Annotated in this window: 100 protein-coding genes and 3 pseudogenes (2 of these 103 cut by a window edge); 43 read left to right on the forward strand and 60 right to left on the reverse strand. The window is 61.6% G+C overall.

Annotation, left to right across the window (positions count from 1 at the left end; all coding sequences use genetic code 11):
* The 3 genes from HX898_RS15870 to HX898_RS15880 form a co-directional block, all read left to right on the forward strand.
* Positions 1-31 carry the final stretch of a LysR family transcriptional regulator gene (locus tag HX898_RS15870; protein ID WP_180195064.1) on the forward strand. Its footprint begins 869 nt before the window's first position, so only the last 31 of its 900 coding nucleotides appear in the window; the start codon falls outside the window, past its left edge; it ends in the stop codon at positions 29-31.
* A gap of 138 nt (positions 32-169) precedes the next feature.
* The gene (locus tag HX898_RS15875) at positions 170-706 is read left to right on the forward strand and encodes a biliverdin-producing heme oxygenase (protein WP_138386811.1); all 537 of its coding nucleotides are present in this window, start codon (positions 170-172) and stop codon (positions 704-706) included.
* A complete protein-coding gene (locus tag HX898_RS15880; RefSeq protein WP_180195065.1) occupies positions 703-3,270 on the forward strand; it encodes an HWE histidine kinase domain-containing protein in 2,568 nt (855 codons plus the stop codon). The genes HX898_RS15875 and HX898_RS15880 overlap by 4 nt, the downstream gene beginning before the upstream one ends.
* 5 nt (positions 3,271-3,275) lie before the next feature.
* On the opposite strand, the gene HX898_RS15885 is transcribed toward HX898_RS15880, so the two are convergent.
* Positions 3,276-3,926, reverse strand: a complete 651-nt coding sequence (locus HX898_RS15885; protein ID WP_180195066.1) for a TetR/AcrR family transcriptional regulator — start codon at positions 3,924-3,926, stop codon at positions 3,276-3,278.
* Between the two features lie 300 nt (positions 3,927-4,226).
* Here HX898_RS15885 and HX898_RS15890 point away from each other — a divergent pair, with 300 nt between their 5' ends.
* From HX898_RS15890 to hydA, 3 genes are read left to right on the forward strand one after another with little or no spacing between them, the layout of a single operon-like run.
* The gene (locus tag HX898_RS15890; protein ID WP_180195067.1) at positions 4,227-5,480 is read left to right on the forward strand and encodes a Zn-dependent hydrolase; all 1,254 of its coding nucleotides are present in this window, start codon (positions 4,227-4,229) and stop codon (positions 5,478-5,480) included.
* Positions 5,477-5,821 carry a barstar family protein gene (locus HX898_RS15895; RefSeq protein WP_138330222.1) on the forward strand — a complete coding sequence of 115 codons (345 nt, stop codon included), beginning with the start codon at positions 5,477-5,479 and terminating at the stop codon, positions 5,819-5,821. The genes HX898_RS15890 and HX898_RS15895 overlap by 4 nt, the downstream gene beginning before the upstream one ends.
* 10 nt (positions 5,822-5,831) lie before the next feature.
* A complete protein-coding gene (hydA, locus tag HX898_RS15900; protein WP_138330221.1) occupies positions 5,832-7,286 on the forward strand; it encodes a dihydropyrimidinase in 1,455 nt (484 codons plus the stop codon).
* Between the two features lie 58 nt (positions 7,287-7,344).
* Here hydA and HX898_RS15905 read toward each other — a convergent pair whose 3' ends face one another.
* Positions 7,345-7,758 (reverse strand): cupin domain-containing protein, encoded by a 414-nt coding sequence (locus HX898_RS15905; RefSeq protein ID WP_003542280.1) that lies wholly within the window; start codon positions 7,756-7,758, stop codon positions 7,345-7,347.
* A 94-nt stretch (positions 7,759-7,852) separates the two neighbouring features.
* Between HX898_RS15905 and HX898_RS15910 the strand changes: the two genes are divergently transcribed.
* From HX898_RS15910 to HX898_RS15940, 7 genes are all read left to right on the forward strand, one after another.
* Positions 7,853-8,629 carry an ABC transporter ATP-binding protein gene (locus HX898_RS15910; protein WP_138330220.1) on the forward strand — a complete coding sequence of 259 codons (777 nt, stop codon included), beginning with the start codon at positions 7,853-7,855 and terminating at the stop codon, positions 8,627-8,629.
* A 241-nt stretch (positions 8,630-8,870) separates the two neighbouring features.
* Complete coding sequence (locus HX898_RS15915) at positions 8,871-9,800, forward strand: ABC transporter permease (protein WP_138330670.1); 930 nt, start codon at positions 8,871-8,873, stop codon at positions 9,798-9,800.
* Positions 9,797-10,924 (forward strand): ABC transporter permease, encoded by a 1,128-nt coding sequence (locus HX898_RS15920; protein ID WP_138330218.1) that lies wholly within the window; start codon positions 9,797-9,799, stop codon positions 10,922-10,924. The genes HX898_RS15915 and HX898_RS15920 overlap by 4 nt, the downstream gene beginning before the upstream one ends.
* Before the next feature lie 58 nt (positions 10,925-10,982).
* On the forward strand, positions 10,983-11,954 hold the full coding sequence (locus HX898_RS15925) for an ABC transporter substrate-binding protein (RefSeq protein ID WP_138330217.1): 972 nt from the start codon (positions 10,983-10,985) through the stop codon (positions 11,952-11,954).
* Positions 11,955-12,459: 505 nt separating this feature from the next.
* Complete coding sequence (locus tag HX898_RS15930) at positions 12,460-13,650, forward strand: efflux RND transporter periplasmic adaptor subunit (protein ID WP_138330215.1); 1,191 nt, start codon at positions 12,460-12,462, stop codon at positions 13,648-13,650.
* A 12-nt stretch (positions 13,651-13,662) separates the two neighbouring features.
* On the forward strand, positions 13,663-16,989 hold the full coding sequence (locus HX898_RS15935) for an efflux RND transporter permease subunit (protein ID WP_012758677.1): 3,327 nt from the start codon (positions 13,663-13,665) through the stop codon (positions 16,987-16,989).
* A gap of 164 nt (positions 16,990-17,153) precedes the next feature.
* Positions 17,154-17,837, forward strand: a complete 684-nt coding sequence (locus HX898_RS15940; RefSeq protein WP_180195068.1) for a Crp/Fnr family transcriptional regulator — start codon at positions 17,154-17,156, stop codon at positions 17,835-17,837.
* 19 nt (positions 17,838-17,856) lie between these two features.
* Here the strand turns inward: HX898_RS15940 and ureG are convergent, their stop codons facing one another.
* From ureG to HX898_RS16035, 19 genes and pseudogenes are all read right to left on the reverse strand, one after another.
* Positions 17,857-18,468, reverse strand: coding sequence for an urease accessory protein UreG (gene ureG, locus HX898_RS15945; protein ID WP_003542294.1), 612 nt, complete (start codon positions 18,466-18,468; stop codon positions 17,857-17,859).
* 190 nt (positions 18,469-18,658) lie between these two features.
* The gene (locus HX898_RS15950; RefSeq protein WP_180195069.1) at positions 18,659-19,330 is read right to left on the reverse strand and encodes an urease accessory protein UreF; all 672 of its coding nucleotides are present in this window, start codon (positions 19,328-19,330) and stop codon (positions 18,659-18,661) included.
* A gap of 6 nt (positions 19,331-19,336) precedes the next feature.
* A complete protein-coding gene (gene ureE, locus HX898_RS15955) occupies positions 19,337-19,915 on the reverse strand; it encodes an urease accessory protein UreE (protein ID WP_180195070.1) in 579 nt (192 codons plus the stop codon).
* A 148-nt stretch (positions 19,916-20,063) separates the two neighbouring features.
* Positions 20,064-20,927 carry a GGDEF domain-containing protein gene (locus tag HX898_RS15960; protein ID WP_180195071.1) on the reverse strand — a complete coding sequence of 288 codons (864 nt, stop codon included), beginning with the start codon at positions 20,925-20,927 and terminating at the stop codon, positions 20,064-20,066.
* A gap of 331 nt (positions 20,928-21,258) precedes the next feature.
* Positions 21,259-21,930: a TIGR02117 family protein gene (locus tag HX898_RS15965; protein WP_171598531.1), complete on the reverse strand. Its 672-nt coding sequence runs from the start codon at positions 21,928-21,930 to the stop codon at positions 21,259-21,261.
* 31 nt (positions 21,931-21,961) lie between these two features.
* Positions 21,962-23,674, reverse strand: coding sequence for an urease subunit alpha (gene ureC / locus HX898_RS15970; RefSeq protein WP_020051336.1), 1,713 nt, complete (start codon positions 23,672-23,674; stop codon positions 21,962-21,964).
* A 3-nt stretch (positions 23,675-23,677) separates the two neighbouring features.
* A complete protein-coding gene (locus tag HX898_RS15975; protein ID WP_171598590.1) occupies positions 23,678-24,301 on the reverse strand; it encodes a Urease operon accessory protein in 624 nt (207 codons plus the stop codon).
* Between the two features lie 16 nt (positions 24,302-24,317).
* Positions 24,318-24,725, reverse strand: coding sequence for a lysozyme inhibitor LprI family protein (locus tag HX898_RS15980; protein WP_180195072.1), 408 nt, complete (start codon positions 24,723-24,725; stop codon positions 24,318-24,320).
* 22 nt (positions 24,726-24,747) lie between these two features.
* Positions 24,748-25,053 carry an urease subunit beta gene (locus HX898_RS15985; RefSeq protein WP_003542314.1) on the reverse strand — a complete coding sequence of 102 codons (306 nt, stop codon included), beginning with the start codon at positions 25,051-25,053 and terminating at the stop codon, positions 24,748-24,750.
* Positions 25,054-25,063: 10 nt separating this feature from the next.
* Positions 25,064-25,315 carry a DUF1272 domain-containing protein gene (locus HX898_RS15990; RefSeq protein ID WP_171598534.1) on the reverse strand — a complete coding sequence of 84 codons (252 nt, stop codon included), beginning with the start codon at positions 25,313-25,315 and terminating at the stop codon, positions 25,064-25,066.
* A 10-nt stretch (positions 25,316-25,325) separates the two neighbouring features.
* Positions 25,326-25,628: an urease subunit gamma gene (locus tag HX898_RS15995; protein WP_003561955.1), complete on the reverse strand. Its 303-nt coding sequence runs from the start codon at positions 25,626-25,628 to the stop codon at positions 25,326-25,328.
* 33 nt (positions 25,629-25,661) lie between these two features.
* Positions 25,662-26,483, reverse strand: a complete 822-nt coding sequence (locus tag HX898_RS16000) for an urease accessory protein UreD (RefSeq protein WP_180195073.1) — start codon at positions 26,481-26,483, stop codon at positions 25,662-25,664.
* 152 nt (positions 26,484-26,635) lie between these two features.
* Complete coding sequence (urtE, locus tag HX898_RS16005) at positions 26,636-27,331, reverse strand: urea ABC transporter ATP-binding subunit UrtE (RefSeq protein WP_138330204.1); 696 nt, start codon at positions 27,329-27,331, stop codon at positions 26,636-26,638.
* 18 nt (positions 27,332-27,349) lie between these two features.
* The gene (locus HX898_RS16010; protein WP_138330203.1) at positions 27,350-27,868 is read right to left on the reverse strand and encodes a hypothetical protein; all 519 of its coding nucleotides are present in this window, start codon (positions 27,866-27,868) and stop codon (positions 27,350-27,352) included.
* A gap of 76 nt (positions 27,869-27,944) precedes the next feature.
* Positions 27,945-28,700 carry an urea ABC transporter ATP-binding protein UrtD gene (gene urtD / locus HX898_RS16015; RefSeq protein WP_026158829.1) on the reverse strand — a complete coding sequence of 252 codons (756 nt, stop codon included), beginning with the start codon at positions 28,698-28,700 and terminating at the stop codon, positions 27,945-27,947.
* Between the two features lie 104 nt (positions 28,701-28,804).
* Positions 28,805-29,869: pseudogene (urtC, locus tag HX898_RS16020) on the reverse strand (urea ABC transporter permease subunit UrtC); the annotation flags it as partial.
* On the reverse strand, positions 29,866-31,503 hold the full coding sequence (gene urtB / locus HX898_RS16025; RefSeq protein WP_180195075.1) for an urea ABC transporter permease subunit UrtB: 1,638 nt from the start codon (positions 31,501-31,503) through the stop codon (positions 29,866-29,868). The pseudogene urtC and the gene urtB, both read right to left, overlap by 4 nt.
* A 115-nt stretch (positions 31,504-31,618) precedes the next feature.
* On the reverse strand, positions 31,619-32,911 hold the full coding sequence (gene urtA, locus HX898_RS16030; protein ID WP_138330200.1) for an urea ABC transporter substrate-binding protein: 1,293 nt from the start codon (positions 32,909-32,911) through the stop codon (positions 31,619-31,621).
* A gap of 185 nt (positions 32,912-33,096) precedes the next feature.
* Positions 33,097-35,001, reverse strand: coding sequence for a phosphatase PAP2 family protein (locus HX898_RS16035; RefSeq protein WP_180195076.1), 1,905 nt, complete (start codon positions 34,999-35,001; stop codon positions 33,097-33,099).
* 179 nt (positions 35,002-35,180) lie between these two features.
* Between HX898_RS16035 and HX898_RS16040 the strand changes: the two genes are divergently transcribed.
* Together HX898_RS16040 and HX898_RS16045 are read left to right on the forward strand one after the other, a co-directional pair.
* Entirely contained in the window at positions 35,181-38,567 is a 3,387-nt protein-coding gene (locus tag HX898_RS16040; protein ID WP_138330198.1) for an ATP-binding protein, read from the forward strand.
* The gene (locus HX898_RS16045) at positions 38,560-39,477 is read left to right on the forward strand and encodes a DNA-binding response regulator (protein WP_138330197.1); all 918 of its coding nucleotides are present in this window, start codon (positions 38,560-38,562) and stop codon (positions 39,475-39,477) included. Before HX898_RS16040 ends, HX898_RS16045 begins: the two co-directional genes overlap by 8 nt.
* 18 nt (positions 39,478-39,495) lie before the next feature.
* Here the strand turns inward: HX898_RS16045 and HX898_RS33225 are convergent.
* The 7 genes and pseudogenes from HX898_RS33225 to HX898_RS16075 form a co-directional block, all read right to left on the reverse strand.
* Positions 39,496-39,597: pseudogene (locus HX898_RS33225) on the reverse strand (D-glycerate dehydrogenase); the annotation flags it as partial.
* Positions 39,598-39,792: 195 nt separating this feature from the next.
* Positions 39,793-40,914 carry a branched-chain amino acid ABC transporter substrate-binding protein gene (locus tag HX898_RS16050; protein WP_138330196.1) on the reverse strand — a complete coding sequence of 374 codons (1,122 nt, stop codon included), beginning with the start codon at positions 40,912-40,914 and terminating at the stop codon, positions 39,793-39,795.
* A 120-nt stretch (positions 40,915-41,034) separates the two neighbouring features.
* Positions 41,035-41,388, reverse strand: a complete 354-nt coding sequence (locus HX898_RS16055; protein WP_138330195.1) for a DUF6867 family protein — start codon at positions 41,386-41,388, stop codon at positions 41,035-41,037.
* Between the two features lie 19 nt (positions 41,389-41,407).
* Positions 41,408-42,151 carry an ABC transporter ATP-binding protein gene (locus tag HX898_RS16060; RefSeq protein WP_003542336.1) on the reverse strand — a complete coding sequence of 248 codons (744 nt, stop codon included), beginning with the start codon at positions 42,149-42,151 and terminating at the stop codon, positions 41,408-41,410.
* Positions 42,151-43,029, reverse strand: a complete 879-nt coding sequence (locus tag HX898_RS16065) for an ABC transporter ATP-binding protein (protein ID WP_027663854.1) — start codon at positions 43,027-43,029, stop codon at positions 42,151-42,153. Before HX898_RS16065 ends, HX898_RS16060 begins: the two co-directional genes overlap by 1 nt.
* A complete protein-coding gene (gene livM, locus HX898_RS16070) occupies positions 43,029-44,420 on the reverse strand; it encodes a high-affinity branched-chain amino acid ABC transporter permease LivM (RefSeq protein ID WP_138386792.1) in 1,392 nt (463 codons plus the stop codon). Before livM ends, HX898_RS16065 begins: the two co-directional genes overlap by 1 nt.
* A gap of 4 nt (positions 44,421-44,424) precedes the next feature.
* Positions 44,425-45,327 carry a branched-chain amino acid ABC transporter permease gene (locus HX898_RS16075; RefSeq protein WP_003542342.1) on the reverse strand — a complete coding sequence of 301 codons (903 nt, stop codon included), beginning with the start codon at positions 45,325-45,327 and terminating at the stop codon, positions 44,425-44,427.
* 543 nt (positions 45,328-45,870) lie between these two features.
* On the opposite strand from HX898_RS16075, the gene cysQ reads away from it, so the two are divergent.
* Positions 45,871-46,668 carry a 3'(2'),5'-bisphosphate nucleotidase CysQ gene (gene cysQ, locus HX898_RS16080; protein WP_138330194.1) on the forward strand — a complete coding sequence of 266 codons (798 nt, stop codon included), beginning with the start codon at positions 45,871-45,873 and terminating at the stop codon, positions 46,666-46,668.
* 650 nt (positions 46,669-47,318) lie between these two features.
* Entirely contained in the window at positions 47,319-48,044 is a 726-nt protein-coding gene (locus tag HX898_RS16085) for a sugar transferase (RefSeq protein ID WP_026158830.1), read from the forward strand.
* Between the two features lie 137 nt (positions 48,045-48,181).
* Here the strand turns inward: HX898_RS16085 and HX898_RS33230 are convergent.
* Positions 48,182-48,333 (reverse strand): annotated as a pseudogene (locus HX898_RS33230) (helix-turn-helix transcriptional regulator); the annotation flags it as partial.
* 84 nt (positions 48,334-48,417) lie between these two features.
* Positions 48,418-49,032 carry an autoinducer binding domain-containing protein gene (locus HX898_RS16090; RefSeq protein WP_246697923.1) on the reverse strand — a complete coding sequence of 205 codons (615 nt, stop codon included), beginning with the start codon at positions 49,030-49,032 and terminating at the stop codon, positions 48,418-48,420.
* Between the two features lie 396 nt (positions 49,033-49,428).
* Between HX898_RS16090 and HX898_RS16095 the strand changes: the two genes are divergently transcribed.
* Positions 49,429-49,704, forward strand: a complete 276-nt coding sequence (locus HX898_RS16095) for a DUF1153 domain-containing protein (protein WP_007533628.1) — start codon at positions 49,429-49,431, stop codon at positions 49,702-49,704.
* 23 nt (positions 49,705-49,727) lie between these two features.
* Here HX898_RS16095 and HX898_RS16100 read toward each other — a convergent pair whose 3' ends face one another.
* Entirely contained in the window at positions 49,728-50,294 is a 567-nt protein-coding gene (locus HX898_RS16100; protein WP_180195078.1) for a paraquat-inducible protein A, read from the reverse strand.
* A 55-nt stretch (positions 50,295-50,349) separates the two neighbouring features.
* Between HX898_RS16100 and HX898_RS16105 the strand changes: the two genes are divergently transcribed.
* Entirely contained in the window at positions 50,350-50,628 is a 279-nt protein-coding gene (locus tag HX898_RS16105) for a GNAT family N-acetyltransferase (RefSeq protein ID WP_003542350.1), read from the forward strand.
* 206 nt (positions 50,629-50,834) lie between these two features.
* Here HX898_RS16105 and HX898_RS16110 read toward each other — a convergent pair whose 3' ends face one another.
* Positions 50,835-51,185, reverse strand: coding sequence for a hypothetical protein (locus tag HX898_RS16110; RefSeq protein ID WP_003542353.1), 351 nt, complete (start codon positions 51,183-51,185; stop codon positions 50,835-50,837).
* Positions 51,186-51,621: 436 nt separating this feature from the next.
* Between HX898_RS16110 and ctrA the strand changes: the two genes are divergently transcribed.
* Positions 51,622-52,323, forward strand: coding sequence for a cell cycle two-component system response regulator CtrA (gene ctrA / locus HX898_RS16115; RefSeq protein WP_003542362.1), 702 nt, complete (start codon positions 51,622-51,624; stop codon positions 52,321-52,323).
* A 221-nt stretch (positions 52,324-52,544) separates the two neighbouring features.
* On the opposite strand, the gene HX898_RS16120 is transcribed toward ctrA, so the two are convergent.
* Complete coding sequence (locus HX898_RS16120) at positions 52,545-52,907, reverse strand: response regulator (RefSeq protein ID WP_003542364.1); 363 nt, start codon at positions 52,905-52,907, stop codon at positions 52,545-52,547.
* A gap of 121 nt (positions 52,908-53,028) precedes the next feature.
* Positions 53,029-53,676 (reverse strand): histidine phosphotransferase family protein, encoded by a 648-nt coding sequence (locus HX898_RS16125; RefSeq protein WP_003542366.1) that lies wholly within the window; start codon positions 53,674-53,676, stop codon positions 53,029-53,031.
* Positions 53,677-53,870: 194 nt separating this feature from the next.
* Between HX898_RS16125 and HX898_RS16130 the strand changes: the two genes are divergently transcribed.
* Complete coding sequence (locus tag HX898_RS16130; protein WP_003542368.1) at positions 53,871-54,458, forward strand: EipA family protein; 588 nt, start codon at positions 53,871-53,873, stop codon at positions 54,456-54,458.
* A 116-nt stretch (positions 54,459-54,574) separates the two neighbouring features.
* The gene (locus HX898_RS16135) at positions 54,575-55,738 is read left to right on the forward strand and encodes a hypothetical protein (protein ID WP_180195079.1); all 1,164 of its coding nucleotides are present in this window, start codon (positions 54,575-54,577) and stop codon (positions 55,736-55,738) included.
* Between the two features lie 74 nt (positions 55,739-55,812).
* Here the strand turns inward: HX898_RS16135 and HX898_RS16140 are convergent, their stop codons facing one another.
* Positions 55,813-56,637 carry an RNA methyltransferase gene (locus HX898_RS16140; protein WP_138330190.1) on the reverse strand — a complete coding sequence of 275 codons (825 nt, stop codon included), beginning with the start codon at positions 56,635-56,637 and terminating at the stop codon, positions 55,813-55,815.
* 7 nt (positions 56,638-56,644) lie between these two features.
* Complete coding sequence (locus HX898_RS16145) at positions 56,645-57,031, reverse strand: hypothetical protein (protein WP_003542374.1); 387 nt, start codon at positions 57,029-57,031, stop codon at positions 56,645-56,647.
* A gap of 42 nt (positions 57,032-57,073) precedes the next feature.
* Between HX898_RS16145 and HX898_RS16150 the strand changes: the two genes are divergently transcribed.
* Positions 57,074-58,099 carry an RluA family pseudouridine synthase gene (locus HX898_RS16150; protein WP_180195080.1) on the forward strand — a complete coding sequence of 342 codons (1,026 nt, stop codon included), beginning with the start codon at positions 57,074-57,076 and terminating at the stop codon, positions 58,097-58,099.
* 190 nt (positions 58,100-58,289) lie between these two features.
* On the forward strand, positions 58,290-59,198 hold the full coding sequence (gene rpoH, locus HX898_RS16155) for an RNA polymerase sigma factor RpoH (protein ID WP_003542378.1): 909 nt from the start codon (positions 58,290-58,292) through the stop codon (positions 59,196-59,198).
* 106 nt (positions 59,199-59,304) lie between these two features.
* On the opposite strand, the gene HX898_RS16160 is transcribed toward rpoH, so the two are convergent.
* Positions 59,305-61,866 carry a hypothetical protein gene (locus HX898_RS16160; RefSeq protein WP_180195081.1) on the reverse strand — a complete coding sequence of 854 codons (2,562 nt, stop codon included), beginning with the start codon at positions 61,864-61,866 and terminating at the stop codon, positions 59,305-59,307.
* A gap of 60 nt (positions 61,867-61,926) precedes the next feature.
* A complete protein-coding gene (locus HX898_RS16165) occupies positions 61,927-63,225 on the reverse strand; it encodes an adenylosuccinate synthase (RefSeq protein ID WP_017961768.1) in 1,299 nt (432 codons plus the stop codon).
* A 191-nt stretch (positions 63,226-63,416) separates the two neighbouring features.
* Here HX898_RS16165 and HX898_RS16170 point away from each other — a divergent pair, with 191 nt between their 5' ends.
* Positions 63,417-64,334: a DMT family transporter gene (locus HX898_RS16170; RefSeq protein WP_171598541.1), complete on the forward strand. Its 918-nt coding sequence runs from the start codon at positions 63,417-63,419 to the stop codon at positions 64,332-64,334.
* A 24-nt stretch (positions 64,335-64,358) separates the two neighbouring features.
* On the opposite strand, the gene HX898_RS16175 is transcribed toward HX898_RS16170, so the two are convergent.
* The 7 genes from HX898_RS16175 to HX898_RS16205 form a co-directional block, all read right to left on the reverse strand.
* Positions 64,359-65,207 (reverse strand): GNAT family N-acetyltransferase, encoded by an 849-nt coding sequence (locus HX898_RS16175; protein WP_180195082.1) that lies wholly within the window; start codon positions 65,205-65,207, stop codon positions 64,359-64,361.
* 358 nt (positions 65,208-65,565) lie between these two features.
* Positions 65,566-67,389, reverse strand: coding sequence for a GGDEF domain-containing phosphodiesterase (locus HX898_RS16180; protein ID WP_180195083.1), 1,824 nt, complete (start codon positions 67,387-67,389; stop codon positions 65,566-65,568).
* 132 nt (positions 67,390-67,521) lie between these two features.
* A complete protein-coding gene (locus tag HX898_RS16185; protein ID WP_180195084.1) occupies positions 67,522-69,306 on the reverse strand; it encodes an IlvD/Edd family dehydratase in 1,785 nt (594 codons plus the stop codon).
* On the reverse strand, positions 69,303-70,214 hold the full coding sequence (locus HX898_RS16190; protein WP_180195085.1) for an NAD(P)-dependent oxidoreductase: 912 nt from the start codon (positions 70,212-70,214) through the stop codon (positions 69,303-69,305). The genes HX898_RS16185 and HX898_RS16190 overlap by 4 nt, the downstream gene beginning before the upstream one ends.
* Positions 70,215-70,375: 161 nt before the next feature.
* Positions 70,376-73,576 carry a multidrug efflux RND transporter permease subunit gene (locus HX898_RS16195; protein WP_164022934.1) on the reverse strand — a complete coding sequence of 1,067 codons (3,201 nt, stop codon included), beginning with the start codon at positions 73,574-73,576 and terminating at the stop codon, positions 70,376-70,378.
* Between the two features lie 119 nt (positions 73,577-73,695).
* On the reverse strand, positions 73,696-74,886 hold the full coding sequence (locus tag HX898_RS16200; protein WP_180195086.1) for an efflux RND transporter periplasmic adaptor subunit: 1,191 nt from the start codon (positions 74,884-74,886) through the stop codon (positions 73,696-73,698).
* Positions 74,887-74,932: 46 nt separating this feature from the next.
* A complete protein-coding gene (locus HX898_RS16205) occupies positions 74,933-75,745 on the reverse strand; it encodes an alpha/beta hydrolase (protein WP_029872452.1) in 813 nt (270 codons plus the stop codon).
* Between the two features lie 162 nt (positions 75,746-75,907).
* On the opposite strand from HX898_RS16205, the gene HX898_RS16210 reads away from it, so the two are divergent.
* A complete protein-coding gene (locus HX898_RS16210) occupies positions 75,908-76,819 on the forward strand; it encodes a LysR family transcriptional regulator (protein WP_138330180.1) in 912 nt (303 codons plus the stop codon).
* A 266-nt stretch (positions 76,820-77,085) separates the two neighbouring features.
* Here HX898_RS16210 and HX898_RS16215 read toward each other — a convergent pair whose 3' ends face one another.
* A complete protein-coding gene (locus tag HX898_RS16215) occupies positions 77,086-77,988 on the reverse strand; it encodes an SDR family oxidoreductase (RefSeq protein ID WP_138330179.1) in 903 nt (300 codons plus the stop codon).
* Between the two features lie 87 nt (positions 77,989-78,075).
* Positions 78,076-78,819, reverse strand: coding sequence for an SDR family oxidoreductase (locus tag HX898_RS16220; protein WP_138386776.1), 744 nt, complete (start codon positions 78,817-78,819; stop codon positions 78,076-78,078).
* 119 nt (positions 78,820-78,938) lie between these two features.
* Here HX898_RS16220 and HX898_RS16225 point away from each other — a divergent pair, with 119 nt between their 5' ends.
* The 3 genes from HX898_RS16225 to HX898_RS16235 are packed head-to-tail and all read left to right on the forward strand — an operon-like array spanning position 78,939 to position 80,872.
* Positions 78,939-79,847, forward strand: coding sequence for a LysR family transcriptional regulator (locus tag HX898_RS16225; RefSeq protein WP_138386775.1), 909 nt, complete (start codon positions 78,939-78,941; stop codon positions 79,845-79,847).
* A gap of 39 nt (positions 79,848-79,886) precedes the next feature.
* Positions 79,887-80,201 (forward strand): hypothetical protein, encoded by a 315-nt coding sequence (locus tag HX898_RS16230; RefSeq protein WP_012758722.1) that lies wholly within the window; start codon positions 79,887-79,889, stop codon positions 80,199-80,201.
* Between the two features lie 53 nt (positions 80,202-80,254).
* Positions 80,255-80,872 (forward strand): DNA-3-methyladenine glycosylase, encoded by a 618-nt coding sequence (locus tag HX898_RS16235; protein WP_180195087.1) that lies wholly within the window; start codon positions 80,255-80,257, stop codon positions 80,870-80,872.
* Between the two features lie 61 nt (positions 80,873-80,933).
* On the opposite strand, the gene HX898_RS16240 is transcribed toward HX898_RS16235, so the two are convergent.
* From HX898_RS16240 to HX898_RS16250, 3 genes are read right to left on the reverse strand one after another with little or no spacing between them, the layout of a single operon-like run.
* A complete protein-coding gene (locus HX898_RS16240) occupies positions 80,934-82,475 on the reverse strand; it encodes a DHA2 family efflux MFS transporter permease subunit (RefSeq protein WP_138330175.1) in 1,542 nt (513 codons plus the stop codon).
* Positions 82,468-83,691, reverse strand: coding sequence for an HlyD family secretion protein (locus HX898_RS16245; RefSeq protein WP_180195088.1), 1,224 nt, complete (start codon positions 83,689-83,691; stop codon positions 82,468-82,470). Before HX898_RS16245 ends, HX898_RS16240 begins: the two co-directional genes overlap by 8 nt.
* Positions 83,684-84,148 (reverse strand): MarR family transcriptional regulator, encoded by a 465-nt coding sequence (locus tag HX898_RS16250; protein ID WP_003562008.1) that lies wholly within the window; start codon positions 84,146-84,148, stop codon positions 83,684-83,686. Before HX898_RS16250 ends, HX898_RS16245 begins: the two co-directional genes overlap by 8 nt.
* Before the next feature lie 244 nt (positions 84,149-84,392).
* On the opposite strand from HX898_RS16250, the gene HX898_RS16255 reads away from it, so the two are divergent.
* The 3 genes from HX898_RS16255 to HX898_RS16265 all read left to right on the forward strand — a co-directional run bounded on the left by HX898_RS16255 (position 84,393) and on the right by HX898_RS16265 (position 90,561).
* Positions 84,393-85,937, forward strand: a complete 1,545-nt coding sequence (locus HX898_RS16255) for a sodium:proton antiporter (protein WP_180195089.1) — start codon at positions 84,393-84,395, stop codon at positions 85,935-85,937.
* A 263-nt stretch (positions 85,938-86,200) separates the two neighbouring features.
* Positions 86,201-87,376 carry an efflux RND transporter periplasmic adaptor subunit gene (locus tag HX898_RS16260; protein WP_138330172.1) on the forward strand — a complete coding sequence of 392 codons (1,176 nt, stop codon included), beginning with the start codon at positions 86,201-86,203 and terminating at the stop codon, positions 87,374-87,376.
* The gene (locus HX898_RS16265) at positions 87,373-90,561 is read left to right on the forward strand and encodes a multidrug efflux RND transporter permease subunit (RefSeq protein ID WP_138330171.1); all 3,189 of its coding nucleotides are present in this window, start codon (positions 87,373-87,375) and stop codon (positions 90,559-90,561) included. Before HX898_RS16260 ends, HX898_RS16265 begins: the two co-directional genes overlap by 4 nt.
* Before the next feature lie 30 nt (positions 90,562-90,591).
* Here the strand turns inward: HX898_RS16265 and HX898_RS16270 are convergent, their stop codons facing one another.
* Positions 90,592-91,368, reverse strand: a complete 777-nt coding sequence (locus HX898_RS16270; protein WP_173883605.1) for a metallophosphoesterase family protein — start codon at positions 91,366-91,368, stop codon at positions 90,592-90,594.
* Between the two features lie 164 nt (positions 91,369-91,532).
* Here HX898_RS16270 and HX898_RS16275 point away from each other — a divergent pair, with 164 nt between their 5' ends.
* Positions 91,533-92,660: a monooxygenase gene (locus HX898_RS16275; RefSeq protein WP_180195090.1), complete on the forward strand. Its 1,128-nt coding sequence runs from the start codon at positions 91,533-91,535 to the stop codon at positions 92,658-92,660.
* A 1-nt stretch (position 92,661) separates the two neighbouring features.
* Here the strand turns inward: HX898_RS16275 and HX898_RS16280 are convergent, their stop codons facing one another.
* Together HX898_RS16280 and HX898_RS16285 are read right to left on the reverse strand one after the other, a co-directional pair.
* Positions 92,662-93,126, reverse strand: a complete 465-nt coding sequence (locus HX898_RS16280; protein WP_033180647.1) for an Rrf2 family transcriptional regulator — start codon at positions 93,124-93,126, stop codon at positions 92,662-92,664.
* 176 nt (positions 93,127-93,302) lie between these two features.
* Positions 93,303-94,091 carry an SDR family oxidoreductase gene (locus HX898_RS16285; protein ID WP_129421472.1) on the reverse strand — a complete coding sequence of 263 codons (789 nt, stop codon included), beginning with the start codon at positions 94,089-94,091 and terminating at the stop codon, positions 93,303-93,305.
* Between the two features lie 140 nt (positions 94,092-94,231).
* On the opposite strand from HX898_RS16285, the gene HX898_RS16290 reads away from it, so the two are divergent.
* Positions 94,232-95,002 carry a TIM barrel protein gene (locus tag HX898_RS16290; RefSeq protein WP_180195091.1) on the forward strand — a complete coding sequence of 257 codons (771 nt, stop codon included), beginning with the start codon at positions 94,232-94,234 and terminating at the stop codon, positions 95,000-95,002.
* Here HX898_RS16290 and HX898_RS16295 read toward each other — a convergent pair.
* Positions 94,999-96,018 (reverse strand): LacI family DNA-binding transcriptional regulator, encoded by a 1,020-nt coding sequence (locus tag HX898_RS16295; protein ID WP_138330168.1) that lies wholly within the window; start codon positions 96,016-96,018, stop codon positions 94,999-95,001. The genes HX898_RS16290 and HX898_RS16295 overlap by 4 nt on opposite strands.
* Before the next feature lie 176 nt (positions 96,019-96,194).
* Between HX898_RS16295 and HX898_RS16300 the strand changes: the two genes are divergently transcribed.
* The 8 genes from HX898_RS16300 (at position 96,195) to HX898_RS16335 (ending at position 108,215) form a co-directional block, all read left to right on the forward strand.
* The gene (locus HX898_RS16300) at positions 96,195-98,120 is read left to right on the forward strand and encodes an ABC transporter substrate-binding protein (protein WP_138330167.1); all 1,926 of its coding nucleotides are present in this window, start codon (positions 96,195-96,197) and stop codon (positions 98,118-98,120) included.
* Between the two features lie 86 nt (positions 98,121-98,206).
* Positions 98,207-100,315 (forward strand): alpha-amylase family protein, encoded by a 2,109-nt coding sequence (locus tag HX898_RS16305; RefSeq protein WP_180195092.1) that lies wholly within the window; start codon positions 98,207-98,209, stop codon positions 100,313-100,315.
* Between the two features lie 104 nt (positions 100,316-100,419).
* Positions 100,420-101,406, forward strand: coding sequence for an ABC transporter permease (locus HX898_RS16310; protein ID WP_072637375.1), 987 nt, complete (start codon positions 100,420-100,422; stop codon positions 101,404-101,406).
* 10 nt (positions 101,407-101,416) lie between these two features.
* Positions 101,417-102,607, forward strand: a complete 1,191-nt coding sequence (locus HX898_RS16315; RefSeq protein ID WP_180195093.1) for an ABC transporter permease — start codon at positions 101,417-101,419, stop codon at positions 102,605-102,607.
* A 10-nt stretch (positions 102,608-102,617) separates the two neighbouring features.
* Complete coding sequence (locus HX898_RS16320) at positions 102,618-104,327, forward strand: ABC transporter ATP-binding protein (RefSeq protein ID WP_180195094.1); 1,710 nt, start codon at positions 102,618-102,620, stop codon at positions 104,325-104,327.
* 10 nt (positions 104,328-104,337) lie between these two features.
* Positions 104,338-105,132: a 2-oxo-tetronate isomerase gene (gene otnI, locus HX898_RS16325; RefSeq protein WP_180195095.1), complete on the forward strand. Its 795-nt coding sequence runs from the start codon at positions 104,338-104,340 to the stop codon at positions 105,130-105,132.
* Positions 105,129-106,004 carry a 2-hydroxy-3-oxopropionate reductase gene (locus HX898_RS16330; RefSeq protein ID WP_138386767.1) on the forward strand — a complete coding sequence of 292 codons (876 nt, stop codon included), beginning with the start codon at positions 105,129-105,131 and terminating at the stop codon, positions 106,002-106,004. Before otnI ends, HX898_RS16330 begins: the two co-directional genes overlap by 4 nt.
* Positions 106,005-106,112: 108 nt before the next feature.
* Positions 106,113-108,215 carry a beta-galactosidase gene (locus HX898_RS16335; RefSeq protein ID WP_180195096.1) on the forward strand — a complete coding sequence of 701 codons (2,103 nt, stop codon included), beginning with the start codon at positions 106,113-106,115 and terminating at the stop codon, positions 108,213-108,215.
* 4 nt (positions 108,216-108,219) lie between these two features.
* Here HX898_RS16335 and HX898_RS16340 read toward each other — a convergent pair whose 3' ends face one another.
* On the reverse strand, positions 108,220-108,762 hold the full coding sequence (locus tag HX898_RS16340) for a hypothetical protein (protein WP_180195097.1): 543 nt from the start codon (positions 108,760-108,762) through the stop codon (positions 108,220-108,222).
* A 129-nt stretch (positions 108,763-108,891) separates the two neighbouring features.
* Here HX898_RS16340 and HX898_RS16345 point away from each other — a divergent pair, with 129 nt between their 5' ends.
* The gene (locus HX898_RS16345; RefSeq protein ID WP_180195098.1) at positions 108,892-109,365 is read left to right on the forward strand and encodes a cupin domain-containing protein; all 474 of its coding nucleotides are present in this window, start codon (positions 108,892-108,894) and stop codon (positions 109,363-109,365) included.
* A gap of 86 nt (positions 109,366-109,451) precedes the next feature.
* On the opposite strand, the gene HX898_RS16350 is transcribed toward HX898_RS16345, so the two are convergent.
* The 5 genes from HX898_RS16350 to HX898_RS16370 all read right to left on the reverse strand — a co-directional run.
* Positions 109,452-110,561 (reverse strand): sn-glycerol-3-phosphate import ATP-binding protein UgpC, encoded by a 1,110-nt coding sequence (locus HX898_RS16350; RefSeq protein WP_064652204.1) that lies wholly within the window; start codon positions 110,559-110,561, stop codon positions 109,452-109,454.
* Between the two features lie 12 nt (positions 110,562-110,573).
* Positions 110,574-111,488, reverse strand: coding sequence for an ABC transporter permease subunit (locus tag HX898_RS16355; protein ID WP_003562038.1), 915 nt, complete (start codon positions 111,486-111,488; stop codon positions 110,574-110,576).
* A gap of 10 nt (positions 111,489-111,498) precedes the next feature.
* Complete coding sequence (locus tag HX898_RS16360) at positions 111,499-112,383, reverse strand: sugar ABC transporter permease (RefSeq protein ID WP_072637366.1); 885 nt, start codon at positions 112,381-112,383, stop codon at positions 111,499-111,501.
* 232 nt (positions 112,384-112,615) lie between these two features.
* Entirely contained in the window at positions 112,616-113,971 is a 1,356-nt protein-coding gene (locus HX898_RS16365) for an extracellular solute-binding protein (protein WP_003542468.1), read from the reverse strand.
* Positions 113,972-114,332: 361 nt separating this feature from the next.
* A protein-coding gene (locus HX898_RS16370) for an ROK family transcriptional regulator (protein ID WP_171598559.1) crosses the window boundary here: on the reverse strand, positions 114,333-115,343 show its 3' portion. 195 nt of this gene lie beyond the right edge of the window; 1,011 of the gene's 1,206 nt are visible here — the last part of the coding sequence; its start codon lies off the right edge, out of view; its stop codon occupies positions 114,333-114,335.

Here is a 115,343-nt window from a genome sequence, read left to right on the forward strand (position 1 = left end):
CGCCGCCGGACTGCCGGCAATGATGGGCTGAAGCGCTCGCCGCGCATCGAGCGACGAGAAACCCATGTTATTCCTAGGCGTTTCTCTGGAAATAACCCGATGCCGCAGTATATCCGCTAGTTCGTCGTCTCTTTTGGGCGGCCGCCATATCACTCGGAAAAACGTCAGCATGTCACTTCGCAGCGCCCTCCGCGCACAAACTGCAGATTGCCACGCCGCGGTCGACACCCTCTTCGGCAGTTTTAACCTCTCACGCATCCAGGATTATAGGGCTTTCTTGCGCGCGCATGCCCGGGTCGTACCATCAGTCGAATATGCGCTAGAGAATGGAGGAATCGGCCGTTTGCTGCCGGATTGGCCGGACCGAAGGCGCGCGCATCTATTGGCTGCCGACATCCGGGAACTCGATGATCGATTGCCGGTATTGCTTCCGCAACCGGCATTGCTCAGCGAAGCAGCGATCTGGGGTGCCGCCTATGTCCTCGAAGGCTCCAAACTCGGCGGCCTGCTGCTCGCCAAGGCCGTGCCCGACCACTTGCCCAACAGCTATCTGAGCCTGCAAGGCCTGAAGGGCGCCATGCGGCTCTTCATGGATCGTCTCGACGCGACCATGGTGGAGGATCCCGATGCGGCTGTCGCCGCAGCCCGCGATGTTTTCGATCTCTTCCTCAAAGCCGGGCAAGCCGAACTGGAAGCCGTCCCATGAACGGCACGCACGAACCCGTCGATCTTACCAATTGCGACCGTGAGCCGATCCACCAGCTCGGCTCGATTCAGCCCTTCGGCTTTCTGTTGGCGGTGTCCTCAGACTGGATTGTCATGCGCGCCTCCGCAAACCTAGCGGAGTTTCTCGGAGTCACAGAGACCAACGCGATCGGCCGTCCCGTTCTCTCTGTGATTACACCCGAAGCACTCCACACAATCCGCAACAAGCTTACCACGCTGCGTGGTTCCGACGTCGTCGAGCGCATTTTCGGCATTGCCCTGACGTCCGATCAAAACAGGTTCGACCTTGCCGTGCACCTGAACGGCGGTGAGGTCATCATCGAAGGCGAGCGCTGCCAGGAAGACAGGCACGACGCCGCCTCGCTCTCAATGCGCAGCATGATGTCGCGCCTCGACCACACGGAAACATTGGAAGCCTTCTTCCGTGAAGGTGCAAGACAAGCGCGGGCGCTCACCGGTTTCGATCGGGTCATGGTCTATCGTTTCGACGAAGGCGGTTCCGGCGAAGTGGTGGCGGAAGCCGCCCGGGCCGGCATCGGCTCGTTCCTCGGGCTGCACTATCCGGCTTCCGACATTCCGGTACAGGCGCGCGCACTTTATCTGCGCAACCTGTTCCGCATCATTGCCGATGTCGACGCCGTCCCGGTCCCGATCCTGCCGCAGCTCGACGAGCACGGCCGGCCGCTCGACCTCTCCATGTCGGTATTGCGTTCGGTCTCGCCGATCCACATCGAATATCTGAAAAACATGGGCGTTGGCGCTTCGCTCTCCATTTCGATCGTCGTAGACGGCAAGCTCTGGGGCCTGTTTGCCTGCCACCACTACGGCCCGCGTCTGCCTTCGGCCCAAAGCCGCTCGACTGCCGAACTCTTCGGTCAGATGTTTGCGTCGCGCCTTGAAAGCCGCGAACGGCGACTGGCTCTCGACTACGAGACAAAGGCGCGTCGCATTGCCGACCGGCTTCTCACCTCCGTCGCAGACAATGCGAGCCTGCTCGACGATCCGGCCTGGCTGATCGAGGCGCTCGCCGACGCCATTCCTGCCGACGGGATCGGCGTGTGGATCAACGGCCGCTTGGCCCTTGCCGGCATCGGGCCGAATGAGCGAGGCTTCGCAGCCCTCGTCCGCCACCTCAACCGCAACGCCGCCGGCCGCATCTATGCCGTGGACCGGCTCGCGGAAGCCTATCCGGATCTTGAGGTCGACGATGCGGTGGCAGGCATGCTCGCCATCCCGATCTCGCGTTCGCCGCGCGATTATGTCGTGCTTTTCCGTCAAGAATTGGTGCGCACCGTCCGCTGGGGCGGCGACCCGCACAAGCCGGTGGAGTATGGCCCGAACGGCCCGCGGCTGACGCCGCGCAAGAGTTTCGAGGCCTGGTCGGAACTGGTGCGCGGCCGCTCGCTGCCCTTCACGGAAGCCGAGCGCCGTGTCGCCGAAACGATCCGTGTCACATTGATCGAAGTGGTATTGCGTCTCACCGACGAGGTCAGCATGGCCCGCCAGACGGCCAACGAGCGCCAGGAACTGCTGATCGCCGAGCTGAACCACCGCGTCCGCAACATATTGAGCCTGATCACCGGCATTATCCGGCAGTCACAGGCAACGTCGGTCGGCTTTGGCGACTACATCCGCCAGCTCGAGGGCCGCATTCAGTCGCTCGCCCGCGCCCATGACCAGATCACCCGCGATCACTGGGCGCCCGCTTCGCTCCGGCAATTGCTGCTGGCAGAGACAGCCGCCTATCTCGGGAAAAATGCGCAACGCATCCAGATGAGCGGCGAGGACGTGCTGCTGGAACCGCAGGCCTTTTCCACCGCCGCCCTTGTTTTCCATGAGCTGATGACCAACAGCGCCAAATATGGCAGCCTTTCCGGCACCGGCAGTGGCACCGTTCAACTCGGCTGGCATCGCGACGACGAGGGCAATCTGCGCATTGGCTGGCGCGAAAAGGATGGTCCACCCGTCGTCGAACCCAAACGCCATGGCTTCGGTTCGACGATCATCCGCCGCTCTATCCCGTATGACCTCGGCGGCAAAGCCGAGGTCCGCTACGTCAAGGATGGGCTCGAGGCCGATTTCTGCATTCCGGCGCGACATGTCGTCGGCCCTACGAGCGAACGGTCGAATCCGCCTCCGGTCGGAGCGACCGAACGCAAGACGATTGCCGACGATCAACCGCTCTCCGGCCTCAACGTGCTGCTGGTGGAAAACAATCTGATCATCGCCATGGATGGGGAGGACATCCTGCGCCGCCTGGGCGCCGACGTGGCAACGGCGCCAAGTGTCACTGAGGCGATGGAAATTCTGGCTGGCCAGTCCTTCGATCTGGCGCTTCTCGATGTCAATCTTGGCGATGAGACGAGTTTCGGGATTGCCGACCGGCTGGCAGCCGACGGCGTGCCCTTCGTTTTTGCCACGGGCTATGGGGAGGGCATCGCCCAGGCAAACAGCCACTCGGACGCGCCCGTGCTGCAGAAGCCTTATACGATGGAAGGCGTGACGGATATTCTTGCCCGGGTGCCGCTCCCGAAGAGAGGGTAAAACGCTTACCCCCCAAGGAGATCCGGTCGCAGCCCGCCGATGAAGAGCTGTTCCAGAAAGCGCGCCGCATCCTCGAAGCGCCCTTCGCCCGAATGTTCCTGCCCCAGCACGGCACGCACCTGAACGTCGAAATCGGCGTAATGCTGCGTCGTCGACCAGATGGAGAAGATCAGGTGGTAGGGATCGCATTTGACGATCTTGCCTGACTTCGCCCAGGCGCGGATGACCTCCGCCTTCTCGTCGACCAGTTCCTTCAGCGGCCCCTTCAACTCGTCCTCGATATGCGGCGCGCCCTGCAGCACCTCGTTGGCGAAAAGCCGGCTCTCGCGCGGAAAATCGCGGGCCATCTCCAGCTTGCGGCGGATGTAGCTGCGGATTTCCGTCTCTGGATTGCCTTCGGCGTTAAAGGCCCGCAGCGGCTCCAGCCAAGTGTAGAGCACTCGGTCGATCAGCGCCCGGTGCATGGCTTCCTTGGTGCGGAAATAATAGAGCAGGTTGGGTTTCGACATGCCGGCCACTTCGGCAATCTGGTCGATGGTCGAGCCGCGAAAGCCGCTTGCCGAAAACACGTCGAGCGCCGCTTCCAGGATCTGCTCTTCCTTCTCTTCCTGGATTCGCGTCCGCCTCAGGGTTTTCGCTGCTCTCGGTATGGTCACAGGCTGTTATTTCCCCTTGAAATTCAACTTCTTCGCTCAAGTTTAGACCGGAAACGTTCCCGCCGCTTTCTTGAGCAACTGCCCGTATTTTTATCGGCAATTTTCGTGATTTTCGTCTTGAGCCCGGCGGTGGAAGTTGTAATGTTTACCAATCGGTCAAATTATCCGTCAGATGCAAAACAAAGGCAACTGGCGATTTTCCGGCGCTCGACAAAACCAATAAGGGGCGCAGGGAAGGACCACGGGAACAGGCGGGCATGCCCTTTGCATGACTGCCGCAAACAGGTGAGGGCATACAAAATGGTGGCAGCACCAGGCGAGAACATGCGCGTCAATGGCGACCGTCTCTGGGACAGTCTCATGGAGATGGCGAAGATCGGCCCCGGCATAGCAGGCGGCAACAATCGCCAGACGCTGACGGATGCCGATGCGCAGGGCCGCAGCCTTTTCAAAAAATGGTGTGACGATGCCGGTTTGACCATGAGTGTCGACCGGATGGGCACGATGTTCGCCACCCGCCCCGGCACCGATCCCGATGCTCTGCCCGTCTATGTCGGCTCGCATCTCGACACTCAGCCGACCGGCGGCAAATATGACGGTGTGCTCGGCGTGCTTGCAGCTCTCGAAGTCGTGCGCACCATGAACGATCTCGGCATCAAGACCAAACATCCGATCGTCGTGACCAACTGGACCAACGAGGAAGGCGCGCGTTTTGCCCCCGCCATGCTGGCGTCAGGCGTCTTCGCCGGCGTGCACAGCCTGGACTTCGCCTATAATCGCAGGGACCCCGAGGGCAATCTGTTCGGCGACGAACTGAAACGTATCGGCTGGGTCGGCGACGAAGAAGTCGGCGCCCGCAAGATGCACGCCTATTTCGAATATCACATCGAGCAGGGACCGATCCTCGAAGCCGAGGAAAAGCAGATCGGCGTCGTCACCCATTGCCAGGGCCTCTGGTGGCTGGAATTCACGCTGACCGGCAAGGAAGCCCATACCGGCTCGACGCCGATGAACCTGCGCGTCAATGCCGGCCTCGCCATGGCCCGCATCCTGGAGATGGTCCAGGGCGTGGCGATGAGCGAACAGCCGGGCGCCGTCGGCGGCGTCGGCCAGGTGTTCTTCTCGCCAAACTCCCGCAACGTGCTGCCGGGCAAGGTTGTCTTCACCGTCGACATCCGCTCGCCCGACAAGGAGAAGCTCGACCGCATGCGGGCAAAGATCGAGGCGAAAGCGCCTGAGATCACCGATGCACTCGGCGTCGGCTGTTCCATCGAGGCGATCGGCCACTTCGAGCCGATCACCTTCGATCCGAAACTGGTCACGTCGGTGCGCGACGCTGCCGAGCGGCTCGGCTACAGCCACATGAACATCATCTCCGGCGCCGGCCACGACGCCTGCTGGGCCGCCAAGGTCGCACCTGCAACGATGGTCATGTGCCCCTGCGTCGGTGGGCTCTCGCACAATGAGGCGGAAGAAATCTCCAAGGAATGGGCGATGGCGGGCGCCGATGTGCTGTTTCATGCGGTGGTCGAGACGGCGGAGATTGTGGTGTGAGCGCGACCGAAGCGGTGGTCGTCATGGATGGCACTCGACTGGTCGGGCATGATAAATTTCATGACGGCTTCGCCGAGACGTTCGGCTTTCCTGACCTTTACGGTCGCAACATGGATGCCTGGATCGACTGTATGAGCTGTCTCGACGACCCCGATGCAGGGATGTCGAAACTGACCGTCGAGCCGGGAAAAGCTCTGACCGTCCGGATCAACAATTATCTGCATTTCAAGGATGCAGCGCCGCAACAGTGGGTCGACCTGATGGAATGCGCAGCGTTCGTGAATTGGCGCCGCACTGAAAAGGGACGCGGCGCAGTCCTGGCTTTAGCGTTTTACGATTGAGGATATGATAATGACCACAGTCATCAAGAACGGCACTATCGTCACCGCCGACCTGACCTATAAGGCTGACGTGAAAATCGACGGCGGCAAGATCATCGAGATTGGTCCGAACCTCTCGGGCGACGAGACGCTGGATGCGACCGGCTGTTATGTCATGCCGGGCGGCATCGATCCGCACACCCATCTCGAAATGCCTTTCATGGGCACCTATTCTTCCGACGATTTCGAGAGCGGCACACGCGCCGCCCTTTCCGGCGGCACGACGATGGTGGTCGATTTCGCCCTGCCCGCCCCTGGCCAGTCGCTGCTCGAGGCGCTGACCATGTGGGACAACAAATCGACCCGCGCCAATTGCGATTATTCCTTCCACATGGCGGTCACCTGGTGGAGCGAGCAGGTCTTCAAGGAGATGGAGACCATCGTCCGCGACAAGGGCATCAACACCTTCAAGCACTTCATGGCCTATAAGGGCGCGCTGATGGTGGACGATGACGAGATGTTCGCCTCGTTCCAGCGCTGCGCCGAACTCGGCGCCCTGCCGCTGGTGCACGCCGAAAACGGCGACGTCGTCGCCTCGATGTCGGCAAAGCTGCTCGCCGAGGGCAATAACGGCCCCGAGGCGCATGCCTATTCGCGGCCCGCCGAAGTGGAAGGTGAAGCCACCAACCGCGCCATCATGATCGCCGACATGGCCGGCTGCCCGGTCTATATCGTCCACACCTCCTGCGAACAGGCGCACGAAGCGATCCGCCGCGCCCGCCAGAAAGGCATGCGCGTCTACGGCGAACCGCTGATCCAGCACCTGACGCTCGACGAGAGCGAATATTCCAATCCCGACTGGGACCACGCCGCCCGCCGCGTCATGTCGCCGCCTTTCCGCAACAAGCAGCATCAAGACTCGCTGTGGGCCGGCCTCGCCTCCGGCTCGCTGCAGGTGGTCGCGACCGACCATTGCGCCTTCACGACGGCGCAGAAGCGTTTCGGCGTCGGTGATTTCACCAAGATCCCGAACGGCACCGGCGGTCTTGAAGACCGCATGCCGATGCTCTGGACTCACGGCGTCAACACCGGCCGGCTGACGATGAACGAATTCGTCGCCGTCACCTCGACCAACATCGCCAAGATCCTCAACATCTATCCGAAGAAGGGCGCAATCCTTGTCGACGCCGATGCCGATATCGTCGTCTGGGACCCGAAACGTTCCAAGACCATTTCGTCCAAGGCCCAGCAGTCGGCGATCGACTACAACGTCTTCGAAGGCAAGGAAGTGACCGGCCTGCCGCGCTATACGCTGACGCGCGGCGTCGTCGCGATTGAGGAAGGTGCGATCAAGACCCGCGAGGGTCACGGCGAATTCGTCAGGCGCGAGCCGGTCACGGCTGTCAGCAAGGCGCTTTCCCAGTGGAAGGATATCACCGCGCCGCGCAAGGTGACGCGGAGCGGCATTCCGGCAAGCGGCGTATGACGATGGCGCATGACGATACGGCCATCAACCGGAGACCGCTGCCTCTATGCCAATGACCTCACGCCGGCACCAAAGCGTCCAACTCCGGCAGAAGCACGACGCTTTCCTGCTCGTTCGGATCGGTGCGGGCGATGATCGCCGTGCACGGCGTGCTGCTGAGGTTTGCCGGCAAGTGCGGCACGCCGGCCGGGATATAGAAAAGTTCGCCGGCATGGACGATGACGTGATGCTCGAGCCGATCTCCGTACCATGTGTGGGCCTCGCCGGAGAGCATGTAGATCGCCGTCTCGTGCGCCTCGTGCAGATGCGCCTTGGCGCGTACGCCCGGCGGGATCGTCAGGAGGTGCATGCAGATGCCCTTGGCGCCGACCGTCTCGGCCGCGACCCCTTGGAAATAGCTGAGCCCCTGCTTGCCGTCATAGGCATGATTGGGGCGAACGATGTGGCAGGTGGGCTTTGATGTCACGTCCATCCTCATCCTCCATGGAATGTGTCGTCGATAAAACCGGCGGTAATGATAGCACGCAAACCGCTTTCCCGCGGCGAAAACAAGACTGGTCGCATTGATGCAAACACCCTCCGTCGTATCCGCCAAGGATCTCTGTCTCACCTACCAGGCCAATGACGGCCCGGTGCGTGCACTGAGCAATGTCAATCTCGATGTCCGCAAGGGCGATTTCGTCTCTTTCATCGGCCCGTCGGGCTGCGGCAAGACCACGTTCCTGCGTGTCATCGCCGATCTCGAGAAGAGCACGTCTGGCGAGATCTCGATCAACGGCATGACACCGGAAGGGGCTCGCAAGGCCCGCGCCTACGGTTATGTCTTCCAGGCGCCGGCGCTCTATCCCTGGCGCACCATCGAAAACAACATCGCCCTGCCGCTGGAGATCATGGGCTATTCCGGCGCCGACCGGACGCGGCGCATCGCCGAAGCGCTCGATCTGGTCAGTCTTTCGGGCTTCGAGAAGAAATTCCCCTGGCAGCTTTCCGGCGGCATGCAGCAGCGCGCCTCGATCGCCCGTGCGCTCGCCTTCGACGCCGACCTGCTGCTGATGGATGAGCCCTTCGGCGCCTTGGACGAGATCGTCCGCGACCATCTGAACGAAGAACTGCTGAAACTCTGGACCCGCACCAACAAGACGATCTGCTTCGTCACCCATTCCATCCCCGAGGCAGTCTACCTCTCGACCAAGATCGTGGTCATGTCTCCGCGCCCGGGCCGCGTGACCGATGTGATCGACTCGACCCTGCCGGCCGAACGCCCGCTCGACATCCGCGAAACCCCCGAGTTCCTGGAAATCGCCCATCGCGTCCGCGACGGGCTGAGGACGGGGCACGCATGAGGAGCGGGAGCGTGCACCCTGGGAGCACCCCCCTCTGCCCTGCCGGGCATCTCTCCCACAAGGGGGGAGATCGATATGCCGCGCCGGCTTCCCCAAACAAGCATCGCCGTTCCGTTCGCTATAGAGCCAACTGGGAGCGAGGCGCTATCCTCCTGCCGATCTCCCCCCTTGTGGGGGAGATGCCCGGCAGGGCAGAGGGGGGTTGCCGCGCGTTCGACGCCAACAAATGGGGGCAGTCGCAGTGATACCCGACACCTTCAAGGACAAGATCGTCCCCGTCACCACAATCCTGCTCGCCCTCGTCGTCATCTGGTATATCGCCGCCATCCTGATGAACGCGCCGTTCCAGCGCGACATGGACGGCCGCGCCGGCGTTACACCTACGACCTTCGAATTCATCGGCAAGACGCTGGCGCAGCCGAAGCCGATTTTGCCGGCGCCGCATCAGGTGGCGCAGAACGTCTACGAGAACACCTTTCTGCGCAGCCTTTCGAGCAATCGCAGCCTCGTCTATCACAGCTGGGTAACGCTCTCCTCCACCCTGCTCGGCTTCGGCTTCGGTATGCTGCTCGGCATCCTCCTCGCCGTGCTGATCGTCCACAACCGCGCCATGGACCGCTCGCTGATGCCCTGGCTGGTGGCGAGCCAGACCATACCGATCCTCGCCATCGCGCCGATGATCGTCATCATCTCCTACAACGTACTGACCGGCGACAATGCCGTTGCGCATCTGTTGAACCTCGATTCCGACGCCTCCCGCCTCGTCTCCAAGGCGCTGATCTCCACCTACCTCTCCTTCTTTCCGGTCGCCGTCGGCATGGTGAAGGGGCTGCGTTCGCCCGAAATCATGCATCTCGACCTGATGCGCACCTATTATGCCAGCCCGATGCAGACGTTCTGGAAGCTGCGCGTTCCAGCCTCGATCCCTTTCCTCTTCACCTCGATGAAGGTCGCGATCGCAGCCAGCCTTGTCGGCGCCATCGTCGGCGAGCTGCCGACGGGTGCTGTCGCCGGCATCGGCTCGAAGCTACTCGCCGGCTCCTATTACAGCCAGACTATCGATATCTGGGCCGCCCTCGTCGCCGGATCGCTGCTGGCGGGCATCCTGGTTGCGATCGTCGGCGTTGCGGCGAAGATCGTCGATCGCGCCATGGGCGGGAGGCCGGCATGAGACATCTGACCTTCTCCTGGCAAGGTGTGGTCGCCCTCCTCCTCTGCGTCGGGGCGCTGACGGCCCTGCCGCTCCTGGCCGAGGGCGCGGCGCGCGCCCTCACCGACGGCACGGCAAGCCTCATTTTCACCATCGTCATCGCGGCTGCCCTGCTGTCATTCGCACCGCAGCCGCCGGCCTATCGGGCCACCGTGCTGTTTATCGGCGCGCATGGCGCCGCCTGGATGCTGCTTTCGGCTCTTTCCGGCAACGAGGGCACGGCGACGCGGGCTTTCTTCCTGCTGCTCTTTGCCTGCTGGCTGCTTGCCTGGCGATGCGTCAGCGAACTGTCGAAACTGCAGCCCGTCACGACTTTCGGCAAGTCGGTACTCCAGCTCCTGATCCCGGCGATCTTCGGCGCCTGGATCCTCATTCTCTGGGAAGCGGTCACGCGCGGCGCTGGCGTCCCCTTCATCCTGCTGCCGCCGCCGAGCGCCATCGGCGCGCGGTTCATGGCGTCGCTGCCCATCCTCGGCGCGGACGTCAGGCAGACGATCTTCAAGGCGGTGCTGATCGGTTATACCGTCGGCTGCCTCAGTGGCTTCGTCGTCGCGGTGCTCGCCGACCGCATCGCCTTCCTGCGCCGCGGCCTTCTGCCGATCGGCAACATGGTTTCGGCCCTGCCAATCATCGGCGTCGCCCCTGTCATGGTCATGTGGTTCGGCTTCGACTGGCCGTCGAAGGCCGCCGTCGTCATCATCATGACCTTCTTCCCGATGCTGGTGAATACCGTCGCCGGCCTTGCCGCCTCCGGCAGCATGGAGCGCGACCTGATGCGCACCTATGCCTCCGGCTATTGGCAGACGCTGCTGAAACTCAGGCTTCCCGCGGCAATGCCCTTCATTTTCAATGCACTGAAGATCAACTCGACGCTGGCGCTGATTGGTGCCATCGTTGCGGAATTCTTCGGGACGCCGATCGTCGGCATGGGCTTCCGTATCTCCACCGAGATCGGCCGCATGAATGTCGACATGGTCTGGGCGGAAATCGCCGTCGCGGCGCTGGCCGGCTCGATCTTCTATGGCATCATCGCCCTGACCGAACGGGCGGTGACGTTCTGGCATCCGTCTATCCGTGGTGGCTAGGCGCGCGCGGGCTCCAGAAACGGGTCCGGGCATAACTTCAGAGGGTAAGGATAAGAAAATGAGAAAGTTGATGGTTGCAATGATGGCGAGCGCGATGTCGCTTGCATCGGCCCATGCGATGGCCGCCGACAAGGTGGTGCTGCAGCTGAAATGGGTCACGCAGAGCCAGTTCGGCGGTTATTACGTCGCCAAGGAGAAGGGCTTCTATAAGGAAGAAGGCCTCGACGTCGAGATCAAGCCGGGCGGCCCCGATATCGCCCCCGAGCAGGTGATCGCCGGCGGCGGCGCCGATGTCATCGTCGACTGGATGGGTGGCGCCCTGGTTGCCCGCGAAAAGGGCGTTCCGCTCGTCAACATCGCCCAGCCCTACCAGAAAGCGGGCCTGGAAATGGTCTGCCGCAAGGACGGCCCGATCAAGACCGAAGCCGACTTCAAGGGCCACACGCTCGGCGTCTGGTTCTTCGGCAACGAGTATCCCTTCTTCGCCTGGATGAACAAGCTCGGCCTATCCACAGAAGGCGGTCCGAACGGCGTCACCGTGTTGAAGCAGAGCTTCGATGTGCAGCCGCTTGTCCAGAAGCAGGCCGACTGCATCTCTGTCATGACCTATAACGAATACTGGCAGGCGATCGATGCCGGCTTCAAGCCGGAAGAACTGACGGTCTTCAACTACACGGAAATGGGCAACGACCTTCTCGAAGACGGCCTCTATGCGATGGAAGACAAGCTGAAAGACCCGGCCTTCAAGGAGAAGATGGTCAAGTTCGTCCGCGCTTCGATGAAGGGCTGGAAATATGCCACCGAGAATCCCGACGAAGCCGCCGAGATCGTCATGGACAATGGCGGCCAGGACGACAACCATCAGAAGCGCATGATGGGCGAAGTCGCCAAGCTGGTCGGCGACAGCTCCGGCAAGCTGGACGAGGCGCTTTATGCTCGCACGGCAAAGGCGCTGCTCGACCAGAAGATCATCAGCAAGGAGCCGTCGGGCGCCTGGACGCATGATATCACCGACGCCGCTTCCAAGTAGTTTCGGCAGGATTGCGAAGCGAAACGCGCGGGAGATTTCCCGCGCGTTTCGTCTTTTTCTAGAGCATGATGCCAAAAACTGTCCGCGGTATTCGGACGACATTCTCTATCTATTTGATTTAGATGCTGATTCAGATTTCCAGTCAGTCGGCCTAAATCATCTGCATCCAGCAACCGAAAAAAATGCCTTGCAACTGTCGCATTTATCGGGCGTCAAACGTCTTAGGGATGAGCGCGATCAATCTTCGTAATGTTGACATAACCTTGCGGTGATTGATTGACGTCGGAATGGTAATTATTATTGCCTAAAGGGGAATTGTTTTCTGCCGGACTTGTAGATCGAGCAAATCGATACCACCTACAAGCCGAATTTGCCGGCGAGGGATGAAGACGGCAAAGGATCGGCGGATACCTCTGAGAATGCAGGAAGGGCAGTGGCCTGATCGCGCGCTGAGTGGCAGACGCTCGAGTTCGGCCAACCTTATCATAAGATTGGACGACGACGCATGGCACGCAAGCCGATTGGAATTCTAGGCGCCTCTACTCTTTTTGCAGCGGCACTTGCTGCATCCACCGCATTTTCGCAGGAAACGCCGGTCGCAAAACCGCAGCAGAACCTGCCGGCGATCGTCGTCACCACGGCGGTGAGCCGCACCCTCGTCGACCGTGTCATCGGCACCGGAACGGTCAAGCCCGTCGAGGAAGTCTATATCCAGCCTCAGGTCGAGGGCCTCTCTATCCGCACGTTGAAAGCCGATATCGGCGACAAGGTTCAGGCCGAGAGCACGCTGGCGACGCTCAACGATGACGCAGTGGTCCTGGAAAAGAGCCAGATGATGGCGACGAAGGCCAAGGGCGAGGCAAGCCTCGCCCAGCTGCGCGCCCAGCTCATCGAGGCGCAGGCCAATGCCGAACAGGCAAGGCAGCAGCAGGCCCGCGCCCAGGAAATGGTCAAGAAGGGCACGGTTTCCACCGCCCAGGTCGAACAGGCCGATGCGACTGCCGCCGCAGCCAATGCCCGCGTCGTCTCCGCCGAACAGGCGATCGAGGTTTCCGAAGCGGATCTCAAGGTCTTCGACAGCCAGATCGCCGATGCAGATTTGAAGCTGGCGCGCACCGATGTAAAGACGCCGGTCGCCGGCACGGTCTCGGCGAAGAACGCCAAGGTCGGCGCCATTGCCGCCGGCAACGGCGATCCGCTGTTCACCATCATCCGCGACGGCGATATCGAGCTTGTCGCTGAGGTCGCCGAAAGCGATGTCGTCAGGATCATGGCCGGCCAAAAGGCGACGATTTCGCTGTCCGGCAGCCGTGAGAAGCTTTCCGGCGCCGTACGCCTGGTTTCGCCGACCGTTGATCCGGTCACCCGCCTTGGCCTCGTCCATATCTCCATCGATGACGACAGCAAGGCGCGTTCAGGCATGTATGGCAGCGCCGAGATCATCGTGCGCGAGACTGAAGGCGTAGCGCTTCCCCTGACCGCAGTACTCACCGGCAACGAAGGCTCCTCCGCCCGCAAGGTCGAGGACGGCGTGGTGAAATTCGCCAAGATAGAGACCGGCATTCAGGACGGCGCCTATGTCGAGGTCATCGATGGATTGAAGACCGGCGACGAGGTCGTGGCCAAGGCGGGCGCTTACGTCCGCGACGGCGACCACATCACGCCGGTGCGTGAACAGCCCCCGGCTTCCAACTAAAGAGACCATCCGATGAATTTTTCAGCCTGGTCCATCCGAAATCCCATTGCACCACTGCTGGCCTTCTGCCTGCTGGTGTTCATCGGCATGCAGTCCTTCAACGCGCTGCCGATCACGCGCTTTCCGAACATCGACGTGCCGCTCGTTTCGATCAACGTGACGCAGAGCGGCGCTTCGCCGGCCGAGCTCGAAATGCAGGTGACGAAGGAGATCGAAGACGCGGTGGCCTCCATCACCGGCATCGACGAAATCCAGTCGACGGTGACCGACGGCAGCTCGCAGACCGTCGTCATGTTCCGGATGGAAGTGCCGACCGAACAGGCCGTGCAGGACACCAAGGATGCAATCGACCGCATCCGCAGCGATCTGCCGACTACGGCCGAAGCACCAATCGTCTCCAAGGTCGATGTCGAGGGACAGGCGATCCAGACCTTCGCCGTTTCCTCGCCTGCCATGTCGCTGGAAGAACTTTCGTGGTTCGTCGACGATACGATCAAGCGTTCGCTGCAGGGCCAGGCCGGCATCGGCCGTGTCGACCGTTACGGCGGCGCCGAGCGCGAAGTGCGCATCGAACTTACCCCTGACAAGCTCAATGCCTACGGCATCACCGCCGCGAGCGTGAACCAGCAGCTGCGCGGCACCAACATCGACCTCGGCTCAGGCCGCGGCCAAGTGGCGGGAAGCGAACAGGCGATCCGTGTTCTCGGCGACGCCCGCAACGTCGCCGACCTCGCCAACACGACGATCGGCCTGCCGAACGGCCGCTTCGTCAAACTATCCGATCTCGGCGTCATCAAGGACACCTATGAGGAGCCGAAATCCTTCTCGCGCTTCAACGATACGCCAGTCGTTACCTTCGGCGTTTTCCGCTCCAAGGGCGCCAGCGAGGTCAGCGTCGCCGAAACCGTGGCGCAGAACCTCGACAAGGTGCGGACCGAAAATCCGAATGTGAAGATCGAACTGATCGACGATTCGGTCTATTTCACCTACGGCAACTACGAAGCCGCCATCCATACGCTCCTCGAAGGCGCGCTGCTCGCCGTCATCGTCGTCTTCCTGTTCCTGAGGAACTGGCGCGCGACGCTGATTTCGGCAATCGCCCTACCCTTGTCCGCGATCCCGACCTTCTGGATCATGGACATGATGGGTTTCTCACTGAACCTCGTCAGCTTCCTCGCTCTGACGCTCGCCACCGGTATCCTTGTCGACGATGCGATCGTCGAAATCGAAAACATCGCCCGCCACATCAAGATGGGCAAGACGCCCTATCGAGCGGCGATCGAGGCGGCTGATGAAATCGGCCTTGCCGTCATCGCCACCACCTTCACCATCATCGCCGTTTTCGTGCCCGTTTCCTTCATGCCGGGCATTCCGGGCCAGTACTTCATCCAGTTCGGTCTGACCGTCGCCTTCTCTGTCTTCTTCTCGCTGATGGTGGCGCGCCTGATCACCCCGATGATGGCCGCCTATCTGATGCGCGCCGAAGACGCCATGGAAGACCATCACGACAATGACGGCCTGCTGATGCGCGGCTACACCCGTCTCATACGTGGCACGACTGGACGCTGGTACACGCGTTACGCGACGCTGATTGTCGCGTTCGCTTTTCTGGTCGGCTCCGTTTTGTTGCTGATGCAGGTTCCCGGCAGCTTCCTGCCGCCGGAAGATGCCTCACGCATCGTTCTTTCCGTCGAGCTGCCGCCCAATGCACGCCTTGACGACACCGAGAAGACGACGGATGCGATCTATGACAGGGTCAAGGACATCAACGGCGTCGATAGCGTCTTCGTCCTCGGTGGCGCATCGCCGAAGGGCGATCTCGAACTGCGCCGTGCGACCATCACGCTGGCACTCGATAAGCTCGACCAATCGCTGGTCAAGAAGATGGTCAACGACGTGATCGGCCGTATCCCCGTCATTGGCCCGAAACTGCCGAAGGTGGAGGTCCACGGCCGAGAACGCCCGCAGTGGGATATCGAAAAGGAAGTCTTCGCCAAGCTGCGCGATATTCCCGACGTCCGGATCCTGAAGCTCAATGACCGCGGCGAACGCGACCTCTCCTTCAACTTCCTTTCCAAGAACGACAAGGACCTGAACGACGCTGTCGGCATTCTGGAATCCAAGCTGCGCGCCGATCCGTTGCTTGCCAATGTCAGCGCCGACGGCTCCCTTCCCCGCCCGGAACTGCAGGTTCACCCGCGCATGGATGAGGCGGCCCGCCTCGGCATTACGCCGCAGCAGATCTCCGAGACGATCCGCGTCGCCACCATCGGCGATGTCGATGCCGCCCTTGCCAAGATCTCGCTCGACGATCGCCAGATCCCGATCCGCGTTCAGGCCGCACTCGACATGCGTCGCGATCTCGCGGCCATCCGGACATTGAAGATCCAGACCGCCAGCGGCGGCACCGTTCCGCTCGCGAGCGTCGCCAATATCGACTATTCGGAAGGCGTAAGCTCGATCAAGCGCAACAACCGCTACCGCGTCGTCTCGATCGGTTCCGACCTGCCGCAGGGCGTAGCACTCGACACGGCTTCGGCCCGCTTCCGTCAGATCGTCAATGACGCCAATATCCCGGCCACGGTGCACCTTGCCGAAAGCGGCGACACCAAGGTGCAGAGCGAGATGCAGCAGAGTTTCGTCAACGCCATGTTGATGGGCCTGCTGCTGGTGCTGACCGTGCTGATCCTGCTCTTCAAGGACGTGATCCAGCCCTTCACCATCCTGTTCTCGCTGCCGCTCGCCATTGGCGGCGTCGCAGCCGGCCTGATCCTCACCAGCAATCCGCTGTCGATGCCTGTCATGATCGGCATCCTGATGCTGATGGGTGTCGTCACCAAGAACGCCATCCTGCTCGTCGATTTCGCAATCGAGATGCGCCATCAGGGCATGCCTCGCGTCGAGGCCATGGTCGAAGCCGGCCGCAAACGCGCCCGGCCGATCATCATGACCTCGATCGCCATGTCGGCGGGCATGCTGCCTTCCGCGCTCGGTGTCGGCGAAGGCGGCTCGTTCCGCGCGCCGATGGCGATCGCGGTGATCGGCGGCATCATCGTCTCGACTGTGCTCTCGCTCGTCGTCGTGCCGTCCTTCTTCCTGATCATGGACGATCTGTCCCGCCTGCTTGGTTGGGCTTTCGGTCGCCTGGTCGGCAGGAAGGACGAGGAGGAGCTGCCGCTGTCGCGCGAGGATCTCACCCGTGTCACCCGGGAGAACCGCAGCGAGATCGACTCGCTGGAGGAGCGCCTGACCGCAATCGAAAAGCCGGAAGGCAAACGCAAGAGCGCCAAAGGCAACGACACCAACGTGCTGCGCCTGCCGCCCTTCGCGGCGGAATAAGCAAACCCAGGAAATGAACGGGCCGGGAGCGATCTCCCGGCCCGTTTCATTTTTTTGGTCATGTCTGACGGTTGACCAAAATCAATTCCGTCGCCGTCTCCCTCCCGTATTTTGCCCGGCAGCATAAGGAATTGAAAAGACCGGCCAGATCAGGAGACCGGGAGATGAACAGAACGCTGACATTCAACGGCCATGAGACCGCTGTGCTCACCAAGGCCGCCTTCATGGCCGGGCTCGACCACAACGAGGCCCAAGCCCTGCGCGCCTGCGGCACCGTTCTCCTCTGCGACCCGCACGACGTTCTCTTCGAGGAGGGCGACAAGGCCACCTATTTCTATTGTGTGCTCAGCGGTTACGTCAGGCTCTATCGTCGCAACGGCGACGGCAGGCAGGCCGATATCCGCATCTGCGAGCCCGGCGACAGCTTCGCCGAATGCCTGATCCACGCCGACGAAACCTATCGCACCGGCGCGCAGGCGATAGATCATGCCGTGCTGGCATGCTTCCACATTCCCAAGGTTCGTCTGTTGCTCGAGGAACGGCCGCGGATCGGCAAGGCGATCATGCGCAGCCTGTCACTGCATCTGATCTCGACGATGGAATGCCTGGCAAGCGACCGCATGCAGACGGCGCCGCAGCGCGTGGCGCACTATCTGCTGACCCATTGCGTTGAGAACGGTGCGACCGCTTCGCTGCGGCTGCCCTTTCCGAAAAATCTGCTCGCCCGCAAGCTCGGTCTCGCGCCGGAGGCGCTTTCGCGCGCCTTCTCGACGCTGAAGACGAAAGGTGTCACGGTGCGCGGCCGGGCGATCGCCATCAGCGACGTCAACCTGCTGCGGCAGGTCTGACCGCCAAAATCATCCCGCTTTAGAGCCCGCCCTGCTCCCTGAGGAAGCTGACGATCGAACTGACGCCGTCGCCGCGCTTCATGTCGGAGAAGACGAAGGGGCGGCTCGCACGCATGCGCGTCGCATCCCGGTCCATGACCTCGAGATCAGCGCCGACATAGGGCGCCAGATCCTTTTTGTTGATGACAAGCAGGTCCGATCGGGTGATGCCGGGGCCCCCCTTGCGCGGGATTTCCTCGCCCTGGCAAACCGAGATGACATAGATGGTGATATCGGCAAGATCGGGCGAAAAGGTCGCCGCCAGATTGTCACCGCCGGATTCGATGAAGACGACGTCGAGATCGGGGATCCGCTGGTTGAGGCCGGCAATCGCCTGCAAATTGATCGTCGCATCCTCGCGGATGGCGGTATGCGGGCAGCCGCCCGTTTCGACCCCGACGATGCGGTCCGAAGTCAATGCTTGCATGCGCACCAGCGCCTCTGCATCCTCTGTCGTGTAGATATCGTTGGTGACGACGGCGACGGAATAGTCGTCGCGCATCGCCTTGCAGAGCTTTTCGGTCAGCGCCGTCTTGCCCGAGCCGACCGGCCCGCCGATGCCGACACGCAAAGGTCCGTTTCTTGATTTCATATGCCTTACTCCAATCGAACCTCGATGATAACGAAGCCGCCCGCCCGCGCCACCGTCAAATGACTTAGAGCGCCTGTTTTTCTTCGAATCACGGAAGCGCTCTATCTCTTGGTTTTCACGTAATTCCCGACGCAAAACCGCTGCGCACTTTTGCTGGAATCGCTCTCGCCCCAGCGATAATTTCGGACAATCACGAACGGAACAGCCGCGTCGCCTGCGTCTCGTGGCGCAGGCTGGCAATATCGGCCTGCACCGTCGCCGAACCCAGATCGTCGAGCGTCGAGGCTGCCGCCCGCCGGGCAACCTCCGCGATACGGTCTTCCAGACCGGCAAGCACGGTAACGCCATCCCTTTGCCCGGCGACACTGAGGCGGATACCGGATGAAACCGCTTGTGAGACATAGGCATGCAGAAAGGCGGCGAGCGCCTTCTCGGGTTCTATGCCATGGGCGCCCGTCACCGCTCCGACCGCAATGGGATAAGCGACCTTGTCGGGTAGCCGCTCGAACACCCCGTCCGGCCAGGCCCGCGCCGCTGCGAGAAAAGCCTCACCGAGCAACATCGTTTCCTGATGGCGCTCGCGTGATCCGGCAAGCGCCTCGGCGAGCGCGGCGATCTCGGCAAGGCGCACGGCTTCCGCTTGGTGCTTGTGACTTTCAGCCAGAAGCACCGCATCGTTCCAGACCGAACCATTGCCGATCAGCGTGCCGGTCCAGGCCGAAAGCGAGGCCGCATCCGTAACAAGCCCGTCGACCACCGCCCGCTCCAGCCCACCCGAATAGGCAAAGCCGCCGATCGGAAAGGCCGGCGAGAGCCATGCCGTCAGGCGCAGCAATGCCTGCAACTCGCGATCCCCGGTCATCAAGGCTCAGTCGTGCTTGTGGTCATGATCATGACCGCGATCGTGGCGGTGTTCATGCTCGTGCTCGTAGCCATGTTCGTGATCATGGTCATGGCCGTGATCATGCCCGTGGTCATGATTGTGATCGTGATCATGCCCATGCGAATGCCCGCCTTGGGAATGATAGGCGCCCCGCGCCGGCTGGAATGGCTCGTCGATCTCGAGGACGACGGCGCCGAGGCCCTGCAGCATGGTGCGGATGACATGGTCGCGGAGGATGACGATTCGGTCTTCCTCGATCTGTGCGGCAAGATGCCGGTTGCCGAGATGCCAGGCGAGCTCTACCAGATGCGTGCGGTCGCGTCCGCGAACCTCGAAGAGCTGCTCGTCGGCAGCGAGGATCTCGATCAGTTCGCCGTCGTCGCGCACCAAAAGGTCGCCATTGGCGAAAAGCACCGGATCCTTGAGATCGAGCATGACCATCTCGCCATTTTCCAGATGCAGCAGCTTGCGGCGCAGATGGCGCAGATCATGCGGCAGCTTGACCTGGGCGATCGGGTGGGAGGAAGGGGTTCCGGCGGGAAGATAGGAAGTGACGCGCTGCATGACATGTCCGTTTTGCTGAGAGGACGACCATGCAAAATAGCTCTTCCCGATGCAAGCACCAATGGCCTTTTGTCTAAATCAAAAAATAGAGCATGATGTCGTCCGAAAACAGCAAACACTTTTCGGCATCATGCTCCAGACCTGGCTTTTATATTCCGTAAGCCTGCATCACATCGTCGCTCTCCGGTCCTCTGTTCTCGCCATCGACGCCGTTATCGACGAGCCCGTGCCAGGCGTGATGCAGACCTTCCCGTTCGTGTACGACGCGATTGCGCCCGAGCGCCTTGGCGAGATAGAGCGCCCGGTCGGCGGAGGCATAGACCGCCTGCTTGTTGCGCCCGGCGACCAGATCGGCAACGCCGCCGGAAACGGTGATGCGGATATCGTGCCCCTCGGCCTTGATGGCGCCGCCGGCGATCCGAGCCCGGACACCTTCGATGCGCTCCATGCGCGCCTCCAGCGGCTCCCCGGAGACGATGACGCCGAACTCCTCCCCACCCAGCCGTGCGACGACGGACATCTCATCGAAGGCGGATGTGAGCATGGCCGAAACGGCAATGATAACGGCATCGCCACACCCATGGCCGAAGCGGTCATTGATCGTCTTGAAACGGTCGACGTCAAAAATCACCAGGGACGCGTTGCCATCGGCATTCTCAAGCGCCTCGGTAAAAGCGCGCCGGTTGAGCAGTCCGGAAAGCGTATCCGTGCGGCTGAGTTTTTCGAACTCCGCCCGCGAGAGCGCGAGGTCGCGCATGGCAAAGCCGGCAAACAGCGACAGCATGCCGGAAACGGTACCGCCGATCAGCCACGAAAAGATCGCGCTGAAGCCGATTGCATGGGCGAGCGTCACCGGCAGGAGCCCGAGAAGATCAAGCGACGGCATCGTCAATGCGATAATGACTCCCGAGAGAATAACGGCGAGAAAAGCCATCTTCAGGGCGAAGACATAGACGTTCTTGCGGTATTGAAGATCGCCGAAATCGGCCTGCAGCGAAATCCAGTTTCTCATCAGAATCAACCTTCCTGCTCGGCGTTTCCAGGCATTGATAAGAGCCCAATTGCTGCGGGTGTCTTAATCGACTCGTTAAGATTCGAACGGTTTCGGACGAATCGGTGGATAGAACTTTTCTAGCAGGGGATGCAGTTTTCCAATCTCTGAATCGAACAGCGCAGAGAGATACTTAAATTACTGATATAAAAGAGATTTATTGATCCGTGCGGGGCAGCTGTTCCAGAATGGTTTAGCTGGGAAAAACATCGGCTTTTCCATTGATTTTTACAACCATATGGAGAGCGCTATTCACAATTCGCTTTAAGAGCGGACTGGCTCTACGGCTGCTTCAATTGTAGACAGAAACTGACAATCGCAATGCTTGTGGAATCGGGCTCCATAAGCCGGTTCGAAGCCCAGCCGAGCGCAGGGCGGCGGCGCTCCAGGTGTTGCAGCCGAAGAGAGCGTTGAAGTATCCCCTGGCCTCGAAGAAACGGTCGATCTCGCCGTAACCGGCATCCGGAATCGGCACCACCGCGCCCGCGTCGCGCACGAAGCTGTCCGAGATAAAATTGCGCAGCTGCGCTAATTGATCGTCACTGACATTGAATGCCGCAACAGTCGGCTGCGGCTCGGTGATATGACCGGCAAGATCCACATGCAGCACTGAACGGTCGATCGTCAGCGCGCGCAACACCGGCAGCGGCTTCAGTTCCGCCCAAGTGGGAGTTTCCAGATAGAAGGCACGACCGCCCCAGCCGATAATGAGCCACTCCGCATTCGGATGGCCGAGCGGAAAACCGGTATCGTCAAGGAAGGAAAAGGCAGCCCGCGTTTCCGCGTCGAGCGGAATGGCAATATCGGTATGGATCGGGCCCGACAGCAGCAGGATCCGATGCGTCACTGCGGCAGACGACGCCTTGACCGGCGCAATCAGCGGCCGGGGAATAAGGGTCCCGCAGGCCGCCGAAAGCACGAGCAGGAATACGATCCGCAACAACCAGCGGATGCCTGTCCTCATCGCAACCGTCCATCACGCATCGGACGTAGGCCTAGAACAGAAAATAGCGCTGCGCCATCGGCAGCACCGTCGCCGGCTCGCATGTCAGCAATTCGCCGTTCGCCCTGACCTCATAGGTCTCCGGATCGACCTCGATCTCGGGTGTCAGGTCGTTGTGGATCATCGATGCCTTGGAGATGCCGCCGCGTGTATTCTTCACCGCGACCAGTTCCTTGGCGACACCGAGCCGACCCTTCAGGCCGCCGTCGAGGGCGGCCTGGCTGACGAAGGTAACGGAGGAATTGGTGAGGCTCTTGCCATAGGAGGCAAACATCGGCCGGTAGTGCACCGGCTGCGGCGTCGGGATCGAGGCGTTCGGATCGCCCATCGGGGCGGCGGCGATCGAGCCTCCGAGCAGCACCATATCGGGCTTCACGCCGAAGAAGGCCGGGTTCCACAGCACGAGGTCGGCGCGCTTGCCGACTTCGACCGAGCCGATCTCACGGCTGAGACCATGGGCGATTGCCGGGTTGATCGTATATTTGGCGATATAGCGGCGGACACGGAAATTGTCGTTGTCGCCTTTTTCCTCCTTCAGTCGGCCGCGCTGGCGCTTCATCTTGTCGGCCGTCTGCCAGGTGCGGATCGCCACCTCGCCGACGCGGCCCATGGCCTGGCTGTCGGACGAGATGATCGAGAAGGCGCCGATATCGTGCAGGATGTCTTCGGCGGCGATAGTCTCCTTGCGGATCCGGCTTTCGGCAAAGGCGATATCTTCGGGGATCGACGGCGACAGATGGTGGCAGACCATCAGCATGTCGAGATGCTCGGCGATCGTGTTGACCGTATAGGGACGCGTCGGATTGGTCGACGACGGAATGACATTCGGCTGGCCGCAGATCTTGATGATATCAGGCGCATGCCCGCCGCCCGCCCCTTCCGTGTGGAAGGCATGGATGGTGCGGCCCTTGATGGCGCCGATCGTATCCTCGACGAAGCCGCTTTCGTTCAGCGTATCGGTGTGGATCATCACCTGCACGTCGTATTCATCGGCAACCGACAGGCAGCAGTCGATGGCGCCTGGTGTCGTGCCCCAATCCTCGTGCAGCTTCAGCGAGGTGGCGCCGGCCAGCACCATTTCGGTCAGCGCCCCCGGCAGCGAGGCATTGCCCTTGCCGGCAAAGGCAAGATTCATCGGAAAGGCGTCGGCCGCTTCGATCATCCGCGCGAGGTGCCAGGGACCGGGCGTGCAAGTGGTGGCGAGCGTGCCGTGCGCCGGTCCCGTGCCACCGCCGAGCATGCAGGTCATGCCGCTCATCAGCGCTTCCTCGATCTGCTGCGGCGCGATGAAATGGATATGGCTGTCCATGCCTCCAGCGGTGACGATCTTGCCTTCGGCGGCGATCGCCTCCGTGCCGGGACCGACGATGATGTTTACACCCGGCTGCATGTCGGGATTACCGGCCTTGCCGATCGCGACGATACGCCCGTCCTTGAGCCCGATATCGGCCTTGTAGATGCCCGAATGATCAACGATCACCGCATTGGTGATGACGGTATCGACCGCACCATCCGCCCGCGTTACCTGGCTCTGGCCCATGCCGTCGCGGATCACCTTGCCGCCGCCGAACTTCACCTCCTCGCCATAGGTAGTGAAATCCTTCTCGATCTCGATGAAGAGCTCCGTATCGGCAAGGCGCACCTTGTCGCCGGTGGTCGGTCCGAACATGCCGGCATAGGCGGCGCGCGAGATCTTGTAGGGCATCTATCAGGCTCCTTGGGAGGAAGAGACGAGTGTTTCTCCGCCGAGCCGCGCGAGGCGGCCAGCGGCAATATGGCTATCGACAAGCTGTCGTTCGGCCGCAAATGGGTGCAATTCCCAGCCGACGTGGCCGAAGCCGGCAAGCGTCACCTCGGCCTCGGCGTATGTGTTCAGCACCTCGGCAATGACGATCATACCGCTGCTCGGCACGACATAGGGCGACGGAGAAAACGCCGAAAGCGAGGCATCCACGGACTCGTGAACCGCCTTGCCGATGACGACGTGCTTCTTGCCGGTATCGGCGCAGAAGACACTGAACTCGCCCGTATAGTTGTCACAGAAATCGTCGAGTTCCGGATGCGAGACGGCAAGCGGCGCCCGCATCGCAGCGAATTTTTCCGGGTCGCGCACACTCCAGATTTCGCTAGCCGACACCACGCCCGGATGGGCGCGCCACTCACGCGAACCGAGCATCGCCTTTGCCGGCCTGCCGGTATTGCAGACCGCGACGGCATCCGTGCGGCTACCGCCGGCGCCATAGGAGCGGCAATCATTGAAGCGGATGACGAAATCGGCGGCATCGATGATGCCAGCCCCGCCCTGCTCAATGTCGCCATTGCCGACGATCATGATTTTCCTGATCACCCTAGTTGCTCATCGTATCTTCGAGCTCTCTCAGCTCTTTCGTGCGTTTGTCCGTAATGTTGGCGAGACACCCGGCGACCAGCATCGGCTCCATCGTGCCGCCGCGGGCCTGAAAGCCGAAGGCGTCGCATTCGGCGTAGCGATAATCGATCCAGGCGCGCTGCGCCTTGACCAGCGCCTGCTCTGCGCCCTTCCTGTCGCCATCCAGGTCCTTGTCGATCGCCGCCAGGGCGGCGCGGGTCTTCTTATATTGCGCATTCAACGCCTTGTCGGCGGCCTCATGGCGCCCCGACTCGCAGGCAGTCATGTCCGATTGCGTCTTGGGACTGTTGCAATCGATATCCTCAGCAGAGACAGCACCTGCCGTCAGCAGCATCGCCGCCCCGACGAGGCAGATATTCAAGCGCATGCGTTTCTCCAGACTATTGTTCTTAAAGCTTGCCCATCACCAGCTGACGGAATCCGTAGACCTCGCGCTTGCCGGAAAGCGGGATCAGCGTCACCGAGCGCGTCTGCCCCGGTTCGAAGCGCACCGCCGTCCCCGCCGGAATATCGAGCCGCTTGCCATGTGCTGCCGCGCGATCGAAGGAAAGCCCGGCATTGGTCTCGGCGAAATGATAGTGGCTGCCGACCTGCACCGGCCGGTCGCCGGTATTGGAAACCTCCAGCGTCACCGTCGGCGCGCCGGCATTCAGTTCGATGTCGCCGCTTGCGGCAATGATTTCGCCTGGAATCATCTCGTCCTCCTTAAGCCGCCTTGGGCGCGCAGCCCTCGGCTTTCAGCACACGCTTCGTCGACGCCGGATTTTTGGCGAGCATCGCCACCGGCCGAATAGGCCTCGCGACGAGATTGCCACTGCAGTTCGGGCAGACACCCTTCAACACGGCGTCCACGCAATCGGCGCAGAAGGTGCATTCATAGGTGCAGATCCGTGCCTCTGCGCTGTCAGGCGACAGATCTTTGTCGCAGCATTCGCAATTGGGCCTGAGCTCCAACATTCCTATCTCCTCACCGGATTGGTTCGTGCACGGTGACGAGCTTGGTGCCATCGGGAAACGTTGCCTCCACCTGCACGTCATGGATCATCTCGGCAATGCCCTCCATCACCTGGTCGCGGCCGATCACATGGGCACCGGCTTCCATCAGTTCGGCAACCGGACGGCCGTCGCGGGCGCCTTCGACGACGAAGTCGCTGATCAGCGCGATCGCTTCGGGATAGTTCAGCTTGACGCCGCGCTCCAGCCGCCGCCGCGCCACCATCGCCGCCATCGAAATCAACAGCTTGTCTTTTTCTCTCGGAGTGAGGTTCATCGCTTGTCCATCTGCTTGATCGAATGCTGAAGTTCATAGATTCCAGACTTTCGGCACAGGCGCACCATTGCGCAAGGCGGAAATGACCGGGATCAGGATTTTTCTGAGTGAGAAGCCGTCGGCTGCGGCAAGGCGGACGACGAGCTTGCCATTCCAAGCGCTCGCACCGCCCATCGATCCTTCGACGAGCGGCCGGACTTTGCCAAGATAGGCTTCTGAAAGCGGCCCGGCATAAAGCAGTGTCGCAAAGGCCACCTGTCCGCCGAGCACGGCCTGTCGCGCCGCCAGTGCCGCCACACCTTCGGAAAGTCTGAGTTCTTCGGCGTGGATCAGTTGACCCGAGCGGCGGATGCGCCAGCGATCGCGGAACAGCCCCGATACCACCGCCTCACCCATCGCCTTGCGGCCGAGCAGCACGGCTTCGACAGCCAGAAATTCGGCGCTCTCGTCAAGATCGACATCCAGCCGGCGGAAAAGTGCGGCCCGGTCGAAGAGGATCGTTTCCTGCGGCAGCCAGTCGACGCGGGCTTGGGCTCCAACCTTGATGCTGGTCGCCACCTCGGCGATGCCGGCCGATGCCTTGTAGATCTTCTCGCAAGCCTGAGTGGTGACGTCGATGCGCGTGCCGGCGCCGGCATCCACGCTCCAATTCATCCGATCGCCGCCCGTCAGCCCGCCAGCGGTATTGATGATGACGGCTTCCATGGAGGCGTCGAAGGTATCGGGCAGGCGGATCTTCGCCGCCCCCTCCTGATAGAGTTCACGGATGCGCGTGCGGCCATCGAACAGCTTTGCCGCCAGATGCCCGCGCCCTTCCGCTCTTTGCGGTCTCGTGCCTGCCGCCGCAATCGTCATATCGTCCCTTTCGGTCGCGCCCCCCGGTTTTCATTCAAGCGCGCAGATAGCGGAAAGCAAGCAATTCCTATGCCGCCCCGAGCAGACCTCTGGCGGCGGCGGAAGGTTTTCCAGGCGCCGCGCCCTCTGCTGCAATATGCGGCATCTGCCGGTCAGACAGTCAGGTGGCGGCGGGCCTCCGGCGTATCCAGCGTCTCGGCAAGCCCTTCATGCACGATTTCGCCGCGGTCCATGATGTAGACATAGTCGGCAAGCTCACGGCAGAAATCGAGATATTGCTCGACGAGCAGGATCGCCATGCCTGTGGAGTCACGCAGATAGCGGATCGCCCGGCCGATATCCTTGATAATCGATGGCTGAATGCCCTCGGTCGGCTCGTCGAGCACGAGAATCCTCGGCCGCGTCACCATGGCGCGCCCGATCGCCAGTTGCTGCTGCTGCCCGCCGGAAAGATCGCCGCCGCGACGTGACAACATCGACTTCAGCACCGGGAAGAGACTGAAGATGTCATCGGGGATGTTGCGGTCGCGGCGGCCAAGCGGAGCAAAGCCGGTTTCGAGATTTTCCTTGACTGTCAGTAGCGGGAAGATTTCGCGCCCCTGCGGCACATAGCCGATGCCCTGCTTGGCACGGGCAAAGGGCGGCAGGCCGTTGAGCTTTGTATCGTTGAAGGTGACGGTACCCGCCGACAGCGGATGCTGGCCGGTAACGGCGCGCAGAAGAGAACTCTTCCCCACGCCGTTACGCCCCAGCACGCAGGTGATCTTGCCCATCTCCGCTGTGATCGAGATGCCGCGCAGCGCCTGAGCGGCACCATAATGCAGGTTTGCGTTTTCGACTGTCAGCATGCGTTCACCCATTCCCCATCAGTTCATCAGCATGCGCCTCAGCATTTGCAGGGCGTGCTCCTGTTCCTTCGTTCTCTCACCACCGACCTCGGCCACTTCCTCGGCAATGCCGATCAATTGCTGACGCTCTTGCATGTCGAGCGCCTCTATCCAAAGAGGCCGGAACCGTCGGATCGGATCTTCGGGACTGGTGACGTTCTTAGACGCCCACTCGCCGAAAACCAGCACCTCTTGCATATCGCCCGGCCGGATGATGCCTTTCATGCGATTGCGAACGACATCCTTCGCAGCGTCGAAATAGATCGGCTTTTCCTTGGCAAGGCAGAAGAGGAAGGCCACCGCCGCAATCGCCGGATCGGCGATCGAGGCCAGCGGCGCTGCCTCGGCCTGCTTGCGGAACTTTCCGCGCTTATAAGCGCCCCGCATACGCTCGACGGAATCGATGATCTCGTTTCCCGCCTCACGCACCATTTTCAAACGCCAATACCAGACGACCGCGCCGCTGATCGCCACGACCAGAATACCGAGAAAAGCCATGATGAAACCCCACAATAAAACCCGCTCGTTTTAGAGCTCGTTCTTTTGTCAGGTTCAAGCCTGTAAGTTGCATTCATCACCGCCCCAAATAGTTCTCGATGACCTTCGGATCCGAACTCACAAAATCGATCGACCCTTCGGCCAGCACCGATCCCTCAGCAAGGCAGGTCACCTTGACGCCGAGGTCTCGGATGAAGCCCATGTCATGTTCCACGACGACGACCGAGCGCGTCTTGGCGATATCCTTGAGCAGGATCGCAGTTTCCGCCGTCTCCGCATCCGTCATGCCGGCCACCGGTTCGTCGACCAGCAGCAGCTTCGGCTCCTGTGCCAAGAGCATGCCGATCTCCAGCCATTGCTTCTGCCCGTGCGAGAGATTGGCAGCGAATTCGTCACGGCGATGCGTCAGCCGCACCGTTTCGAGGATCTCCTCGATGCGCGCCTTGTCCTCGCCCGAAAGCCGGTAGAACAGCGTCGAGAACACGCCGCGACGACGGTTCAGCGCCAGCTCCAGATTGTCCCACACCGTATGGCTTTCGAAGACGGTCGGCTTCTGGAATTTGCGGCCGATGCCGAGCTGGGCGATATCGGCTTCATCCTTCTTGGTGAGATCGATCGTGCCGTTGAAGAACACCTCGCCCTCATCGGGCCTGGTCTTGCCGGTGATGATATCCATCATCGTCGTCTTGCCGGCGCCGTTCGGGCCGATGATGGCGCGAAGTTCGCCGGGTTCGATGACAATCGACAGCGAATTCAGTGCCTTGAAGCCATCGAAGGAAACCGAGACGCCGTTGAGATAAAGCACGCTGGTGGGTTTGACGTCGGGGATCATGGCGCTCACTCCGCTGCCTGGATTTTCGGCTGGATACCGTCTTCCTCGGCCGCCGGTGGTGCCGCCTTGGAGACGACCTTCCGCTTGCCGAGATATTGCGCAATCGTGCCGACGACACCCTTGGGCAGGAACAGCGTGACGGCAACGAAGAGACCGCCGAGTGCAAACAGCCAGAACTCCGGGAAGAGGCCGGTGAAGATCGTCTTGCCGCCGTTGACGAGGATCGCGCCGATGATCGGACCGATCAGCGTCGCCCGCCCGCCGACCGCCGTCCAGATGACGACTTCGATCGAATTGGCAGGCGCGAATTCGCCGGGATTGATGATGCCGACCTGCGGCACATAGAGGGCGCCGGCAATGCCCGCCATCATCGCCGAGACGACGAAGGTGAAGAGCTTGAAATGCTCGACGCGGTAGCCGAGAAAGCGTGTACGGCTTTCGGCATCGCGCACGCCGACCAGCACCTTGCCGAACTTCGAACGCACGATCGCCGAGGCGATCATCAGCGACAGCGCCAGGAAGATCGCAGTTGCCGCAAAGAGGACTGCACGCGTGCCGTCAGCCTGGACGTTGAAACCGATAATGTCCTTGAAATCGGTAAGGCCGTTATTGCCGCCGAAGCCCATGTCGTTGCGGAAGAAGGCCAGCAACAGCGCGTAGGTCATCGCCTGGGTGATGATCGAGAGATAGACGCCGTTGACGCGTGAGCGGAAGGCAAACCAGCCGAAGACGAAGGCGAGCAGGCCGGGCACGACGAGCACCATCAGCGCCGCAAACCAGAAATGGTTGAAGCCGTACCAGAACCAGGGCAGATCCTTCCAGTTCAGGAACACCATGAAGTCGGGCAGAACAGGGTCTCCGTAGCTGCCGCGCGTGCCGATCTGGCGCATCAGATACATGCCCATCGCATAGCCGCCGAGCGCAAAGAAGGCACCGTGACCGAGGGAGAGGATGCCGCAGAAGCCCCAGACGAGATCGAGCGCCAGCGCCAGCAGCGCATAGGTCAGATACTTGCCGAACAGCGACATGATATAAGTCGGCACGTGCAGCGGATTGGTCGGCCCCGTCATCAGGTTCAGGACCGGCACAAGGACGGCGACCAGAAGCAGGAGGGCGATGGCAATGACGATCTTGCGATCGAGTGATCGGAGAAGGAAGGCCGTTATCATGCTTCCACCGCCCTTCCTTTGAGTGCGAAGAGCCCACGGGGACGCTTCTGGATGAAGAGAATGATGAGGACGAGCACCAGGATCTTGCCGAGCACGGCGCCGGCAAAGGGCTCGAGGAACTTGTTGACGACGCCGAGCGACAGTGCACCGACCAGTGTGCCCCAGAGATTGCCGACACCGCCGAAGACGACGACCATGAAGCTGTCGATGATGTAGGATTGACCGAGGTTCGGCGAGACATTGTCGATCTGGCTGAGCGCCACGCCGGCGATGCCGGCAATGCCCGAGCCGAGCGCGAAGGTGAAGGCATCGACCCAGCCGGTGCGGATGCCCATCGACGACGCCATGCGCCGGTTCTGCGTAACGGCGCGCATCTGCAGGCCGAAGGCGGACCGCTTGAGCAGCAGGAGCAGCGCCACAAAGACCACCATCGAAAAGACGATGATCCACAGTCGGTTCCAGGTGATGGAGAGCCCGCCGAGATCGAAGACGCCGGACATCCAGCTCGGGTTGCGGACCTCGCGGTTGGTCGGGCCGAAGATGCTGCGCACCGCCTGCTGCAGGATGAGCGACACGCCCCAGGTGGCGAGCAGCGTTTCGAGCGGCCGGCCGTAGAGAAAGCGGATGACGGCGCGCTCGATCACCAGACCGACGAAGCCGGTAAAGACGAAGGCCGCAGGCACGGCAAAGGCCAGCGAATAATCGGCAAGTTCAGGAAAGGCGGAGGTAATGTATTCCTGCACCACATAGGTGGTGTAGGCGCCGATCATCACCATTTCGCCATGCGCCATGTTGATGACGCCCATGACGCCGAAGGTGATGGCAAGGCCGATCGCGGCAAGCAGCAGTACCGAGCCGAGAGACAATCCGTACCAGATGTTCTGCACGATATCCCACAGCGCCAGGCTGCGATTGATGGAGCTGATATCCACCTGGATCGCCGGCTTCAGGTCGTCAGGCGCGGTTTCGAGTGTGGCCGTGAGGATGGTCAGCGCATCGCGATTGCCGCGCGCCGCGATCGTATCGATCGCAGCCTTCTTGTCTTCGACGCTCGCATCCGTCTTGAGCAGCAGCACTGCGCGCGCCGCTTCCATCGTATTCTTGATCTCAGCGTCCTTTTCGGCCGCAAGCGCCGAGTTCAGCAGGTCGATATTGGCGGGATCGGCATCTTTCAGCAAGCCCTGCGCCGCGGCAAGCCGCGCGGAACGGTCCGGGCTCATCAGCGTCAACTGGCTGCTGGCGGCGCTGATGACGCCGCGAAGCGCGTTGTTGATCTTGACCTTCGTCATCAGATCCGGATCGACATCGGCAGCGGCTTCGCCGGTGATCGGATCGGAATAGGTCGGTTCGTCATCGGTACCGCCCTGGAGGAGAACCGGGCCGCCATCGGAATTGACGTAGAGAAGGCCGTCGCTCAACTGCTGCAGGATCTGGCTGACATGCGGATCCTTGGAAGCGACCAGCGCCTTGATGGCCACTTCGCGTTCCGGGAAATCGCCGACGCCGAGCGCGTCGATGAGCACGTGGATATCGTCCTGGGCCTGGACTTCGCTCGAGATCATCACGCCCGAAAATGTCAGGCCCGAAAATGTCAGGCAAACCGTGATGAGGAAAATCTTTATGGCGCGATACATCGGCTTTCTCGCCCTTGATAGTGTTGGCCTCGCGGCGCAATCGCTGGGACGGAACTTCCGCCCGGGATCAAACCCGGACGGAATCCTTCAGGCAATCATCGGATTGGGGTCGTACTCAGGAGCCCTTGCCACCGCACTTGCCCGTAGCAACGTTGAAGTTGCCGCAGGACATCGGCTTGCGCCAATCGGAGATCAGGTCCTTGGAATCGGGCAGGTAATCTGACCATTCGTCGCCGACGACGGCAGGTGTCTGCTGGACGATTTCGAACTGGCCGTCGGCCTGGATTTCACCGATCAGCACCGGCTTGGTGATGTGGTGGTTCGGCATGACGGTCGCATAACCGCCGGAGAGGTTCGGAACGCTGACGCCGATGATTGAGTCGAGAACCTTATCGGTATCGGTCGTGCCGGCAGCCTGGACGGCCTTGACCCATGCGTTGAAGCCGATATAGGCGGCTTCCATCGGGTCATTCGTCACGCGCTTGTCGTTCTTGGTGAAAGCGTGCCATTCCTTGATGAACTTCTTGTTGGCCGGGCTTTCGACCGATTCGAAGTAGTTCCAGGCAGCGAGATGGCCGACGAGCGGCTTGGTGTCGAGGCCGGCAAGCTCTTCTTCGCCAACCGAGAAGGCGACGACGGGGATGTCGGTTGCCTTGATGCCCTTGTTACCCAGTTCCTTGTAGAACGGAACGTTGGCATCGCCGTTGATCGTAGAGACGACGGCGGTCTTCTTGCCAGCCGAACCGAATTCCTTGATCTTGGAAACTTCGGTCTGCCAATCGGAGAAGCCGAACGGCGTGTAGTTGGTCATGATGTCTTCTTTCGGAATACCCTTCGAAATCAGGTATGCCTCGAGAATCTTGTTGGTCGTGCGCGGATAGACGTAGTCCGTACCTTCGAGAACGAAGCGCTTGACGCCTTCTTTTTCCATCAGGTAGTCGACAGCAGGAATAGCCTGCTGGTTCGGAGCAGCACCGGTGTAGAAGATGTTGCGCGAGGACTCTTCGCCTTCATACTGGACCGGGTAGAAGAGGATCGAGTTGGTCTCTTCGAAAACCGGCAGAACGGACTTGCGCGACGAGGACGTCCAGCAACCGAATACGGCGGCAACCTTGTCCTTCTGGATCAGCTCACGTGCCTTTTCGGCAAACAGCGGCCAGTCGGAAGCCGGGTCGACGACGACGGCCTCGAGCTTCTTGCCGAGAAGGCCGCCCTTCTTGTTCTGCTCGTCGATGAGCATCAGCATGGCGTCCTTGAGCGTGGTCTCGGAGATGGCCATGGTGCCGGAGAGCGAGTGCAGAATGCCGACCTTGATCGTATCATCGGCGGCAACCGCACCGCTGAAGGCAGCCGAGGCCGCCATGACGGCGCCGAGTGCAGCGCCCGCAATAGTAGTTCTGAGATTCATCTGGTTGAGCCCCTCTTCTTGTTCCGCAACAGGCCGGAAACGGAGATTAACTGTTGCTTAAGGGACTATCGGGTGCTGCAGCGCGAAAACACATACGTCGATTGACGTAGGCGCGGGGGTCAAACAGGCAGGCCAGAGAAGGAAGGGCATCCCTGCAGCAGGATGCCCCGTCTCGATGGCGGAAATTATCCGTCGATCGTCAAAGTGACTGACGTCGGGCCGTAGGAGAGGCTCGCCTTGTGGCCGGAGACCGTGACCTTGCCGAAGGTGCCGGTCACGGCACTCGCCTTCAGGATTTCGATCTTGGTTCCGGGCGTCGGGGCATAACCATCGGCAAGCGTCACCTCGAGGTCGCCGGCCAGCGCCGCCTTGCCCTCGACGACCAGCGTGCCCGCGCCGTTTTCGCCCAGCGCCGGCTTCGTCGTGGCATTGGCGAACTGCTGATAATCACCACTCACGGTCAACGGTTTTTCGGCCGCCAGAACGAGCGAACCACCGTTAACCGTCAGCCCGCCGGTACCGAAGGCCGAGGGTGAGCCGGCCACCAGCGCGCCCTCTTCCAGAACGGTGCCACCGGCATAGCTGTTGGCGCCTGACAGCCCGAGGATGCCTTGGCCGCGCTTCACCAGCCTGCCCTTGCCAGTGATGTCGTTCCGCCAGGTATCGATCGAATTGAAGCCGCCCTTTGCCGCGTCCATCGTCACGGTCACGTCCTGTTCGAACGCACCGTAACCGTCGGCGGCGGCAAACAGATTAAGACGGCCGTAACCTTCCGCATCGTCAAGGAGCGGGTAGCCGGAGGCGATCTCCGTCGTCTTCAACACGGCGCGGCGCTGCTCGCCGTCCAGATAGGGCAGACGCGTTTCGAGAAGCGCTTCAGCGCCCTGCGGCACGCGCGCCGGCTGATCGGTCGCATGGATCGTCGGCAGGCCATAGCTCAGGCGCTGCAGCACGTAGGTGCGATTGGCGTCATGATCGGCGAAACGGTCTGTAGCCAGCGGTGCCGCCTGGGCGGCAACCTCGAGCGCGCCCGCATCCGCAACGCCTGATTTGGCGACGAGCCATGACTGCGCTTGGGCGTAGGCATCGCTCTTCAGCGCGGCATTGTCGGCCTTGTTCAGATTGTAAACGACCGTGGCCGTTCCGAGCATCCGACCGCCCATCACGTCGAGAGGAGAATGCATGCCGGCGAGGATGCGGTCTTCACCCAGCTCGCTGGCGCGCGCGATCATTTCCTGAAAGCGCTGCGGCACGAGATACGCCATGGCGAGCGCATCCCGCCAGGCTTCCGCCGTATGCCCGCTCGGGAAACCGCCGTCCTCGACCGGCTTGCCGCTCTTGGCGGGCTGCAGCGTCGGCACCACCGACACGTCCTGGCTCCAGCGGTAGGGACGGCCATATTTGAAATAGCGCTTGGCAGGCTCCGTCGAGCCGTCACCGCTTGCAGCAATGATGAAGTCGATTGCAAGGCCCATGTCGGGGTTGGCATCGGTCTTGTTTTCCGCGTCCGGCTTGCTGCCGGCACCGCGATTGTTGCCCTTGTCGTCATATTTGACCGTCGTCGCGTCGGCCGCCACCTCGGTGATCGTAGTGGTCTGCTTGGAGCCGGCCTTCCAGGCATCCGTCAGCGGACCGAGGCCATCGACGATGCTGGCATTCTTGCCCCGCCGATCATCGAGATAGGCAGCGACCGCCTGATCGGCCGTCCGCGCCCGTGTCGCATTGACGACATAGCCGATGTTGGCGTCATGGACGGCCTGGTTGACGATATGGCCGTCGGTCTTGCTGGCGGGAATACCATCCCAATCCGTCTTGGCGACCGCCGGGCAATTATCCTTGGCCGGGGCTTCGACACCCGCATCGACGAAAGGCGTGCGCGGGGTCCAGATTTCGAGGAAGCCGGAGAGGAGGTGAACGGCGGCGTTGGTGTCCACCGTCGAGAAGCAGGCGTCACCGCGCTTGTTGGTGTTTCCGGCTTCCGCATAAGCAGCTTTCGCCACTGTTACCTGCTCGGCGCTGGCAAGCGATGGCACGATCGAAAGAAGGCAGACGAGGGCAGTGCTCAGACGGCAAAGGCTTAAAACAGACATGGTGATACCCGAAATGGTTGAACGAACGCCGGGAGAGTTAGAGTTCTTATGTGACAGTTCAATTGCAAAAATATTGCCATTCTGTGAACCAGCCGGTGCCTGCCTCTTGCCTTTCCCAACCATCCCGCCAAAACTGCCGGAGAGACGATGAGCCCAACCGGAATGCCGGAAAGGAAGACATGGCAGCGCGCCAACGCATCATTCCGGTAAGACGCGAATATAATCGCTGGGTCGCCAACCAGACGCTGGAAGATTACGCGCTGCGCTTCACTGCCAAGAGCGCCCGGCATTTCTCCTCGCAGCGCATCTCGCAGACCGCGATCGGCGCGATCTCCTTCCTGGCGCTGGAGGCGATCGGCGGCGCAATCACCCTCTCCTACGGCACCACCAACGCCTTTTACGCCATCATCGTCGCCTCGATCGCCATGCTGGCGATCGGCCTGCCGATCAGCCGCTACGCCATCCGCCACGGCGTCGACATCGATCTTCTGACGCGTGGCGCGGGCTTCGGCTATATCGGCTCGACCATCACCTCGCTGATCTATGCGAGCTTCACCTTCATGCTGTTTGCGATCGAGGCATCGATCATGTCCGGGGCGCTGGAGCTCACCCTCGGCATCCCGCTCTGGATCGGCTACATCATCAGCGCCGTCATGGTGATCCCGCTGGTGACGCACGGCGTACGGCTGATCAGCAAGTTCCAGCTGATGACCCAGCCCTTCTGGATCGTGCTGAATATCCTGCCCTTCATCTTCATCGCCCTGTTGGACTGGGAAAAATTCGATCTCTGGCGCGCCTTCGCCGGCATCCGCCATGCCTCCGGTCCGCCCGGCACCATCGCCGAATTCGATCTGGTGGAGTTCGGCGCGGCCTCCGCCGTCATCCTGGCGCTGATGTCGCAGATCGGCGAACAGGCCGACTTCCTGCGCTTCCTGCCGCCGGACCCGCAGCGCAAGTGGCGCCACCGCCTGGCGATCTTTCTCGCCGGGCCCGGCTGGGTCATCATCGGCGCGCCGAAGTTGCTTGCCGGCTCCTTCCTGGTCGTGCTGACCTTCACCTCGGGCGTCCCCCTCGATCGCGCCGCCGACCCGGCGCAGATGTATCTGACCGCCTTCGGCTACATGGTCCCCTGGCATAATGGCGCGCTGCTGTTGATGGCCGCCTTCGTCGTCGTCTCGCAGCTGAAGATCAATGTGATGAACGCCTATGCCGGTTCGCTCGCCTGGTCGAACTTCTTCTCGCGGCTGACCCACAGCCATCCCGGCCGCGTCATCTGGCTGGTCTTCAACGTCGCAATCGCCCTGCTTTTGATGGAACTCGGCATCTACCGGCTGCTGGAGGAGACGCTCGGCATCTTCTCGATCATCGCCATGGCCTGGCTCTGCACGATCTCCGCCGATCTCTTCATCAACAAGCCGCTGGGGCTGGCTCCTCCCGGCATCGAGTTCAAGCGTGCCCACCTCTACGACATCAACCCGGTCGGCCTCGGCGCCATGACGCTGTCGGCGACGGTGTCGCTGATTGCCCATTTCGGCGCCTTCGGGGAGATCGCCGCCTCGCTCGCTCCCTATATTACGCTGGTCATTGCGCTGGTCGCCTCGCCTGTCATCGCCTGGGCAACGAAAGGCAAGTTCTATCTCGCCCGCAAGCCGCGCCAGAGCTGGAAGAACCTGGCGAACATCACCTGCTCGGTCTGCGAGCATCCGTTCGAGCCGGAGGACATGGCCTGGTGCCCGGCCTATGCCGCGCCGATCTGCTCGCTCTGCTGCTCGCTCGACAGTCGCTGCCACGACATGTGCAAGCCGGCTGCCCGTTTCAACGCGCAGGTCGGCACCGTCGCCAAGGCGTTGCTGCCGGAAGCCATTCTGGGGAAGCTGGCGACGCGCCTTGGCCGCTACGGCATCGCCGTCGTGCTGGCATTGACCGCCATCGGCGCAATCCTGGCGATGATCGCCCATCAGGTCGCCTCCGCCTCGCCCGAGACGGGTGAGGTCGTCAATCGCACCATCCTCATCGTCTTCTTCGTCTTCTCGGTGATCTCAGGCGTCGTCTGCTGGTTCTATGTGCTCGCCCATGACAGCCGCGTCGTTGCCGAGGAGGAATCCTCACGCCAGAACACGCTGCTGCTGAAGGAAATCGCCGCCCACAAGAAGACCGACGCCGCCCTGCAAAACGCCAAGGAGACGGCCGAGGCCGCCAACCGCGCCAAGAGCCGCTACGTCGTCGGGCTCAGCCATGAATTACGCACGCCGCTGAACGCCGTGCTCGGCTACGCCCAGATCCTCGAACGCGACGAGACCATCCCGGCGCCGCGCCAATCCTCGATCAAGGTCATCCGCCGTAGCGCCGAACACCTCTCCGGCCTGATCGACGGCCTGCTGGATATTTCGAAGATCGAGGCCGGCCGCCTGCAGGTCTATTCCAACGAGATCAACATCCAGGATTTTCTCGACCAGATCGTCGATATGTTCCGCCCGCAGGCGCAGGCAAAGGGGCTTGCCTTCATCCATGAGCGCGCGCCGGCCTTGCCGCAATTCGTCCGCACCGACGAAAAGCGCCTGCGCCAGATCCTCGTCAACCTGCTCTCCAATGCCATCAAGTTCACTGACGAAGGCAGCGTCACCTTCGATGTCGGCTATCGCAGCCAGGTCGCGACCTTTACCGTTGCCGATACCGGCCGAGGCATCACGGAGAAAGACCTGCCCCGTATTTACGAACCCTTCCAGCGCGGTGAAGCCGAAAGCGTGCGGCCGATGCCGGGGCTCGGCCTCGGCCTCACCATCACCCGGCTTCTGACCAATACGCTCGGGGGCGAGATCTCGGTTTCAAGCGCGAAGGACGAAGGCTCGACCTTCCGCGTCCGGCTGATGCTGTCTGCCGTCACGCGCGCCGTGGCCGCAGCGCCGCAGGAGAAGCGCATCGTCGGTTATGACGGCCCGCGCCGCACGGTCGTCGTCGTCGACGACAACGAGGACCACCGCGAGATGATGCGCGAGATCCTGGCGCCGCTCGATTTCATCGTGTTGACGGCGGCAGGCGGCGGCGAATGCCTGACGCTGATCGAGGGCATCATGCCGGACCTTTTCCTCGTCGATATCCTGATGCCCGGCATGAACGGCTGGCAGCTCGTCTCGCGTCTGCGCGAGGCCGGCCAGACGGCGCCGGTGCTGATGCTCTCGGCCAATATCGGTGACGCGGCCGTTCTCAGCGACAGTGACGACAGCCACAATGATGCGATCGGCAAGCCGGTCGACATCCGCCAGCTGCGCGACAAGCTCGCCCTGCATCTTGGCCTGACATGGATCTATGCCGATGCCACGCCAGCCGTTCCTGTCAAGATCGAAGCGCCGATGCTGAGCCCAGGTGCTGCCCATGTGCAGGAATTGCTGCGGCTCGGCGAGATCGGCTATATCAGAGGCATCGAAGCCAAGCTTTCGGACCTTGCCAAGGTGGAGGCAAATCAGCCATTCACGGAGGAACTTCGCGCCTATGTCGCCGCCTTCGATCTCGCCGGCTTCATGACCTTCCTGCACGACTTCGACGAAAAGGTGGAATCCATTGGCTGAGCCGGCCCTCCCCCGCGACATCGTTCTGCTCGTCGACGACTCGGCCGAAGCACTCGGCTTCATGACCGACGCGCTCGAACAATCCGGCTTCTCCGTGCTGATCGCCACATCGGGCACGGCGGCACTTGGTATCGTCGAGCGCATCACGCCCGATCTCATCCTGCTCGACGCCGTCATGCCCAGCATGGACGGCTTCGAGACCTGCCGCCGGCTGAAGGCGAATGCCGCGGTGGCGCAGGTGCCCGTCATCTTCATGACCGGCCTGACCGAGACCGAGCATGTCGTGCACGCGCTGGAATCCGGCGGCGTCGATTATCTCAGCAAGCCGATCAATATCGACGAACTGCGCGCCCGCATCCGCGTCCATCTGCGCAATGCCCGCTCGGCCCAGAGCGCCCGCGTGGCGCTCGACGCAGCCGGCCGCCATCTGCTGGCAGTCAAGGGCGACGGCGCCATCCACTGGTCAACGCCGCAAGCGACACGCCTGGTCAATGCCGCCATGGGCAGCGATGACGGCATGGAAATCGTCGTCCGCCATATCGCCGGCTGGATGCGCGACCGCGTCGCCGCGGTGCGCGACGGCATCATCTCGATCGCCCATGCCGGCCAGGCGGCGCTGCAGCTCGCCTTCCTCGGCGCAATCGGCCCTGACGAATATCTCTTCCGCCTCACCGCCGCCAATCAGCGGAGCGACGACGAGGTGCTGCGCCAGCGCTTCTCGCTCACCCAGCGCGAATCCGAAGTGCTGCTCTGGATCGCCAAGGGCAAGGCCAACCGCGACATCGGTGAAATATTGGGATTGTCAGCGCGGACGGTGAACAAACACCTCGAACAGATTTACGTGAAGCTCGGCGTCGAGAACCGCGCCTCGGCCGCCGTGAAAGCCACGCACGTGCTGTACGAGATGTAAGAGGGTGATGGAGGCTGGTTCCGTGGCGCTGCCGAGATGCCGTGCGACCATGACGGTCTCCATTCGCCGAAGCGCCTCCGGCGCATCAGGTTCCGCCTCGTAAACGTCAAGCCCACCGCCGGATCGTACCGTTTTTCGCCGTCAGCAACCCCTCCAGTGAAGCGAGCTGCCGGGCGCCATAACGCGCCGTCTTCGTGGGATCGATCGATGAGCGATGCGGCACGGTAGCCAGGCCGGAATTGAAACACCCGCCAAAAGAAAGAAGCCCGGTCGGAACCGGGCTTCGATAATCGTGTCCCATAAAGGGAGCGAGGCTTACATGCCCTGCGGGAAGTAGCTGTACTTGCCGTCCGGACCCTTCTTCCATTCGTACATGATGTAGCCAGGAATCTTCGGGTCGCCCTTTTCGTCGAACGAAATGTCGCCGAGAACGGTCGGGAACGGGCCCTTTTCCTTCATGGCCTTGGCAACGGCCTCAGGATCCAGCGAACCGGCAGCCTTGGCGGCCCCAGCGATCGTCTGCATCGCAGCGTAGGAATAGAGCGTGTAGGCTTCCGGATTGAAACCAGCGGCCTTGAACTTTTCGACGAGTTCCTTGTTCGCAGGGTTCGCCGCCGGATCGGGGCCGAAGGTGTTCAGCGTACCGGCGACGGCGTCGCCAGCGATCGAGGCCAGTTCGTTCGAAACGATACCGTCACCCGAAACCAGCGTCGCCTTCAGGCCCTGGTCGGCCGCCTGGCGGATAATGAGACCGGCTTCGGTGTGCAGACCACCCCAATAGATGATCGAGACGCCGGCTTCCTTCATCTTGGCGATGAGGGCCGAGAAGTCCTTGTCGCCGACGTTGATGCCTTCGTAAATGACTTCCGTGACGCCAGCGGCATTCATAGCCTTCTTGGTTTCGTCGGCAAGGCCCTGACCGTAGGGGGTCTTGTCGTGAACGACAGCGATCTTGGCGTCCTTGAAGTGATCGGCAAGATATTTGCCGGCGATGGCACCCTGCTGGTCGTCACGGCCGCAGGTGCGGAACGTGTTCCAGAGGCCCCGCTCCGTGAAGGTCGGGTTCGTCGCGGCCGGGGTGATTTCGAGGATGCCGTTTTCGGCATAGACTTCCGAAGCCGGGATCGAAACGCCCGAGTTGAAGTGGCCGATGACGAACTTGACGCCGTCAGCAGCGAACTTGTTGGCGACCGAAATGCCCTGCTTCGGGTCGGAGACGTCGTCGCCGAGCTCGATCTTGATCTGCTCGCCGTTGATGCCGCCAGCCGCGTTGATGTCGGCGGCTGCCTGTTCGGCACCCTTCTGGAGCTGAGCGCCGAACGCGGCGTTCGGGCCAGTCAGTGGACCAGCGACAGCGATGAGAACGTCGGCCCACGCGTTGCCGCTGAAGGCGACCATCGCCGTCAGAGCCACTGCCGACAGAAGAGACTTCTTCATATTATTACTCCCAATTTTTGGGCGGGTTCCGGTCCAAGGCCCAGCGCACTACCCACCATTGACTGCGCCAGGAAAGCTGTTCCACTCGGAAGGCAATTCATGCCTAGTTTCAACGGACTGTCAATGTTTGTCCTTCCACGAAAACGCGGAAGTTTTTTCGTACAGCCAGTAATAGTTGTTAACCATCTGATTGGTGCGGCGGTAGCGGAAGCCGGCCGTCGAGAACACCAGCAGCGTCACGAAGTCGAGGATATAGTAGAAGGTGTTGAGCATCGGCCCGTTGAACAGGGCATGATGCAGGAACTGCATCGCCCAGGCGAGCAGAAATGTATAGACGATGACCAGCGGATAGTCGCTCCAGCCCTCGGCAACCGCTTTGCCGGCGCGCCAGGCCGTCCAGAAGCCTAAGAGCAAGACGATGACACGGATCGCCACAAGGGGGCCGGCATCCGCTTCGAAGAAAAGTCCCTGCATGTCAAACTCTCCTTTCGACCTAGTGTCTTCCGCCTTCGAGATAGGCGGCGCGGACCTCGGGATTGGCAAGAAGCTCCTTGCCGGAGCCGCTCATCGTCACCTTGCCGTTCACCATCACGTAGGCGCGGTGAGAAAGCCTGAGGGCGGCGAACGCGTTCTGCTCGACGAGGAAAACGGTCAGCCCCTCCGCCTCGTTGAGCTTCCTGATCGCCTCGAAGATGCCCTTGACGATCAGCGGCGCAAGACCGAGCGAGGGTTCGTCGAGAAGCAGCAGCTTCGGGCGCGCCATCAGCGCGCGGCCGATCGACAGCATCTGCTGCTCGCCGCCCGAAAGTGTTCCACCCCGCTGGGCGTGACGTTCCTTGAGACGCGGGAAGAGCGTGAAGATCTTCTCGACGTCTTCGGCGAAGTGTTTCAGATTATCGAGGCCGGCACCCATCTGAAGATTTTCCAGAACCGTCATGCGCGGGAAGATGCGGCGGCCTTCCGGCGACTGCGCAATGCGCAGACGGGCGATTTCATGCGTCGGCATGCGGGTGATGTCGCGGCCCTCGAAGACCACCGAACCGGTGCGGGCCTGCGGGCTGCCGCAGATCGTCATCATCAGTGTCGACTTGCCGGCGCCGTTGGCGCCGATCAGGCTGACGATCTCGCCCTTGTTGACGTGGACATCGACGCCGGCCAGCGCCCGGATATTGCCGTAATAGGTTTCGACGCCATTCACCTGAAGGAGCGGTTGACCCGTCATTACTTCATCGCCCATCAGTTTGCGCCTCCTTCGAGCTGCTCGACGGCTGCGATCACCTCTTCCACTTCTTCATCCTCGACGCCAAGATAGGCCGCGATGACCCGCGGATCGTTCTTCACGTGATCCGGTGTGCCATCGGAAATCTTCTGACCATATTCGAGGACGACGACGTGGTCGGAGATTTCCATGACCACAGACATGTCGTGCTCGATCAGCAGGATCGACGTTCCGGTTTCGGCGCGAATGCTCTTCAGCAGCGCGTTGAGCGTTGCCGATTCCCGTGGGTTGAGGCCGGCAGCCGGTTCATCCAGGCAAAGCAGCTCCGGGCCGGTGCACATGGCGCGGGCGATTTCGAGACGCCGCTGGGCGCCGTAGGGCAGGTCGCCGGCGGGGTCGTCGGCGCGGTCGATCAGGTCGGCCTTCTCGAGCCAGAAACGGGCGAGCTCGATTGCAGCAGCCGCTTCCCGCCTATAGGGGCCGACACCGATAAGGCCGAGGATCGTATAACCCGATGCCTTCATCAGCTTGTTGTGCTGGGCAACCAGCAGGTTTTCGAGAACGGTCAGGCCGGAGAACAGCCGGATGTTCTGGAAGGTGCGTGCGACCTTGGCTTCCCTGGTGATGCGAAAGTCCGGCAGGCGCTCCAGCAGGTATTGCTTGCCGCTCTTCTGGTTGAACGTGATCATGCCCATCGTCGGCTTGTAGAAGCCGGTGATGCAGTTGAAGACGGTGGTCTTGCCGGCGCCGTTCGGCCCGATCAGCGCGGTGATATCGCCACGCTTGGCTTCGAAGGAGAAGTCGTTGATGGCCATCAGGCCGCCGAACTTCATCGACAGGTGTTCGACCTTGAGAAGAGTGTCGTCAGACATCGTATTCGTCGTTACGGGGCTCATCAACCATGGCCCTCCTTGATGAAGCTTCCGGATATCGCCTTGCGCTCTCTGAGGAAGGCTGTCGGCTCACGCGAGCCGACGAAGCCGCGCGGCTTGAACAGCATGACGACGACCATGGCGAGGCCGAAGATCAACATGCGGTAGAGTTCCGGCGTAAAATCTGGTCCGAAGATGAGTTTTAGGAAGCTCATCTCGCGCAGCAACTCGGTGCCGCCGACCATGACGATGGCGGCGATCGCGATGCCGGTCAACGACCCCATGCCGCCAAGGACAACAATGGCGAGAATGACGGCCGATTCCAGGAAGACGAAGGATTCCGGCGAGACGAAGCCCTGGCGGGCGGCGAAGAACGAGCCGGCGAAACCGGCAAACATCGCGCCCGTCGCAAAAGCGGTGAGCTTGGTCGTCACCGTGTTGATGCCGAGCGAACGGCAGGCGATCTCGTCTTCACGCAAAGCTTCCCAGGCGCGTCCAATCGGCATGCGGCGCAGCCGGATGGTGACATAGGCCGTCAGCATGCAGAGCGCCAGGATCAAATAGAACAGGAAGATTTTGTAGTAGGCCGAGGAGATCGGCAGGTTAAAGAGCTTGGCAAAGCCGCCGGCCGTCGCATCGAAGGGAATGCCGAAGAGTGTTGCCTTCGGGATGCTCGAGATACCGAAGGTGCCTTTCGTCACTTCAGTCCAGTTGATGAGGACGAGACGAATGATTTCACCGAAGGCGAGCGTCACGATGGCAAGGTAATCGCCGCGCAGGCGCAGCACCGGGAAGCCGAGAATGACGCCCCAGAGTGCCGCGAAGATGCCCGAAAGCGGCAGCAGCACCCAGAAGGACAGGCCGAAATAGCTCGAAAGCAGCGCGTAGGAATAAGCGCCGACGGCATAGAAGGCGACATAGCCGAGGTCGAGCAGGCCGGCGAGGCCGACGACGATGTTCAGCCCCCAGGCGAGCATCACATAGATCAGTATCTGGATGCCGAAATTGTCGACATATGTCAGCGAGCCCTGAGGGCCTCTGATCGCCACCACCACCATGGGATAAAGCAGCAGCGCGATCAGCGCGATCTTCAGGAAATGCCGGTGGAAGAAGCTCTTCTCGGTCGAGATGGCGAGCTCGCCCTCGCGCGCCTTGCTGAGCTTGCGGCGGTCGATATTCGGCCTGATGAAAACGACCATGGCGAAGCGGCCGATGGCGGCGACCGCGACGAAGATCGCAAGCAGGCCCCAGCGCTGGACAATGATCAACTCGTTGCTGATGTTCTGGTCGGTCTTGAGGCCGACATAGAGAACGAACATGCCGAACGACAGGACGGCGGCGAAAAGAGCTTCGGTAAGGCCTTTGCGGACAAGTCCGGCATCGGGCTTGCCTGCAGAATTTTCGATGTTTGCCATGACGTTATACCTTCTCGACTTCCGGCCGCCCGAGGATGCCGGTCGGCTTGAAGATCAACACGAAAGCCAGGATCGCAAAGGTCGCGACGTCCTTGTAGGCGATGGTGAAGTATGCCGACCACAGCGACTCGATAAGGCCGATAAGCAGGCCGCCGAAGACGGCGCCGGGCAACGAACCGATGCCGCCGAGAACGGCTGCCGTGAAGGCCTTCACACCAGGCGTGAAGCCGTCGTTAAACGAGGCGACGCCATAATACATCAGGTACATCGTGCCGGCCACGGCCGCGAGTGCCGCACCCATAACGAAAGTGATCGAGATCGTCTGGTCGACGTTGACGCCGAGCAGCGCCGCCATCTTGCGATCCTGCTCAGTGGCGCGCTGGGCACGGCCGAGTGCCGTGCGATTGACGATGTACCAGAAGATCGTCAGCAGCACTGCGGTGATCACGATGATGATGATCTGCTTCAGCGACACCGAGATGTTGCCGAACTGGTAGACCGAGCTCACCATCGGCGGGATCGGCTTGTTGCGTGGACCCTGCGTCACCTGGATGAAGTTGGACAGCGTGATCGACATGCCGATCGCGGTAATCAGCGGCGCCAAGCGGAAGGACCCGCGCAGGGGCCGGTATGCGACGCGCTCGATCGTCCAATTCCACAAACTCGTCATCAGCATCGCAACGACAAGCATCACCAGCAGCAGAACGGCCACCGGGAGACCTGCGAAGATGGATGTGAGGACGAGGAAGACGATAAGAGCGGCGAAACCACCGAGCATGAAGATGTCGCCATGGGCGAAATTGATCATGCCGATAATGCCGTAAACCATCGTATAGCCAATAGCCACAAGGCCATAGATGGATCCGAGCGTCAGCCCGTTTAAGAGCTGCTGGACGAAATACTCCATATGTCGTTTTCCCCTGGATGCGAGCGAAACATGCTGCATCTCTTTTTGGTTCTTTGGTTCCCCGTTTCAGGGAACCTCATAGGCCGAATGCATAGCGGTTTCATCGAAAATGTGAAGACAAAAAGGATTTACTCCGACAGATTCTTGCGGAAACAGGGTTAACTGGCGCATTTTGAACCAAAATCCACAGAAAAACGGCAGAGTAGGGCCTATTTTTAGTCAGAAACGGCCACTGGGTTAACCATCCGGAGATATCGCCGTCGATTTCCTGCGCCGCTTGCTGCGTAAGCTATTCCACAGAATTGGAAGATGGAGCAAATTCAGACCCCAAGGCAGCCCCTTTGACGAATGCCATTTCACCAGCGATGCCGCATCTTCGTCTGACAAGGCTGAAAACTTATGGTAGCATCATCAGGCTGCGTATTGAGGGATGCGGAGCACGACGGGGAACACCATATTAACTTGCGTATCTGGTTGTGACAGGGATGGTTTGCGGACGAGCGTCAGCGGGGTGCTCGCCGCGTGGCGAACGGCAAAAGGACAATGCTGAGGACATTTGAAAAGGCGGCGCTCGAAGCCGGCAAGGCCATCATCACGGTCTTGCGCGAAGGCTTCCCCGTAGCCATGAAGGCGGATGCAAGTCCGGTCACGGTCGCCGACGAGGAGGCCGAACGTATCATCCTCGCTCATCTCGCCAGAGATTATCCCGAAATACCCGTCGTGGCGGAAGAATCGGTCGCCGCCGGAAAAGTGCCCGACATTGCCGGGCGAGGCTTCTTCCTGGTCGACCCTCTCGACGGCACCCGTGAATTCGTCGACGGACGACAGGAATTCACCGTCAACATCGCCTATATCGAGAACGGCGCCCCGGTGGCCGGCATCGTTTATGCGCCGGCGCTGGGGCTTGCCTTCTCGGGAGAACGCGGCCAGGCCGAAAGGCTCGTCGTCATGGACGATTTCACGGTTGGCGCACGCAGCGCAATCACGGTGCGCGAACAGCCGGACGACAGGCTGGCGCTTGCAAGCCTTCGTCACAACAGCCCGGAGACCGGAAGCTTCCTCGCCGACCACGCGATCTTCAAATGCACCAATATCGGTTCCTCTCTGAAGTTCTGCCTGCTCGCCGAAGGCAAGGCCGACGTTTATCCGCGTTTCACCCGCACGATGGAATGGGACACCGCGGCCGGCGATGCGGTGCTGCGCGCCGCTGGCGGTTCGACGGTGACGCTGGACGGGACGCCGCTGACCTATGGCAAGACGGGGACGGCGGCCGATTTCGACTTCGCCAACCCGAACTTCATCTCCTGGGGTGGCAGGAAACGCGTCCTCGAACCGGCGTGATCACCCGCGGGAATCGCTGAATACCGGCAGGCGGCGCAATCCTTTGCATCGCCGCCACGCGTCCAGGCGTGCCGCGACGATCCGCGATCGACCTGCGGCCGCCCCCCTTACCCGCCAATATCCTCCCCCTGCGGGTCCGGAAGCGGTCCACGATCCCATTTCCAGCTGTGAGTGATTCGCGCGATCGGGCCTCACTAGGTGATTCTGGCCGGAAACTCGTCGCTCTGCATCGTTTCCGGACGCTATACCGCCACCCAACCCGCCTTGATTTTGTCACATTCTGACACGGCTTCGACACCGATCGATATCCTCATCAGAAAAATTTCGCCTCGTCTGCCGTTAAGAAATACGGTTAAGAGCCATGGGCCAAGTGTCGAAACGGCACGTCGCCAGCCCTCGGCGAACCCCTCCAAAGGCCTAGAAACTTTGACAAAATTTCAATTATTAACGAAATATCATGAGCTTGCCTCAACTTAACGCAGATGCGAAAGATTTGCTGCGATGCGATATTTCTCTGGACACCATTACACAATTGTCGCATTTTTCCGTTTTAGTAGGGTTACCAAGACCTAAGTGCAGCCCTGGTGACAGGGTTAACCATTGATCGCCTATTGCCGCCGCGCCCCCTCGAAGACAACAGAGTACGATCCTTGAGCATCACGGAATTAAACAACAGCATTTCGACAGAGTCCTTCCGGCCGAGCCGCCGCCAGCAGCCGAGCCTGAAGATCCAGACCCCTGTTATCCACAGCGATGCGCCGCAGGCGCCGTTGGTGGATCTGGTCCTGAAGCGGGCGTTCGACATTGTTTCGTCGTTGAGCGCCCTCCTCGTCCTCGCCCCTTTCCTTCTGTTCGTCGCCCTGCTGATCAAGATCGACAGCCCAGGGCCGGTGCTCTTCAAGCAGACCCGCTGGGGCAAGAACTGCAAGGCCATCAAGGTCTACAAGTTCCGTTCCATGCGCACCGACCTCTGCGACGTCTCCGGCGTTGCCCAGACGGTGATGAATGATCCGCGCGTCACTCGCGTCGGTGCCATTCTGCGCCGCACGAATGTCGATGAGTTGCCGCAGCTGCTGAACGTACTGCTGGGCCACATGTCGGTCGTCGGCCCGCGCTGTCATGCGATCGGCATGCGCGCCGGCGGCGTGCTCTACGAAGAGCTCGTACCGGAATACCATCAGCGCCATGCGATGCGCCCCGGCATGACGGGTCTTGCCCAGATGCGCGGCCTGCGCGGTCCGACCGATCGTCCGGCCAAGGCGCGCGCCCGCATCGCCAGCGATCTCTACTACGTCGGGAATTTTTCGATCTTGATGGACATGCGCATCATTTTCGGAACCGTCGTGTCGGAGCTGACCCGCGGAAAAGGCTTCTAAAGAGCGTCGCGATCTTCAGATTCGCTCCTCGCGCTTTAGTCTTTGTTTTTGCGCATGTCGCACAAAAAGCGATGCACACTTTGCGCGACATGCCCCCAGCTTTAGCTTTGTGAGTTTGTGAGAAAGGGCCGGCTGCCTCAGAGCAGCCGGTACCGGAATGCTCTGGCGACCGCCTGCATGCGGCTGACCGAATCGAGCTTACGCATCGCGCTCTTCAATAACCCACCACCGTAAGCGACGAGAGATCGAGAATGATCGCGATCTCGTCGCTGCTCTTGCCGGCCGCCGACTACAGCGCCGCGTATCTTTTTAGACGCGCAAAGGACGCTGTAGCACTTTGAATTGCTGCCTGATTCCTTAAATCGATTCCGATTTAAGGAATCAGCCAGCGTCGCAGGTATTCGATTTCGCGCCGGGTGAGCGTCTCCAACGGGCCATCCTCCACGCTGCTGCTACGCGAAACCTTGTCCAGAAGCTCTATGCAGCCGTAGAGCAGCGCCATCGCCTGCTCTCGCTTGGGCATAGGACAGCCGCCTGAGAAGGCGAAGATGTATTGTTTCAGGTCAGCGTCGTGCAGCGTGAAGGCGAAGCTATTCTTCAGCCCATGCATCTGAAAGAGCACGTTGAGTTTGCGGTTTTCCTGATTGGCGGCGCTGCCCGCAAACCACCCCTCCTCGCAGAAGATCGGCACAATCGTCCGCTTCATCGCGGTCACCAGTCTGCTGCAATAGAAGAGATCGGCAGCCTCGTAAAAGCCGACAAGGCTTTGCGGCCAATTGCTGATCAACCGGTTTTCAGTGAAAGCCGTGCGGTCGCCCCGCGGGAAAGCCGAGAGCAGATAGAAATCGAAGCCCGCAAGCTTCGCCATCGCGTCGAGCCGTTCCTTACCGTCGTCGGCCGAAACCCCGGTGCCATCGGCCGGCGAAGGCGAAAATGCAGCATCCTCAGCGCAGTCGCCGACTGCGCGCTCACGTCTTTTCAACTTCATATCCTCGTATGGCCAGCTTCGGCTCGACCTCGCTGCCGGCGGCGAAAACTTCGCGCCGGGGCATCAGCAAAGACGGTTTCTGCCCGCATCCCGAGGATACGAAGCATCAAAAACACGAACTGGACTGATACAGCGGGAAGAACGGAGACAAACTCTTGCGCTCATTCTTATGTTGCCGCCCTTATAAAATCGTCCCGGGAAATCAGCTAATATTTATTCCCCATGCATGGCTCCCATGCAGGCGCTACAAATTGACGTAGCGGCAGGCAGCCGCCCCCATCACCGGCCAGGGCGGGCGTCTAAATTTGTTATCAAAGTCTTACGATGGGTTTAGGCAATTTTTAAATGTGGCAGGCTAGAGTGGGGCTCGTGGTCTTGCGTTGTGTAGAGAGTCCAATGACCGAAATGATACGTCCCCGAGTAAAATATGTCATCGGCCCCGATGGCAGCCCCCTGACGATCGCGGATCTTCCGCCGCCCAATACGCGGCGCTGGGTGATTCGCCGGAAGGCAGAGGTTGTCGCGGCTGTCCGCGGTGGCTTGTTGAGCTTGGAAGAGGCCTGCGAGCGTTACACGCTCACGGTCGAAGAATTCCTGTCCTGGCAGTCGTCGATCAACAGCCACGGTCTTGCCGGCCTGCGCACCACGCGCATTCAGCAATATCGTCACTGATCACACCCCAGCATTGACGACATTTATTTCGGGCCGGACGCATCTCCCATGAGGGAATGAAGAAGGCCCGAAATCATTGACGAGGCCGCGTAGCACCAGAGGCCGGGCTGCGTGAAGGCATCCGCCAGCCCCGTCGTCTTCGCCGCCGCAATGACGATCGCGACGAGCAGCACATCCATCATCGACCACTTGGACAGATGCGGTACGACGCGACGATAGAACAGGCTGCCGGCCCCACCCCCGGCGGCCGTCGCTTCTGCGGTGATCCCCATCGCCTCCACGGTGATGCCGATCATCTTCAGAAACGGGAGCAGGATCGAAACCAGGGCGACGATTGCCGCCAGCAGCCCGTCCCCGCCTTGCCAAAGCGAGACGATGATTTCGATGAGCGACGGCGTTTCGTCGAAGAAATACAGCGTCTCGAAACGGACCAGCGGCAAGACGAGGCCGAGCGCCAGGAAGAACGGCGCAGCCACGAGAAGCACGGGGCGAGCCATCGAAAGCGCACTCATTGCCCTGAACCTCTCATCGATCCGACATTTTGCATGAACACTCTGTCTCCTGCCCGAATTGCCTCCACGGCTTGGCACGACCGCGCCGCCATGTCACGGTCCGCTACGACAATATCGGTTATGAGGAAAGACAATGGACATTCGAAGTGAGGAAGGCGTCTCCGGCGGCCGCTATGCGGCCGAGGTCGAAGGGCACGAGGCGGAGATGACCTATTCACGCACATCGCCGAAGCTGGTCATCATCGATCACACGGCCGTTCCCGATGCGCTGCGCGGCAAAGGTGTCGGCCAGGCACTGGCGCTCCACGCCGTAGAGGCAGCCCGCACCGGCGGCTGGAAGATCTTCCCGCTCTGCCCATTTTTCAAGGCGCAGGCGCAACGCCATCCGGAATGGAAGGATGTCGTGAATTAATGCATGTCGCCCAAAAACGCACAGCGGGTTTTGGGACAAGGACATGCATAAGACAAATCGTCCCCGCGGGGGACGAATCTCGTTTCGCATGGGAGCGACGCCATAAGGCAAACACCAAAAGCCATGTATAACGGACAGCGCGCCCATCATACATGGCTTCTCAGTGGCGATCCCAGGGCGCCGAAGCCGGCACCCAGCCGTTTCTGTTACGCCCTTGCTCTGGCGCCGCCGTCACGCTCTTCCAGCGCTGTGGCCCTTGCATATTCCGCCTGCATCTCCTCGAGCGCCATTTCCAGCGTCTCTTCCTGCATCTTCAGTTCCTTGATCGAAACCTGCAGGTTGTCGGCCCGCTGACGCGCGGCCTTGGCGAAGGTCGGATAAGCAAAGTGATTCGGGTCGGAAATACCGGACTTCTTTTCCTCGACGACGATCTGGCTCTCCAGATCCTTCGTCATCCGTTCGAATTCGGACATCATCATCTGCAACTGCTGCAACTGACGTCGTTTTTCGTTCACCTGAAATTCCTTCAGGCGAACGAGACTTTCTCGCGACTTCATACGCATTACTCCCGTGATGCGAGACCCCGGCTCAACTTGAAACTGCCCTGCGCGCCGCTTTGACACGGTTTGCTAAAAAATTTCCCGCGATATTAACAAATACCTACCGCTGGTAACCTTTCGTTTACGGGCATCGTTAATGATAGGCCCGATGATTTAAGGGTCGGTAAATGCCGAGGCATGAAGTTCGAACCTTTTCATTGGCGAGTCGGATGAATCACTTAGCGCTGTTTCCTAATGTTAAAGTTGAGGAGCACCTTTTTGAGATTCTTATTGGAAAACAGAGAAATGGAAAAATTGTTTAATAAATTCGATACTCCTTGCCAGAGTGAATTAGAATTTGTTAACCATTTCGTGGCAGCTTTCAAATCACGTAGCGTGTTCGGTATCGTGTAGGGGGCCAGACCACCTTTCGGCGGCGGTAAAGGGGATAATTATGCGGGTACTTCTAATCGAGGATGACAGCGCGACAGCGCAGAGCATCGAGTTGATGCTTAAATCAGAGAGTTTTAATGTTTATACCACCGATCTCGGTGAAGAAGGCGTCGATCTGGGCAAGCTGTATGATTATGATATCATCCTTCTCGATCTGAACCTGCCCGACATGTCCGGATATGAAGTGCTTCGCACTCTCCGGCTGTCCAAGGTCAAGACGCCCATCCTTATTCTGTCGGGCATGGCCGGCATCGAAGACAAGGTTCGCGGCCTCGGTTTCGGCGCTGACGACTACATGACCAAGCCGTTCCACAAGGACGAGCTCGTCGCCCGCATCCACGCCATCGTCCGCCGCTCCAAGGGACACGCCCAGTCGGTCATCATGACCGGCGAGTTGATCGTCAACCTCGATGCCAAGACGGTCGAAGTCGGCGGCCAGCGCGTCCACCTGACGGGCAAGGAATATCAGATGCTGGAGCTGCTTTCGCTCCGCAAGGGCACCACCCTCACCAAGGAAATGTTCCTGAACCACCTCTATGGCGGCATGGACGAGCCGGAACTGAAGATCATCGACGTCTTCATCTGCAAGCTCCGCAAGAAGCTCGCCAACGCTGCCGGCGGCGCCAACTACATCGAGACCGTCTGGGGCCGTGGTTACGTTCTTCGCGAGCCGGACGGTGCCGAATACGCCGAAACCGCCTGATATTTTTTTCCGATCCCCCTTATCGGATAAACGAAGATCCCGCCTTTTCGGCGGGATTTTTCGTTTCTGCCTGCGCAATAAGAATCCGCCCTCACCTCAGGCCGGATCGACCTGAAATCCGCTGTTCTTTCGATCTAGGAAATAGCGTGGGGCGGCCGAAACCGCTTGCACGCGGCATCATGCTCCGGTGGTGCCGATATCGGCGGAAAGAGATCTGCCCGTCAGGCGGCGATCGCGCGATTTCCGAAAACGGCGGTCAGGATCTTGCGATCGAACGGCTTCAGCAGGAAGTCGGTGGCACCGGCCCGTTTGCCTGCCATCAGTTTCTTCAGATCCGCCTCGACGACACAGTAATAGATCTTGACCTCTTTGCCGCCCTCCATGGCACGGATGGCAGCGATGAGGTCGAGGGCGCCTTCCATGCCGGAATCGACGATCAGATATTCCGGCAGCTCCGCCTGGCAGCGCTGCAGCGCCTCGCCGGCGTTGGAGGCCTCGCTGACGAGAAAGTCGAGTTCGGAGAGAATGCGCTTGCCAACCTTGCGGACGATGTCCGAATTATCGGTGATCATGAACCTTTGCATGGTCGCTCCTTTGCCCCCGCATTCGTCGCAGCAAGAGGCCTCTTACAACCCTGGAGAATAGGTCCATCAGGCTAAAGAATCGTTACCGGACGGGGCGCCGACACAGGTCCGCGCCCCGAAATCAGGCTGCCGCAGCCACTGCCGTGAACACCAGTTCGTCGGCGCTGGCGCTGTGATCAAGCGTCATTCCGCACTCCTGCGCCAGAAGCACGGTGTAATAGGGCTGGATCGAATGGGCGTCGATCGCCTCCTCGATAGTGCCGGTCGATATCTCGACGAACTTCGGCGGCAGGCGCATCAGTTTGCCTTTGGACGTGAGCTTGAACTTCGCATCGAACTCGGGATTTTCGAGCGTTACCTCGAGCACGCCGCCGCGCGGAATGGCGGAATAGGCAACAAGGAAGAGGTTGAGCAGCAGCTTGACACGGTTCTTGGCGACGATGGCGCGCGGTCCGTTCCAGATCACCTCGGTCTTTTTTTCGGCGACGGCGAAATCCTTGGCTGCACGCTCGGCCTCGCCGGTGTCGATCGAGGCGCCGACGGAGCCCGACGCGCCGAAGGCGAGACGTGCGAATTTCAGGCGGACGGAAGCATTGAGCGCGCTGGTGCGGATCAGGTCCATCGCATCGGCATCGGCGCCGCCTTCATCCAGGAGCTCCAGCCCGTTATTGATCGCGCCGACCGGCGAGATGACATCGTGGCAAACGCGGCTGCAAAGAAGCGCGGCCAGATCCGGGCCGGACAGGGTGAGATTGGGGTTCTTGGACATCATTGTCTCCTGATGGGCGGCAATTTCATTGCGCCCGGAATATGCTTCATCAAAATTGCGCGAAGTTTGCGATCGTACTCGGTGCCATAATGACACCATATTTGGTAAACCGATTGTTAAGATCATCGGCGCAAAATGCACCAATCGCCGCGAGCGATTGCCCGCTCTTAGCCAAACGACGAACGGATGACACCATGCGCCCTCAATTTCCGCACCGATTCATCGGCTTCTGCAGGTTACTTTCGGCCCTCATCTTCTCCTCGCTGATGGTTGCCGGGCCGGCTGCCGCCCAGGACAACGGCCAGTACACGATGCAGGAAATCGTCGACGCCGGCCACTCCTTCTTCGGCTCCGCCAGCGGCGGACTTGCCAAAGTGGTCGAGAGTGCCTTCCAGAAATACGGCCTGCCGAACGGCTATATCCTCGGACAGGAAGGCGGCGGCGCCTTCATCGCCGGCCTTACCTATGGCGAAGGCCAGCTGAACACCAAGAACGCCGGCGAACATAATCTCTACTGGCAAGGCCCCTCGCTCGGCCTCGATTACGGCGGCCAGGGCTCGCGCGTGATGATGCTGGTCTACGACCTGCCCTCCGTCAACGGCATCTATGCCCGCTTCGGCGGTGTCAGCGGCTCGGCCTATGTGATCGCCGGCTTCGGCATGACGCTGCTCAAGAACAACGACGTGCTGGTCGTGCCGATCCGCACCGGCGTCGGTGCTCGCCTCGGCGTCAATGTCGGCTATCTCAAGATCACCCAGGCGCCGACCTGGAACCCCTTCTGAGGCCTCAAAGCCGCTGGAATCTGCCGCCGTCCCCACCGGCGGCCTTGCCATGCGCGTCACGCGTGCTTAATCATCGCGGCTGACCTCGTATCAACCTTCTTACCGATGGCCGCGCCGTGATCGAATATGCTCTCTTGTTCGGATTGGGCTTCCTGACCGCGGCCTTCCTCGTCTTTCTGGTCTCGCCCGCCGTTCACCGCCGCATCGTCTGGTATACCGAGAACCGGCTGAAAGCGACGATGCCGCTGAGCCCGCAGGAGGTCCGCGCCCAGAAAGACATGGTGCGCGCGCTCTATGCCGCCGAAAACGCCCGCACCACCCAGGACCTTTTGCGTGAGCGCGAGAAATCCCTGTCGTTCCAACTTCGCCACGACGCCCTCGCCGTCGATGCCGGCAGGCTTGCCGCCGAGATCGGCGAATTGCAGGCCCAGATCGGCGAGATGCATGTCGAGGCGGCCGACCAGCGCTCGCATCTGCGCAAGGACGAGAACTATATCAGCCAGTTGAAGACCAATCTGCATATTGCCGAGCAGTCCGCTGCCAACAAGGAGAGCGAACTGGCGACGATGCGGACCCGGCTGAGCAAGCTCGGTGAACAGACCGATGGGCTGAGAATAGACCTAGCCGCGCGCGAGACCGAGGCGGAGAGCCTGAAATTCCGTGTCAACGCGCTGCGCGACGAACGCGACACACTGCGCCAGGACGTCAGCCTGCTGCAGAAGCGCGCCAAGGATGCCGAACAGAAACTGACCCAGCAGCAGCATATGGTGATCCGCCTGGAGGATAAGGCCGCCCGCGAGAGCGCTACCGCCACAGAAAAGGAAAACCTGGTCGCTCGCCGCCAGCAGGAGATCGCCAAGTTGAAGGAGCAGTTGAAGGCCGCCAACGCCGAGATCCGCAAGGTCAACCGGGTGCTGCGCGACGCCGGCCTTGCCGGGATGGCCGCGGAGCTGCCGGCGGAAATTACGGAAGACACGACCGCGTCCGCGCTCGACACCGCTGTCGTCACGGCTGAGATGGGCGAGGATGTCCGCAAACGCAGCGCCGCCCTGGCCGAGCGCCTGCAAAAGGCAAAGGCCGTAGCCGGACGCGATGGTGCGATCCGCGAGGAGATCGCCTCGATCGCCGCCAATATGGTGGCGCTGACCGCCCTGAACGAGGGTCCCTCCTCGCCGATCCGCACGCTCCTCGTCGAAGCTGCGGAAAAGAACCCGAACGATCGTGTCAGCCTTGCCGACAGGGCAACCGCGATCCTCGCCGATCCCCCGAGCGTCCGATAGGACGCGCGGCGCGCCATTATGTTTGAATTGACACAGAACCTAGAAAATCGATTCCGATTTGAGAGGGATATGCGTTAGACCCGGCCCATCGCCGAGGCCATGGAAAACAGCGCGATCCCCGTCGCCGTCGCAGCATTGAGGCTGTCGAGTTCCTCCGACTGTGGAATGCGCGCGCTCTGGAATCGCGCAAGCAGCGCCTCCGGCAACCCCTCGCCCTCGGTCCCGACGACGAGCGCCATGCGCGTCGAGGCCGGAATGGCGCGGATATCGGTCTTGCCGTGCGGTGAAAGCGTCCAGATGGCAAAGCTCCGTTCGGCAAGCGCCAGGAGCACATCCAGCGCCTTGCCGCCGCGGCGGTGCGGAACGCTCAGCACCGAACCGACCGAGACGCGCAGCGCCTTGCGGTAGAGTGGATCACAGGAGGTTTCGTCGAGCAGCACTGCATCCGCCCGGAAGGCGGCCGCATTGCGGAACATCGAGCCGGCATTGTCATGATTGGAAATGCCGCAGCCGACGAGCACCAGCGCCCGTTCCGGCAGTGCGTCGAGAAGTGCCGCCTCCCCGCGATCCTGTCGCCGGCCAAGCGCGAGAACGCCGCGATGCAGATGGAAACCGACGACGCCGTCGAGCACATCCGCCCCGGCGACATAGACCGGCACATCGGCCGGAAACCGCTCCAGGATGGGCAGCACGCCCTCGACGCGGTTGCGCAGCAGCAGGATCTTCTCGGCGAAAAAGCCGCGGCCTGCCGCATGCGCCTCGGCGAGCATGCGCAGCACGACGGTGCCCTCGGCGATGAAGCGGCTCTCTCGCCCCGTCAGGTCGCGCTCGCGGATCTCGCGGAATTCAGCGACGCGCGGATCGTCGGCGCTGTCGATGTCGATCGGGACGGCGGCCATGCCGGCCTCAATTGCCCGTAACAGTGACGTCGGCGACGGTGCGGCCGGTCCTGAGATCGTAGACCAGCGCCTTGTTCTTGCCCTCGACCGTTTCGCCGTAGAACAGAAGCTGCCCAGCTGAAAACGAAGTGGACTGCACCTTGAAGCCGAGCGGCAGGGAAACGGTTGCCGCAAGCGGCGCATCCGAGGGCACGCCGGAGGCGGTAACGGCGGACGCCGTCTCCTTCGGCTCGCTGTGCATCACCTTGTAGACAACCGCGCCGAAGACCGCCATAAGGCTCACGAACATGATGGCGCCGGAGACGATCTGCAGGCGGACCATCTTGCGCCGGACACTTTCCATCGCCGGATCAAGGGGCTTCTCTTCCTGGTCGTCTGGCTCGATTGCTGTCATCTGTGCGTCCCGTTCTAAAAAATACGTCGGAGAAGAAGCGTCTTGAGCGACCCCTTTAAACAAGCAGCCGGCAATAGAAAAGTCCTGACCGCCGATGAAACTGCCGAAGGCCGGCTGGACTCCTGGCTGACGGCGCAGGTCGGCGAGGAATTTTCGCGCAGCCGCATCAAGGCGCTGATCAAGGACGGCCAGGTTTTTCTGCGCGGCGAACCCGTCACCGACCCGCAGCGCAAGGTGCGCACCGGCGACAGTTTCGAACTCACGCTGCCCGAGCCGGAAGACCCGACGCCGCAGGGCGAGGATATCCCGCTGGATATCCTCCATGAGGACGACGACGTCATCGTCATCTCCAAGCCTTCCGGTCTCGTCGTCCATCCCGGCGCCGGCAACTGGACGGGGACGCTGGTCAACGCGCTGATCCACCATTGCAGCGATACGCTCTCCGGCATCGGCGGCGTGCGCCGCCCCGGCATCGTCCACCGTCTTGACAAGGATACGACGGGCGTCATGGTCGTAGCCAAGAACGACATTGCCCATCGCCACCTGTCGCTGCAATTTGCCGACCATGGCCGCACCATGCCGCTGGAGCGGGCCTATCAGGCAATCGTCTGGGGCCGGCCCCGCACGCTGTCGGGCACGGTCGACGCGCCGCTTGGCCGCGCCACCGGCGACCGCACGCGCCGCGCCGTCAAACGCCCCGACAGTCAGGACGCCGACGAGGCGATCACGCACTACCAGGTGATCGAGCGCTTCCATGAGAAGCCGGACGCGACCGCGTTCGCCTCGCTGGTCGAGTGCCACCTCGAAACCGGGCGCACCCACCAGATCCGTGTCCACATGGCCCATATCGGCCATCCGCTGCTCGGCGACACGGTTTACGGCGCCGGCTTCAAGACCAAGGCCAATCTCCTGCCCGAAGAGATCCGCAATGTCGTCAACGGTTTCGGCCGGCAGGCGCTGCATGCCTTCATGCTGCAATTCGAGCATCCCCGCACCGGCGAAATCATGCATTTCGAGGTGCCGCTGCCGGATGATATGGTCGAACTGGTCGACGCGCTGCGGCGATAAAGCCGGGCTCCGAATGCCGCCTGCCCAACTCACACCTGCGTGAGCGGCACCTTGAACCGCCGTTTCGCCACACTTATCTGTATATTGACTTAGTGCGGGCTCGCAGTAGAGCCGCACGTCCCGGTTTGCCTTTTTTAACGCGAGGATGCGTTTCCATCGGGAACCGGAATTCACTTTAGGAGGGTGCACTATGGCCCGAAATACCTTGCCGTCCATTACCGCCGGTGAAGCCGGTCTCAATCGTTACCTCGACGAAATCCGCAAGTTTCCGATGCTGGAGCCGCAGCAGGAATACATGCTCGCCAAGCGTTATGCCGAGCATGGCGACCGCGATGCCGCCCACAAGCTCGTCACCAGCCATCTTCGCCTCGTTGCGAAGATCGCGATGGGTTATCGTGGCTACGGCCTGCCGATCGGCGAAGTCGTCTCCGAAGGCAATGTCGGCCTGATGCAGGCCGTCAAGAAGTTCGATGCCGAGCGCGGCTTCCGCCTCGCCACCTACGCCATGTGGTGGATCAAGGCTTCGATCCAGGAATATATCCTGCGTTCGTGGTCGCTGGTGAAGATGGGCACGACCGCCAACCAGAAGCGGCTGTTCTTCAACCTGCGCCGGCTGAAAGGCCGCATCCAGGCAATTGATGACGGCGACCTGAAGCCGGAGCACGTCTCGGAGATCGCCACCAAGCTGAACGTCTCGGAGGAGGAGGTCATTTCCATGAACCGCCGCCTCTCCGGCGACGCCTCGCTGAACGCGCCGATCAAGGCAGCCGAAGGTGACGGCGGCCAATGGCAGGATTGGCTGGTGGATGACCATGACAGCCAGGAAGACGTGCTGATCGAACAGGACGAGCTCGACACTCGCCGGCGCATGCTGGCGAAAGCGATGAGCGTGCTGAACGAGCGCGAACGCCGCATCTTCGAGGCTCGCCGCCTTGCCGAGGATCCAGTGACCCTGGAAGACCTTTCGACTGAATTCGACATCAGTCGCGAACGCGTTCGCCAGATCGAAGTCCGCGCCTTCGAAAAGGTGCAAGACGCCGTCCGCAAGGAAGCCCTGGAACGCGCCAAGGCCGTCCGGGTCGTCGAAGCCACGGCATAAACCCCTCGCGTGATACAATTGAAGAAGGCGGGTCCTTGCGGCCCGCCTTTTCTTTTTCATTCATCTTTGTCCGCAGCCTCGGCACTGCGCCAAGATCGGGAAACCGTCACTGGCTCGTCGACACATCTCCGAGCGCAGTCCATTCCTTGATCGCGGTATTGAAAGCGTCCGTTCCCGTACCGCCCTTTTCCATCGTCAGCAGCGCGCGGCGGCCGTTGCGGTAGGTGATCGGAATATCGATCCAGTTGCGGGTCGACATCAGGTCGAGATTGGCCTTGCGCGCATCGGGGTAGTCGTTGAGCGCGATCATGTGGAAATCGTCGGTGATCTTGGCCGGAACCGCGATCAGCGCGTCACCGCGGTCCTGCTCCGTGCGCTTCATCGAGATGCGCTGGACGCTGTCGATGCTGCCGCCTTCGAAATTCGGCGGCACTGAGAAGACGATCTCGACGAGATGGCTTGCCGGCAGCGACGGATCGGAATTGCGCTTGAAGGTCACGAGAGCCGAGAGATTGCGCTCGGGAACCGTGACATTGCCCTGCACCGTCGCCTCCTGCCGGCCATCCTGGCCGGCCTCGTGCTGCACGCTCCAGACGACTGATCCCTCGATCGCCGTCGGCGAGCTCTGGCCGATGCGCTCCTCATAGAGGAACATCTTTTGCGACGAACCGACGGGCGCGGTCTGCGGCGGCGATGCCACCGGGCCGTTCGGCGTCCGCGTGTCGGCGGGTGCCGCATCGCCCTGCGCGCTAGCAGGCGGCGTATCGGCTGCCGCAACATTCTGTTCGGCGACCGATTTTCCTTCCGCGGTCGGCGTTCCCGGCACCGTCGCCGGTCCGCTGTCGACCTCGGTTCCATCGGTCAGCAGCCGCTGGGTGAATTTCGAATTGGCCGCAGCGCCGTCATTGTTCGCTGACGCTACTTGCGGGTTCGGGTTCGGGTTCGGCTGCGCCGGCGCCGCTGGAGTATTCTGCGCTCCTGGTGTGGTTGGCTGGGCTGGCGTCACCGCGCTCGGCTGGGCAGGCGTCGTCGTCGAGCCGTCCGGTGAGGTTGCCGCCTCGTTCCTGGTCGCCTGCGACGGTGCCGAGCTGACGAGCCCGTCGACCATCGCCACCAGCGCCTCTCTGTTCGTCCAGCCGGCATAGGCGCCGCCACCGATCAGGATGAGTGCGAAGATGAGCGTGATCACGGTGCCGATGCCGAAGCGGCGGCGCTTCGGCTCCATACGGAAGCTCTTGCCCTGCAGCTTGGAGGCGACAATCTGATCGATATCCATCGACGGATTGGCGTCATCGTCATCAGCAGCGACAGAGCCGCGGCGGTCGTAGCCGCGCAGCGCCTTCGCCTCTCGCCAGTCCTCGCTCGGCGCGCCGCTAGCAGGCGCTGGCTTGCCGTTGTGCACTTCCGCGAAGATATCGACATCGTCGAAATGAGAGGCAACCGGCGTCTTCTTATTGTTGCCGGCCTCGATCGGCGGCAGATCGTCGAAGGCAGCCGTCTCCCAGGAAAAACTTTCCTTGGCGGCCGGCATGACGGCGGCGGGTGCGACTTTTTCGAGGCTCGATATCACCTCCTCGAAGGCGCGCGCCGAGGCGTCGGCAGTAATCGGCGCCGGCGCCGTCTCCGAATATTGCCGAAGTTCCTCTTCCGCCCATTCGGTCTCCGCATCCTTGGGCGCCGGAGCCGGCGTTTCGGCAACGGGCTCGGTCCAGACGGGGTCGAAATGCGCCGCAGCTTCGGCCTGCAACGGCTCCTCGCGGCTGTGCTCGACGAACTCCTGCGGACGATCGAAATCGGCGACCGGCTCCACCAGGCGGTTGGATGCGTGGTCTATGCCGCGGGTGATCGGCTGCAACGGCTCGACGGGCTCGTAGGCCTCCGGCTCCTCGCTTTCCACGGCCGCAGGTTCGTCCGCGACCTCGTCGGCTTCTAGAGGATGCTGCTCCTCGGCACGGTCTTCGCCGGCTTGCTCGTCGCGATGTTCGGCAGGCGGCGCTTCCCAGCCGTCATGTTCGGCCGGCACCTCTTCGGCAGCGACGTCGCGCGCCTCGCTGGCATGCCATTCCTCGGCCGGCGCTTCCTCCTCATGCGAGGGATGCCAGTATGTCTCGGCCGGACCGGATGTCTCCGGCAAAACCGGTGTCTCGGCGGAAACAGGGATTTCCGCCGGAACAGGGGTTTCCGCGGGAACAGATGGTTCAGGGGAAACCAGTGTTTCCTGGGAAAGAGGCTCCTCGGCAGCGACCTCTTCCTCAGCCTCCTCTGGTGCGGCGGCCTCCACGTGATCGGGCTCGTCTACGGCCTCGGCCGCCTGCGGTTCCGCATAGGCTTCGTAGACCGGTTCCTCGACAGCCGTCTCCGGCGCCGGCGCCGGTTCGCTTTCGTCGGGAACCGCTTGTTCTTCGAAAGATTCCGACGCGATGACGGCGGCTGCAACCGGCTCATCGAGCGGCATCGCCTCGGAGTGTTCGCCTTCCACTTCGCGGATGGCAGCCTCGAGCTTTTCGAGCTGGCGTTGCAGCATGGCTTCCGGCGGACGCGGCTTCATGTTCTCGAGCTGCCGCTGCACTGCGCCGCGGGCACGTTCGTAGACCTTCACCCGCATCTCGGGGGTATTTTCAGCCAGGCCGTCAACGGCCCGCCGAATGACTGCAATAAAATCCGCCATCAGTACTTTCTCAAGAAGTCCGGTACCCTACCGAACCATCCTCCACAGTGACCCGTGAGCTTAATCCTCAAACGGATCGGTCACAAGTATCGTATCATCCCGCTCCGGGCTGGTGGAAAGGAGCGCGACGGGTGCCCCGATCAGCTCTTCGACCTGGCGAACATATTTGATCGCCTGTGCCGGCAGATCCGCCCAACTGCGGGCGCCGACGGTCGATTCCTTCCATCCCTCCAACGTGACGTAGATCGGTTCGACCCTAGCTTGCGCTCCCTGGCTTGCGGGAAGATGATCAATCTGTTCGCCGTCGAGCATGTAGCCGACGCAGATTTTCAATTCCTCGAGACCGTCGAGCACGTCGAGCTTGGTGAGCGCGATGCCCGTGATGCCGTTGGTGGCGACCGACTGGCGTACGAGTGCCGCGTCGAACCAGCCGCAACGGCGCTTACGGCCCGTCACCGTGCCGAATTCATGACCCTTCTCGCCGAGGAACTGACCGATTTCATCCGTCAGTTCGGTCGGGAACGGGCCTTCGCCGACACGCGTCGTATAGGCCTTGGTAATGCCGAGGATATAGCCGAGAGAACCCGGACCCATGCCCGAACCGGCAGCGGCCTGGCCGGCGACTGTGTTGGACGAGGTCACGAAGGGATAGGTGCCGTGATCGATATCGAGCAGGCTGCCCTGTGCACCTTCGAAAAGGATGCGGGCGCCCTTGCGGCGCTCCTTATCGAGGAAAAGCCAGACCGTATCGCGGAAAGGCAGTACCCGATCGGCGATCGAGGTCAGTTCGTCCATGATCGCCTGGTGGCTGACTTCGGCAACGCCAAGGCCGCGGCGAAGCGCATTGTGATGCGTCAGGATACGGTCGACCTTGCCGGAAAGACTCTCGAGATCGGCAAGATCCATGACGCGGATGGCGCGGCGGCCGACCTTGTCTTCATAGGCCGGGCCGATGCCGCGGCGCGTCGTGCCGATCTTGGTGCCGCTGTTCGACGCAGCATCCTCGCGCATCGCGTCGAGCTCGCGGTGCAGAGAAAGAATGAGCGTCGCATTGTCTGCAATGCGCAGATTGTCAGGCGTAACCGTCACGCCCTGCGCCTCCAGCCGGCCGATTTCGGCGATCAGCGCATGCGGATCGACGACGACGCCGTTGCCGATGACAGCCATCTTGCCCGGGCGCACGACGCCGGACGGCAGCAGCGAGAGCTTATAGCTCGTGCCGTCGATGACGAGCGTATGGCCGGCATTGTGTCCGCCCTGATAGCGCACAACGATATCCGCACGCTCCGAAAGCCAGTCGACAATCTTGCCCTTGCCTTCGTCACCCCATTGCGAACCGACCACGACTACGTTCGTCATCCAACTCTTCCTATTACCGGCGCGGAACCGCGCACCTGCTCAAACCCGCGCATCTATAAAGCTTTGTTTTTTGGAAAGCGACCCTGTTGTCACAGCAGATTGGGCTTTTTACGTGACAAATCAGCAGCCGACAGGCTATTTCCCGTCACAAAACGCCGCTCGGCGATCGCGGAAAGACGGGAAGAACGCTCTTGCAAGCCACGGCCTATATCTGCCTCGCTATCGCCACCCTCTGCTGGGGCGGCAACTCCGTCGCCGGCAAACTCGCGCTCGGGCATATCAGCCCGATGATGCTGACCTTCCTGCGCTGGTTCCTCGCCGTGGCGATGATCGCCTTGATTTCAGTGCCGCAACTGCGGAAGGACTGGCCGGTGGTGAGGAAGAACCTGCCGCTGCTCCTCTTCTACGGCGTCATCGGCTACACCCTTTTCAACGCCATGCTTTATTCGGCCGTACAATATACGACCGCGATCAACGTCGCCATCGAGCAGGCCGGCATCCCGATGCTGATCTTCCTGCTGAATTTCATGTTCTTCCGTACCGGCATCTCGCTGGCGCAATGTCTCGGCTTCGGCATGACGCTGATCGGCGTCGCTCTGACCGCCGCGCATGGCGACCTCGCAACGCTGCTGCAATTAAGCCTCAACCGCGGCGACGGGCTGATGCTGATCGCCATTGCCGCCTATTCGGTCTACACGATCTTCCTGCGCTGGAAGCCGCCGCTCGACTGGCGCACGCTGATGGCGGTCCCAGCGCTCGGCGCCATGCTGACCTCGCTGCCGCTGCTCCTCTGGGAGGCGGGCCGCGGTGCCGCGCAATGGCCGGACCAGGCCGGCTGGGTCATCACTCTCTACACGGCGATCTTCCCCTCGCTGGTGGCGCAGATCCTCTATATCAAGGGCGTCGTCGCAATCGGCGCCAACCGGGCCGGCCTCTTCATCAATCTCGTGCCGGTGTTCGGAACGCTGCTCTCCGTCGCACTGATCGGCGAGCAGCTGCAGTCGTTCCATGTGATCGCGCTGGTGCTGACCTTGGGCGGCATCGCGATCGCCGAAAAGGGCCGTCCGAAAGCTTCGGCACAAACCGTGCCCGCCTCACCCTTGGATTAAAGCCTTTCCTGGTCAGGAAAGGCTCTAACCGAGTTCCAGCGTCGTCACGCCGAAGACGTGCTTCAGCGGAATGGTCGGCGCCGGCCCGCGATACATGCGTGTCGTCTCGAATACCGGTTGAAGGCCGATACCTTCGGCAAGCGCGACCGCCTCGTGGTTCTCTGCGGGAATGTCGATGAAGACCGCGGCCCCTTTCGCCTCGGGGATCAATTCGGCAAGCAGCGCCGCGGCGCTGTCGGCATCGTTGGCAAAGAGCGGGCCGATCTTGTAGCCCTCGTAGCAGCGGCGGATCGTGCCGTAACCGCGGATCTTGTGGCTCTTCCGCACCACCGCCGAACGACGGCCCTTGCGGCCGGTACACCAGGCAGCGAGAAAGGCATCCCGCGACTGCGGAAAGATCGCCGAATCATATCGCTGCAGGCCTTCGAGGCGTGAATCCAGCACCGGCTGCGCGACAAGCGTCGAGACCGGCAAGGAAGTAGCGACACCGCCGTAACGAATGGTGGAATAGGCGGGTTCGAAGCCGGCCTTGCGGTAGTTGTCCTGCTGTGCGGCGACGCCGTCGAGACCGATCGTGCGGTCTCCCGCGCTGGCGATGCCCGTCGCCCAGATCGCCTTGCCGTAACCCTTGCCGCGAAAATCGGGATGGACAATGTAGAGGCCAAGGAAGGCAAAAGTGTCGCCATATTTGACGACCGAGATCGAGCCGACGGGGACTTCACCGATGGAGCCGACGAAAAATCCCGACGGATCGGCCTCGTTGAATGCAAGCGAATCGTCGAGGCCAGGGTTCCAGCCCTCCTGACGCGCCCATTCGAGCACGAGTTCCAGTTCGCCGGGCCGCATCGAACGAACGGCAAATTCCGAATTCATGCAACTTTCCCAGATTGAATGTCCCGCAAGTCCATCCCGGCAACGGCAAAGCAATTGTCAGGCCCCAGCCCCCGATTGCACCTGCGAACGATGGAGAGCCGCGCTCATCGACTTGACGACGCGTATAATCATTTTTCGATGCAATACAGAAAGCTTCGTTTCCGCATTACCATGAAACAATGCCGTTGCAAGCTCAAGAAAATTACTTGCGCCTCAATTATCTTCCAGCCGGTGCGAATAAAAAGCCGCGTCGAAAAGATACCGCCTGCCAATTTGAAAGACGAGAGAAGCATTCGTCCGAAATCACCTCCGCAACGCGGCAAAAAACCGGGAGCGACGACCGTCGCCCGCGGAAGGATCACCGGCCGTTCAGCATCGCGGTCTTCTGCTTTTCGATTCGGCTCGTCGGCGATGAGAAAAGACGCTCTGTCTCGGCCGCCGGTGCGGGATAACCGAACGCATAACCCTGCAGACCGTCGCAGCCGAGCTGCGCCAGCACGACGGCATGCGCCTCGGTCTCGATGCCCTCGGCGATCACCTCGACATCGAGTGCCTTGGCGATTTCCACGATCGACCCCACCACGCGCCGCTGCTCGGCGGAGCTGACGACCTCGGTGACGAGCTGCCGGTCGATCTTCAGCCGCTTCGGCCGCAGCTTGACGAGACCGATGAGCGAAGCATGGCCCGATCCGAAGTCGTCGATCTCGATGTCGATGCCCATCTGTTTGATATCGCCGATATGATCGAGCAGTTTTTCGTCGCTGTCGTCGAGGAAAATCGTCTCAACCAGTTCGAAGACGATCGCGCCGGGCGGGATATCGAGTTTCCTCAGCTTGTCGAGCAACGCCGGATCGGCAAGGCGGGACGCCGAGATATTGACGGCGATGCGCGGAACCGCAAGGCCGCGCAACAGCCAGAACAACCGGTCTTCGAGAACGCTTTTGAGGATCGCCGCGTCGATCTCCGCCGCAAGCCCGTGCTCGTCGGCGATCTTCAGGAATACCCCCGGAGCAAGCACGCCCTTTTCGGGGTGTTTCCAGCGCGCCAGCGCCTCGAAGCCGATGACCTCCCGGGTCCGGGCGTCGAGCTGCACCTGATAATAGGGAATTATCTCACCGCGCTCCAGCCCGAGCTTCAGCTCTTCGGTGAGGCGACGCTTGGAGCGCAGATCCTCCTGCAATTGCCGCGTGAAGAATTCGACACGGCTGCGCCCGAGCTTCTTGGCCTGGTAAAGCGCCAAATCGGATTCGGCAAGCAGGTTGCGCGCCCGCCGATCGCCGCTCCAGGAAACGCCGATCGAGGCGCCGGATTGCAGCATCTCCTGGCCGAAGCGGATCTTCTTCCGCAGCCGACGCTGGAGGTCTTCGGTGATCAGCTTCAGCTCAGTGAGATCGGTGAAATTGACCAGCACGATGACGAATTCATCGCCACCGACGCGGGCGACCACGCCATTTGCAGGAATGGCGGCGGTGATTCGAAGTGCTGCGGCCCTGAGAACGGCGTCGCCTGCCGCATGACCGTGGCTGTCGTTGATCTGCTTGAACTGGTCGAGGTCGAGATGCAGCACGCCAAGCGTCGTGATGCTCTTGTCGGCCGGCAACTCCGCCAGCCGCTTGTCGAGAAGGCGCCGGTTCGGCAAGCCGGTGAGATAGTCATGATCGGCGACATGCTCGATGCGAGCATTGCTTTCTTCCAGCGCCAGCGCCCTCGCCTCGGCCACCACCTTTTGCCGCGCGAGTTCCGCGTTGAGTAGGACGTCGGCCGTAACATCCCATTCGGCGCCGATGAAGGAGGGCAGACCCTCCGCATCGACATAGAAATGCGCGCGCGAACGCAAATGGCGGATTTCACCGCTCGGCAGCACGATCCGAAATTGTGAATTATAGGCGCCGCGTGTCGTTATCGCCTGCTCGAAGTCGCGTTCGGCCCGCTCGCGATCATCGGGATGGATGGCATTCGACCAAAGCGATGCCGGCACCAGCCGGCAGGTTTCGCCGGTCTCGTAGAGACGATGCATCTGCGCATCCCACAAGATCCCGTCCTGCTCGATGCTGTGCTCCCAGACACCGATCCGGGATGCATCGAGAGCGAGTTCGAGCCGACGCAGAAGATCCTGAAACTCGTGTTCGGATCGTGTGGCTTTTTTCTCTGGCAACGCGGTCCCAGCCTTAGAAGCTTGCATTACGGCAATATGGTCTCAAGCCGGCATTAATGAAGCCTTGTCCTGACGACCGAACTAATGACTAGGTGAACTGTTCGTTACGACCTTCCCCTTTTTGGATCAAAGGACTTGCAGTCTGCAGCACCTTCAAGATCAGTGGTTGTGCCGCGGCGGGGTTTTTGCGATCTGGCGGAATTCCGCCGCTCCCTCCAGCACCGCTCCGTCCGACAATTGCGTCACCGAGCGGCGGTAGATCTGCTGCCATGGCGTCGCATCCGCCGGCACTGGCGGGATGCCGTCGCCCTTGCGCCGTTCGATCTCGGCGTCCTCGACCAGCATGTCGCAGCGCCCGTGGTTGAAGTCGATGCGGATGATATCGCCGGTACGAAGCCAGGCGAGGCCGCCTCCGGCGGCACTTTCCGGCGAGGCATTGAGGATCGAGGGACTGTCCGCCGTGCCCGACTGGCGGCCGTCGCCGATCGTCGGCAGGCTGCGGATGCCGCGCTTCAGGAGATGATCCGGCGGCTGCATGTTGACGACCTCAGCCGAACCCGGCCAGCCGATCGGCCCGGCGCCGCGGATGGCGAGGATGGTATTTTCGTCGATACCGAGTTCGGGATCGTTGATGCGCTTGTGATAGTCCTCGGAACCGTCGAAAACCACCGCTTTGCCCTCGAAGACGCCTTCGTGCCCGGGTTCCTCAAGGTAGCGCCGGCGAAAATCCTCCGAGACCACGCTCATCTTCATGATCGCGAAATCGAAGAGATTGCCTTTGAGAACGAGGAAGCCCGCCCGCTCTTTCAGCGGCTCGGCGAACGGCTTGATAACCTCGCGGTCGCGCGCTTCCTTGCCCTCTAGGTTCTCGGCCATCGTCCTGCCCGTCACCGTGCGACAGTTGCCGTCGAGCTTTCCGGCCTGCAGCAGTTCCCACATGATCGCCGGCGTGCCGCCGGCACGATGAAAGCGCTCGCCGAGATAGGCGCCCGCCGGCTGGACATTGGCCAGCAGCGGGATATCGAAGCCATGCACCTGCCAGTCGTCGGGATAGAGTTCGACGCCAGCGTGCTTCGCCATCGCGGCCAGATGCGGCTGCGCGTTGGTCGAGCCGCCGATCGCCGAATTGGTGCGGATCGCATTCAGGAAAGCCTCGCGCGTCAGGATATCCGACGGCTTCAGATCCTCGAACACGATTTCGACGGCGCGTCGCCCGGTGCGGTAGGCCATCTGGCCGCGTTCGCGGTAAGCGGCCGGAATGGCGCCACAGCCGGTCAGCGAAAGGCCGAGTGCCTCGGCCAGCGCATTCATCGTCGAAGCGGTGCCCATCGTATTGCAGTGGCCGACGGAAGGCGCAGAATCGAGCGCCGCCTGCAGGAATTCCTCCCGATCGATCTCGCCTGCTGCATATTTCCGCCGCATCCGCCAGATCACCGTGCCGGAGCCCGCCAGCTCCCCCTCGTGCCAGCCGTCGAGCATCGGGCCGCCGGAGAGCACGATCGCCGGGATATCGACCGTCGAAGCCGCCATGATCGCCGAAGGCGTGGTCTTGTCGCAGCCGGTGGTCAGCACGACGCCGTCAAGTGGATAGCCGTAGAGGATTTCGACGAGGCCGAGATAGGCGAGATTGCGGTCGAGTGCGGCTGTCGGGCGTTTGCAATTCTCGAAGATCGGATGTGTCGGAAACTCGATCGGAATGCCGCCGGCATCGCGAATGCCGTCCCGCACGCGCTTGGCAAGCTCGACATGCACCCTGTTGCAGGGCGTAAGATCGCTGCCGCTCTGGGCAATTCCGATGATCGGCTTGCCGGAGCGCAGCTCTTCCGGCGTGATGCCGTAATTCATGAAGCGCTCGAGATAGAGCGCTGCCATGTCGATATGATCGGGATTGTCGAACCAGTCCTGCGAACGTAGGCGCCGCTTCGGCGAATGGCTGTCCGTCACTTCTTTCCTCCCGGCCGGGCATTCTTCTCTTCGAGATGGAGGAGCAGGCCGCTGTGATCCTTTTCGCCATTGCCATTGGCGACGAATTCGCTGAATTCGGCATGCACCGCCGCAGTCAGCGGCAGTGTCAACGACAGGGCATTGGCTGTCTCCATGGCGGCGTTCAGATCCTTCAACTGGTTGCTGGACGAACCGCCTGGCGTAAACTGCCGCTCGACCATGCGCTTGCCGTGCAGTTCAAGGATACGGCTCTCTGCAAAGCCGCCGCGAATGGCGTCCCGGAAGGCCGCCTGCGAGCCGCCGCCCGCTTCGATCAGCATCATCGCTTCGGCGACGGCGCCGATCGTCACCGCAACGATCTGCTGGTTGGCAAGCTTGGCGAGCTGGCCCGCCCCGCTTGGACCGACGCGGGTCACGCGCCCCATCGGCGCAAAGACATCTGCAAGCCCGTCGACCACGTCCTTGTCACCGCCCGCCATGATCGCAAGCGTACCCGCTGCCGCCCCGACGACACCGCCTGATACCGGCGCATCGACATGATGGATGTCGCGGTCGGCAAGCCTCGCCGAATGGTCGCGGGCGAAATGCGGGGCGATCGAACTCATGTCGATGACGGTTGTGCCAGGCGTCATCGCATCGGCCGCTCCGCGGTCGAACAACACGTCCTTCACCGCCTCGGCGTTGGTGAGCATAGTGATGACGACGTCGGCACCCGAGACGGCATCATCAGGTGTTTTAGCGCAGATCGCGCCGTCTCCCGCAAGCGGCTCGGCCTTGCCGGGATCGCGATTCCAGACGGTGACGGCAAAGCCCGCGCCAAGCAGCCGGCGAGCCATCGGCGCGCCCATCAGGCCGGTGCCGAGAAAGGCGATCCGCCTGCCGTCATGACCTTCTCTCGAACTCGTCATTCAGTCCTCCCAACTGTTGTCCGTCTTTGATAGTCCCCTCGCCCATCGTTGCAAACCGTTTTGACGGACGTAACGCATTTTTGTGGAACACCCTGAAAACGATACGGGCGAGAACCGAAGTTCCCGCCCGATTTACTCGACAAAGGAAGGTTGAATTCCGTTTATTCCGCCGCGAGCCGGATGACCTCCGCCTCTTCTTCCTTGTGTTCGTCCGGCTTGTGCTGGATGAGCGGACGGTTGCCCGTCAGCCGCCGCAGCAGCACATAGAACACCGGCGTCATGAAGATGCCGAAGAAGGTCACGCCGATCATGCCCGAGAAGACCGCGACACCCATGGCCGCACGCATTTCCGCGCCAGCGCCGGTGGAGACGACGAGCGGCACGACACCCATGATGAAGGCAAGGGAGGTCATGAGGATCGGGCGAAGGCGAAGGCGGCTGGCCTCGATCGCGGCCTCCCGCGGCGTCCTTCCCTCGAACTCCAGTTCGCGGGCGAATTCCACGATAAGGATCGCGTTCTTCGCCGATAGACCGACAAGCACCACAAGACCGATCTGGGTGAAGATGTTGTTGTCTCCACCGGTGAGCCAGACGCCGGTCAGCGCGGCCAGCACGCCCATCGGCACGATCATGATGATCGCAAGCGGCAGCGTCAGGCTTTCATACTGGGCGGCCAGCACGAGGAAGACGAGCAACAGTGCCAGGGGGAAGACGACGATGCTGGAATTGCCTGCCAGGATCTGCTGATAGGTCAGATCCGTCCATTCGAAGTCGATGCCCGCAGGCAGGGTCTCGTGAAGGATCTTCTCGATTGCCGCCTGCGCCTGACCAGACGAGAAGCCCGGTGCCGGACCGCCATTGATATCGGCGGCAAGGAAGCCGTTGTAGCGGTTCGCGCGTTCCGGACCGGTGCTCGGCTCCACCTTCAAGAGGGCAGAAAGCGGGATCATCTCACCCGATGCCGATCGGACCTTCAACTGGCCGATATCTTCCGGCTGGGCGCGGAATTTCGCATCGGCCTGCACACGGACGCTGTAGGTGCGGCCGAAGGCGTTGAAGTCGTTCACGTAGAGCGAACCGAGATAGATCTGCAGCGTCTGGAAGACGTCGGTGACGGAAACCCCGAGCTGCTCGGCCTTGGCACGGTCGAGATCGGCATAGAGCTGCGGCACGTTGATCTGGAAGCTGGAGAACAGCCCGGCGAGCTCAGGCGTCTGATAGGCTTTTGCAAGCACGGCCTTGGTCGCCTCGTCGAGCGCCTGGTTGCCGAGGCCGGCACGATCCTCGATCTGCAGCTTGAAACCGCCCGTCGTGCCGAGACCATTGACCGGCGGCGGCGGGAACATGGCGATGAAGGCATCCTGGATGACGCCGAACTTCTGGTTCAGCGCCATGGCGATTGCGCCGCCTGAGAGATCAGGCGTCTTGCGCTCTTCGAAGTCCTTCAGCGTCACGAAGACGATGCCGGCATTCGAGGAGTTGGTGAAGCCGTTGATCGACAGGCCCGGAAAGGCAATCGCATTGGCAACGCCCGGCTGCGCCAGCGCGATGTCGGTCATGCGCTTGATGACGTCTTCCGTACGGTCCAGGCTTGCGGCATCCGGCAACTGGGCGAAGCCGATCAGATACTGCTTGTCCTGCGACGGCACGAAGCCGCCGGGGACCGTGCTGAACAGGCTGTAGGTCGCACCGACCAGCGCCAGGTAGATCACCATGACGATGCTCTTGCGCGACAACAGCCCGCCAACGCCCTTGCCGTAGGCATTCGAGCCCGCTCCGAAGACACGATTGAAGCCGCGGAAGAACCAGCCGAAGATAGCGTCCATGAACCGCGTCAGCCAGTCCTTCGGCTGATCATGGCTCTTCAGGAGAAGGGCTGCCAGCGCCGGAGACAGCGTGAGCGAGTTGAAGGCCGAGATGACGGTCGAAATCGCGATCGTCAGCGCGAACTGGCGGTAGAACTGACCCGACAGACCGGAGATGAAAGCAAGCGGCACGAACACCGCGACGAGCACCAGCGCGATCGCGACGATCGGACCGGAGACTTCCCTCATCGCCTTGTAGGTGGCAGCCCGCGGCGACAGGCCTTCCTCGATATTGCGCTCGACGTTTTCGACCACCACGATCGCGTCGTCGACGACGATACCGATCGCAAGCACCAGTCCGAACAGACTGAGCGCGTTGATCGAGAAGCCGAAGACATACATGACCGCGAAAGTGCCGATGATCGAGACAGGAACGGCGATCAGCGGGATGATCGAGGCGCGCCACGTCTGCAGGAACAGGATGACGACGAGGACGACGAGCGCGATGGCTTCGAGCAGCGTGTCGATGACCTTCTCGATCGAGGCCCGCACGAATTTCGTCGTATCGTAGACGATCTCGTATTTGACGCCCTCAGGCATGGCGAGCTGCAACTGATCCATGGTCGCGTTCACATTGTCCGCGATCTCGATCGCGTTCGAACCCGGCGCCTGAAGAACGGCGACGGCGACGGCCGGCTTACCGTCGAGCAGCGAACGCAGCGTGTAGTCCGCAGCACCGAGCTCGATGCGGGCGACATCGCGAAGGCGGGTGATCTCGCCATTGGCGCCCGTCTTGACGATGATGTTGCCGAATTCCTCGGGCGTGCGCAGGCGGCCCTGGGCATTGACGTTGAGCTGCAGGTCCACACCGGGCTGGCTCGGCGATGCGCCGATGATACCGGCGGCGGCCTGGATGTTCTGGGAACTGATCGCGCTGCTGATGTCGCTGGCGGCAAGATTGTGCTCGGCGGCCTTCTGCGGGTCGATCCAGACACGCATGGAATAGTCGCCGGCGCCGAAAACCTGCACCTGACCGACGCCTGCGATGCGGGCGAGCCGATCCTTGACGTTGAGGGTCGCGTAATTGCGAAGATAGGTGATGTCGTGATTGTTCCCGTCGGAGACGAGGTTGACGACCATGATGAAGTTGGGTGAGCTCTTGACTGTCGTGATGCCGAGCGAACGGACTTCCGCCGGCAGGCGCGGTTCGGCCTGTGAAACGCGGTTCTGCACGAGCTGCTGCGCCTTGTCGGGGTCGGTGCCGAGCTTGAAGGTAACGGTGACGTTGAGCACGCCGTCCGATGTCGCCTGGCTGGCCATATAGAGCATGCCTTCGACACCGTTGATCTGCTCTTCGAGCGGCGTCGCCACCGTTTCGGCGATGACGCTTGGGTTGGCGCCGGGATAGGTAGCGCGCACGACGATCGACGGCGGTACGACCTCTGGATATTCGGAAATCGGCAGCGCGCGCAGGCCGATCAGGCCGGCAACCAGGATGAGGACCGAAAGAACGCCGGCAAAGACCGGGCGGTCGACAAAGAATCTGGAGATGTTCATATCAAAGCCCTCTCCGGGGTGAACATGGATGCAAAGTCCCTCTCCGGCGGTTTGGGAGCCGCCGGCGGGTCGTATCATTTCGAGTATTGGCCCTCCCCCTCAGGGGAAGGCGAAAGTCTTTACTGCGCGGTCGCGACCTTCTCTTCCATCTCAGGCGCGACGACTGCGCCTGGACGGATGCGCTGCAGACCGTTGACGACGATCTTCTCGCCGACGTTCAGGCCGCCTTCGACCACCCGCTGACCGTCAGCCACTGTGCCGAGCTGGACCTGCCGATAGGCGACCTTGTTCTCGCCATCGACGACGAAGACGAACTTCTTGTCCTGGTCGGTGCCGACGGCGCGGTCACTGATGACGATCTTGTTCTCGGCCTTCGGCTGGCCCATGCGCACCCGCACGAACTGGCCGGGGATGAGACGCCCGCCCGGATTATCGAAGACGGCGCGAACGCCGATCGTGCCGCTTGATGCATCGACCTCGTTGTCGATCAGTTGCAGCTTGCCCTTGATCGGCGTGCCGCTGTCGGTCAGCGTGCCGACTTCGACCGGGATCTGCTCGACGGGAGGCAGGGCGCTGTCCGTCTGCGGAAGCTGGGCGAGCGCCCGCGTCACCATCTCTTCGCTGGCATTGAAGCTCGCATAGATCGGATCGACCGAAACGAGCGTCGTCAGCGCCGGCGAGGTCGAACCGGCCGCGACGAGGTTACCGGCAGTCACCTCGATCTTGCCGATGCGGCCGGAAACCGGAGCCCGCACTTGAGTGTAATCGAGATCGAGCTGCGCAGACTGCAGGGCAGCTTGCGCCGAACGCAGCCCCGCCTGAGCCTCAGCCAGCGAACTCTGGCGCTGATCGAGATCGCTCTGGGAGATGGTGCGGTTGTCGGAAAGCCTGCGGCCGCGATCGAGTTCGGTCTGCGCCAGGCTGACCTTGGCCTCGGCCGAAGCGACCTGGCCTTGCGCCTGCGCCACGCTCGCCTGGTAGGGAGCCGGGTCGATGGTGAAGAGCAGGTCGCCCTGCTTGACCAGCGCCCCTTCGCGGAAGGCCACCGAAAGGATGGCGCCGGCGACACGGGAACGCACCTGCACCCGGTCGACCGCTTCGAGACGGCCGGAGAAACTTTCCCAGGCCGTCACGTCGCGCGCCGCGACGACGGCAACCGTCACCGGCACAGCGGGAGTCTCCGCGGGGGCGGAAGCAGCTGTAGCGGTCGTGCTCATCGGCAATTCGAAAAACAATGCAGCGCCGGAAATGGACGCAACAAGCCCTATGCCGGCGCCCATCAGGGCCCAGCGCTTACTTCTGGACGTCATTAGTACTCTCCTTGCGGCTCTAAGCCGCCGAAATATCAGGTCTTCTTCAATGCAATTGCGGTTGGACGCTTACCTCCCGAAGAAAGCTTCCAAAATGGCGGCTGACGTTTTCCTGCCAGTCGGGCGCTCCGTCGGATTTCCCACCATAAATCGAGGGCCAGCCCGTCCCGGCGGGAAGGACATGCTGGCGCACACCGACGCCGGCCTGTTTCAGGCGGACACCGTAACCAATCGTTTCGTCGTGCAGAGGATCATCCTCCGCGGTGAATATCAGCGCCGGCGCGACGCCTGAAATACGCGAACAGAGGCAAGGCGCCGCATAAGGATGGCAACCGCCGCCGCTCAGATAGTGGCTCCAACCTTCCGTCCAGCGCTGGCGCATGCCGATGGCTTCAGCCTTGCGGATCGAGGAAGTGCCCATGAAGGGATCGAGCAGCGGCGAAATCAGAACCTGGCCGTCGAGCGCGTCCGGCATCTGGTCGCGCGCCTTCAGCGCCACGCCGGCGGCGACATTGCCGCCCGCCTCCTCGCCGGCGACGAAGAGCAGCGACTTGCGGTCGCCGAGACCGGCGCGTTTGTTGGCGAGATAGGTGAAAACGGAGAAGGAGACTTCCAACGCCTTTGGAAACAGGTTGCCGGAAAGGCTGCTGTAATCGGCGGCAACGACGATGGCGCCGGCCTTGGCGAGGCTCATCGCCACCGGCCGGTCGACGTGTTTGTCGCTATCCAGAAACGCGCCGCCATGCAGGTAAAGCACGATCGGCGGACCCTTGCCGTAATCGGCGCCCTGGTAGATGCGTGCGGAAACGGGGCCGATGGCCACCTTATCCAGCATCATATCTTTCCATTCCACCGTCATGCTTCCGGTCTCTTTTGTCGGCCACAAGCAGACAACGTCCGCCGCTTGCATTTTCTACAAAAAAGATATTGTTATTCCAACCAGGGAATAAGAAGCTATAACGCGATAACACTGTTCCAGATCTCGAACAATGGTGCAACGCAAACTGCGGATTTGAAACCGATGGATCAGCTCTCGGCAATGCGCGTCTTCATTCGTGTCGTGGAGACGGGCAATTTCACCCGCGCCGCCGACATGCTCGCCATGCCCAAGGCGACGGTGACCAATCTCATCCAGGGCCTGGAAGCGCATCTGCGCACCAAGCTTTTGAATCGGACCACGCGCCGGGTCATGGTGACCACGGACGGTGCGCTTTATTACGAACGCGCCGCCCAGATCATTTCGGAACTGGAAGAACTCGATGGCAGCCTCTCCAATTCGCAGAGCTTGCCGAGCGGACGGCTGCGTGTCGAGATGGCCGGCGCTTTCGCCGATTGGATTGTCGTTCCGGCACTTTGCGATTTCTATCAGCGTTATCCCGATATCCGTATCGACCTCGGTGTCGGCGACCGCACGGTCGATTATCTTGCAGAAAACGTCGATTGCGCGCTGCGCGCCGGCACGCCGGCCGACCAATCGCTGATTGCGCGGCGCGTCTCCGAAGTCGAGATGATCACGTGCGCTTCTCCGGGCTACATCCAGAAATTCGGCATGCCCGAGCGGCCCGAGGATCTGGAGGCGGATCATTACACCGTCAACTATTTCCGCGCCCAAAACAACCGGACGCTGCCGTTCGAATTCCGCCGGCACAACGAGGTGATCGAGACCAGCCCGCGTTACATCGCCTCGGTCAACGATAGCCGCACCTATCTGACGGCGGCGCTGACCGGCCTCGGCATCGCGCAGGTGCCGATCTTCATGGCGCGCGAGCCGATGGCAAGGGGCGAACTCGTCCGCGTGCTGCCGGACTGGCGCCGCGATCCGCTGCCGCTCTATGTCGTCTATCCGCCGAACCGCCACCTCAGCAACAAGGTCCGCGTCTTCGTCGACTGGCTGGTGAAACTTCTGGTCGAGGCAAAACTGAACGACGGTTGAGCGCCAAAACAAATACGGCCCGGAAGGCAGGGGAAACCTTCGACGGGCCGCAATCTGCAACTTTGAACATCAAGCCTGTCGCACCGTAGCAAGGGCGCGGCAGACTCTGGAGGTTCGCAAAGAGAAGGGCAGGGAATTCCACTCTCTCGCGATAAAGCAGATATACGCACTCCCCACAGGATTGTAAGGAAAAATTCCGCAATCACGTTCACATAATTGCGATGATGGCTGGCTCCTTGTTCCCCCGCGCGGTGGCGGACCGGGTTTCAATTCCCGGCCGCCGGCTTCAGTAGGTCCTCGAGACCGATGCGGCGGAACAATTCCGCCCGGACACGATCGGCGACGCCGTTGACGATCTCCGCGCCGTCCTCGGACGGATCGATATGGACGCGGAACGGCCGGGTGCCAAACGGCTTACCAACGACATCGACGATGGCGACGGCAACCGCGCCGGCATCGGCGTCGGCAGGTTCGAGCGCTGCCAGGCCCTGCAGCGCCTGTTCCGGCACGCCCTTGTAGGGCCCTTCATTGTATTCGGCGGCGCGGGCCGTATCGGCGGGCGAGCCGGAATGGGCGAAATGGTTGGTGCCCTTGGTGAAGGCGCCGGGCACGATGATCGAGGTCTCGATACCCCAGCGGGTAAGCTCGCCGGCATAGGAGACGGCAAGTGAATCCATCGCCGCCTTGGCGGCGAAATAGGGCGAGAGGTAGGGAGGCGTGCCGCCGCGGCTGCTCGACGACGATACCCAGACCACCAGGCCCTTGCCCTGCTTGCGCAGATAGGGGAGTGCCGCGCGGTTGACGCGCTGGGTGGAGAGCACGTTGATGTCGAAGAGTTCGGCGAACTGTTCCGGCGTGAAGGCTTCGGCTGGGCCGAAGGACATATGGCCGGCATTGTGGATGATGACATCAAGGCGACCCGCATCGGCGATGATCCTGGCGATACCTGATACAACCGACGCGTCGGAGGCGACATCGAGTTCGACCGAGCGCAGATCGACATTGTTCTCCTTGGCGAATTCAGCCGCATCGGCGACGGCGGGAGCGTTGCGGCTTTCCGTGGCGCGCATGCCGGCATAGACGGTGTGGCCGGCCTTAGCGAGAGCGCGGGCGGTAAGCGCGCCGAAACCACTGGAAGCGCCTGTTATGACGATGACTTGCTTGCTCATGATCCTATTCCTTCTGGGTTCGATTGGGATTGCTTGAAGTGGAAACTTTGAGTTGGCGGCAGCCTGGAGACCGCCGCCGGTCTTTCGTCAGATCACGCCGCCATTGGCGCGCAGCGTCTGTCCGTTGATCCAGCCGCCGTCCGGGCCGGCGAGGAAGGCAACCGCAGAAGCGATGTCTTCCGGTGTGCCGAGGCGTTCCAGCGGGTTCATTTTCGCCGTGCGGGCGATGAGTTCGTCCGACTTGCCGTTAAGGAAAAGCTCGGTGGCGACAGGACCGGGCGCGACGGCGTTGACGGTGATGTTGCGGCCACGCATCTCCTTGGCCATGATCGCCGTCAGCGTTTCCACCGCAGCCTTGGTAGCGGCATAGACGCCGTAGGTTTCGAGCTTCAGGCCGACGACGGATGTCGAGAAGTTGACGACCCGGCCGCCGTCGCGCAGACGCCTGGCTGCCTCGCGCAGCGTATTGAAGGTGCCCTTGAGGTTGACACTGATCTGGCGATCGAAATTGGCGTCATCGGCCTCGGCAAGCGAAGAGAGCATCATGATGCCGGCATTGTTGACGAGCACGTCGACGCCGCCGAAAGCGGTTTCCGCGGCATCGAACATGCGGCGGACGGCTTCCGCATCGCTGACATCGGCCTTCGCCGTCAGCGCCTTGCCGCCGGCCTGCTCGATCTTCTTTGCCAGTTCCTCGGCCGGAGCGGCATTGCCGGAGTAATTGATGACGACGGTGAAACCGTCCTTGGCGAGGCGCTCGGCGACTGCTGCGCCGATGCCGCGGGAAGCGCCGGTCACCAGTGCGACCTTGCTGTTTTCGTGGGAAGCCATTGTCCTTCTCCTTCATTCTGCGCCGCAGCGCGTTTTCGATGAGGAGAAGATGCGCCTTTTCCTTTTGCGGATAATCTGGCATTCTTCGGCATCACTATCCGAGAATAACGAACAAACAGATGGACAGATTTGACGCCATGCGCGTGTTTTGCCGTATCGTGGAACGCCGCAGCTTCACGCTTGCCGCCGATGACACCGGTCTGCCACGCTCGACTGTCACCGATGCGGTCAAGGGGCTGGAAGCCCGCCTCGGCGTGCGCCTGCTCCAGCGCACGACGCGCCACGTCAGTCCGACGCTTGATGGCGAAGCCTATTACCAACGCTGCCTGTCGATCCTTGCCGATATCGAGGAAGCCGAAGGAGCCTTTGCCGGCGCCAAGCCGAAGGGCATGCTGCGTGTCGACGTGCACGGCACGCTCGCCCGCCATTTCGTACTGCCGAGCCTGCCGTCCTTCCTGGAGACCTATCCGGAGATCGAATTCTACATGAGTGAGGGCGATCGGCTGATCGATCTGGTGCGTGAGGGCATCGATTGCGTGTTGCGCGTCGGCACGCCGCAAGACAGCGACATGGTCGCCCGGCGCGTCGCCATGCTCGATGAGGTGACACTCGCCTCTCCTGCCTACATTGCCCGCAACGGCCTGCCGCAGCATCCCGATCGGCTTGCCGGCCATCGCATGGTCGGCTTCCACTCCAGCGGCACCGGCAGCCTGCTGCCGCTCGAATTCACCGTCGACGGCACGGTGCGTAACATCACCATTCCCGCCACCATCGCGGTCAACGCCGCCGAAAGCTATATCTCAGCGGCGAGGATGGGCCTCGGCATGATCCAGATCCCACGCTATCACGCCGAAGGAGATCTTGCCGCGGGAACGCTGGTCCAGATACTGCAGGACTTTCCGCTGACCCCGACACCGGTTTCCTTGCTTTACCCCCGCAACCGCCAGCTTTCGCCGCGCGTGCGCGTCTTCATCGACTGGCTGGTAAAGGTCTTCGCTCGACAAAATTCCGAAAACGCGCTTCACTAAATTGCGCCTTGCTAATATGAGCGCCCTCGGAGAACGGCCATGGCACTCAACGATATCACCGTCTACCAGACGGAAGACGGCTTCGTCGTCGAATTCGGCGGCGAAGGCGAAGACAGCATTGCCGTGACGCTGCGCAGCACGCCTGAGCTAACGTCGGAAAATGCCGTCTTGCGGGCCAAGGCCCTGCTTGCCGCAGCAATCGAACCTGCCCATGGCGACGGCGCGCGCAGCAAGGATCCTGCTTTGCTCGAAGAAGAGCTGGAAGAGGGCCTGGAAGATTCCTTCCCGGCGAGCGACCCGGTCTCGGTCACATCATCCTCGATCCCGATGCGCGATCCGAATGCGGGCCGCTGATGTCTCTGGCCGAAAAACATGAAGCGGTTTCGGGATGACGGCGAGCGCGCTGAATGTTATCTGCGTCTGATATGACCGATGGTGGAACGATATCAGGCGCGATCGGCGCCGGCACGCTCACCGGCGAAAGCCTCAGGGAATTTTTCGAGCGCGATGCGATCGCCGTCTCCCGCGACCTGCTCGGCTGCCATCTGACCGTGGACGGCGTCGGCGGGCGCATCACCGAGACCGAAGCCTATTTCCCCGATGACGAGGCCTCGCACAGCTTCCGCGGCCCGACCAAGCGCAACGGCGCCATGTATGGCAAGCCGGGCAATGTCTATATCTACCGCATCTACGGCATGTACTGGTGCCTGAATTTCGTCTGCCATCCTGGCGCGGCTGCACTCATCCGCGCCCTGGAGCCGGAAACGGGAATCCCTCTAATGATGGAGCGGCGCGGCACCGATATGCTGACGTCGCTCTGCAGCGGCCCCGGCAAGCTCTGCCAGGCGCTCGGCATCGACATCGAGATCAATGACAGGCTGCTCGATCGCCCGCCCTATGCGATCGCGCCGTCGGCCCCGGTGCCGATCGTCTCGGGAAAACGCATCGGCATCACGAAAAATGCCGAAGCACCATGGCGCTTCGGCATTCAGGGATCTCGATATCTCAGCAAGCCGTTTCGCTAAAGCAATTCCAGGAAAAGTGCGAAGCGGTTTTTCCGTCCGGAATTGCGGCAACGCCTGGAGTTCATTCCATGACGGCGCTGTGGTCGACGGCGGGTGCTGCCTTCGGCTTGCGCAACAGCAGAACCAGCGGAATGACCGCAAGCGACATCAGCATCAGCAGCTTGAAATCGTCCATATAGGCGATGATCGTCGCTTGCAGCGTGATGATCTCGTTGAGCGAAGCACGGCCGGCCGCCGTCACCGGGCTGAGCCCCTGCGCAGCCACCGCATTGAAGGCGTGGTTAAACGGCGTCACATAGGCGGCGATCGATTCATGATTGCTCTGCGTGTTTTCGACGATCAGCGCCGAGACGATCGAGATGCCGACCGCCGAGCCGATGTTTCGCGACAAATTGTAGAGACCGGTGCCGTCGCCGCGCATATGGGCGGGCAGCGTGGAAAAAGCGATCGTCGTCAGCGGCACGAACAGAAAGCCGAGGCCGGCGCCCTGGATGAAGCCGACCGAGACGATCGTCCATTGCGAGACGTCGGGTGTCCAGCCGGTCATGTCGTACATCGCCCATGCGGTGAGCCCCAAGCCGAGCGCCAGCAACGCGCGCGTATCGACCTTGCCGACCAGCCGCCCGACGATGAACATGCAGAGCATGGTGCCGAGCCCGCGCGGCCCCATGACGATGCCGGCGGTGATGACGGGATAGCCCATCAGCGTCTGCAGATAGGGCGTCATCAGTGCCAGTGAGGCGAGATAGGTAATGCCGACCACGAAGATGAAGATCATGCTGATCGAGAAATTTTGATCGAGGAACAGCTTCGGGTTCACGAAGGATTTCTCCGCCGTCAGCGTATGCACGATCAGCAGATAGAAGGCTGAGGCGCAGATCAACGCCTCGAGCATGATCTCACCGGAAGAGAACCAGTCGAGCTGCTCGCCGCGGTCGAGGAAGAGCTGCAGCGCGGCGATGCCGAGGCTCATCATCCCGAAGCCGAACCAGTCCAGTTTGGCGAGCAGATCCCTCTTGGTCTCGGTGACGTAGACGACAATGCCCATGAAGGCCAGCGCGCCGATCGGCACATTGATATAAAACACCCAGCGCCAGCTGATATTGTCGGTCAACCAGCCGCCGATGACGGGCCCAAGCACCGGCCCGACCATGACCGAGACGCCGAAAAGGGCCATCGCCGAGCCGCGCTCCTCGACCGTGTAGATGTCGAGGAGGATGCCCTGGGAAAGCGGCACCAGCGATGCCCCAAACAGGCCCTGCAGCAGGCGAAACGCGACGATCTGGTTCAGCGATTGCGCCAGGCCGCAGAGAACGGAGGCCGCCACGAAGCCGGCAATGGCGACGAGCAGCACGCGTTTGCGGCCGAACTTGGCGGCGAGAAAGCCCGACGGCGGCGTCATGATGGCCGCCGCGACGATATAGGAGGTCAGCACCCAGTTGATCTGGTCGGCAGAGGCCGACACGCTGCCCTGGATATAGGGCAGCGCCACGTTGGCGATCGTCGTGTCCAGCGCCTGCATGATGACGGCGAGAATGACGCAGGCCGTGATCGCGCCGCGATTGGCAATCGGCGTCGCCGGAGAAGCGGCAGCGTTACTCATGATCCTTGCCCTGAGGCCGGCCCAGAAGCTTGTTGACGAAATCAGGCAGGCCGCGGGCATGACCGGTCTCGACATCGACCACCGTGCTCATGCCGACACGTAGCGGCGGCTTGCCGTCGGTGTCCTCGATGCTGACGCGCATCGGAATACGCTGGACGACCTTCACCCAGTTGCCCGTAGTATTTTGCGCCGGCAGCAGCGAGAAGCTGGAGCCGGAGGCCGGGCTGATGCTCTCGATCTTGCCCTTCCATGTCACGCCGGGATAGGTGTCGACATAGATATCGGCCGTCTGGCCGGGCTTGACATAGGTAAGCTCGGTTTCCTTCGGGCTGGCGGCGATCCACAGATGGTCGGTGGCAACAAGCGAGAAGGCCTGTTGCGAAGCCTGCAGGTAGGAGCCGACCTGCAGCGCGTTGACATTGGTGACGATGCCGTCGAACGGTGCCTTGACGACGCTGTGGTCGAGTTCGCGCTGGGCATTGTCGACCTGCGACTTGGCCTGCAGATAGAGCGGGTTTTCCTCCACCGGCTGGTCGGCATTGCCGCCGAGCTGGGCGAGCGTCGTTGCGGCTTCCGCCTTGGCGACGGTCACCTTCTGCTGCGCGGCTTCCAGATTGTGCTTGGCTTCGTCATAGGCCGATTGCGTCGCGCTACCGTTGTTGACGAGGTTTTGCTGCCGGTCAAACTGATCCTGATAATAAGGCAGATCGGCTTGCGCCTGCGTGATCTCGGCAAGCGACTGCTGATAGCTGGCCTTGAGATTCATGATCTGGTTGCGCTGCGCGCCGAGCTGCGCCTTGGCGCCATCAAGCGCGATCTTGAAAGAATCCGACCGCAGGCTGAAGAGCACCTGCCCCGCCTTGACGGCCTCGTTCTCATGCACGTTGATCTGGTCGACGATGCCCGAGACGTCGGTGGTAAGTCCGACCATGTCGGCCTGGATATAGGCGTTGTCGGTCGACATCACCTGGCCGCCATTGACGTAATAATAACCGCCGACGACGAGCGCCACCGGCAGCAGGGCAAACAGGATCGGCCGCGTGAGACTGCGCCGGCGGCGGACCTTGTTGCCGCCAGGCGCAGCCACGGCGGCAGCCGGCGCTGAATTGGATGAAGGCGCTTCGGCTACCGTTTCCTGCTGTTTCGCTTCATTGTCTTCGACAGGAGTCTTGGCATTGGCGTCGGCAACGACGCGGAGGGGGGATTGATCAGCCATCGTTCGTCTCATTCTCGTCAACCGGGCTCCGGCATGCCTGAACCAGGTTCGTCTTCATTACGGATAGGATGTGGAAAAGCAGCTCGCGCTGCTCTGGCGAAACGCCTTGCAACGCTTCTGCGCGGGTGGTGTCGCCGAGCTCGCGCATTTCGGCGAGCAACGGGTGCGCCTCGTCGCGCATATAGAGCAGCCAGATGCGCCGGTCGGTCGGGTGCTGGCGGCGCTCGATCAGCCCGCGTTCGGCGAGCTTGTCGAGAATGCGCACCAGCGTGATCGGCTCGACTTCCAGGATTTCGGCAAGGCCGCCCTGATGGATACCTTCGTTATTCGAGAGATAGGCAAGCGTCTGCCATTGCGACCGTGTCAGCCCAAGGCACTTCGCGCGCTGCTCGAACCGCTTGCGCAGCAGCCGTGCGACGTCGTGGAGAAGGAAACCGAGGGTCGGAGTGGCGTTCATGAAACCTGTGACCGTTATTTATAAGCATCCTCATAATATCGGTAGATATATTGAGCATGTGCACTGCACAAGGGCATGGACGGCAGATTCAGCAATGGCGGCTAAAATGCCGCAGACCGGGCCAAGCATATCCTACAGTTTCTCCTTTCGCCGTTTACAAGCACCAGCCAGTAGTCGCAGCCCAGCTCCGCCCTAATTCTGCGGCAGGAACAGCCTCCGCCGGAGGCGCGCATTGGGGAGCTCGATGGCGTTCTTCGAAAGCATGCTGACGCTGCTGCTGGTGGCGATCGTCTTTCTGCAATTTTCCAGGAAGTTCCGGATCCCTTATCCGACAATGCTGGCGATCGCCGGCGTCATCGTCGCGGCTGTGCCCTGGGCGCCCGAGGTCGCGATCGATCCCGAGCTTGCGCTGGCGCTGCTGATTGCGCCCGTGCTTTTCGACGCCGCCTACGATCTGCCGCCGAGGACGTTGAGACGCAACTGGCTGCCGCTGTTCTCTCTCGCCGCGATCGCCGTGATCCTGACGGCCGCAGCCGTCGCCACCGTCAGCGTGACGATGGCCGGCCTCCCGCTTGCCGCAGCCGTGGCACTCGGCGCCATCGTCGCACCGCCGGATGCGGCAGCCGCGACCGCCATGCTCGACCGCTTCACCCTGCCGCGCCAGACCTATGTGATCCTGAAGGGTGAAAGCCTCCTGAACGACGCAGTCGCGCTGCTGATCTTCAGCGCTGCGGTGGCAGCCGCCGCAAGTCCCGCCTTCTTCGCCGGCGCCCTGGCGGAGTTGGCGCTCGCCGTGCCTGGCGGCCTCATCCTCGGCTATCTCATGGGCCGTCTCTATATGGTCGTCGGCCCGAGGCTTGCCGGCACGCTCGGCGGCACCCTGCTCGAATTCGTCGCCACCTTCGGCACCTGGATCATCGCCGAGCGGCTGCACCTTTCGGCAATTCTGGCCATCGTCGTCTATGCGATGGTGATCGCCCGCTACATGCCCGAGCGGCAGACGGCCCGCCACCGCATTCATTCCTATTCGGTCTGGGAAGCCGCGGTCTTTCTGCTCAACGTGCTCGCTTTCCTGCTGATGGGTCTGCAGGCCCGTCAGATTGTCCTCGACCTCGATCCCGGCCGCCTGAATTTCGCGATCACCTTCGCCGCCATGGTCTTCGTCACCGTCATCGTCGTCCGCCTGGCCTGGGTGCTCATCTATAACCGCCTCATCAACTTTCTCGCCGCGCGCGGACGCACGACACAAGCCGTTCCGACTTTCGCGACCAGCCTGCTTGCCGGCTGGTGCGGCATGCGCGGCCTCGTCACGCTGGCGACCGCGCTCGCTCTGCCGATCGACTTCCCCGATCGCGATATCATCCTGCTCAGCGCGCTGGCCGTCGTTCTCGGCACGCTCATCGTCCAGGGGCTGACGCTCGGGCCGCTGATCCGTTTCCTGAAATTCGACCCGGACACCTCCCTGGATCGCGACCTCGCCAAGGCCCGCGTCACGTTGATCGATGCGGCCCTTGCCGAACTCGCCGGCGGCGAGGACAAATCCACCCGCATCCTGCGCGACGTCTACACCTCCGAGCGCGAAATCACCGCTGATGGGAAACACCCGCGCGAGGTCAGCAGGCTCGACAAGCAGCGCCGCAACGTCATCGTCGCCAAACGCCGCAGACTGGCGGCGATGCGGCGCGCCGACGAGATCGACGACGATGTTTTTCACATGCTGGAACAGGAGCTCGACTGGGCCGAACTCGCCGCCCTGCCGCCCGGCAAAGACGAAATCGTCGAGAGCTGATACCCTCTGTGACGTTTTGATGGATTCCGGAATCGTTACCAATTGGCATTTGCAATTTTTCGCCGCTGCCGTTTATAGTCCAATTCCATAGGGTTACGATTTTTCGGATGTGCATTGCGTGCCGGCCTTCCTTTTCCAAGGGATTGAACGCCGGGGAAATCACGGGGGCAGAGACCCTCGGTCAAAGCAGCAAGACATGTACAGCATCACTTCATCTTAGGTTTGGCGGCAGTGAAATCGACCGTCGAGATTGGGGGACCGGTATGACTTACGCGCTTCGACAGATGGTGGTGCTTGGCTGTATCGCCGCATTCATGCCCCTCCCCGTGCTGGCCCAGAGCGCCCCGCCGCCCCCGCCCGTCACCGTCGCCAAGCCGGTCGTTCGCGATGTCGTCGACAGCGACGAATTCATCGGCCGCTTCGAGCCGGTCGACGAGGTCTCGGTTCGATCGCGCGTCGGTGGTTACCTGCAGGAAATTCATTTCCAGGACGGCGCATTGGTCAAGCAGGGCGATCTGCTCTTCGTCATCGATCAGCGGCCGTTCGTAACCGCGCTCAATCAGGCAAAGGCCACACTCGAATCGGCGCAATCCGCCCTGGTCTTTGCCGATGCGCAATATAAGCGCACACAATCGCTAACTTCGAGCGGCAGCCAGTCAGCCCAGACGCTGGATGATCGCCGCCGCGAATTCGATTCGGCCGAGGCCAATGTCCGCGGCGCACAGGCCGCAGCCGACCGCGCCTCTCTCGACATGGAATATACCGAGATCAAGGCGCCGCTCAGCGGCCGCATCGACCGCCGGCTGATCTCGGCCGGCAACCTTGTGCAGACCGACCAGACTGTGCTGACGACGATCGTTTCGCTCGATCCGATCGATTTCTATTTCGACGTCGACGAGCGCCGGCTGCTGAATTTCGCCGACACCGCGCGCAAACTGGGCAAGGATCTGCAGCAGGGCGGTGGCGGACTGGATGTGTCCGTCACGATCTCGGATCCCAGTGCCAAACCGTTCAAGGGAAAGCTCGATTTCGCCGAGAACCGGGTCGACAATGAGAGTGGCACCATTCGTCTGCGTGCCCGCTTCCCCAATCCTGATCTCGTCCTTCAGCCCGGCCTGTTCGGTCGCATACAGGTCGAAGCCTCCAACACCTACCAGGCCATTCTCGTCCCCGACGAGGCCATCGGCTCGGACCAGAATGAGCGCGTCGTTTATGTCGTCGCCGAAGACGGCACGGTTTCGACCAAGCCCGTAAGGCCCGGACCGCGCCTCTACGGCTACCGCGTCATACGCGAGGGCCTTGACGGCACCGAGACGATCATCGTCAACGGCCTGATGCGCGCCCGGCCGGGCGCAAAGATCACGCCTCAGATGACCGAACTGCCGCAGGAGCGGCAGGACGCTCCGCCGGAAACTGCCGGCGCGGAGAGCGGACAATGAGATTTGCTCATTTTTTCGTGGACCGGCCGATCTTTGCGGCCGTCATCTCGATCCTTTTTCTCGTCGTCGGCAGCATTGCCTACACGCAATTGCCGGTATCGCAGTATCCGGAGATAGCGCCGCCGACCATCGTCGTGCGCACCTCTTATCCGGGCGCCGACCCGCAGACGATCGCCGATACTGTTTCGACACCGCTCGAACAACAGATCAACGGCGTCGAAGACATGCTTTATATGTCTTCTTACTCCAGCGCCGACGGCGCCATGTCGCTGACGATCACCTTCAAGCTCGGCACCGATCTCGACAAGGTCCAGGTGCTCGTCCAGAACCGCGTTTCCATCGCCCTTCCCCGTCTTCCCGAGGAAGTCCAGCGGCTTGGCGTGACCACCGACAAAAGCTCGCCGGATCTTATGATGGTGGTGCACCTGCTGTCGCCGTCGCACCGCTATGACCAGCTTTACGTCTCGAACTACGCCCGCAACCGCATCCGCGACGTTCTCGTGCGACTTGACGGCGTCGGCGACGTGCAGATCTTTGGCGAGCGCCAGTATTCGATGCGAATCTGGCTGGATCCGGAAAAGCTCTCCGCTTACGGGATGACATCCGATGACGTCGTCTCCGCGTTGAGAGATCAGAACGTCCAGGTGTCGGGCGGCAAGATCGGTGCCCCACCCGTCACCGGCAAGAATGCTTTCGAATATACGGTGCGAACGGACGGCCGCTTCTCCGACGTGCGCGAGTTCCGATATGTCATCGTGAAATCGACGACATCAGGCCGGCTCGTCCAGTTGCAGGACGTCGCCCGTATCGAACTCGGCGCACAGGATTACGTCACCAACAGTTATCTCAACAATGACCCCGCAGTTGCTCTCGGCATCTTCGCCCGGCCGGGAACCAACGCCCTGGACACTGCGCATCAGGTCCAGACGCTCATGAAGGACATCTCCCAGAATTTCCCGCCGGGCCTAGAATATCGTATCGTCTACGACACGACCGAATTCATCTCGGATTCCATCAACGAGGTCTATAGAACCATCGCCGAAGCGGCCATCCTGGTGGCAATCGTCGTTCTCGTCTTCCTGCAATCCTGGCGAACCGCGATCATTCCGATCATTGCCATCCCGGTATCGCTGATCGGCACCTTCGCCGTCCTGCTCGCCTTCGGCTTCTCGCTCAACATGCTCACGCTGTTCGGCCTCGTCCTCGCGATCGGTATCGTCGTCGACGACGCGATCGTGGTGGTGGAAAACGTCGAGCGCAATCTGGCGCGCGGGATGACGCCGAAGCAGGCGTCCCATGTCACGATGGACGAAGTCGGAACCGCCGTCGTCGCCATCTCGCTGGTGTTGATCGCCGTGTTCGTGCCGACAGCCTTCATTCCAGGCATCTCTGGCCAGTTCTACAGGCAGTTCGCGGTCACGATCTCCGTCACCACTGCAATTTCTGCATTGAATTCGCTCACACTGTCGCCCGCGCTCGCAGGCATATTACTGAAAACCCATGACCATGAAACCAAGCGCACGAATGTCGCATCCCGTCTGGGAAGAGGGCTTGCGGACGGCTTCAATCATGGATTCGATCGGCTGAGTTCCGGCTATTCATGGACCGTTCGGCATCTGGTCAGCAGCTGGGTAGGGTTGACAGCCGCGATGGTCACCTTCGTCTGCCTGCTCGGAGCGACCTGGTATATGGGCACGAAAGTTCCCGCGGGCTTTATCCCGACCATGGACCAGGGTTACGCCATCATCGTCATACAGCTACCTGACGGCGCCTCGCTCGCGCGTACCGATGCCGTCGTCAAACAGGTGGGCGATATCGCCCGCACCGTGCCCGGCGTCGGCAATGCCGTTCAATTTGCCGGCTTCAGCGGGGCGACATTCACCAATGCCTCGAATGCCGGCGTCGTCTTCGTCCCGTTCAAATCCTTTGCCGAACGTGAAGAAGGCGGAGAGAACGCCAACAAGATCATCGGCGAGCTTTACGGAAAGCTGCAAAGCATCCAGGAAGCCTTCATCATCGCCATCCCGCCGCCATCCGTGCGTGGCGTCGGCAATTCCGGCGGCTTCAAGATGCAGATTTCCGATCTCGAAAACGCCGACATGACGCGCGTCCTCGGCCTCGCCCGGCAGATGATGGGTGCGGCGGCAACGACCGAGGGGCTGACCGGCGTCTTTACGACATTCTCCGATGCAAGCCCGCAATATTTCCTGGCGATCGACCGCGACAAGGCACGTTTCCTGAATGTGCCGATCCCCAATATCTTCAACGCCCTTTCCATCAATCTCGGCGTCTCCTACGTCAACGATTTCAATGCGTTCGGCCGCGTCTACCAAGTTCGAGCCCAAGCCGACCGGCAATACCGCATGGACCGGGAAGACATCCTTGCCCTGAAGGTCCGCTCGGCGACCGGCGCACTGGTTCCGCTTGGAACCTTGATGGACATCCAGGATGCCAGCGGCCCGGCGCTTGTCCAGCGCTACAACATGTACGTCTCGGTGCCGCTTCAGGGCAATCCGACGCCGGGCACGTCGACGGGCGATGCCATCGCCAAGATGGAGGCCTTAGCAGCGAAGATCCTGCCGCAGGGGACGACCTTCGAATGGACGGAACTCGCCTATCAGGAAACCCACACCGGCAACACCGCCATCTACATCTTCGCCCTGTCCGTCGTCTTCGTCTTCCTGGCGCTGGCGGCGCAATATGAAAGCTGGGTTCTGCCGCTCGCGATCATTCTCATCGTCCCGCTTGCGGTGCTCGCGGCGCTGATCGGGGTCTCGCTGAGGGGAATGGACAACAATGTCCTGACGCAGATCGGCCTGATTGTTCTGATCGGCCTTGCGGCCAAGAACGCTATTCTGATCGTCGAGTTCGCCAGGCAGGCGGAAGACGAGGGCAAGTCGCCGGTGGAGGCGGCTATCGAGGCCAGCCATCTTCGCCTGCGCCCGATCCTGATGACGGCATTCGCCTTTATCTTCGGCGTTCTGCCGCTTGCCATCGCCACCGGCCCCGGCGCCGAAATGCGCCAGTCGCTCGGCACCGCCGTCTTCTCGGGCATGCTCGGTGTGACGATCTTCGGCCTGTTCCTGACGCCGGTCTTCTACGTCGTGCTGCGCGGCTGGCGCCGTAACCGGCCGGCCACTGTAGAACCAGCGAGGACAGAGCCGGTCGAGGAAGGGGTCGTCTGAGACGATCCCACCCGGCTGAGGAAACGGAAGTCAGGTCGAAAACAGATGCACCTTGCCCTGCCACAAGCGGGCGACGGTGAGTTTGCCGCTGCGATAGGCGCGCGTATCGATATTGAGCCGCCTCGGCCGTATGTCGGGTTTGTCGTTCGGTGTATGGCCGTGAACGACGAGTTTTGGTAACGGCACCCGGCTTTCGAGAAACCGCTGGCGGATGAGGACCAGATCCTCGTCCGTCTGCCTGTCGAGCGGCAGTTTCGGATTGATGCCGGCATGCACGAAAATCACGCTTGGGGTTTCCAGCAGGACAGGCATCGCCCGCATGAAATCGATATGCGTACGCGGCAGCGACTGGCGGATGAAGACATCGAGCTTCGCGCCGGTGGGGAAGACCAGCGGCAGATGCTCCGGATCGAGGCCATAGGATTTGAGCGACTCCGCCGACCCCATCTGCATCCAATCGTCATAGGAGATCCAGCCGTCGATATAGTCGAGCATGGCGATTTCGTGATTGCCGGCAAGGCAGATGCGGTCGAACCCATCAGGCGGTGGCTCCATGAGATGGGTGATGACCTGTGACGATTCCGGGCCGCGGTCGATATAGTCGCCGAGCGTGACGATCAGCTTACGCCCGGGCAACTGCGCGCCATCGCGCAGGATCGCCGCCTCGGCTTTCACAAGCAGATCGTACCGACCGTGAATGTCGCCGATCGCATAGGTTGGCATAGCGGCAATATCCAGCGTCAGACGCGGTCTCGGCTGGCGCGCCATTTTCGAAACCTCGCTGTTGCGAGCACGAGAGTCGCTCATCATATTTCTCGATCAAGAAAGCCCCACTTCACCGTAAGTAGAGTAAAGGACAAGGCAATCAAGCTGGTAAGAAAATTCAAAGCACACGGCTTTTGTAGAAAAACCGGCCTTATCATTCGAGGGGCAATCCCTCACTCCTGTAACCGTCGAGGAAAGAGTGACCGATGGGAACGGTATCGCAGTTTCATGAGAGCCTGAGGCCTCCCGCGCATCGCATCGAAAGCGAAGAGGAGGCGATATCCACGGCCCGCGACCTCGCCGCCTCATTCCGGCATCAGGCGAGCGAACGTGATATCAACCGCATCCTGCCCTTTTCCGAGCTTGACGCGCTGTCGGTATCAGGGCTGACGGCAATCACTGTTCCGCCTGACCATGAAGGGCTCGACGTGTCGAACGCCCTGCTCGCCGAAATCGTTGCAATCATCGCCGAGGGCGATGCCTCGATCGGCGAGGCGCTGGAAAATCACTTTTGCGTACTGGAAACGCTCCGCACCCAGGCTGCCGAGGATTTGAAGGCATCGCTGTTTGCCCGTGTGCTGCTCGGCGACCGCTTCGCGGGCGCCGCCTTCACCGACGGGACCGAACTGACCGCCGAAGGCCCGGGCTACCGCCTGAGCGGGCGCACGCGTCAGGCGCCCGGTATTCTATTCGCCGACTGGATCGCCGCTGCCGCCACCGCTCCGCCCAGCCGCCCGGTGACACTCTACCTCGCACCCGGTGAAGAAGGCGTGCAGGTGGTCGACGATTGGGACGGCTTCGGCCAGCGCACCAATGGATCGGCGACGGCGATCGTCGGAACGCTTCATGTCAATGCCGATGCGATTGCGCCTGCTCCCTCCTCCGGATATTCAACCGGCATCTCGCTCGGCCTGCTGCTCAAGGCGGGCGTCAGCCTGGGCATCGCCCGGGCCGCATGGAGCGACCTAATGACTGCAATTGGCGATCGCAGCACGACCGTCCTTCCCCAGATCGGCGAACGCGCCATCCGCATCGAAGCGACGGCGGCAGCCTTGGAACGGGCTGGCCGCAAACTCGACATTGCCCAGGTCAATCCTGTGGAGGCAGCGATGGCGGACGCGCATTTTTCCGCCTCGGCGGCCGCAATCCTTGCCGGGGAAACGGCGCTCGACACAGCAAACGCGCTGTTCGAACTTGCAGGAGAAACATCGGCCGGTATCGGCCTCAATCTCGACCGCCATTGGCGCAACGCCCGCATTCACGCGCTATCGCTGCCGCGGGATAAGCTGGTGCATACCGCAGGCGAATATATGTCGGAGCCCGGCAGGGTCTAAATCAGCTGGCGGCGGAGATCGGGAATTCTTCCTTGGCGCCGTCGATGCTGCCGCCATCGGCGACGAATTGCTCGAGGGTCATATTGTCGAGAATGGCGGCGATCGCGTCCCGAACATCGGTCATCGAGCGCCGCACCTGACAGGTTTCCGGATCGGCACAGTCGTCGCAGGCCTCGTAAGCCGTACGGCTGGCGCAGCGGATCGGCGCCAACGGCCCGTCGAGCGTGCGGATGACATGGCCGATGCGGATTTCGGTTGCCGGCCGCGACAGGGAATAGCCGCCGCCCGGTCCCTTCTTCGAGCGCAGGATGCCGACATTCCGCAGTTCGAGCAGGATGGTATCGAGAAACTTCTTCGGGATATTGTTGCGGGCCGCGATGTCATTGATGAAGGCGGTCTCACCCGGCGCCAGCCGCGCCAGATCGACCAGCGCCTTCAGCCCGTATTTTCCCTTTTTCGTCAGCATCGTCGTCGCCTTGTAGAAGTCGCAGTATTTATCCTGCCAATAGCAGGCAAATAGCGTCAAAAGCGTGAACATACAACAAAATAGCTATTATTTATAGCTTGTATCGGCAACGTCCACAGAAACGCCCGGCAGCCTCGAGAAAGACCGGCCGCCGCGCGCCCTGCCGGGAGTCTCGGTCAGATCGTCTTCAGCATGCCGCCATCGACGAAATAGGTCGAGCCGATGCAATAGCTCGCACGCTCCGAACTCAGGAAGACGAAGACGTTGGCCAGCTCCTCGGGCGTGCCGAAGCGTTTGGAGGCGGCGTGCTCGTTGGCGACGCTCTGCAGATAACCTTCCCAGTTGCCGCCGGTTTCAGCCGTCAATTGCTTGGCGGTCTTGATCCAGTCGGGCGTCAGGATCAGGCCGGCATTGACGCAGTTGACGCGGATATTGTCCTTGATGAGCTCGGTCGAGAGCGTCTTCGAAAACATCATCAGCGCCGACTTGCTGACATTGTAGATCGGCTCGTACCAGAGCGGCTGGACGGCGCAGATCGAGGCATTGTGCAGGATTACCCCGCCACCGCGTTCCTTCATCTGCGGCGCGATGCCGCGCGCCAGCCGCACGGCGGCCATCACATGCAGGTCCCAATAGTCTTGCCACTTCTCGTCGGGCGCCTCCATCACCGTCTCGTTCGACCCGGTGCCGGCATTGTTGATGAGGATATCGGCGCCGCCTTTTTCGGCCGCCGCCGCGATGATCGCCTCGGTTCCCGCAACCGTCGCCACATCGGCCGCGACAGCGGCGGCGCTGACGCCGTACTTCTCGGCAATACGGGCCGCTTCCGCCTCGAGCCGTTCGCCGCCGCGTGCTGCCAGCACGAGGTCGGCGCCCTCAGCCGCCAGCCCCTCAGCGATCGCCAGCCCGATGCCGACCGACGCACCTGTTATGACGGCAGTCTTACCCTTCAATCCGAGATCCATGTCTTCCTCCGCAAGGCCGGAGATTCCGGCCTGATGTGCCAAGTGTTTCGCCAATGAACCCGGGCGTCAAGCGCCCGAACACCTCTTGCGGCAAGCGCCGATCTGTCGCATGCCTGCATCAACAGATGGGAGGAGTTTTCATGCGACGTTATTCAGCGTGCATAGAGTGGCTGTTTGCCGAAGAAGGCAACAGCTTTCCCGATCGCATCCGCCGCGCCCATGCGGCCGGCCTGACGGCGATCGAATTCTGGCGCTGGAGCGACAAGGATCTCGATGCGATCGAGGCGGCGCTGAAGGAAACCGGCCTTGCCGTCTCCAGCCTCGTCGCCGAACCGATGATCGCGCTGACCGACACCGCCAGCCGGCAGGCCTGGCTGAAAGGCCTTGCCGAATCCGTCACTGTCGCGAAACGTCTCGGCGCGCCGGTGCTGATTGCCCAGGCGGGCGACGATCTCCCAGGCATGACCCGCCAAGAACAGCGCCGGGCGCTGACCGAAACGCTGAGAGCCGGCGCCGATATCCTCAAAGGCAGCGGTGTCCGCCTCGGCGTCGAGCCGCTCAACATCCGCATCGACCATGTCGGCTATTTCCTCGATTCGACCCGCGAAGGCCTCGACATCATCGATGACGTCGCTCGCCCCGAGATCGGCATCGTCTACGACATCTACCATTCCGCCGTGATGGACGAGCGCACCGAGGAGGTGCTGAACGGCCGTCTCGACCGTATCATCCACGTCCACGTCGCCGATCACCCTGGCCGCAACGAACCAGGCTCCGGCGATATCGACCTTGCCCGACGTCTCGACTGGATCTTCGCCAACGGTTACGCCGGCGCCGTCGGTCTGGAATACCGGCCGACCAGGCCCGGCGCGGACGCAGTCAAGGCCGCGATTGCTTCGCTCGGCGGTTAAACCTCGGCGGCATCGACGCTTGCCGCCGCCTTGCAGGGTCCGGCCGAGCGGCGCTCGATAATGCGCGAGGCGATCATGATGCGCCGCGCCGGCATGCCCGGCAGGCGTGGATTTTCGATGCGCTCGAGCAAAAGCCGCAGCCCGACCGCCCCGCATTCCTGCCCCTCCATCCTCACCGTCGTCAGCGCCGGCGAGATCTGCGTCGCCGGCGAGTAGTCGCCGAAACCAACGACCGAAATATCGTCGGGAATGCGGTATCCCTGACCGAGCAACTCGGAAACCACGGTCAGGGCCAGCCCGTCATGGGCGCAGAAAAAGGCCGTCGGCCGGATGCCTTTTTCCACGAGTGCCCGGAAGGCTGCGCTGAAGCCATTCTCTTCGTCAAACTGCATAACATGAAGCGCAACGTCAGGATAACGTTCGGCGATTTCTCGGGCACCGTAATGCCGCTCCTGGCGCCCCCGCAGGCCCGGCATGCCATAGACGTAAACGATGGACCGATGGCCGAGCCCGACCAGATACTCCAGCACCGCCTGCCCTGCCTCATGGTCGGTGCCGCCGACATGGTCGATCTGTTCGAGCGCATCGACCCAGCCGAAACGCACGATTGGAACGCCGGTGGCACTCACCGCCGCCACGGCCTCACGGGCATGCGGGCCGACGAGCATCAGCCCGTCGCAAGTGCGCGCCAGCTCTTCCAACTGGCCGGAATCATGGGTCCAGCGTACGCGCAGCGTCATGCCAAGCCGATGAGCCTCGCGCTGCACACCGTTCTGCACCTGCATATAGAGCTCACTGTTGATGGCATCGAGATCGTGAAAGACGACCGCGACCTCGCCGGCAGTACCCTGCCCGGCGGGCTTGGTATAGCCGAGGCGCTGCGCCGTCTCGCGGATCAGCGCGCGCGTTTCTTCGCTGACGCCGCTCTTGCCGGCAAGCGAGCGCGACACGGCGTATTTTGACAGGCCGACCTCCCGCGCGATCGTCTGCAATGTAACCCGGCCCCTGCTTCCCACGTGGCACCTCAGCATTTATTGATGCGATGCTGGCTATATCAACCGCGCCACCAAGGCAAATTTTTACACTAACGGAAACATAACGCTTTACCTAACAATATCCAAATGTAATCTTTCCCTCATCCCAGCCCACAGCAAAAATAATGATAAGGGCCGGATTTTTGGAGGAGATTCCTATGATCAAGCTGAAACGACGTGCGTTTCTGGCCGGGACGTCGGCCGCCCTGATATTGCCGGCCCTGCCGGTTTTCGCCGCTGACTTCAAGGAAGCGGATATCCTGAAAGCGAAAGTGTCGAGCGGCGCCCTGCCGGGTCTGAAGGAGCGGCTTCCTGAAAATCCGCTCGTCGTCAAACCGGTCGAAAGCGTCGGCAAGTACGGCGGCGACTGGAACATGGCGCTGGTCGGCGGCGGGTCGCTGTCGATGCTGTTCCGCTACCAGGCCTACGAGCCGCTGTTGCGCTATACGCCCGACTGGTCTGGCGTGACGCTGAATGTCGCTGAGTCCTTCGAGGGCGACGCCGACTCCAAGGTCTATACGATCCGCCTGCGCAAGGGCATGAAATGGTCGGACGGCCATCCCTACACCACCGCCGACATCAAGTTCTGGTACGACACCGTTTTCACCGACAAGCGCGTCGCCTTCGTCGGCCAGGATCATTGGAAGTCCGGCGGCAAGCCGGCCAAGCTGGAGATCGTCGATGAGCAGACCTTCAAGGTCACCTTCGACAAGCCGAACGGCCTCTTCCCGCTGCAGGTCGCCTGGGCAAACAACGACCAGACGACGCGCACACCGAAACATTATCTCGAGCAGTTCCACATCGACTTCAATCCGAAGGCCGATGAACTCGCCAAGCAACGCGGCTTTGAAAGCTGGATCGCCTCCTTCCAGGCGGCCGCCGGTTTCCAGGACGACAACGCCTTCTTCCTGAACTCCTCGAAGAAGCCCTGCGTGCATGCCTGGATGTTCACGATAGCGCCCGGAGAAAACACCGAACGCGCCGTTGCCGAACGCAATCCCTACTATTGGAAGGTCGACACCGAGGGCAACCAGTTGCCCTATATGGACCGCATCGTCTACCAGATGGTCGCCGACCCTCAGGTTCTGTTGCTGAAGGCCATGCAGGGCGAAGTCGACCTGATGGACCAGTATATCGCCACGCCGAACAACAAGTCGGTTCTCTACGATGCGCGTGAGCAGGGCGGCTATGATTTCTACACGCTGACTTCGACCGAAGCCAATGTGATGAATTTCATCTTCAACCTGAACCACAACGACGAGACCAAGCGGAAGCTCTTCCGGAACAAGGATTTCCGTGCGGCACTCTCGACAGCACTCGACCGGCAGTCGCTGATCGATGCGGTGCTCGTCGGCCAGGGCGCGCCTGCCCAGCCGTCGGTCAAGAAGGAGGACCCGCTCTACAACGAGCAGCTCGCCACGCAGTTCACGGCCTATGACGTCGACAAGGCGAATGCCATGCTCGACCAGCTCGTGCCGAAGCGCGACGACCAGAACTTCCGCCTCGACGAAAAGGGCCGCCGCCTGACGATCATCTTCGAGATCGACCAGGCGCGCGCCGTCTTCCTCGATCTCTTCCAGCTGGTGATCCCGATGTTCCAGGCGGTCGGCATCGATGCGCAGATGCGCTCGATGGACCGTTCGCTCTGGGAGACGCGCGTCCGCCAGGGCCGTGATTTCGATGCGACCGCCCACCAGTTCGGCGCCAATGGCGGCGTCGCCGCCATGCTCGACCCGCGCTACTACGTGCCGACCGATGCCAACGCCATGTATGCCCCGGCTTGGCAGCTCTGGTATCGCGACCGCGCCAATGCCAATGCTGAGGAACCGCCGGAAAGCACGAAGAACCAGCTTGCGCTCTACGACAAGCTGAAGGCGACCTCCGACGCATCAGGCCAACGCGAGGTCATGAAGCAGATCCTGCAAGGCGCCGCCGACAATTTTTATGTCTTCGGCATCTCGCTGCCGCCCGATGGATACGGCGTCGTCAAGAACAACATGAAAAACGTCACGAAGATCATGCCGAACTCTTTCGGCTGGCCGACGCCCGCTCCGACCATGCCGGAGCAGTTCTACAAGGTCTGAAGACCTTTATCCCAGGAGCCTAGTTAGGCGCCGGCCCCGCCGGTTGGCGCCGAGGACCTTCTTTTGCCAATGATTGGATGAAGACGATGCTCGATGCCAGAAAACAGAACACCCACACGCTGAGGACGGCGGACTGGTTCAAGACCGCGACCCGCTGGACCCAGCTGACCTTCGTGGAAGACGACCCGGAGAAATACGACCCGGCCTTCTGGATCGATGTCTTCAAACGCACAAAATCGAACGCGGTCTGCCTCAGTGCCGGCGGCTATATCGCCTATTATCCGAGCGAAGTGCCTTACCACTATGTGAGCAAATATCTCGGCGACAAGGATATCTTCGGCGCGCTCGTCGACGCCGCCCGCAAACTCGACATGCATGTCATGGCCCGCGTCGACCCGCATGCGATCCATGACGATGCCGCCAAAGCCCATCCGGAATGGGTGATGATCAACGCCGACGGCACGCCGCGCCGCCACTGGGCCTATCCCGATGTCTGGGTGACCAATGCCTATGGCGACTACAACAGCGTCTTCATGCCTGAGGTGGTCAAGGAGATCGTCCGCAAATACGATATCGATGCGGTCTTCGCCAATCGCTGGCAGGGCCACGGCGTCGATTATAGCGAAGACAGCGCCCGCCGCTTCAAGGACATGTCCGGCCACGCCCTGCCCGTAAAACCCGATGCCGAGGATCCCGCCTGGCAGGCCTGGGTACAATGGCGCCGCCGCGTGCTTACCGACATGATCGCCCAATGGGACGATGCCGTCAAAGCGATCCGCCCGCATGCGAGCTTCATTCCGAACATGGGCGGCGCGTCGCTGATGGAATTCGACCTCTCGGTCATCGCCAGGCACTGCCCCTTTCTCGTCGTCGACCATCAGGGCCGCAAGGGCCTCGAGCTCGGCTGGTCGGCTGGCCGCAACGGCAAGCGCATCCGCGCCACCTTCCCCGACCGCCCGGTCGTGCTGATCACCTCGATCGGCCCGGAGGAGGAATATCGCTGGAAGGATGCCGTCACCTCGGGTGAGGAGATGCAGCTCTGGATCAATGACGGCACCGCCCACGGCCTCTATGCCTGGTTCACCAAGTTCAACGGCGTCGTGCCCGACAAACGCTGGGTCGAGCCGGTGGCCGACGCATTCGCCCTGCAGGCAGCCGTGGAGCCGGTGCTGGAAAGCATGAAGCCGACCGCCGAAATCGCCGTCATCGATCCCTCGACGACGCTGCGCCACTGGGCGCCGGAAGAGCGGCATTCCGCCGAGAAGCACGATCTGGGTCTCTACCACGCCCTCGTTGAAGCCCGCCTGCCCTTCGAGCTGCTCTCTGACCAGGTGCTGACCGAGGAAAATCTCGACCGCTTCAAGCTGATCATTCTCGCCAACGCCTCCTGCCTTTCGGATGCGCAGAACGCGGCGATCCGCGCCTATGTCGATCGTGGCGGCAGCGTCATTGCCTCTTGTGAGACCTCGCTGCGTGACGAATTCGGCAAGAATCGTCCCGACTTCGGCCTGGCCGACGTGCTCGGCGCCAGATACGTCTCCGGCCCGCGCGGCATCGTCAAGAACACCTATGTCGCCCTTTCCGGCGATCACCCGATCAATCGGGGTTTCGACGGCGCCGAACGCATCATGGGCGGCACCCGCCTGATCCACGCCGAACCGTCGGCCGATGCGAAGACGCCCTTCCTCTACGTCCCCGACTTTCCCGATCTGCCGATGGAAGAGGTCTATCCGCGTGAAGACCCGAAAGGTGCTGCCGTCATCGCCCGCGAGACTGGCAAGGGTGGCCGCACGGTCTATATTCCCTGGAACATCGGCGAGATCTTCTGGGAGGTCTTTGCGGTCGACCACGTCCGTCTCATCGCCAACGCCGTCCATTGGGCACTCGGCAAGACGCCGCGCGTCACCGTCAAGGGCAAGGGCGTCGTCGATCTGGCGTTGCGCGAAAACGATGAGGGCCTGGCGCTCAGCCTCTTCAACCTTACCAATCCGATGATGATGAAAGGCCCGATCCGCGACAATTACCCTCTGGCAGCGCAGACCGTTTCGGTGGAGATTCCGGAGGGCCGATCGGTGGCGAAGGCCTGGCTCGTTGTTGCCGACCGCGCCGCAAGCTTCAGCTTCGGGAATGGCCGCGCGCAGGTGGAGGTGCCTGGTATCGATCGGCTGGAGGTCCTGCATCTCACCTGGAAATGAGATGACACGCGACGAAGGAGCGCTTTCGGCCTGGAGGGCCGAAGGCGGGTGAAGATCCGGGGGAAGCGCGTCACGGCGTTCCCGACGGGAGGAGAAACGTTTCGATGCTTGGCTATATCTTCAAGCGCGTGCTCTACATGATCCCGACCTTGTTTGGCATGTCGCTGATCTCGTTCCTGATCATCCAGCTGCCGCCGGGTGACTATTTGACCTCGATGATCGCCACCATGAGCGACAGCGGCCAGACCGTCGATCCCGCGCAGATCGAGCGGCTGAAGGAAATCTACGGCTTCGACGACCCCTTCTATGTCCAATACCTGAAATGGATCTGGGGCATCGTCAGCCGCGGCGACTTCGGCTACTCCTTCGAGTGGGGCCAGCCCGTCTCCGGGCTGATCTGGGGCCGCATGGGCTCGACGCTGGTGATCTCGCTCTTGAGCCTGCTCTTCGTCTGGATCGTGGCTTTGCCGATCGGCATCTATTCCGCCGTCCGCCGCCACTCCGTCGGCGATCATGTCTTCACCTTTCTCGGCTTCATCGGCCTTGCGGTGCCGAACTTCATCCTGGCGCTGACGCTGATGTACATCGCCTATAAATATCTCGGCCAGAGCGTCGGCGGGCTGATCTCGCCGGAATATGCCGAGGCGCCCTGGAGCCTCGCCAAGGTCGGCGATTTCCTCGCCCATCTCTGGATCCCGATCATCATCATTGGCGCATCGGGAACGGCAGCGATGATCCGCATCTTGCGCGCCAACCTGACCGACGAACTGCACAAGCCCTATGTCGTCACCGCCCGCGCCAAGGGACTGCCGGAATACAAGGTGATCCTCAAATATCCGGTCAGAATCGCGCTCAATCCCTTCGTCTCGGCGATCGGCTGGGTGCTGCCGCATCTCGTCTCCGGCGTGACGATCACCGCCATCGTGCTGAACCTTCCGACGGCCGGCCCGCTGCTTTTCCGCGCGCTGATCTCGCAGGACATGTATCTCGCCGGCAGTTTCATCCTGCTTTTGAGCGCGCTGACTCTCGTCGGCATGCTGCTGTCGGATCTGCTGCTGGCGCTGCTCGATCCGCGCATCCGGTTCAATTGAGGAAGACGGGATGAGCACGCACGAAACCTTCGGAAACCATGCTGGTCCGCTTCACACTGTTGCCGATGGCCCCTCGATCAGCCCGCTGAAACAGGGCAAGACCGTCTCGACCGCCGCGATCGGCCCCTGGCGGCTGGTCGCCGGCAAACTGGTCCGCCAGAAGGTGGCGATGGTGGCCGGCGGCATCATCCTCTTCCTCTACCTGGTCGGCCTCTTCGCCGAATTTCTGGCGCCGGCTTTGCCGATGACCTCGCGGCCGCAATATACCTATGCCCCGCCGCAGGGCTTCAGCTTCTTCGTCGAAAAACCGGACGGCAGCTCGGAATTCAATTTCCATGTGAAGGGCTACAAGGTTGAGATCGACAAGGTGGCGCTGCGCCGTACCTTCGTCGTCGACGACACCAAGGTCGTCCCGATCGGCTTCTTCGTCAAAGGTGCGGCCTACGATCTCTGGGGCCTGATCCCGATGAACCGCCACCTGATCGGCCCCCTCAACCAGAACGACCCGATGTACCTGCTCGGCGCCGATCGGCTCGGCCGCGACGTCTTCTCGCGCCTCGTCTACGGCACCCGCGTCTCCATGTCGATCGGCCTCGTCGGTGTCGCCATGTCGCTGATCCTTGGCGTCGTGCTCGGCTCGATCTCCGGCTTCTATGGCGGCTGGGTGGATACGCTGATCCAGCGCGTCATCGAGGTCGTCAGCGCCATGCCGACCATCCCGCTATGGCTCGGCCTGGCGGCGGCGATTCCGCTGACATGGTCGCCGGTCAATGTCTATTTCGTCATCACGATCATCGTCTCGCTGCTTGGCTGGACCAGCCTGGCGCGGGAGGTGCGCGGCCGGTTCCTGGCGCTGCGCAGTGAGGATTTCGTCGTTGCGGCCCGGCTCGATGGATCGAGCGAGGCGCGGCTGATCTTCCGCCATATCCTGCCGTCGCTGACCAGCCACATCCTTGCGGTCGTGACACTGGCCGTGCCGACCATGATCGTCGCCGAGACCTCGCTTTCCTTCCTCGGCATCGGTCTCAAGCCGCCGGTCGTCAGCTGGGGTGTGCTGCTGCAAGACGCCCAGAACATCCGCACCGTCGCCACCGCGCCGTGGCTCCTGATCTGGCCGTCGCTCGCGGTCGTCGTCGCCGTCCTGTCCTTCAATTTCTTCGGCGACGGCCTGCGCGATGCCGCCGACCCCTATGACAATTGAGGAGGAAACCATGACCGATCTTTCAGACGACATCGTTCTCTCCGTCGAAAACCTCTCGATCGATTTCAGGCTGCGCACCCACATCCTGCACGCCGTCGAAAATGTCAGCTTCGAGCTGAAACGCGGCCAGACGCTCTGCCTCGTCGGCGAAAGCGGCTCCGGTAAAAGCGTCACCGCCCGTTCGCTGCTGCAGATCGTCGACAGTCCCGGCAGCATCGTTTCCGGCCGCATCCTGCTTAACAATGGCGACGGGATCACCGATATCGCCGACTTGAAGCCGTCCGACCGGGCGATGCGCGCCATACGCGGCCGCCGCATCGGCCTGATCTTCCAGGAGCCGATGAGCTCTCTGTCGCCGGTGCACACCATTGGTTCGCAGATCATCGAGGCGGTGCGCCTGCACAGCAATCTCGACCAGCGCGCCGCCCGCGAAAGGACCGTCGAACTGCTGCGCCAGGTCGAAATTCCGAACCCGGACAAGATGGCCGACCGCTACACCTTCGAGTTCTCCGGCGGCATGCGCCAGCGCGCCATGATCGCCATGGCGCTTGCCGGCAATCCCGATATTCTCATCGCCGACGAACCGACGACGGCGCTCGACGTCACCACCCAGGCCGAAATCCTTGACCTGATCAAGCGGTTGCAGGTCGAACGCGGCATGGCCATGCTGCTCATCACCCATGACATGGGGATCGTCGCCGAAGTGGCCGATGATGTCGCCGTCATGCGCTTCGGCCGCATCGTCGAGCGCGGCCCGGTGGATGCGATCTACCATGCCGCCGAGCATCCCTATACCCGGCAGTTGCTGGCCTCGACGGTCAAGCTGACCCACCATGTCGAAGGCCGGCTGCCCGCCGTGGCACTATCGCCGGAGGCGCCGCAGCCGATCCTGTCCGTCCGCAACCTTGGCAAGATCTACGGCTGGCACGGCAAATCAAACACGCTGCGCGCCGTCGACGACGCCAGCTTCGATCTTTATCCCGGCGAAAACCTCGGCATCGTCGGCGAAAGCGGCTCCGGCAAGACGACGCTCGGCCGGCTCATCCTGCGCACCGTCGAGCCGACATCGGGCAGCATCAGCTATCGCGGCAAGAACGGTAGCGAGATCGACGTCACGAAACTCACCAAGCGCGAACTCCGCACCTTCCACCGCGAAGTCCGCCTGGTCTTCCAGGACCCTTTCGCCTCGCTCAATCCGCGCATGACCGTCAAGGAAGTGATCGGCGATCCGCTTGTTGTCAACGGGCTGGCCAAGGGCAAAGCACTGGAGGACCGCGTCGCCGAACTGATGCGCCTGGTCGGCCTCGACCCGATGGGCATGGAGCGTTATCCGCATGCCTTCTCCGGCGGCCAGCGCCAGCGCATCGGCATCGCCCGCGCGCTTGCGCTCGATCCGCGCATCATCATCGCCGACGAGGCAACGTCGGCACTCGACGTCTCGATCCGCAGCCAGATCCTCGACCTGCTACTCGATATCCGTCAACGACTGAACCTGAGCTTCATCTTCATCTCCCACGACATTTCGGTCGTGCGTTATTTCTGCGATCGCGTCGCCGTCATGCATCGCGGCAAAATCGTCGAACTTGGCGAGGCCGAACAGATCTGCACCGCTCCCGAGGAGGCCTATACCAAGAGCCTCATATCAGCCGTTCCCAATCCCGACCCCCGCGACAAGCGCATGCTGCACCGGCATCGTTTCGTCGCGCCTGCCAATATCTAAGGACGATCCCGTGCCGAAATTTTCCGCCAACCTTTCCTTCCTCTACCAGGACCTGCCCTTTCTCGACCGCTTCACGGCAGCCGCAAAGGACGGCTTCGGCGCCCTCGAATATCTCGGCCCCTATGCCGAGCCCAAGGAGAAGGTCGCCGAGACGTTGAAAGCGAGTGGCCTGAAACAGGCGCTCTTCAACGTGCCATCAGGCGACTGGGCCGGCGGCGAGCGCGGCATTGCCTGCCTGCCGGACCGCGTAGAGGAGTTCCGCAACGGGGTCGCGCAGGCGCTCGACTATGCCGCAGCGCTCGATTGCCCACAGGTGAATGTCATCTCCGGGCTGGTGCCGAAGGGTGCGGACCTCCAAACGCTGGAAACGGTGCTGGTCGACAATCTGAAATATGCTGCAAAGCGTTGTGCCGACGTCGGCGTCAAGCTGCTGGTCGAGCCGATCAACCTGCGCGATATTCCCGGCTTCTTCCTGTCGACCACCGCTGATGCCGAACGCATTCTCGACCGGGTCGGCTCGGACAATCTCTACATCCAGTATGATTTCTACCACATGCAGCTCATGCAGGGCGACCTGATCCCCACCTTCATCCGGCTGAAGGAGAAGATCGCCCATGTCCAGATCGCCGACAATCCCGGCCGCAACGAACCCGGCACCGGCGAGATCAATTACGGCTTCATCCTCTCCGAGCTCGACCGCCTCGGCTACGACGGCTGGGTCGGCTGCGAGTACAAGCCGAAATCCGGCACCAGCGAAGGCCTCGGCTGGATGAAACCCTATCTGAAGACAGCGAGGACAGCATGAACATCGGATTTATCGGACTGGGCGTCATGGGCCGCCCGATGGCGGAACACCTGATCGACGCCGGCCACACGCTGCATCTGAACCGCGTGAAGGAAACCTCGCAGCATCTTGTCGACAAGGGCGGCAAAGCCGCCGCCAGCGCAAGGGCGGTGGCGCACGCTTCCGACATCGTCATCCTGATGCTGCCGGATACACCAGATGTCGAGGCGGTGCTGTTCGGCGAAGACGGCGTCGCCTCCGGCCTTTCCCAGGGCAAGCTGGTTATCGACATGAGCTCGATCTCGCCGGTCGCCACCAAGACTTTCGCCAAACGCATCGAGGCGCTCGGCTGCGATTATCTCGATGCTCCCGTTTCCGGCGGTGAGGTCGGCGCCAAGGCCGCCTCGCTGACGATCATGGTCGGAGGCAAGGAGCAGGTTTTCGAACGCGCCAAGCCGCTCTTCGAAAAGATGGGCAAGAACATCACCCATGTCGGCGGCAGCGGCGACGGGCAGACCGCCAAGGTCGCCAACCAGATCATCGTCGGCCTGACGATCGAGGCGGTTGCCGAAGCGCTGCTCTTTGCAAGGAAGGCCGGCGCCGATCCAGCCAAGGTGCGCGCAGCACTGATGGGCGGCTTTGCCGCTTCGCGCATCCTCGAAGTGCATGGCGAGCGCATGGTCAAGGAGACCTTCGAGCCCGGCTTCCGCATCCGCCTGCACCGCAAGGACATGACGCTTGCCGTCGATGCCGCCCGCGCGCTCGATCTGTCGCTGCCGAACACGGCCGCCACGCAACAGTTGATGAATGCCGCGATCGCCAATGGCGACGGCGAACGCGACCATTCCGCCCTCATCCGCACCCTGGAACTCCTCGCCGGAGGACCGCGCTAGATCAACGCTTTTTTAGAATAGCCGGACGCCACTTCGATTGCCGACTGCCGGAGCCTACTTTCCGGACGGCGAAGCCATGTCCGGACATCGATAGAGAAGGACAGGACAATGCTCAACAAAGATATCCAACTGCCCTACGGTGCCGTCTATTTCCGCAAGTCGAACCCACCCCGCGAAGACTGGGAGCGCGACTACACGACCGCCGGGCAAGACGGCCTCAACATCTTCCGCCACTGGTTCATGTGGAGCGCGATCGAAACCGCCCCCGGCGTCTACGACTGGGAGGAATATGACCGTCAGATGGACCTTGCCGCCGCAAACGGCATCAAGACCGTTATCGCCGAGCTTATCCATGCCGTGCCCGACTGGGCGGTGCGCAAATACGCTCATGCATTGCAGGTCAATGCCGACGGCACCAAACTCGGTTCCTATATGGGTGTGTCGTCGGCGACCGGCGGCTTCTCCAACAATGGTGGCGGCGCCGGCGCCCTGACGCTGAACTGCCCCGAAGTGAAGGAAGCCGCGGGCAAGTTCCTGACCGCGCTCGCCACCCGCTACAAGGATCATCCGGCGATCTATGGCTACGACGTCTGGAACGAGTGCAACTATTCCGCCGATGTCGATTACAGCCCCTATGCCAAGGCTGCCTTTCGCAAATGGCTGGAAAGGAAATACGGCAGCCTGAAGGTTCTGGCCAAGGCCTGGTACCGCTACAGCTATGCCGAATGGGACGATATCGAGCCGCCGGTGCACATGGCGCCCTATCCCGAATGCATCGACTGGCTGCAGTTCAAACGCGACAATTTCTATGATCAGATGCAATGGCGCATCGACACGATCCGCGCCGTCGACCAGAAGAACACCATCGTTGCCCACGGCATATCCGGCGCAATTCCCAACATGGCGGCCAACGGCTGCGACGACTGGCTCGCCGCCTCCAAGGTCGAGGTTTACGGCTTCACCTGGATCCAGGCCCGCAAGGGCTCGGAAGCCTGGAAGAACTGGTACGGCGTCGACATCAACCGCGCCGCCGCCCGCGGCAAACCCTTCTGGCATGCCGAACGCCAGGGTGGCCCGCTCTGGCTGCAGCCGCAGGTGATCGGCCGCGACAAGGAAGATGGCCGCGTCGCCGAGCCCGAGGATATCCGGCTCTGGAGCATGACCTCGCTTGCCGGCGGCGCCCGCGGCGTGATCAATCTGCGCTGGCGCCCGCTGCTCGATGGCCCGCTCTTCGGTGCTTTCGGCTCCTACGGCATGGACGGCTCGCGCACGCCGCGCTCGGACATGGCAAGCGCCATGGCGAAATGGGCAAATGACAAGGCCCAGGCTCCCCTCTGGGAGGCAAAGCCCGTGCGCGGCGAGGTCGGCATCCTCGTCGTCCGCGAAACCCAGGAATTCGATTACCTCCTGAACCACGACCGCAAGGAGAAACCCTATCCCGAAGCCATGTGGGGGGCCTATCGTGCCTTCCTCGAAAATGGCATGCAGCCGGACTGGGTGCATATCGACGATATCGCGGCCTATGATTTCCTCTATTTCCCCTATCCGATCATGTTCACATCGGAACAGGCGAAGCGCCTGAAAGCCTGGGTCGAAAACGGCGGCACGCTGATTGCCGAGGCATGCCCCGGCTACTTCGGCGATCTCGGCCATGTCGGCGCCGTGCAGCCGAACATGGGCCTCGACGAGGTCTTCGGCGCGCGCGAGGAGGAAGTCGAATTCATGCCCGATATCGGCGACCGCATCCATTTCGATCTGGATGGTGCAGCCGTCGACGGCGGCGGCTTCCTGCAATCCTACCGCCTGGCCGGCGGAACCGGGCGCGGCCATTTCACCGACGGCCGTCTTGCCGTCGTCGAAAACACCTATGGCAAAGGCCGCACGCTGCTGATCGGCACCAATCCCTCCGTTGCCTATTATCGCACGCAGGGGAAGGCGAACGGCGCCTTCTTCGCGGAGCTATTGAGATGGAGTGGGGAGAAGCGCCATGTGACGCTATCGAATGCCGCACTCTTCGCCCGTATCCACGAGGGAGAAAAGGGCAGCTTCCTCTGGCTCGTCAATCCGACGAGAACGGCGCAGAAGACCGAGGTGACGCTCGCCCGAGGAGCACTTGCGCAAAGCCAAGCAGTCTGGCCGATCGACCATATCGGCAATAGTGGCATCGAGGTGCCGCCGCGCGATGTGCTGATCCTGCCGCTCGATAGCTGAAACTTCAGGATGCGGATGAACTGGCGCCTTCGGCAAAGGCTTCAAGCTCGGGGTCGAAATCGACCTCGACGACATTGTTGAAGACGGCAGTGGCAAGCATGATGCCGGCGAAGGCGACGAGATCGACGAGCACCTTGGTCTCGTAGCGCTGTTTCAGCTTCGCCCAGAGTTCGGCGGGAACAGCGTTGGAATCGGCGACGATGGCCTTGCCGAAGGCGTCGAGCAGCGCTTCCTCGTCTGAAAGCTCCAGCGCATCGGGATTGAAACCCTTGTTGATCAACGCCCGGCGAAAGAAGGTGATGGCGATCTTCGATTTCGCCGCCTTCGAGATCGCATGCGAGAAAATCCAGATCGCCCGGTCGTTGATCGCGGGATCGAGTTCGGCGCGCAGCGTGAACCACTCGGCATAGATGCGGTGAGCCGCCGGCGAGTGCAGCAGTGTCCGCTTCATGTTGGTCATCCGGCCGCGCAGCCTGACTTCCTCGTCATGCGCCGCACGAACCTCTTCCGAAGCGGTGTCATAGTCGATTTGCGAGAGGTGGCTCATCGGGTCCGTTCTTTCCTTTGTGCGCAGAAGCTATCGGGCCGAGACGTTATGCGGCTGCGCAGCGGCAAATCCGCTTGGCCGCCGCCCGGCTCAAGCCTAGACTGATCAAATCGAAGCTGGAGGCAAGGCATGAGCGACGATCACGAGCATCACCACGTCGACTGGCGGGAACATGGCGTCAAGGTCATCCCCGGTAATTCGCTCGATCCGAACACCGCGCAGACGCCGGGCATGAACCGCGCGGCCGCGATCAACAACGCGCGCGCCGGCGCCGAAAAGATCTGGGCCGGTACGGTGACGATCCATGCCAACGCCAAGACCGGCGCCCATCACCATGGCGATCTCGAAAGCATCATCTACGTGGTCAAGGGCAAGGCCCGCATGCGCTGGGGCGAGCATCTGGAATATACCGCGGAGGCTGGCCCAGGCGACTTCATCTATGTTCCGCCCTATGTGCCGCATCAGGAAATCAACGCCAGCCGCGACGAGACGCTGGAATGCGTTCTCGTCCGCTCAGGCCAGGAACCGGTCGTCGTCAACCTCGACATCGAGCCGGTCGAAAAGCCGGAGGACGTCGCGTGGATCGACCCGATCCATCGTTAGAGCAATTCACCTTCGCGCAAGCGGCTGACATCCTCAGCCGCCGAACGCTCTGCCAAGATCATCGCAAAGGATCGTCGCAGACCGCTTTAGGCGTGGACGGCGCCTGCGCTGTTCATAACGGGGTTCTCGATGATCCGGCCGGTATCGGCGGCATAAAGGTGGATCTGGTCGTAATCGATCGCGATGCCGATCGGATCCCCCGACTTCACCTTCACGGCCTCAGTCAGCGCCACGGCAAAGGGCAACCCGTCGAAATCGGCGTGGACGATGCGGCTTGCGCCGAGCTCTTCGATGAAATCGGCCGTTGCGACAAGGGCACCGGGCGCATCCGGGGCCACCAGCCGGGCGGCCTCGGCGCGCATGCCGAGCACGACGCGTTTGCCTTTCAGCGGTGCGGCGCGCTCGCGCGGCAGCGCGACCTTGCGGCTTTGATCGTAGACGAAGACGCCCTCGTCATTGATCGTGCCCTCGAGCAGGTTCATCGCCGGCGTGCCGACGAAGCCCGCGACGAAGCGCGAGACCGGATGATGATAGACCTCTTCGGGCGTGCCGACCTGCTCCACCCTGCCGCCGTTCATCACCACCAGCCGGTCGGCCAGCGTCATCGCTTCGGTCTGGTCATGCGTGACGAAGATCGAAGTGGCGCCAAGGCGGCGGTGCAGGCGGCGGATTTCGGCGCGCATGGCAATGCGCAGCTTGGCGTCGAGGTTCGACAACGGCTCGTCGAAGAGAAACACCTTCGGTTCGCGGATCATCGCGCGGCCCATGGCGACGCGCTGGCGCTGACCGCCGGAAAGAGCGGCGGGCCGGCGTTCGAGGAAGGGTTCGAGGCTGAGCGCCTTGGCGACCTCGCCGATACGCCGCTGACGCTCCGCCTTCGAGACGCCGGCCACCTTCAATGCGTAGCCGATATTCTCGGCAACGCTCATATGCGGATAGAGCGCATAGTTCTGGAACACCATGGCGCAACCGCGCTCGCGCGGCTCCAGCTGGTTGACGACGCGGCCGTCAATGGCGATTTCACCGCCGGTGATTTCCTCGAGGCCGGCGATCATGCGCAGCAGCGTGGACTTGCCGCAGCCGGACGGGCCGAGGATGACGATGAACTCGCCCGACTGAATGTCGAGATCGACGCCGTGAACGACGGGGGTCTTGCCGTAGTTTTTCTTCACGCCACGAATGGAGATCGGTGCCAAGGGAGTACTCCTTCACTTCTCGGTGGAGATAAGGCCGCGTACGAACCAGCGCTGCATCAGAATGACGAGGATCAATGGCGGCGACATGATGATCAGGGTTCCGGCCATGGCAACGTTCCAGTCGGGCAGGCCGAATTCGGACGGGATGAGGGTCTTGAGCTGCGTCACGGCGATGCCGAAATTCGGATCGGTGGTGATCAGCAGCGGCCAGAGATACTGGTTCCAGGCCCAGACGAACATGATGGTGAAGAGCGCGATCATATTTGGCCGCGAAAGCGGCAGCAGAATGTCCCAGAAGAACCGGACCGGACCCGATCCGTCCATCTTCGAGGCCTCGGCAAGCTCGTCCGGAACCGTCAGGTAGAACTGCCGGTATAGAAAGGTGCCGGTCGCGGTTGCGACCAGCGGCAGAACGAGACCGGGATAGGAATTCAGCAGACCCCATTCGAGCTTGATCTGGAAGCCGGTGATCTGCGCAACGAGCCAGCTTATGCCAGTGACGTCGAGGATCGTCTGGAAAGGCTGCAGCGCGTTGGCCGCAATCGAATAGGTCGGCACGATGCGGACTTCCAGCGGCAGCATCAGCGTGATGAAGATGATCCAGAAAATCACATACCGGCCACGGAAGCGGAAGTAGACGATCGAGAAGGCTGCCATGGAAGACAGCATGACCTTGCCGGCGCCGACGGTTGCGGCGAAGATGATGCTGTGGAACAGCTTGTTGCCGAGATCGGCGCGAACCCAGGCGGTCTCAGCGTTTTCCCAGAAATGCGAGCCTGGCATCAGCGGCAGCGGCACGCGATTGACCGTCTCCAGATCAAGCGTCGAGGCGATGATGACGATGGCGAAAGGCAGAAGCGCGATCACCATGCCGAGCGCGAGAAGCGTATAGCAGATGAAGTTGAATATCGGCGTGCGTTCGATCATGTCCGCGACCTCACTTGTAGTGCACGCGCCGCTCGATGAAGCGGAACTGGAAGATGGTGAGAAGAACAACGAGCACCATCAGGATGATGGACTGCGCTGCAGCGCCCGAATAGTCGAGACCTCTGAAGCCGTCGAAATAGATCTTGTAGACCATGAGTTCGGTGGCGCGCGCCGGGCCGCCCTGCGTCATGACGTCGACGATACCGAAGGAATCCTGGAAGCTCTCGGTGATGTTGATGACGAGCAGGAAGAACAGCGTCGGTGTCAGCAGCGGCAGCTGGATATCCCAGATACGGCGCATCGGCCCCGAGCCGTCCATGGCGGCGGCCTCGATCAGCGAGCGCGGAATACCTTGCAGCGCCGAGAGAAAGAAGATGAAGTTGTAGCCGATATATTTCCAGGAGAAGGCGACGATGACCGCGATCATCGCGTCCTTGCCGTCGAGTGCCGGGTTCCAGAGGCCGGGCCAGACATGGTTGATGACGGATAGAAGGCCGGCTTCCGGCGCCAGGATGAAGCGGAAGGCGAGGCCGAGAGCGGGAGCGGCAATCGCGTAAGGCCAGATGAAGACCGACCGGTAGACTTTGTGGCCACGCAGCTCACGATCCGTCAAAAGCGCCAGGATCAGCGCTAGACCCATGGCAATGGCCGTCGAGCTGAAGCCGAAGATCATGCTGCGGGTGATCGAGTCCCAATAAACAGGATCGGTGAGCAGCTGTCTGAAATTGTCGAAACCGACCCAGGCATTACCGCCGCCCCATGGCTGCTCGAGCGTGAACGCCCAATACAGCGCCTGCGCGCTCGGCCAGTAGAAGAAGACGAAGATCAGCAACAGCATCGGAAATGCGAAGAGCAGTCCGATCGTCGTCGAGGAGAAAGTGACGCGCTTTTCCATGAGTGGCCGTTTTCGTCCTGGTTTGGTTTAAAGCATGTCGCGCAAAACTGTGCAGCAGTTTTGCTGTAGCGACATGCGTAAAAATATAGATCTAAAGCGCCAGGAGCGAACCTGAAAGATTGCGGCGCGCTTTAGGCGCGGGCGGCGAGCTCGCATCCGCGGCCGACTAAAGAACTTACAAAAACGCACCCGGCGCGCAAAACGCGGGCCGGGTGCAGCTCATATCAGCCGATCAGGGGAGCTGAACGTTCTTGTAGGTCTGCTGGAAGCGGCGCAGGAGCGTATTGCCGCGTTCGGCAGCACTGTCGAGCGAAGCCTGGACATCGGCATTGTTGACGAAGATTGCCTGCAGACCATTGGCGATTTCGGTGCGGACCTGCAGCAAGCCACCGAGGCGGATGCCCTGCGGAGCCGCGTCGCCAGCCGGCGAAGCGGTCAGGCTCTGAATGGCGAGTTCGCGGCCGGCATAAGGCGCCTTGCCGTAGAAGCCCTGCTTATTCAGATATTCGAAACCGGAGTTGCGAACCGGGATGTAGCCGGTAACGGTCGACCAGGTAAGAGCTTCTTCCGGCTTTGCGATGAAGTTGAAGAAGGCGGCAGCAGCCTTGTATTCGGCATCGGAGTGACCCTGCAGAACCCAGAGCGAAGCGCCGCCGACATAAGAGCTGTGACGGGTTGCGTCGCCGTAGGTCGGCAGCATGGCAACGTCCCAGTTCATGCCTTGCTTGGCGGTGCGGCCAACGTTGCCGTGGTCGCCGACGGAGGTCAGTATGACCTGGCAATCGCCAGCGGCAAAGGCTTCGACGAAGGTCTGGCCGACAGCCTTGTTCTTGATGACGACCAGCTTGTCGTCGTACCAGGACTTGAGGTCCTTGATGTAGCTGACGAGAAGCGGGTTCTTGTTGAACACCAGCTCGGCGTCGAGACCTTCAAAGCCGTTCTTTTTCGTGGCGATCGCTTCGCCGTTGACGGCTTCGAACTGCTCGATGTACTGCCAGACTTCGTTGTTGGAGATGTCAAAGCCGAGCGGGCAAGCATAGCCTGCATCCTTCAGAGCCTTGAGGTCTTCGCCTGCTTCCTTCCAGGTCGCCGGAGCATGATCCTTGCCGATCTTGGCGAAGGCGTCCTTGTTCCAGTAGAGAAGAGCGGTCGAGGAGTTGAAGGGGAAGGAGTACATCTCGCCCTTCGATGTCGCGTAGTAGCCGGAGATACCGGAGAAGTAGTCCTTCCAGTCGACGGTGTAGCCCATGTCGGTCATCAGCTTGTTGGCCGGGTAGTAAGCGCCGGAGAGCATGATGTCGAGGGTGCCAGCGTCGGAGACCTGGGCGATGGTCGGCTGCTTGCCGGCGCGGAAGGCAGCAATGGTGTTCTGCAGGGACGCGTCGTAGCTGCCCTGGCTGGTGCAGACGACTTCGTAGTCGGCCTGCGACTGGTTGAAGCGATCGCACTGCTCCTGGACACGCTTTGCGATGTCACCGGAATTGCCGAACCAGAAGTCAATCTTGGTCTTATCGGCGGCGGCAGCGGGACCAGCAAGAAACGCTGTAGCGAGAAGGGCGCCAACGGCGCCGAGAAGCTTGGCTTGCATGAGAACCTCGAACGTAAAAGGACGCGCACTTTCAGCGCACGCCCTATTAGCTGGTTCAAATTGCCGCCGCCAATGAATATTACATGACATGAAATGTTCCAATTCTAGTTGTCACAAAACAGTCATACAATCATTATTCGCAACATTTCGAGAAATATTTAGAGGAACTTAGCCGGCATCTCAAATGTATTTGAAATACTATATATCTACATTAAAACAAACGCAATTTTGGAAGGCGTTTAATGTTTAATTATATTGGAAAAAAGCGCCGTTATTCGTGCGTCCAGCTGGAACGAAACTTGCAAAAACAGCCGCATTTTGCCGTTGCACTGCTGTGCAACGCTCGGTTTCAGCCTCAAAATCAAAGGGAATCCTTCAAAATTGCAGCAAAACGCGGATCGAATGCACGGCTGATCGGTCCCGCGGCAGCCCCGAGCGCCACAGACCAGGGATCGGCCATGCCGGGCTGCAGGCGCGGCAGCGTCCGGCCACGACGTTCGGCGATCGAAGGCAGCAACGGGCCGATTGCCGCAATCAACCTGTTCACCAGCGCTTCCGGCGCGCTGCCGCAGAGGATCACCGTCTGCGGATCGAACAGCGTCTCGATGAGATGGATGCTCCAGCGCAGGTCCACAGCGGCCGCCTCGACCCAGACGTCGATGCTTTGATCGCCTCTCAGGGCAAGATCGTTGATATGTGCGTGCAGATGAGGATCGGCGGGATCGACCGATAGATGCTGATAGAGCGAGGCGAGCGAGGCGCGATGTTCAAGCGGCGTCGATTTGCCGTCGGCAAACAGCAGCGCCATGCCGATCTCGCCGGCATTGCCGTTGGTGCCGCGGTAGAGTTCGCCGTTCAGAATGAGGCCGGCGCCGATGCCATAGCCGACAAAGAGGCAGACGGCATGGTCGAGGCCATGGGCAGCCCCCACCATGCGCTCGGCGGTCGCTGCCGCCGCCGCATCGTTCTGCAGGCCGACATCGAGCCCGGTGCCGGCGGTCAGCGTTTCCAACAACGGAAATTTCTGCCAGGCCTCCATCATCCACGGATCATCGCCGCTGCCGGCAACTCCGAAAGGCCCGGGCATGGCGGCGCCGAGGCCGACCAGCCGCTTTTCCGACTGCTGGACGATCCCGGCGAGCTTTGAGCGTATGCCGGCGACGAGGTCGAGAATGACCTTCGTCCCGTTCAACGGACCTCCGGGCGGGAGGCCGGCCTCATCACGCACGAGAACGCTGCCGACGAGATCGACGGCGACCGCCCGCGTCACATGCCGGTCGATCTGCAGGCCGATCGCAAAGGCGCCTTCGGGCACGAGACGATAGGGTGTCGATGGCTGCCCCCTGCCCCTCCTCACCGCCTCTTGCGAACT

It is taken from the genome of Rhizobium sp. WYCCWR 11128, from assembly GCF_013416305.1.
Classification (GTDB): Bacteria; Pseudomonadota; Alphaproteobacteria; order Rhizobiales; family Rhizobiaceae; genus Rhizobium; species Rhizobium indicum.

Coding starts and splice junctions, on each gene's coding strand:
- HX898_RS16240 (WP_138330175.1), bottom strand. CDS start 82,475: ATGAGTAACGCTGCCGCTTCTCCGGCGACGCCGATTGCCAATCGCGGC.
- HX898_RS16300 (WP_138330167.1), top strand. CDS start 96,195: ATGATCAAGCTGAAACGACGTGCGTTTCTGGCCGGGACGTCGGCCGCC.
- HX898_RS16175 (WP_180195082.1), bottom strand. CDS start 65,207: ATGAATTCGGAATTTGCCGTTCGTTCGATGCGGCCCGGCGAACTGGAA.
- HX898_RS15890 (WP_180195067.1), top strand. CDS start 4,227: ATGGTGGCAGCACCAGGCGAGAACATGCGCGTCAATGGCGACCGTCTC.
- ctrA (WP_003542362.1), top strand. CDS start 51,622: ATGCGGGTACTTCTAATCGAGGATGACAGCGCGACAGCGCAGAGCATC.
- HX898_RS15930 (WP_138330215.1), top strand. CDS start 12,460: ATGGCACGCAAGCCGATTGGAATTCTAGGCGCCTCTACTCTTTTTGCA.
- HX898_RS16340 (WP_180195097.1), bottom strand. CDS start 108,762: ATGAGCCACCTCTCGCAAATCGACTATGACACCGCTTCGGAAGAGGTT.
- HX898_RS16040 (WP_138330198.1), top strand. CDS start 35,181: ATGGCAGCGCGCCAACGCATCATTCCGGTAAGACGCGAATATAATCGC.
- HX898_RS16035 (WP_180195076.1), bottom strand. CDS start 35,001: ATGTCTGTTTTAAGCCTTTGCCGTCTGAGCACTGCCCTCGTCTGCCTT.
- HX898_RS16280 (WP_033180647.1), bottom strand. CDS start 93,126: ATGCTGACGAAAAAGGGAAAATACGGGCTGAAGGCGCTGGTCGATCTG.
- HX898_RS16260 (WP_138330172.1), top strand. CDS start 86,201: ATGACTTACGCGCTTCGACAGATGGTGGTGCTTGGCTGTATCGCCGCA.
- HX898_RS16160 (WP_180195081.1), bottom strand. CDS start 61,866: ATGGCGGATTTTATTGCAGTCATTCGGCGGGCCGTTGACGGCCTGGCT.
- HX898_RS15905 (WP_003542280.1), bottom strand. CDS start 7,758: ATGGACGTGACATCAAAGCCCACCTGCCACATCGTTCGCCCCAATCAT.
- HX898_RS16060 (WP_003542336.1), bottom strand. CDS start 42,151: ATGGGCGATGAAGTAATGACGGGTCAACCGCTCCTTCAGGTGAATGGC.
- HX898_RS16290 (WP_180195091.1), top strand. CDS start 94,232: ATGCGACGTTATTCAGCGTGCATAGAGTGGCTGTTTGCCGAAGAAGGC.
- HX898_RS16095 (WP_007533628.1), top strand. CDS start 49,429: ATGACCGAAATGATACGTCCCCGAGTAAAATATGTCATCGGCCCCGAT.
- urtE (WP_138330204.1), bottom strand. CDS start 27,331: ATGCTGACAGTCGAAAACGCAAACCTGCATTATGGTGCCGCTCAGGCG.
- HX898_RS16255 (WP_180195089.1), top strand. CDS start 84,393: ATGGCGTTCTTCGAAAGCATGCTGACGCTGCTGCTGGTGGCGATCGTC.
- HX898_RS16010 (WP_138330203.1), bottom strand. CDS start 27,868: ATGGCTTTTCTCGGTATTCTGGTCGTGGCGATCAGCGGCGCGGTCGTC.
- HX898_RS16365 (WP_003542468.1), bottom strand. CDS start 113,971: ATGCAAGCCAAGCTTCTCGGCGCCGTTGGCGCCCTTCTCGCTACAGCG.
- HX898_RS15995 (WP_003561955.1), bottom strand. CDS start 25,628: ATGAACCTCACTCCGAGAGAAAAAGACAAGCTGTTGATTTCGATGGCG.
- HX898_RS16145 (WP_003542374.1), bottom strand. CDS start 57,031: ATGACAGCAATCGAGCCAGACGACCAGGAAGAGAAGCCCCTTGATCCG.
- HX898_RS15875 (WP_138386811.1), top strand. CDS start 170: ATGTCACTTCGCAGCGCCCTCCGCGCACAAACTGCAGATTGCCACGCC.
- HX898_RS16225 (WP_138386775.1), top strand. CDS start 78,939: ATGGACAGATTTGACGCCATGCGCGTGTTTTGCCGTATCGTGGAACGC.
- hydA (WP_138330221.1), top strand. CDS start 5,832: ATGACCACAGTCATCAAGAACGGCACTATCGTCACCGCCGACCTGACC.
- HX898_RS16190 (WP_180195085.1), bottom strand. CDS start 70,214: ATGACGAGTTCGAGAGAAGGTCATGACGGCAGGCGGATCGCCTTTCTC.
- HX898_RS15880 (WP_180195065.1), top strand. CDS start 703: ATGAACGGCACGCACGAACCCGTCGATCTTACCAATTGCGACCGTGAG.
- HX898_RS16355 (WP_003562038.1), bottom strand. CDS start 111,488: ATGATCGAACGCACGCCGATATTCAACTTCATCTGCTATACGCTTCTC.
- HX898_RS15935 (WP_012758677.1), top strand. CDS start 13,663: ATGAATTTTTCAGCCTGGTCCATCCGAAATCCCATTGCACCACTGCTG.
- HX898_RS16200 (WP_180195086.1), bottom strand. CDS start 74,886: ATGACGTCCAGAAGTAAGCGCTGGGCCCTGATGGGCGCCGGCATAGGG.
- HX898_RS16110 (WP_003542353.1), bottom strand. CDS start 51,185: ATGAAGTCGCGAGAAAGTCTCGTTCGCCTGAAGGAATTTCAGGTGAAC.
- urtD (WP_026158829.1), bottom strand. CDS start 28,700: ATGATCCCCGACGTCAAACCCACCAGCGTGCTTTATCTCAACGGCGTC.
- HX898_RS16205 (WP_029872452.1), bottom strand. CDS start 75,745: ATGACGGTGGAATGGAAAGATATGATGCTGGATAAGGTGGCCATCGGC.
- HX898_RS16285 (WP_129421472.1), bottom strand. CDS start 94,091: ATGGATCTCGGATTGAAGGGTAAGACTGCCGTCATAACAGGTGCGTCG.
- HX898_RS16230 (WP_012758722.1), top strand. CDS start 79,887: ATGGCACTCAACGATATCACCGTCTACCAGACGGAAGACGGCTTCGTC.
- livM (WP_138386792.1), bottom strand. CDS start 44,420: ATGGCAAACATCGAAAATTCTGCAGGCAAGCCCGATGCCGGACTTGTC.
- cysQ (WP_138330194.1), top strand. CDS start 45,871: ATGCTGAGGACATTTGAAAAGGCGGCGCTCGAAGCCGGCAAGGCCATC.
- HX898_RS16125 (WP_003542366.1), bottom strand. CDS start 53,676: ATGTCCAAGAACCCCAATCTCACCCTGTCCGGCCCGGATCTGGCCGCG.
- HX898_RS16245 (WP_180195088.1), bottom strand. CDS start 83,691: ATGGCTGATCAATCCCCCCTCCGCGTCGTTGCCGACGCCAATGCCAAG.
- HX898_RS16345 (WP_180195098.1), top strand. CDS start 108,892: ATGAGCGACGATCACGAGCATCACCACGTCGACTGGCGGGAACATGGC.
- HX898_RS15960 (WP_180195071.1), bottom strand. CDS start 20,927: ATGAGAAACTGGATTTCGCTGCAGGCCGATTTCGGCGATCTTCAATAC.
- HX898_RS16315 (WP_180195093.1), top strand. CDS start 101,417: ATGAGCACGCACGAAACCTTCGGAAACCATGCTGGTCCGCTTCACACT.
- HX898_RS15980 (WP_180195072.1), bottom strand. CDS start 24,725: ATGCGCTTGAATATCTGCCTCGTCGGGGCGGCGATGCTGCTGACGGCA.
- HX898_RS16310 (WP_072637375.1), top strand. CDS start 100,420: ATGCTTGGCTATATCTTCAAGCGCGTGCTCTACATGATCCCGACCTTG.
- HX898_RS16270 (WP_173883605.1), bottom strand. CDS start 91,368: ATGAGCGACTCTCGTGCTCGCAACAGCGAGGTTTCGAAAATGGCGCGC.
- HX898_RS16000 (WP_180195073.1), bottom strand. CDS start 26,483: ATGACGATTGCGGCGGCAGGCACGAGACCGCAAAGAGCGGAAGGGCGC.
- HX898_RS15940 (WP_180195068.1), top strand. CDS start 17,154: ATGAACAGAACGCTGACATTCAACGGCCATGAGACCGCTGTGCTCACC.
- HX898_RS16140 (WP_138330190.1), bottom strand. CDS start 56,637: ATGGCCGCCGTCCCGATCGACATCGACAGCGCCGACGATCCGCGCGTC.
- HX898_RS15975 (WP_171598590.1), bottom strand. CDS start 24,301: ATGATCGTCGGCAATGGCGACATTGAGCAGGGCGGGGCTGGCATCATC.
- HX898_RS16075 (WP_003542342.1), bottom strand. CDS start 45,327: ATGGAGTATTTCGTCCAGCAGCTCTTAAACGGGCTGACGCTCGGATCC.
- ureG (WP_003542294.1), bottom strand. CDS start 18,468: ATGAAATCAAGAAACGGACCTTTGCGTGTCGGCATCGGCGGGCCGGTC.
- HX898_RS15920 (WP_138330218.1), top strand. CDS start 9,797: ATGAGACATCTGACCTTCTCCTGGCAAGGTGTGGTCGCCCTCCTCCTC.
- rpoH (WP_003542378.1), top strand. CDS start 58,290: ATGGCCCGAAATACCTTGCCGTCCATTACCGCCGGTGAAGCCGGTCTC.
- HX898_RS16180 (WP_180195083.1), bottom strand. CDS start 67,389: ATGCAAGCTTCTAAGGCTGGGACCGCGTTGCCAGAGAAAAAAGCCACA.
- HX898_RS16130 (WP_003542368.1), top strand. CDS start 53,871: ATGCGCCCTCAATTTCCGCACCGATTCATCGGCTTCTGCAGGTTACTT.
- HX898_RS16120 (WP_003542364.1), bottom strand. CDS start 52,907: ATGCAAAGGTTCATGATCACCGATAATTCGGACATCGTCCGCAAGGTT.
- HX898_RS16320 (WP_180195094.1), top strand. CDS start 102,618: ATGACCGATCTTTCAGACGACATCGTTCTCTCCGTCGAAAACCTCTCG.
- urtA (WP_138330200.1), bottom strand. CDS start 32,911: ATGAATCTCAGAACTACTATTGCGGGCGCTGCACTCGGCGCCGTCATG.
- HX898_RS16275 (WP_180195090.1), top strand. CDS start 91,533: ATGGGAACGGTATCGCAGTTTCATGAGAGCCTGAGGCCTCCCGCGCAT.
- HX898_RS16215 (WP_138330179.1), bottom strand. CDS start 77,988: ATGAGCAAGCAAGTCATCGTCATAACAGGCGCTTCCAGTGGTTTCGGC.
- ureC (WP_020051336.1), bottom strand. CDS start 23,674: ATGCCCTACAAGATCTCGCGCGCCGCCTATGCCGGCATGTTCGGACCG.
- HX898_RS16065 (WP_027663854.1), bottom strand. CDS start 43,029: ATGAGCCCCGTAACGACGAATACGATGTCTGACGACACTCTTCTCAAG.
- HX898_RS16265 (WP_138330171.1), top strand. CDS start 87,373: ATGAGATTTGCTCATTTTTTCGTGGACCGGCCGATCTTTGCGGCCGTC.
- urtB (WP_180195075.1), bottom strand. CDS start 31,503: ATGTATCGCGCCATAAAGATTTTCCTCATCACGGTTTGCCTGACATTT.
- HX898_RS16335 (WP_180195096.1), top strand. CDS start 106,113: ATGCTCAACAAAGATATCCAACTGCCCTACGGTGCCGTCTATTTCCGC.
- HX898_RS16195 (WP_164022934.1), bottom strand. CDS start 73,576: ATGAACATCTCCAGATTCTTTGTCGACCGCCCGGTCTTTGCCGGCGTT.
- HX898_RS15925 (WP_138330217.1), top strand. CDS start 10,983: ATGAGAAAGTTGATGGTTGCAATGATGGCGAGCGCGATGTCGCTTGCA.
- ureE (WP_180195070.1), bottom strand. CDS start 19,915: ATGCAGCGCGTCACTTCCTATCTTCCCGCCGGAACCCCTTCCTCCCAC.
- HX898_RS16330 (WP_138386767.1), top strand. CDS start 105,129: ATGAACATCGGATTTATCGGACTGGGCGTCATGGGCCGCCCGATGGCG.
- HX898_RS16050 (WP_138330196.1), bottom strand. CDS start 40,914: ATGAAGAAGTCTCTTCTGTCGGCAGTGGCTCTGACGGCGATGGTCGCC.
- HX898_RS15990 (WP_171598534.1), bottom strand. CDS start 25,315: ATGTTGGAGCTCAGGCCCAATTGCGAATGCTGCGACAAAGATCTGTCG.
- HX898_RS15950 (WP_180195069.1), bottom strand. CDS start 19,330: ATGACCGGGGATCGCGAGTTGCAGGCATTGCTGCGCCTGACGGCATGG.
- HX898_RS16305 (WP_180195092.1), top strand. CDS start 98,207: ATGCTCGATGCCAGAAAACAGAACACCCACACGCTGAGGACGGCGGAC.
- HX898_RS15965 (WP_171598531.1), bottom strand. CDS start 21,930: ATGAGGACAGGCATCCGCTGGTTGTTGCGGATCGTATTCCTGCTCGTG.
- HX898_RS16055 (WP_138330195.1), bottom strand. CDS start 41,388: ATGCAGGGACTTTTCTTCGAAGCGGATGCCGGCCCCCTTGTGGCGATC.
- HX898_RS16210 (WP_138330180.1), top strand. CDS start 75,908: ATGGATCAGCTCTCGGCAATGCGCGTCTTCATTCGTGTCGTGGAGACG.
- HX898_RS16090 (WP_246697923.1), bottom strand. CDS start 49,032: ATGAAGTTGAAAAGACGTGAGCGCGCAGTCGGCGACTGCGCTGAGGAT.
- HX898_RS16235 (WP_180195087.1), top strand. CDS start 80,255: ATGTTATCTGCGTCTGATATGACCGATGGTGGAACGATATCAGGCGCG.
- HX898_RS16220 (WP_138386776.1), bottom strand. CDS start 78,819: ATGGCTTCCCACGAAAACAGCAAGGTCGCACTGGTGACCGGCGCTTCC.
- HX898_RS16165 (WP_017961768.1), bottom strand. CDS start 63,225: ATGACGAACGTAGTCGTGGTCGGTTCGCAATGGGGTGACGAAGGCAAG.
- HX898_RS16250 (WP_003562008.1), bottom strand. CDS start 84,148: ATGAACGCCACTCCGACCCTCGGTTTCCTTCTCCACGACGTCGCACGG.
- HX898_RS16360 (WP_072637366.1), bottom strand. CDS start 112,383: ATGGAAAAGCGCGTCACTTTCTCCTCGACGACGATCGGACTGCTCTTC.
- HX898_RS15910 (WP_138330220.1), top strand. CDS start 7,853: ATGCAAACACCCTCCGTCGTATCCGCCAAGGATCTCTGTCTCACCTAC.
- HX898_RS16105 (WP_003542350.1), top strand. CDS start 50,350: ATGGACATTCGAAGTGAGGAAGGCGTCTCCGGCGGCCGCTATGCGGCC.
- HX898_RS15985 (WP_003542314.1), bottom strand. CDS start 25,053: ATGATTCCAGGCGAAATCATTGCCGCAAGCGGCGACATCGAACTGAAT.